The organism is Pseudarthrobacter sp. NPDC058119 (assembly GCF_042884655.1).
Taxonomy (GTDB): domain Bacteria; phylum Actinomycetota; class Actinomycetes; order Actinomycetales; family Micrococcaceae; genus Arthrobacter.
In genome coordinates this window covers 110,253-221,944 of record NZ_JBHVTN010000005.1, presented here as the reverse complement: position 1 = coordinate 221,944, position 111,692 = coordinate 110,253, and the positions used below count along the sequence as shown (strand labels likewise).

At 67.5% G+C, this 111,692-nt stretch carries 104 protein-coding genes, 1 tRNA gene, 1 other RNA gene, 2 pseudogenes and 1 riboswitch (2 of these 109 cut by a window edge); of the genes and pseudogenes, 58 read left to right on the top strand and 50 right to left on the bottom strand.

Going from position 1 to position 111,692, the window contains the following annotated elements; genetic code table 11:
* The 3 genes in view from ACFVTD_RS12820 to ACFVTD_RS12810 are tightly spaced (each overlapping or abutting the next) and all read left to right on the top strand, a layout consistent with a single transcriptional unit that may run on beyond the window.
* Positions 1 to 920 carry the 3' portion of a cupin domain-containing protein gene (locus ACFVTD_RS12820; RefSeq protein ID WP_387563295.1) on the top strand. Its footprint begins 217 nt before the window's first position, so only the last 920 of its 1,137 coding nucleotides appear in the window; its start codon lies off the left edge, out of view; it ends in the stop codon at positions 918 to 920.
* Positions 920 to 1,744: a fumarylacetoacetate hydrolase family protein gene (locus ACFVTD_RS12815; RefSeq protein WP_387563292.1), complete on the top strand. Its 825-nt coding sequence runs from the start codon at positions 920 to 922 to the stop codon at positions 1,742 to 1,744. Before ACFVTD_RS12820 ends, ACFVTD_RS12815 begins: the two co-directional genes overlap by 1 nt.
* Entirely contained in the window at positions 1,744 to 2,496 is a 753-nt protein-coding gene (locus ACFVTD_RS12810) for a maleylpyruvate isomerase family mycothiol-dependent enzyme (RefSeq protein WP_387563289.1), read from the top strand. Before ACFVTD_RS12815 ends, ACFVTD_RS12810 begins: the two co-directional genes overlap by 1 nt.
* Before the next feature lie 101 nt (positions 2,497 to 2,597).
* Here the strand turns inward: ACFVTD_RS12810 and ACFVTD_RS12805 are convergent, their stop codons facing one another.
* Complete coding sequence (locus ACFVTD_RS12805; protein WP_387563286.1) at positions 2,598 to 3,377, bottom strand: SDR family NAD(P)-dependent oxidoreductase; 780 nt, start codon at positions 3,375 to 3,377, stop codon at positions 2,598 to 2,600.
* Positions 3,378 to 3,447: 70 nt separating this feature from the next.
* On the opposite strand from ACFVTD_RS12805, the gene ACFVTD_RS12800 reads away from it, so the two are divergent.
* Together ACFVTD_RS12800 and ACFVTD_RS12795 are read left to right on the top strand one after the other, a co-directional pair.
* Entirely contained in the window at positions 3,448 to 4,083 is a 636-nt protein-coding gene (locus tag ACFVTD_RS12800) for a TetR family transcriptional regulator (RefSeq protein WP_387563283.1), read from the top strand.
* 136 nt (positions 4,084 to 4,219) lie between these two features.
* Positions 4,220 to 4,864 carry an NADPH-dependent F420 reductase gene (locus ACFVTD_RS12795; RefSeq protein WP_387563280.1) on the top strand — a complete coding sequence of 215 codons (645 nt, stop codon included), beginning with the start codon at positions 4,220 to 4,222 and terminating at the stop codon, positions 4,862 to 4,864.
* Between the two features lie 76 nt (positions 4,865 to 4,940).
* On the opposite strand, the gene ACFVTD_RS12790 is transcribed toward ACFVTD_RS12795, so the two are convergent.
* Positions 4,941 to 5,288, bottom strand: coding sequence for a hypothetical protein (locus tag ACFVTD_RS12790; protein ID WP_387563277.1), 348 nt, complete (start codon positions 5,286 to 5,288; stop codon positions 4,941 to 4,943).
* Positions 5,289 to 5,511: 223 nt separating this feature from the next.
* Between ACFVTD_RS12790 and ACFVTD_RS12785 the strand changes: the two genes are divergently transcribed.
* The 3 genes from ACFVTD_RS12785 to ACFVTD_RS12775 all read left to right on the top strand — a co-directional run bounded on the left by ACFVTD_RS12785 (position 5,512) and on the right by ACFVTD_RS12775 (position 12,183).
* Positions 5,512 to 6,165, top strand: coding sequence for a DUF4232 domain-containing protein (locus ACFVTD_RS12785; RefSeq protein WP_387563274.1), 654 nt, complete (start codon positions 5,512 to 5,514; stop codon positions 6,163 to 6,165).
* Between the two features lie 146 nt (positions 6,166 to 6,311).
* On the top strand, positions 6,312 to 11,360 hold the full coding sequence (locus ACFVTD_RS12780) for a DEAD/DEAH box helicase (RefSeq protein WP_387563271.1): 5,049 nt from the start codon (positions 6,312 to 6,314) through the stop codon (positions 11,358 to 11,360).
* Positions 11,353 to 12,183: an Fpg/Nei family DNA glycosylase gene (locus tag ACFVTD_RS12775; RefSeq protein ID WP_387563268.1), complete on the top strand. Its 831-nt coding sequence runs from the start codon at positions 11,353 to 11,355 to the stop codon at positions 12,181 to 12,183. The genes ACFVTD_RS12780 and ACFVTD_RS12775 overlap by 8 nt, the downstream gene beginning before the upstream one ends.
* A gap of 16 nt (positions 12,184 to 12,199) precedes the next feature.
* Here the strand turns inward: ACFVTD_RS12775 and ACFVTD_RS12770 are convergent, their stop codons facing one another.
* Complete coding sequence (locus ACFVTD_RS12770) at positions 12,200 to 12,820, bottom strand: YitT family protein (protein WP_387563265.1); 621 nt, start codon at positions 12,818 to 12,820, stop codon at positions 12,200 to 12,202.
* A gap of 60 nt (positions 12,821 to 12,880) precedes the next feature.
* On the opposite strand from ACFVTD_RS12770, the gene ACFVTD_RS12765 reads away from it, so the two are divergent.
* Positions 12,881 to 14,377, top strand: coding sequence for a PLP-dependent aminotransferase family protein (locus tag ACFVTD_RS12765; RefSeq protein WP_387563262.1), 1,497 nt, complete (start codon positions 12,881 to 12,883; stop codon positions 14,375 to 14,377).
* A 108-nt stretch (positions 14,378 to 14,485) separates the two neighbouring features.
* Here the strand turns inward: ACFVTD_RS12765 and ACFVTD_RS12760 are convergent, their stop codons facing one another.
* Positions 14,486 to 15,178: an SRPBCC domain-containing protein gene (locus tag ACFVTD_RS12760; protein ID WP_387563259.1), complete on the bottom strand. Its 693-nt coding sequence runs from the start codon at positions 15,176 to 15,178 to the stop codon at positions 14,486 to 14,488.
* On the bottom strand, positions 15,175 to 15,810 hold the full coding sequence (locus tag ACFVTD_RS12755) for an ArsR/SmtB family transcription factor (RefSeq protein ID WP_387563256.1): 636 nt from the start codon (positions 15,808 to 15,810) through the stop codon (positions 15,175 to 15,177). The genes ACFVTD_RS12760 and ACFVTD_RS12755 overlap by 4 nt, the downstream gene beginning before the upstream one ends.
* A 99-nt stretch (positions 15,811 to 15,909) precedes the next feature.
* Between ACFVTD_RS12755 and ACFVTD_RS12750 the strand changes: the two genes are divergently transcribed.
* A complete protein-coding gene (locus tag ACFVTD_RS12750; RefSeq protein ID WP_387563599.1) occupies positions 15,910 to 16,878 on the top strand; it encodes an RluA family pseudouridine synthase in 969 nt (322 codons plus the stop codon).
* Here the strand turns inward: ACFVTD_RS12750 and ACFVTD_RS12745 are convergent.
* Positions 16,875 to 17,399: an O-acetyl-ADP-ribose deacetylase gene (locus ACFVTD_RS12745; RefSeq protein WP_387563253.1), complete on the bottom strand. Its 525-nt coding sequence runs from the start codon at positions 17,397 to 17,399 to the stop codon at positions 16,875 to 16,877. The two genes, ACFVTD_RS12750 and ACFVTD_RS12745, sit on opposite strands and share 4 nt — an antisense overlap.
* A 34-nt stretch (positions 17,400 to 17,433) precedes the next feature.
* Between ACFVTD_RS12745 and ACFVTD_RS12740 the strand changes: the two genes are divergently transcribed.
* Positions 17,434 to 18,057 (top strand): DedA family protein, encoded by a 624-nt coding sequence (locus ACFVTD_RS12740; protein WP_387563250.1) that lies wholly within the window; start codon positions 17,434 to 17,436, stop codon positions 18,055 to 18,057.
* On the opposite strand, the gene ACFVTD_RS12735 is transcribed toward ACFVTD_RS12740, so the two are convergent.
* From ACFVTD_RS12735 to ACFVTD_RS12725, 3 genes are all read right to left on the bottom strand, one after another.
* Entirely contained in the window at positions 18,054 to 18,359 is a 306-nt protein-coding gene (locus tag ACFVTD_RS12735; RefSeq protein ID WP_043449019.1) for a hypothetical protein, read from the bottom strand. The two genes, ACFVTD_RS12740 and ACFVTD_RS12735, sit on opposite strands and share 4 nt — an antisense overlap.
* A 38-nt stretch (positions 18,360 to 18,397) precedes the next feature.
* Entirely contained in the window at positions 18,398 to 21,205 is a 2,808-nt protein-coding gene (ppc, locus tag ACFVTD_RS12730; RefSeq protein ID WP_387563247.1) for a phosphoenolpyruvate carboxylase, read from the bottom strand.
* Positions 21,206 to 21,318: 113 nt separating this feature from the next.
* Positions 21,319 to 21,840, bottom strand: coding sequence for a hypothetical protein (locus ACFVTD_RS12725; protein WP_387563244.1), 522 nt, complete (start codon positions 21,838 to 21,840; stop codon positions 21,319 to 21,321).
* A gap of 111 nt (positions 21,841 to 21,951) precedes the next feature.
* Here ACFVTD_RS12725 and ACFVTD_RS12720 point away from each other — a divergent pair, with 111 nt between their 5' ends.
* Positions 21,952 to 22,788, top strand: coding sequence for a DUF1684 domain-containing protein (locus tag ACFVTD_RS12720; RefSeq protein ID WP_387563241.1), 837 nt, complete (start codon positions 21,952 to 21,954; stop codon positions 22,786 to 22,788).
* Here ACFVTD_RS12720 and ACFVTD_RS12715 read toward each other — a convergent pair.
* On the bottom strand, positions 22,785 to 23,990 hold the full coding sequence (locus ACFVTD_RS12715; RefSeq protein WP_387563238.1) for an acyl-CoA dehydrogenase family protein: 1,206 nt from the start codon (positions 23,988 to 23,990) through the stop codon (positions 22,785 to 22,787). The two genes, ACFVTD_RS12720 and ACFVTD_RS12715, sit on opposite strands and share 4 nt — an antisense overlap.
* The gene (locus tag ACFVTD_RS12710) at positions 23,987 to 24,781 is read right to left on the bottom strand and encodes an SDR family NAD(P)-dependent oxidoreductase (RefSeq protein WP_387563235.1); all 795 of its coding nucleotides are present in this window, start codon (positions 24,779 to 24,781) and stop codon (positions 23,987 to 23,989) included. The genes ACFVTD_RS12715 and ACFVTD_RS12710 overlap by 4 nt, the downstream gene beginning before the upstream one ends.
* A gap of 142 nt (positions 24,782 to 24,923) precedes the next feature.
* On the opposite strand from ACFVTD_RS12710, the gene ACFVTD_RS12705 reads away from it, so the two are divergent.
* On the top strand, positions 24,924 to 26,207 hold the full coding sequence (locus ACFVTD_RS12705; protein ID WP_387563232.1) for a glycoside hydrolase family 76 protein: 1,284 nt from the start codon (positions 24,924 to 24,926) through the stop codon (positions 26,205 to 26,207).
* Here ACFVTD_RS12705 and ACFVTD_RS12700 read toward each other — a convergent pair.
* Both ACFVTD_RS12700 and ACFVTD_RS12695 read right to left on the bottom strand, forming a co-directional pair.
* Entirely contained in the window at positions 26,204 to 27,871 is a 1,668-nt protein-coding gene (locus ACFVTD_RS12700) for a glycoside hydrolase family 32 protein (protein ID WP_387563229.1), read from the bottom strand. The two genes, ACFVTD_RS12705 and ACFVTD_RS12700, sit on opposite strands and share 4 nt — an antisense overlap.
* 133 nt (positions 27,872 to 28,004) lie before the next feature.
* Entirely contained in the window at positions 28,005 to 28,607 is a 603-nt protein-coding gene (locus ACFVTD_RS12695) for a YdeI family protein (RefSeq protein WP_387563226.1), read from the bottom strand.
* Between the two features lie 106 nt (positions 28,608 to 28,713).
* Between ACFVTD_RS12695 and ACFVTD_RS12690 the strand changes: the two genes are divergently transcribed.
* From ACFVTD_RS12690 to ACFVTD_RS12660, 7 genes are all read left to right on the top strand, one after another.
* Positions 28,714 to 29,466 (top strand): VOC family protein, encoded by a 753-nt coding sequence (locus ACFVTD_RS12690; protein ID WP_387563596.1) that lies wholly within the window; start codon positions 28,714 to 28,716, stop codon positions 29,464 to 29,466.
* Between the two features lie 9 nt (positions 29,467 to 29,475).
* Positions 29,476 to 30,015, top strand: coding sequence for an NUDIX hydrolase family protein (locus ACFVTD_RS12685; protein WP_141158190.1), 540 nt, complete (start codon positions 29,476 to 29,478; stop codon positions 30,013 to 30,015).
* Positions 30,016 to 30,103: 88 nt separating this feature from the next.
* Entirely contained in the window at positions 30,104 to 31,135 is a 1,032-nt protein-coding gene (locus ACFVTD_RS12680; RefSeq protein ID WP_387563222.1) for a DUF6707 family protein, read from the top strand.
* 82 nt (positions 31,136 to 31,217) lie between these two features.
* Positions 31,218 to 31,943, top strand: a complete 726-nt coding sequence (locus ACFVTD_RS12675) for an SRPBCC domain-containing protein (protein ID WP_387563219.1) — start codon at positions 31,218 to 31,220, stop codon at positions 31,941 to 31,943.
* A gap of 69 nt (positions 31,944 to 32,012) precedes the next feature.
* Positions 32,013 to 33,299, top strand: coding sequence for a tRNA guanosine(34) transglycosylase Tgt (gene tgt, locus ACFVTD_RS12670; protein WP_387563216.1), 1,287 nt, complete (start codon positions 32,013 to 32,015; stop codon positions 33,297 to 33,299).
* 36 nt (positions 33,300 to 33,335) lie between these two features.
* A complete protein-coding gene (locus ACFVTD_RS12665; protein WP_387563214.1) occupies positions 33,336 to 34,085 on the top strand; it encodes a dienelactone hydrolase family protein in 750 nt (249 codons plus the stop codon).
* A 156-nt stretch (positions 34,086 to 34,241) separates the two neighbouring features.
* Complete coding sequence (locus tag ACFVTD_RS12660; RefSeq protein WP_387563211.1) at positions 34,242 to 35,180, top strand: hypothetical protein; 939 nt, start codon at positions 34,242 to 34,244, stop codon at positions 35,178 to 35,180.
* Between the two features lie 122 nt (positions 35,181 to 35,302).
* Here the strand turns inward: ACFVTD_RS12660 and ACFVTD_RS12655 are convergent, their stop codons facing one another.
* Positions 35,303 to 36,064 (bottom strand): queuosine precursor transporter, encoded by a 762-nt coding sequence (locus ACFVTD_RS12655; protein WP_387563208.1) that lies wholly within the window; start codon positions 36,062 to 36,064, stop codon positions 35,303 to 35,305.
* Positions 36,065 to 36,262: 198 nt separating this feature from the next.
* On the opposite strand from ACFVTD_RS12655, the gene ACFVTD_RS12650 reads away from it, so the two are divergent.
* The 4 genes from ACFVTD_RS12650 (at position 36,263) to ACFVTD_RS12635 (ending at position 39,183) form a co-directional block, all read left to right on the top strand.
* Complete coding sequence (locus ACFVTD_RS12650) at positions 36,263 to 36,919, top strand: TetR/AcrR family transcriptional regulator (protein WP_387563205.1); 657 nt, start codon at positions 36,263 to 36,265, stop codon at positions 36,917 to 36,919.
* A 22-nt stretch (positions 36,920 to 36,941) separates the two neighbouring features.
* On the top strand, positions 36,942 to 37,853 hold the full coding sequence (locus tag ACFVTD_RS12645; RefSeq protein WP_387563202.1) for a TIGR01777 family oxidoreductase: 912 nt from the start codon (positions 36,942 to 36,944) through the stop codon (positions 37,851 to 37,853).
* A complete protein-coding gene (locus tag ACFVTD_RS12640; RefSeq protein ID WP_387563199.1) occupies positions 37,850 to 38,254 on the top strand; it encodes a hypothetical protein in 405 nt (134 codons plus the stop codon). Before ACFVTD_RS12645 ends, ACFVTD_RS12640 begins: the two co-directional genes overlap by 4 nt.
* Positions 38,255 to 38,325: 71 nt before the next feature.
* Positions 38,326 to 39,183, top strand: coding sequence for a hydroxymethylpyrimidine/phosphomethylpyrimidine kinase (locus tag ACFVTD_RS12635; protein ID WP_387563196.1), 858 nt, complete (start codon positions 38,326 to 38,328; stop codon positions 39,181 to 39,183).
* 92 nt (positions 39,184 to 39,275) lie between these two features.
* Here the strand turns inward: ACFVTD_RS12635 and ACFVTD_RS12630 are convergent, their stop codons facing one another.
* Positions 39,276 to 41,024, bottom strand: a complete 1,749-nt coding sequence (locus ACFVTD_RS12630; protein WP_387563193.1) for a pyruvate dehydrogenase — start codon at positions 41,022 to 41,024, stop codon at positions 39,276 to 39,278.
* 178 nt (positions 41,025 to 41,202) lie between these two features.
* On the bottom strand, positions 41,203 to 42,672 hold the full coding sequence (locus ACFVTD_RS12625; protein WP_387563190.1) for an MFS transporter: 1,470 nt from the start codon (positions 42,670 to 42,672) through the stop codon (positions 41,203 to 41,205).
* Between the two features lie 159 nt (positions 42,673 to 42,831).
* Between ACFVTD_RS12625 and ACFVTD_RS12620 the strand changes: the two genes are divergently transcribed.
* The 3 genes from ACFVTD_RS12620 to ACFVTD_RS12610 are packed head-to-tail and all read left to right on the top strand — an operon-like array spanning position 42,832 to position 45,957.
* Positions 42,832 to 43,503, top strand: coding sequence for a response regulator transcription factor (locus ACFVTD_RS12620; RefSeq protein WP_387563593.1), 672 nt, complete (start codon positions 42,832 to 42,834; stop codon positions 43,501 to 43,503).
* Positions 43,500 to 44,951: a sensor histidine kinase gene (locus tag ACFVTD_RS12615; RefSeq protein ID WP_387563187.1), complete on the top strand. Its 1,452-nt coding sequence runs from the start codon at positions 43,500 to 43,502 to the stop codon at positions 44,949 to 44,951. The genes ACFVTD_RS12620 and ACFVTD_RS12615 overlap by 4 nt, the downstream gene beginning before the upstream one ends.
* The gene (locus ACFVTD_RS12610) at positions 44,944 to 45,957 is read left to right on the top strand and encodes a TAXI family TRAP transporter solute-binding subunit (RefSeq protein ID WP_387563184.1); all 1,014 of its coding nucleotides are present in this window, start codon (positions 44,944 to 44,946) and stop codon (positions 45,955 to 45,957) included. Before ACFVTD_RS12615 ends, ACFVTD_RS12610 begins: the two co-directional genes overlap by 8 nt.
* A gap of 171 nt (positions 45,958 to 46,128) precedes the next feature.
* On the opposite strand, the gene ACFVTD_RS12605 is transcribed toward ACFVTD_RS12610, so the two are convergent.
* Positions 46,129 to 47,640: a helix-turn-helix domain-containing protein gene (locus ACFVTD_RS12605; protein ID WP_387563180.1), complete on the bottom strand. Its 1,512-nt coding sequence runs from the start codon at positions 47,638 to 47,640 to the stop codon at positions 46,129 to 46,131.
* A gap of 149 nt (positions 47,641 to 47,789) precedes the next feature.
* On the opposite strand from ACFVTD_RS12605, the gene aceA reads away from it, so the two are divergent.
* Complete coding sequence (gene aceA, locus ACFVTD_RS12600) at positions 47,790 to 49,106, top strand: isocitrate lyase (RefSeq protein WP_387563177.1); 1,317 nt, start codon at positions 47,790 to 47,792, stop codon at positions 49,104 to 49,106.
* Between the two features lie 255 nt (positions 49,107 to 49,361).
* Entirely contained in the window at positions 49,362 to 51,014 is a 1,653-nt protein-coding gene (gene aceB, locus ACFVTD_RS12595; RefSeq protein ID WP_387563174.1) for a malate synthase A, read from the top strand.
* Positions 51,015 to 51,201: 187 nt separating this feature from the next.
* On the opposite strand, the gene ACFVTD_RS12590 is transcribed toward aceB, so the two are convergent.
* Positions 51,202 to 52,395 (bottom strand): CynX/NimT family MFS transporter, encoded by a 1,194-nt coding sequence (locus ACFVTD_RS12590; RefSeq protein WP_387563171.1) that lies wholly within the window; start codon positions 52,393 to 52,395, stop codon positions 51,202 to 51,204.
* Between the two features lie 146 nt (positions 52,396 to 52,541).
* On the opposite strand from ACFVTD_RS12590, the gene ACFVTD_RS12585 reads away from it, so the two are divergent.
* Positions 52,542 to 53,501 (top strand): D-2-hydroxyacid dehydrogenase family protein, encoded by a 960-nt coding sequence (locus tag ACFVTD_RS12585; protein WP_387563168.1) that lies wholly within the window; start codon positions 52,542 to 52,544, stop codon positions 53,499 to 53,501.
* 16 nt (positions 53,502 to 53,517) lie between these two features.
* Complete coding sequence (locus tag ACFVTD_RS12580; protein ID WP_387563165.1) at positions 53,518 to 54,051, top strand: GNAT family N-acetyltransferase; 534 nt, start codon at positions 53,518 to 53,520, stop codon at positions 54,049 to 54,051.
* Between the two features lie 14 nt (positions 54,052 to 54,065).
* Here ACFVTD_RS12580 and ACFVTD_RS12575 read toward each other — a convergent pair whose 3' ends face one another.
* The gene (locus ACFVTD_RS12575) at positions 54,066 to 56,246 is read right to left on the bottom strand and encodes a glycogen debranching N-terminal domain-containing protein (RefSeq protein WP_387563162.1); all 2,181 of its coding nucleotides are present in this window, start codon (positions 56,244 to 56,246) and stop codon (positions 54,066 to 54,068) included.
* Between the two features lie 58 nt (positions 56,247 to 56,304).
* Positions 56,305 to 57,366, bottom strand: coding sequence for a glycosyltransferase family 4 protein (locus ACFVTD_RS12570; protein ID WP_387563159.1), 1,062 nt, complete (start codon positions 57,364 to 57,366; stop codon positions 56,305 to 56,307).
* 217 nt (positions 57,367 to 57,583) lie between these two features.
* Between ACFVTD_RS12570 and ACFVTD_RS12565 the strand changes: the two genes are divergently transcribed.
* Positions 57,584 to 58,282 (top strand): DsbA family oxidoreductase, encoded by a 699-nt coding sequence (locus ACFVTD_RS12565; protein WP_387563157.1) that lies wholly within the window; start codon positions 57,584 to 57,586, stop codon positions 58,280 to 58,282.
* 35 nt (positions 58,283 to 58,317) lie between these two features.
* Positions 58,318 to 58,968 carry a TetR/AcrR family transcriptional regulator gene (locus ACFVTD_RS12560; RefSeq protein ID WP_387563154.1) on the top strand — a complete coding sequence of 217 codons (651 nt, stop codon included), beginning with the start codon at positions 58,318 to 58,320 and terminating at the stop codon, positions 58,966 to 58,968.
* Positions 58,969 to 58,983: 15 nt separating this feature from the next.
* On the opposite strand, the gene ACFVTD_RS12555 is transcribed toward ACFVTD_RS12560, so the two are convergent.
* A complete protein-coding gene (locus tag ACFVTD_RS12555) occupies positions 58,984 to 59,658 on the bottom strand; it encodes a LytR C-terminal domain-containing protein (protein WP_387563151.1) in 675 nt (224 codons plus the stop codon).
* Complete coding sequence (locus ACFVTD_RS12550) at positions 59,651 to 59,950, bottom strand: type II toxin-antitoxin system VapB family antitoxin (RefSeq protein WP_200830628.1); 300 nt, start codon at positions 59,948 to 59,950, stop codon at positions 59,651 to 59,653. Before ACFVTD_RS12550 ends, ACFVTD_RS12555 begins: the two co-directional genes overlap by 8 nt.
* A 139-nt stretch (positions 59,951 to 60,089) precedes the next feature.
* On the opposite strand from ACFVTD_RS12550, the gene ACFVTD_RS12545 reads away from it, so the two are divergent.
* Together ACFVTD_RS12545 and ACFVTD_RS12540 are read left to right on the top strand one after the other, a co-directional pair.
* Positions 60,090 to 61,019, top strand: a complete 930-nt coding sequence (locus ACFVTD_RS12545; protein WP_387563148.1) for a hypothetical protein — start codon at positions 60,090 to 60,092, stop codon at positions 61,017 to 61,019.
* A 75-nt stretch (positions 61,020 to 61,094) separates the two neighbouring features.
* Complete coding sequence (locus ACFVTD_RS12540; RefSeq protein WP_387563145.1) at positions 61,095 to 62,732, top strand: stealth family protein; 1,638 nt, start codon at positions 61,095 to 61,097, stop codon at positions 62,730 to 62,732.
* A 55-nt stretch (positions 62,733 to 62,787) separates the two neighbouring features.
* Here ACFVTD_RS12540 and ACFVTD_RS12535 read toward each other — a convergent pair whose 3' ends face one another.
* The 3 genes from ACFVTD_RS12535 to ACFVTD_RS12525 form a co-directional block, all read right to left on the bottom strand.
* A complete protein-coding gene (locus ACFVTD_RS12535) occupies positions 62,788 to 63,717 on the bottom strand; it encodes a phosphodiesterase (protein WP_387563142.1) in 930 nt (309 codons plus the stop codon).
* 160 nt (positions 63,718 to 63,877) lie between these two features.
* Positions 63,878 to 64,390 carry a glutathione peroxidase gene (locus ACFVTD_RS12530; RefSeq protein WP_387563139.1) on the bottom strand — a complete coding sequence of 171 codons (513 nt, stop codon included), beginning with the start codon at positions 64,388 to 64,390 and terminating at the stop codon, positions 63,878 to 63,880.
* A 54-nt stretch (positions 64,391 to 64,444) separates the two neighbouring features.
* Complete coding sequence (locus ACFVTD_RS12525) at positions 64,445 to 66,136, bottom strand: peptidoglycan DD-metalloendopeptidase family protein (RefSeq protein ID WP_387563136.1); 1,692 nt, start codon at positions 66,134 to 66,136, stop codon at positions 64,445 to 64,447.
* A 186-nt stretch (positions 66,137 to 66,322) separates the two neighbouring features.
* On the opposite strand from ACFVTD_RS12525, the gene ACFVTD_RS12520 reads away from it, so the two are divergent.
* Positions 66,323 to 67,258, top strand: a complete 936-nt coding sequence (locus ACFVTD_RS12520) for an oxygenase MpaB family protein (protein ID WP_387563133.1) — start codon at positions 66,323 to 66,325, stop codon at positions 67,256 to 67,258.
* Between the two features lie 80 nt (positions 67,259 to 67,338).
* On the opposite strand, the gene ACFVTD_RS12515 is transcribed toward ACFVTD_RS12520, so the two are convergent.
* A tRNA-Ser gene (locus ACFVTD_RS12515) sits at positions 67,339 to 67,423 on the bottom strand.
* Between the two features lie 388 nt (positions 67,424 to 67,811).
* Between ACFVTD_RS12515 and ffs the strand changes: the two genes are divergently transcribed.
* The 3 genes from ffs (at position 67,812) to recR (ending at position 72,028) form a co-directional block, all read left to right on the top strand.
* An RNA gene (gene ffs, locus ACFVTD_RS12510) (signal recognition particle sRNA small type) lies at positions 67,812 to 67,908 on the top strand.
* 21 nt (positions 67,909 to 67,929) lie between these two features.
* Positions 67,930 to 71,352: a DNA polymerase III subunit gamma and tau gene (locus tag ACFVTD_RS12505; RefSeq protein ID WP_387563130.1), complete on the top strand. Its 3,423-nt coding sequence runs from the start codon at positions 67,930 to 67,932 to the stop codon at positions 71,350 to 71,352.
* 76 nt (positions 71,353 to 71,428) lie between these two features.
* The gene (recR, locus tag ACFVTD_RS12500; protein WP_141158226.1) at positions 71,429 to 72,028 is read left to right on the top strand and encodes a recombination mediator RecR; all 600 of its coding nucleotides are present in this window, start codon (positions 71,429 to 71,431) and stop codon (positions 72,026 to 72,028) included.
* Positions 72,029 to 72,041: 13 nt separating this feature from the next.
* On the opposite strand, the gene ACFVTD_RS12495 is transcribed toward recR, so the two are convergent.
* On the bottom strand, positions 72,042 to 72,968 hold the full coding sequence (locus ACFVTD_RS12495) for a hypothetical protein (RefSeq protein ID WP_387563127.1): 927 nt from the start codon (positions 72,966 to 72,968) through the stop codon (positions 72,042 to 72,044).
* Positions 72,969 to 73,458: 490 nt separating this feature from the next.
* Between ACFVTD_RS12495 and ACFVTD_RS12490 the strand changes: the two genes are divergently transcribed.
* The gene (locus tag ACFVTD_RS12490; RefSeq protein WP_387563124.1) at positions 73,459 to 74,817 is read left to right on the top strand and encodes an aspartate kinase; all 1,359 of its coding nucleotides are present in this window, start codon (positions 73,459 to 73,461) and stop codon (positions 74,815 to 74,817) included.
* A gap of 86 nt (positions 74,818 to 74,903) precedes the next feature.
* On the opposite strand, the gene ACFVTD_RS12485 is transcribed toward ACFVTD_RS12490, so the two are convergent.
* Both ACFVTD_RS12485 and ACFVTD_RS12480 read right to left on the bottom strand, forming a co-directional pair.
* Positions 74,904 to 75,119, bottom strand: coding sequence for a hypothetical protein (locus tag ACFVTD_RS12485; protein ID WP_387563121.1), 216 nt, complete (start codon positions 75,117 to 75,119; stop codon positions 74,904 to 74,906).
* Positions 75,120 to 75,252: 133 nt separating this feature from the next.
* Positions 75,253 to 75,495: a hypothetical protein gene (locus tag ACFVTD_RS12480; protein ID WP_387563118.1), complete on the bottom strand. Its 243-nt coding sequence runs from the start codon at positions 75,493 to 75,495 to the stop codon at positions 75,253 to 75,255.
* 76 nt (positions 75,496 to 75,571) lie between these two features.
* On the opposite strand from ACFVTD_RS12480, the gene ACFVTD_RS12475 reads away from it, so the two are divergent.
* The 4 genes from ACFVTD_RS12475 (at position 75,572) to ACFVTD_RS12460 (ending at position 77,921) form a co-directional block, all read left to right on the top strand.
* Positions 75,572 to 76,045 (top strand): MarR family winged helix-turn-helix transcriptional regulator, encoded by a 474-nt coding sequence (locus ACFVTD_RS12475; RefSeq protein ID WP_387563115.1) that lies wholly within the window; start codon positions 75,572 to 75,574, stop codon positions 76,043 to 76,045.
* A 76-nt stretch (positions 76,046 to 76,121) separates the two neighbouring features.
* The gene (locus ACFVTD_RS12470) at positions 76,122 to 76,682 is read left to right on the top strand and encodes an SSI family serine proteinase inhibitor (protein WP_387563112.1); all 561 of its coding nucleotides are present in this window, start codon (positions 76,122 to 76,124) and stop codon (positions 76,680 to 76,682) included.
* The gene (locus tag ACFVTD_RS12465; RefSeq protein WP_387563109.1) at positions 76,669 to 77,592 is read left to right on the top strand and encodes a 3-methyladenine DNA glycosylase; all 924 of its coding nucleotides are present in this window, start codon (positions 76,669 to 76,671) and stop codon (positions 77,590 to 77,592) included. Before ACFVTD_RS12470 ends, ACFVTD_RS12465 begins: the two co-directional genes overlap by 14 nt.
* Entirely contained in the window at positions 77,589 to 77,921 is a 333-nt protein-coding gene (locus ACFVTD_RS12460) for a serine protease inhibitor (protein ID WP_387563106.1), read from the top strand. The genes ACFVTD_RS12465 and ACFVTD_RS12460 overlap by 4 nt, the downstream gene beginning before the upstream one ends.
* Before the next feature lie 87 nt (positions 77,922 to 78,008).
* Here ACFVTD_RS12460 and ACFVTD_RS12455 read toward each other — a convergent pair whose 3' ends face one another.
* Both ACFVTD_RS12455 and ACFVTD_RS12450 read right to left on the bottom strand, forming a co-directional pair.
* Positions 78,009 to 81,140, bottom strand: a complete 3,132-nt coding sequence (locus ACFVTD_RS12455) for a S8 family serine peptidase (RefSeq protein ID WP_387563103.1) — start codon at positions 81,138 to 81,140, stop codon at positions 78,009 to 78,011.
* A gap of 244 nt (positions 81,141 to 81,384) precedes the next feature.
* On the bottom strand, positions 81,385 to 81,570 hold the full coding sequence (locus ACFVTD_RS12450; RefSeq protein ID WP_387563100.1) for a hypothetical protein: 186 nt from the start codon (positions 81,568 to 81,570) through the stop codon (positions 81,385 to 81,387).
* A gap of 245 nt (positions 81,571 to 81,815) precedes the next feature.
* On the opposite strand from ACFVTD_RS12450, the gene purS reads away from it, so the two are divergent.
* From purS to purL, 3 genes are read left to right on the top strand one after another with little or no spacing between them, the layout of a single operon-like run.
* Positions 81,816 to 82,067, top strand: coding sequence for a phosphoribosylformylglycinamidine synthase subunit PurS (gene purS, locus ACFVTD_RS12445; protein WP_015935902.1), 252 nt, complete (start codon positions 81,816 to 81,818; stop codon positions 82,065 to 82,067).
* A 1-nt stretch (position 82,068) separates the two neighbouring features.
* A complete protein-coding gene (gene purQ / locus ACFVTD_RS12440; protein ID WP_286401540.1) occupies positions 82,069 to 82,842 on the top strand; it encodes a phosphoribosylformylglycinamidine synthase subunit PurQ in 774 nt (257 codons plus the stop codon).
* Positions 82,839 to 85,148: a phosphoribosylformylglycinamidine synthase subunit PurL gene (gene purL / locus ACFVTD_RS12435; RefSeq protein WP_387563096.1), complete on the top strand. Its 2,310-nt coding sequence runs from the start codon at positions 82,839 to 82,841 to the stop codon at positions 85,146 to 85,148. The genes purQ and purL overlap by 4 nt, the downstream gene beginning before the upstream one ends.
* Before the next feature lie 83 nt (positions 85,149 to 85,231).
* Here purL and ACFVTD_RS12430 read toward each other — a convergent pair whose 3' ends face one another.
* From ACFVTD_RS12430 to ACFVTD_RS12410, 5 genes and pseudogenes are all read right to left on the bottom strand, one after another.
* Positions 85,232 to 86,098: a hypothetical protein gene (locus ACFVTD_RS12430; protein ID WP_387563093.1), complete on the bottom strand. Its 867-nt coding sequence runs from the start codon at positions 86,096 to 86,098 to the stop codon at positions 85,232 to 85,234.
* Between the two features lie 195 nt (positions 86,099 to 86,293).
* Positions 86,294 to 86,586: pseudogene (locus ACFVTD_RS12425) on the bottom strand (DUF503 domain-containing protein).
* A gap of 8 nt (positions 86,587 to 86,594) precedes the next feature.
* Positions 86,595 to 86,915, bottom strand: a complete 321-nt coding sequence (locus ACFVTD_RS12420; RefSeq protein WP_387563090.1) for a putative quinol monooxygenase — start codon at positions 86,913 to 86,915, stop codon at positions 86,595 to 86,597.
* Entirely contained in the window at positions 86,912 to 87,460 is a 549-nt protein-coding gene (locus ACFVTD_RS12415) for a DUF1990 family protein (protein ID WP_387563087.1), read from the bottom strand. The genes ACFVTD_RS12420 and ACFVTD_RS12415 overlap by 4 nt, the downstream gene beginning before the upstream one ends.
* On the bottom strand, positions 87,453 to 87,866 hold the full coding sequence (locus ACFVTD_RS12410; RefSeq protein WP_387563084.1) for an MmcQ/YjbR family DNA-binding protein: 414 nt from the start codon (positions 87,864 to 87,866) through the stop codon (positions 87,453 to 87,455). The genes ACFVTD_RS12415 and ACFVTD_RS12410 overlap by 8 nt, the downstream gene beginning before the upstream one ends.
* Before the next feature lie 45 nt (positions 87,867 to 87,911).
* Between ACFVTD_RS12410 and ACFVTD_RS12405 the strand changes: the two genes are divergently transcribed.
* On the top strand, positions 87,912 to 88,946 hold the full coding sequence (locus tag ACFVTD_RS12405) for an isopenicillin N synthase family dioxygenase (protein WP_387563081.1): 1,035 nt from the start codon (positions 87,912 to 87,914) through the stop codon (positions 88,944 to 88,946).
* Positions 88,947 to 88,949: 3 nt separating this feature from the next.
* On the opposite strand, the gene ACFVTD_RS12400 is transcribed toward ACFVTD_RS12405, so the two are convergent.
* Positions 88,950 to 89,375 (bottom strand): CoA-binding protein, encoded by a 426-nt coding sequence (locus ACFVTD_RS12400; RefSeq protein WP_387563078.1) that lies wholly within the window; start codon positions 89,373 to 89,375, stop codon positions 88,950 to 88,952.
* A 316-nt stretch (positions 89,376 to 89,691) separates the two neighbouring features.
* On the opposite strand from ACFVTD_RS12400, the gene ACFVTD_RS12395 reads away from it, so the two are divergent.
* The 7 genes from ACFVTD_RS12395 (at position 89,692) to ACFVTD_RS12365 (ending at position 97,572) form a co-directional block, all read left to right on the top strand.
* Positions 89,692 to 90,507 (top strand): ABC transporter ATP-binding protein, encoded by an 816-nt coding sequence (locus ACFVTD_RS12395; protein ID WP_387563075.1) that lies wholly within the window; start codon positions 89,692 to 89,694, stop codon positions 90,505 to 90,507.
* A 137-nt stretch (positions 90,508 to 90,644) separates the two neighbouring features.
* Positions 90,645 to 91,694, top strand: a complete 1,050-nt coding sequence (locus tag ACFVTD_RS12390) for an aliphatic sulfonate ABC transporter substrate-binding protein (protein ID WP_387563072.1) — start codon at positions 90,645 to 90,647, stop codon at positions 91,692 to 91,694.
* Positions 91,694 to 92,596: an ABC transporter permease gene (locus ACFVTD_RS12385; protein ID WP_387563069.1), complete on the top strand. Its 903-nt coding sequence runs from the start codon at positions 91,694 to 91,696 to the stop codon at positions 92,594 to 92,596. The genes ACFVTD_RS12390 and ACFVTD_RS12385 overlap by 1 nt, the downstream gene beginning before the upstream one ends.
* The gene (gene acs, locus ACFVTD_RS12380; RefSeq protein WP_387563065.1) at positions 92,587 to 94,539 is read left to right on the top strand and encodes an acetate--CoA ligase; all 1,953 of its coding nucleotides are present in this window, start codon (positions 92,587 to 92,589) and stop codon (positions 94,537 to 94,539) included. The genes ACFVTD_RS12385 and acs overlap by 10 nt, the downstream gene beginning before the upstream one ends.
* Entirely contained in the window at positions 94,536 to 95,729 is a 1,194-nt protein-coding gene (sfnG, locus tag ACFVTD_RS12375) for a dimethylsulfone monooxygenase SfnG (protein WP_387563062.1), read from the top strand. Before acs ends, sfnG begins: the two co-directional genes overlap by 4 nt.
* On the top strand, positions 95,729 to 97,081 hold the full coding sequence (locus ACFVTD_RS12370) for an O-acetylhomoserine aminocarboxypropyltransferase/cysteine synthase family protein (protein WP_387563059.1): 1,353 nt from the start codon (positions 95,729 to 95,731) through the stop codon (positions 97,079 to 97,081). The genes sfnG and ACFVTD_RS12370 overlap by 1 nt, the downstream gene beginning before the upstream one ends.
* Complete coding sequence (locus tag ACFVTD_RS12365; RefSeq protein WP_387563056.1) at positions 97,078 to 97,572, top strand: CoA-binding protein; 495 nt, start codon at positions 97,078 to 97,080, stop codon at positions 97,570 to 97,572. The genes ACFVTD_RS12370 and ACFVTD_RS12365 overlap by 4 nt, the downstream gene beginning before the upstream one ends.
* A 61-nt stretch (positions 97,573 to 97,633) precedes the next feature.
* Here the strand turns inward: ACFVTD_RS12365 and ACFVTD_RS12360 are convergent, their stop codons facing one another.
* From ACFVTD_RS12360 to ACFVTD_RS12340, 5 genes are all read right to left on the bottom strand, one after another.
* Entirely contained in the window at positions 97,634 to 98,554 is a 921-nt protein-coding gene (locus ACFVTD_RS12360) for a hypothetical protein (protein ID WP_387563053.1), read from the bottom strand.
* Entirely contained in the window at positions 98,551 to 99,102 is a 552-nt protein-coding gene (locus tag ACFVTD_RS12355) for an RNA polymerase sigma factor (protein WP_387563050.1), read from the bottom strand. Before ACFVTD_RS12355 ends, ACFVTD_RS12360 begins: the two co-directional genes overlap by 4 nt.
* Before the next feature lie 275 nt (positions 99,103 to 99,377).
* A complete protein-coding gene (locus ACFVTD_RS12350) occupies positions 99,378 to 99,749 on the bottom strand; it encodes a YegP family protein (protein WP_387563047.1) in 372 nt (123 codons plus the stop codon).
* A gap of 178 nt (positions 99,750 to 99,927) precedes the next feature.
* Positions 99,928 to 101,217: an adenylosuccinate synthase gene (locus ACFVTD_RS12345; protein WP_387563044.1), complete on the bottom strand. Its 1,290-nt coding sequence runs from the start codon at positions 101,215 to 101,217 to the stop codon at positions 99,928 to 99,930.
* A 236-nt stretch (positions 101,218 to 101,453) separates the two neighbouring features.
* Positions 101,454 to 102,518, bottom strand: a complete 1,065-nt coding sequence (locus ACFVTD_RS12340; protein WP_387563041.1) for a M14 family zinc carboxypeptidase — start codon at positions 102,516 to 102,518, stop codon at positions 101,454 to 101,456.
* A gap of 231 nt (positions 102,519 to 102,749) precedes the next feature.
* Positions 102,750 to 102,854, top strand: a riboswitch (SAM riboswitch).
* A 13-nt stretch (positions 102,855 to 102,867) separates the two neighbouring features.
* On the opposite strand from ACFVTD_RS12340, the gene ACFVTD_RS12335 reads away from it, so the two are divergent.
* Together ACFVTD_RS12335 and ACFVTD_RS12330 are read left to right on the top strand one after the other, a co-directional pair.
* Positions 102,868 to 104,076: a cobalamin-independent methionine synthase II family protein gene (locus ACFVTD_RS12335; RefSeq protein WP_387563038.1), complete on the top strand. Its 1,209-nt coding sequence runs from the start codon at positions 102,868 to 102,870 to the stop codon at positions 104,074 to 104,076.
* Positions 104,077 to 104,297: 221 nt separating this feature from the next.
* Entirely contained in the window at positions 104,298 to 104,927 is a 630-nt protein-coding gene (locus ACFVTD_RS12330) for a uracil-DNA glycosylase (protein WP_387563035.1), read from the top strand.
* A 126-nt stretch (positions 104,928 to 105,053) separates the two neighbouring features.
* Here ACFVTD_RS12330 and ACFVTD_RS12325 read toward each other — a convergent pair whose 3' ends face one another.
* The 3 genes from ACFVTD_RS12325 to ACFVTD_RS12315 form a co-directional block, all read right to left on the bottom strand.
* Positions 105,054 to 105,476 carry a DUF3151 domain-containing protein gene (locus tag ACFVTD_RS12325; protein WP_387563032.1) on the bottom strand — a complete coding sequence of 141 codons (423 nt, stop codon included), beginning with the start codon at positions 105,474 to 105,476 and terminating at the stop codon, positions 105,054 to 105,056.
* The gene (gene fbaA, locus ACFVTD_RS12320; protein ID WP_175319088.1) at positions 105,477 to 106,496 is read right to left on the bottom strand and encodes a class II fructose-bisphosphate aldolase; all 1,020 of its coding nucleotides are present in this window, start codon (positions 106,494 to 106,496) and stop codon (positions 105,477 to 105,479) included. It abuts the gene before it with no gap.
* A gap of 122 nt (positions 106,497 to 106,618) precedes the next feature.
* On the bottom strand, positions 106,619 to 107,275 hold the full coding sequence (locus ACFVTD_RS12315) for a TrmH family RNA methyltransferase (protein WP_387563028.1): 657 nt from the start codon (positions 107,273 to 107,275) through the stop codon (positions 106,619 to 106,621).
* Positions 107,276 to 107,345: 70 nt separating this feature from the next.
* On the opposite strand from ACFVTD_RS12315, the gene ACFVTD_RS12310 reads away from it, so the two are divergent.
* Positions 107,346 to 108,182 (top strand): HAD-IIA family hydrolase, encoded by an 837-nt coding sequence (locus tag ACFVTD_RS12310; RefSeq protein ID WP_387563025.1) that lies wholly within the window; start codon positions 107,346 to 107,348, stop codon positions 108,180 to 108,182.
* Here ACFVTD_RS12310 and ACFVTD_RS12305 read toward each other — a convergent pair.
* The 5 genes and pseudogenes from ACFVTD_RS12305 to ACFVTD_RS12285 all read right to left on the bottom strand — a co-directional run.
* Positions 108,179 to 109,216 carry a thioesterase domain-containing protein gene (locus ACFVTD_RS12305; protein WP_387563023.1) on the bottom strand — a complete coding sequence of 346 codons (1,038 nt, stop codon included), beginning with the start codon at positions 109,214 to 109,216 and terminating at the stop codon, positions 108,179 to 108,181. The two genes, ACFVTD_RS12310 and ACFVTD_RS12305, sit on opposite strands and share 4 nt — an antisense overlap.
* Before the next feature lie 69 nt (positions 109,217 to 109,285).
* The gene (locus ACFVTD_RS12300) at positions 109,286 to 109,906 is read right to left on the bottom strand and encodes a hypothetical protein (RefSeq protein ID WP_387563020.1); all 621 of its coding nucleotides are present in this window, start codon (positions 109,904 to 109,906) and stop codon (positions 109,286 to 109,288) included.
* An 82-nt stretch (positions 109,907 to 109,988) separates the two neighbouring features.
* Entirely contained in the window at positions 109,989 to 110,735 is a 747-nt protein-coding gene (locus ACFVTD_RS12295) for a GAF and ANTAR domain-containing protein (protein ID WP_387563017.1), read from the bottom strand.
* A gap of 146 nt (positions 110,736 to 110,881) precedes the next feature.
* Positions 110,882 to 111,466 (bottom strand): orotate phosphoribosyltransferase, encoded by a 585-nt coding sequence (gene pyrE, locus ACFVTD_RS12290; protein ID WP_387563590.1) that lies wholly within the window; start codon positions 111,464 to 111,466, stop codon positions 110,882 to 110,884.
* A gap of 48 nt (positions 111,467 to 111,514) precedes the next feature.
* Positions 111,515 to 111,692 (bottom strand): annotated as a pseudogene (locus tag ACFVTD_RS12285) (FAD-dependent oxidoreductase); its annotated part runs 1,082 nt beyond the window's last position; the annotation flags it as partial.

The window sequence follows — 111,692 nt, the reverse complement described above, 5'->3', positions numbered from 1 at the left end:
CGCTGGCCGCCCGCGCCGGGGACCTGGTGCCGGTGGGCCGCGGCGGGGAGCGCCGGGCGATCGCACTGGCCAACCCGGGCCTGGCCGGCACCCCGTATGCTACCCCCACGCTGTGGGCTGCCATCCAGTACCTGGGCGGCCGCGAAACCGCACCCGAGCACCGCCACTCGCAGAACGCCTTCCGCTTCGTCGTCGAGGGCGAGGGCGTGTGGACCGTGGTGAACGGTGATCCGGTCCGGATGTCCCGCGGCGACTTCCTGCTCACCCCGGGCTGGAACTTCCACGGCCACCACAACGACACCGACCAGCCGATGGCCTGGATCGACGGCCTGGACATCCCGTTCGTGCACTACACGGACGCCGGGTTCTTCGAGTTCGGCACCGAGCGCGTCACCGACGAAGCCACCCCGGACATCTCCCGCTCCGAACGCCTGTGGGCCCACCCGGGCCTGCGTCCGCTCTCTGGCCTCGATGACACCACCAACTCCCCCATCGCCGCGTACCGCTGGGAGCACACGGACGCCGCGCTGCGCGAACAGCTCCTGCTCGAGGACGAGGGCCACCCCGCCACGGTCTCCCAGGGCCACGCCGCGGTCCGCTACACCAACCCCACCACCGGCGGCGACGTGATGCCCACCATCCGCGCCGAATTCCACCGCTTCCGTGCCGGCGCCTCCACCGAGCCCCTGCGCGAAGTGGGCTCCAGCGTCTGGCAGGTCTTCGACGGCACCGGCACCGTCGTGCTCGACGGCGAACGGAGGGAATTGGCCAAGGGCGACCTGTTCGTGGTCCCGTCCTGGGCCCAGTGGTCGCTGGAAGCCTCGGTCAGCGGCGAGTTCGACCTGTTCCGCTTCTCCGACGCCCCCATCTTCGAACGCCTGAACTTCAACCGCACCTACACCGAAGGACGCACCAAGTAATGAGACTCCTCACCCTCCGCACCGCTGACGGCACCAAGGCGGTCCGCCAGGACGGCGACACCCTCACCGAGATCCCGGGCTTCGCCGACGTCGGGGCCCTGCTGAAGGACCCCAACTGGGAAACCACGGCGAAGGCGGCCAACGGCGCAACCCATGCCCTGGACGGCGCCGACCTCGCCGCCGTCGTGCCTTCCCCCGGCAAGATCATCTGCGTGGGCCACAACTACCGCAACCACATCAAGGAAATGGGCCGGGAAGTTCCCGAGCACCCCACCCTGTTCGCCAAGTACGCCGAATCCCTGATCGGTCCCAACGACGACCTGGCCCTGCCGCAGGAATCGGACACCGTGGACTGGGAAGCCGAGCTCGCCGTCGTCATCGGCAAGGCCGGCCGCCGCATCCCCGAAGCCGAAGCCGCAGACCACATCGCCGGGTACTCCGTGCTCAACGACGTCTCCATGCGCGACTACCAGTTCCGCACCATCCAGTGGCTGCAGGGCAAGACCTGGGAGAAATCCACCCCGTTCGGACCCGCCCTGGTCACCAAGGACGAGTTCACCGCCGGCCCGCTGATGACCTCCGCCGTGGACGGGGAAGTCCAGCAGTCCACCCCCACCTCGGACCTGGTGTTCACCCCGGAGTTCCTGGTCTCCTACATCTCCACCATCATCACCCTGAACCCGGGCGACGTGATCGCCACCGGCACCCCCGGCGGCGTGGGCCACGCCCAGGACCCCAAGCGCTACCTGCAGGAAGGCCAGGTCCTGGTGACCACCATCGAGGGCCTGGGCCAGCTGACCAACCGCGTGGTCAAGGAAGCCTGATGGTCGCCCGGCACGACCAGACCACCGATCCCGTGCTGCTCGACGGGCTCCTGCAGGCCCGGCGCGGCACCGCGTTCTTTGCCCGCAAGCTCAACGAGCTCACGGACGCGGAACTGGACGGGGACTCCCTGCTGCCGGGCTGGTCGCGCCGGCACGTTGTAGCCCACGTGGGCTACAACGCCCGGGCCGTCGCCCGCCTGGTCGAATGGGCAGCCACCGGCGTGGAGACCCCGATGTATCCCTCGGTGGAGATCCGCAACCATGAGATCGATTTCGGCGCCACCCTATCCCCGATCGCGCTGCGGAACCTGTTCGACCACTCCGCAGTGCATTTGAACGTGGAATGGCGTGACCTGCCGGCGGACAACTGGCACCACAAGGTCAAGACCGTCCAGGGCAGGACCGTGCCCGCCGAGGAAACCGTCTGGATGCGCACCCGCGAAGTCTGGGTACACGCCGTGGACCTGGACAACGGGGCCACATTCAACGACATCCCCGCCCCCGTCCTGGAACGGCTCCTCACGGACATCACCGGAGCCTGGCACACCCGTGGCACTGACAGCGGGCTCCTTATCAAGGTGGACGGCACCGACCTGTCGTTCGGTGACACCACGGCTGCTGCCCCCACCGTGGTCTCCGGCTCCCTGGCCGCCATCACTCAGTGGGCCACCGGCCGCGGCGCCGACGGCACCACCGCGCAGCGCGGCGGAGAACCCATCACCCCCGCGCCACCGGCACCCAAGTGGATCTAGCTGTACTGCCCAGCAGGCCAGCGCTAAGGCAAGCGGGCGACGACGGGACCTCCCGGCGTCGACCGCTTGCCTTAACTGCCTGCCAGCTGTGCCGCCGCCGGTTACAGCGCCGACCAGCCGCCGTCGGACGCGAGGATGGCGCCATTGATGTTGGTGCCGTCCTCGCTGAGCAGGAAGGTAATGGACGCTGCGAGCTGGGCGGCGGTGGCGGGTGTGGGGATATTGGCCTGCATCAGCGGGCCCAGCCGTTCGGCCGCCAGCTGCGATCCCCAGTTGGCCACGATGTTCGTGATGGTGGCCCCAGGGGCCACCGCGTTGAAGCGCAGCCCTTTTGGCCCATACATGACGGCCGAATTCTTCGTGAGGCCCACCACCGCATGCTTGGACGCGGTGTACGCGGCACCGGCAGCCGAACCCCGCAGCCCTGCTTCGGAGGTCACGTTGACCACGGAGCCCGTGCCGGCGTCGAGCATCAGCGGCAATACTGCCCGCGTAAGCCTCATCAGCGCCGTGACGTTGATGCGGAAGACCCGGTCCCAGGTCTCGTCATCCACGTCGTGAATCGGGGCGAAGTTGTCCATGATGCCGGCGACGTTGGCCAGGGCGTCAACCTTGGCGCCGGCGGCTGCCACCACGGCAGCCACAGTTTCTTCCGTCGAGATGTCCCCCGCCACCGGAACCAGGTCGAGGTCGGCGTTGTGCGCCACCAGCTCGTCCAGACGCTCCTTGCTGATGTCGGCCGCCACCACCCGTCCGCCTTCGCGTGCCACGCGCAGCGCCGTGGCCTGCCCGATGCCCGAGCCTGCCCCGGTGACAATGACGGTCTTGCCGGCGAACCGGCCGGGGGTGACGGATTCCTGCCATGAGGCGTCGTTGCCCATGAGCTTCCTTCCTGAGTGGAAACGTAATGCCCACACTTTATGACACGCAGTGTCATTATGGAAGGGTGCAATGGCACGGAATCTGGATGGAGGCACGGCAATGGAAGGGGAAACCACGCGCGCGGCGGGCAGGCCGCCGACGATCGACGCCGACTCCGTGGCGCGCATCGCCATGGACCTGTTTGCCCGGAATGGATACGGCAACACCTCCATGGCCGATATCGCCCAGGCCGCGGGAATAGGGAGGAAGAGCCTCTACCGCTACTTCGCCACCAAGGCGGACCTGGTGTGGGGCGGCATGGAACCGGCCCTACAGGCATCTCTTCGCGCCCTGGATGCCGGCAAGGGGGCCAGCGGCGCCGGCAGTCCAGCCTGGCCGGGGCCGCCGATCAGCGGCCTCGCCGATGCGGTGGCTGCCGGGGCGGCGGCACTGCCTGATCCAGGGCTGGCCCGGGCGCGCCTCCGCCTCATCGCAGAGCACCCGGAACTGCTCAGCCACAGCCACGAGGCGCTGGGGGCGCAACGCCGGGAAGCCCTGGCCTACCTCTCGGCAGCCGGGGTGCCGCAAAGAACAGCGGGGTATGTGTGCGCCGCCTTCATCGCCGCCACCTTCCAGGCCTGGCTGGAATGGGCCGCCGGAACCGACGCCGATCCCACCGCTTACCTGCGGGCAGCAGCAGGAGTCCTCCGGATCCCATCCGATTGACTCCAGGGCCCCTATGGATGCGGATTCCAAGGCGGGAATAGATTCGCGGTGATAGTAGTTGAAGCTTCAAGTAAGGGCATTTCGACGAAGGACCGCAGTGAATTTCCTATCCCGCCTCTTTGGAAAGAAGAACATCATGTCTGACATCACCATCATCGGCACCGGCAACATGGCCCGCGGACTTGCAGCCCGCGCCGTCGCCGGAGGCAACAGTGTCCAAATCCTGGCCCACGGGGACAAGGCCAAGGCCGATGCCCTGGCCGCGGAATTCACCGGCCCGGTCAGCACCGGCGTACTGGGCGACGCCATCACCGGTTCCATCGTCATCCCGGCCGTGTACTTCGACGCCGCCAAGGACATCGTGGCCCGCTACGGCCGCAGCCTCGACGGCAAGGTTTACGTCGACATCACCAACCCCGTGGACTTCTCCACCTTTGAAAGCCTCTCCGTTCCCGCCGGAAGCTCCGCCGCGGAAGAACTGCAGAAGGCCACCGGAGCGAAAGTGGTCAAGGCCTTCAACACCACCTTCGCCGCCGCTTTGGGTGAGGGCAAGGTGGCCGGCCAGCCGCTGGACGTCCTGGTCGCCGGCGACGATGACGACGCCGTCGCCACCGTGGCCGCCTTCGCTTCCGCCGCCGGCCTGACCCCCATCATGGTGGGACCGCTCCGCCGCGCACGGCAGCTGGAACAGACCGGCTTCCTGAACATCCTGCTCTCAGCCAATGAGCAGTTGCCGCAGTTCCAGTGGAACTCGGCCCTGAGGTTCGTTCACGCGGCGTAGCCGGCGAGGCACGTACCCGGACAGTAAGGCGGGAAGGCCGGCACATTCGTGCCGGCCTTCCCGCTTTCGGATCCGGCTAAAGCCGGTCAGTCCGGTCCTCGCCGCCCTTGTGGCCGCCGCCCCGCAGGTTCTCCTGGACCTTTCCGAACAGGTCCTTGATGGTCGATTCCGCGTTGGAAATGACATCCACCGGCACGTAGACCTCATGTGTCACAGGCAGGTCGTATTCATCCTTCAGGTGCGTGCCGTTCCCCACTCCCGCAAGGGACAGGTAGACCATGGCCTCAGTCCGCGCGATGCCGGCGAGCTTCCCAAAGACCACCGTGAACTCGTTGGGCTGGAAGCTGATGGTCTGACCAATATGGCTGCGGCCCAGTTCGCCGGCCTGGACAACCTTCTCCGACTGGCTTCCGGTGTAGTCCATGAACTTCTCCTTCGATCGCCAACACGTACGCAGGCAGTCTAGCGTTGCCCCTCCACGCCGTCACCGGGCGGGGCGGGCCCGCACGCCCCGACGGATACAGCCGGCCACGCGCGACGCAACATGGACGCATTTGGTGCCCGGATCATCACGATCCGGGCATCAAATTGCTCCCAGCGCAGGTGGCATCGTTGACGCGGGCAACGGCTACCGCGAAGGTGGTGCCATGAGGTCTCAGAAAATTTCCCAGGGGTTTGCCTTGACGACGGCGGCCGCGGCCGCAGCGCTGCTGCTCACCGCGTGTGGGCCAAGCCAGCCACAGTCCCAGACGTCGACGCCCGCCACCGGGCAGGCGAGCCAGTCCGCCACGGCATCGGCATCCACGCCGCCTCCATCGTCCCCGGCACCGGCCACGTCGACGCCTGCTTCACCCGCCCCGGCCACATCCGCTACCGGTGGGCCGGGCCCGTGCAAGGCGGCCGGGCTCACCGCGGCAACCGACGCCTCCGGCGGCGGCGCGGCCGGCAGCGTCTACATGAAGCTCAACCTCACCAACAAGGGCTCCGAGCCGTGCATCCTTCGCGGATTCCCCGGCGTCTCCCTGGTGGCGGACGCCATGGGCGCCCCCATCGGCGCTCCGGCCACGCGTGATGATTCGGCTGGCGTTGTTGACGTCCTCCTGGCCCCCGGCCAGACCGGCACCGCAGTCCTCCGGTACACGCAGGCCCGCAACTACCAGGGCTGCGCGGCCGTCGACGCAGCCGGGTACAGGATCTATCCACCGGAGGACACCGACTCCCTGTTCATCCCGGAGCCCACCACGGCCTGCAGCAACGCGGACATTGCCCTGCTGAGCATCGGAGCATTCCAGCCCGCCTGACCGATTGGGCAGGACCCGGAGGGACCCGACGGCGGCCCGGCTGGCAAGCCGCGCCGCCGTCCCTTCTGCCCTGGGGCCAGGGACCGCGGCGCCGACCTCATGACCACGGGAAGTTGGGTGTCGGTGCCGTGGGGCATGATGGAGGCATGAACCAGGAACAGCGTCCTGCCGGTGGTGGCGCCTCCGGTACGGCTGCGCCCATGGGCCAGTTCAGCCGGCCCACCCGGGATTGGTTCCTGGGCGCTTTTTCGGAGCCGACGCCGCCACAGGCCGGCGCCTGGAACGCCATCTCCTCCGGCTCGCATGCCCTGGTGGTGGCTCCCACCGGCTCCGGAAAGACACTCGCCGCCTTCCTCTGGGCGTTGGACCGGCTTCTGGTTTCTGCCTCGCACACCCCTGAGCCTGCCGCTGCGGAGGTCCCCGCGAAAGGCAAACGCGCCCGGGTGCCCAAGCGCAAAACCCGCGTCCTCTACATCTCGCCGCTGAAGGCGCTGGGTGTGGACGTGGAACGGAACCTCCGGTCCCCGCTGATCGGCATCACGCAGACCGCAAAGCGGTTGGGGCTTCCCGCGCCGCTGATCACCGTGGGGGTCCGGTCCGGGGATACTCCCGCAGCCGAGCGCCGCGGGCTCCTCAGCAACCCGCCGGACATCCTTATCACCACCCCCGAATCGCTGTTCCTCATGCTCACGTCCAAGGCCCGGGAGACCCTGGCCGAGGTGGACACCATCATCATCGACGAAGTCCATGCCGTTGCCGGCACCAAGCGGGGAGCACACCTTGCCGTGTCCCTGGAGAGGCTGGACGCGCTGCTGCCCAAACCTGCACAGCGCATCGGGCTTTCCGCCACCGTGGAACCCCGCGAACTCGTGGCGCAATTCCTTGCCGGCTCGGCCCCGGTGGAAATCGTCGCTCCGCCGGCCAGGAAGAACTGGGACCTGACGGTTTCCGTCCCGGTGGAGGACATGTCGGACCTGCAGGGCGCGGCCGGGGCGTTCGATTCCGGTCCGGCGTCGGGGCTGCAGCCCCAGGCGTCCATCTGGCCGCATGTGGAGGAGAAGATCGTGGACCTGGTGCTGGCCAACCAGTCCACCATTGTCTTCGCAAATTCCCGGCGCCTCGCGGAGCGCCTCACAGCCCGGCTCAACGAGATCTACGCCGAGCGCCAGCTGGTTGCCGTGGGTGGCGGCTGGGACGGGCCCGGTCCGGAAGGGCAGGAAGGCGCACCCGGCACGGTGGAGGCACCGGCGTCGGGCGTTCCCGCGTCAACGGCAACACCGGCACACATGATGGCCCAGGCGGGAAGCTCCGCCGGCGCGGACCCGGTACTGGCCCGCGCCCACCACGGTTCGGTTTCGAAGGACCAGCGGGCGCTCATCGAGGACGACCTCAAGTCCGGCCGGCTTCGCTGCGTGGTGGCAACATCATCCCTGGAACTGGGCATCGACATGGGTGCCGTGGACCTCGTGGTACAGGTTGAGTCGCCGCCCTCAGTGGCCAGCGGCCTCCAGCGGGTGGGCCGCGCCGGGCACCAGGTGGGCGAAATCTCCCAGGGCGTCCTCTTCCCCAAGCACCGCGCTGACCTGGTCCACACCGCCATCACGGTGGAGCGCATGCTGGACGGCAAGATCGAGCGGCTCAGCATTCCTGCCAACCCGTTGGACATCCTGGCCCAGCAGACCGTTGCCGCCACAGCGCTGGGCAGCATTGACGTGGAGGAATGGTTCAGCACCGTCCGCCGCTCGGCGCCTTTCGCATCCCTCCCCCGGTCGGCCTTCGAGGCCACCCTGGACCTGCTGGCCGGGCGGTATCCCTCCGACGAATTCGCCGAGCTCCGTCCAAGGATCATCTGGGACCGCAACGCCGGCACCATTGAGGGCAGGCCGGGAGCCCAGCGCCTGGCTGTGACGTCCGGCGGCACCATCCCGGACCGCGGCCTGTTCGGCGTCTACATCATCGGCACCGAACAGGAAGGCTCGGCCTCCCCCGCGGAGGACGGCAAACCGGCCCGCGCCCCCAAGGGCGGCCGCCGCGTGGGCGAGCTGGACGAGGAAATGGTGTACGAGTCACGGGTGGGCGACGTCTTTGCCCTGGGCGCCACAAGCTGGAAGATCGAGGACATCACACACGACCGCGTCCTGGTCTCCCCTGCGTTTGGGCAGCCCGGGAAACTGCCGTTCTGGAAAGGGGATTCGCTGGGCCGCCCGGTGGACCTGGGCCGCGCCCTGGGCGCTTTCGTGCGCGAGCTGTCCGCGTCCGACGCCGGCCCTGCCACCGAGCGCTGCAAGGCCAGCGGCCTGGACGACTTCGCCGCCAACAACCTCATCCAGTACCTCACGGAGCAGAAACAGGCCACCGAAGTGGTCCCCAGCGACACCACGCTGGTAGTGGAGCGGTTCCACGACGAACTGGGCGACTGGCGGGTCATCCTGCACAGCCCGTTCGGCATGCCGGTGCATGCACCGTGGGCCCTGGCGGTGGGGCAGCGGCTGCACCAGCGCTACGGGCTGGACGGCTCGGCCATGGCGGCCGACGACGGCATCGTGCTGCGGGTGCCCATGATGGAGGACGAGCCGCCGGGCGCCGAGCTGTTCCTCTTCGATCCAGAGGAACTGGAGCAGATTGTCACGGCCGAGGTGGGCGGCAGCGCCCTCTTCGCCTCCCGGTTCCGGGAATGCGCTGCTCGGGCGCTCCTGCTCCCCCGCCAGACCCCCGGAAAGCGGCAGCCCCTGTGGCAGCAGCGCCAGCGGTCCGCCCAGCTGCTGGATGTGGCAAGGAAATACCCAACGTTCCCCATCGTGCTGGAGACCGTGCGCGAGTGCCTGCAGGACGTCTACGACCTCCCGGCGCTGAAGGACATCGCCGCGTCCGTGGAACGGCGGGAACTGCGGATCCTGGAGACCACCACGCAGCAGCCCTCACCGTTCGCCAAGTCCCTCCTCTTTGGCTATGTGGCCCAGTTCCTGTACGAGGGCGATTCCCCGCTCGCGGAGCGGCGCGCCGCCGCGCTGGCACTGGACTCCACGCTGCTCAACGAACTGCTCGGCAGGGTGGAACTGCGCGAACTCCTGGACGCCAAGGTCATCGACGCCACCGAACGCGAGCTCCAGCGCCTGGCCCCGGACCGCCGTGCCCGCGGCATGGAAGGCATGGCGGACCTGCTGCGGCTGCTGGGGCCCCTCGACCCTGAAGAGGCCGCGTTGCGGCTGGAACCTGCCGAAACCCCGGTGGTAGAGCCAGCCGAAACCGCGGTAGATGAGGCCGCCAAACCGGTGGTTGAGCCCGTGGAGGCTGCCCGCACCGAAACGCCGTCCGCCACTGCGGCGGAAGCCTCCGCCCACCTCCTGGCGCTGCAGCGGGCCAACCGTGCCATCAAGGTCAACATCGGCGGCGTGGAACGCTTCGCTGCGGTGGAGGACGCAGCCCGGCTACGCGACGCCATCGGTGTGCCGCTGCCGATGGGTGTGCCGCTGGCCTTCATTGAGCCGGTTGCCGATCCCCTGGGCGACCTCGTGTCCCGCTATGCCCGCACCCACGGCCCCTTCACCGCGGCGGAAGCTGCGGCCCGGCTGGGCCTGGGCGTGGCCGTGGTGGGCACCGCCCTGAAACGCCTGGCGGCGGATGGCCGCGTGGTGGAAGGCGAGTTCCGGCCGCACGTGACCCCGCCGGTTCGAGACGACGCTGAAGCGCCGCCGCAAACTGGCGAAGCGGCACCGGCGCCCGAAAACGCTCCCGCTGATGCCCCCCACACCATCGCCAGCGAATGGTGCGACGCCGAGGTGCTGCGCAAGCTCCGCCGTCGTTCCCTGGCCGCCCTGCGCGCAGAAGTTGAGCCGGTGGACGCCGCCGCATACGGACGCTTCCTCCCGGCGTGGCAGCACGTCAGGACCCCTGGCAGCGGCCGGGGGCAGCCCTCCCTTCGCGGACTGGATGGCATCATCACGGCCATCGACCAGCTCTCGGGTGTACCCGTCCCGGCCTCGGCCTGGGAACCCCTGGTGCTGTCCACCCGCGTGTCCAACTACCAGCCGGCCATGCTTGACGAGTTGATGGCTGCCGGCGAGGTCCTCTGGTCCGGGGCCGGCGCGCTCCCGGGGAACGACGGCTGGATCAGCCTCCACCTGGCCGACTCGGTGGAACTGACGCTGAACCCGTCCCCCGAGTTTGAACCGGGGGACGCCGGCCAACGGCTCCTGGACCACCTGCGGAACAACGGCGGCGGGTACTTCTTCCGCCAGCTGACCGAGGTGGCCGGCGGCATGGACGCCGTCCTCAGCGACCAGGAAGTGGTGGCTGCCCTCTGGGACCTTGCTTGGGCCGGCAGGATCACCGGGGACACGTTCGCCCCTGTCCGGGCACTGATTGCCGGTGGCCACACCGCCCACCGGCAGGTGGCCCGCGCACCCCGGGCCAGGGCGCCACGGTTGAGCCGGCTGGGCCGTTCCCATGGCACCGGCCTGATGGGATCCCCCGGACTGTCCGGGGGCCGCTACGGATCCCAGGGCTCCGCGACCCCGCCCACTGCCGCAGGCCGGTGGTCCGCGCTGCCCGAACCTGAACTCGATCCCACCATCCATGCCCGCGCCACGGCGGAGCTCCTGCTGGACCGCTACGGCGTGGTCACCAGGGGCTCGGTCATGGCCGAGCAGATCCTTGGCGGGTTCGGACTCATGTACAAGGTACTGGCCCGTCTGGAGGAAGCCGGCCGCTGCCGCCGCGGCTACTTCATCGAGCACCTCGGCGCCGCCCAGTTCGCCGTGCCCGCCACCGTGGACCGGCTCCGGTCCTACTCCGAGGACACCGCGCTGGCCAAGGCGGAACCCGTGGCCCTGGCCCTCGCCGCCACAGATCCTGCCAACCCCTACGGCGCCGCACTCCCCTGGCCCGCCCCACAGGACGACGCCGGCACCGGGCACCGTCCCGGCCGCAAAGCCGGAGCGCTGGTGGTGTTGGTGGACGGCGCGCTGGTGCTCTACGTGGAGCGCGGCGGAAAGACGCTGCTGGCCTTCAGCGACGACGACGCCGTGCTCGCCGCCGCAGGGGCAGCGCTGGTGGGAGTAGTGACCCGTGGAGCGGTGGACAAGCTGATCATGGAGAAGGTGAACGGCCACGGCATCCTGGACACCCCTGTTGCCGCTGCCCTCAGCGCCGCCGGAGCCTACTCCACGCCCAAAGGACTGAGGATCCGTGCCTGAGGGGGATTCGGTCTGGCGGGCCGCACACCAGCTCCATGAAGCCCTGGCGGGACAGACACTGATTTCCTCTGACTTCCGCGTCCCCCGGTTCGCCACCCTGGACCTCTCAGGCTGGACCGTGGAGGAAGTGGTCCCCAGGGGCAAGCACCTGCTGATGCGAGTGGTCAGCCCCGAGGACAAGAGGCTGACCATCCACTCGCACCTGAAAATGGAAGGCACCTGGCAGGTTTACCCGCCCGGCGGGAGGTGGCGGAAACCGGGTTACACCGCCCGGTGCGTCCTGCGCACGGCCGTGGCGGACGCCGTCGGCTTCTCACTGGGCATCGTGGAAGTGGTGGCCACAGCCAACGAGGATTCGATCGTGGGCTTCCTCGGTCCGGACCTCCTGGGCCCGGACTGGGACCTGGACGAGGCCGAACGGCGCGTCAGGTCGCGCCCCGAGGTTCCCATCGGTGTGGCGCTCCTGGACCAGCGGAACCTCGCCGGGATCGGAAACATCTACCGCTGCGAGGCGTGCTTCCTTTCGGGAGTGCATCCCGCCACTCCGGTTTCCGGCGTCGCGGACGTGCGGACCATGATGACCGACGCCAAGCAGCTCCTGGAGGTCAACCTGGGTGCGGGGCGCCGCGTCACCATCCTCAATAGCCGGGGCATGCCGGTGGGCAGGATGGCGGGCAGGCCGGGCTACTGGGTCTACGGCGGGGAACGGCGGCCGTGCCTCAAGTGCGGCACCCCCATCCAGCGCGGGCTTCTGGGCAAGCCAAACGGCGAAGAGGAGCGGGACATCTACTTCTGTCCGAAGTGCCAGCCCCCGCCTGCCTGACGGTGCTGTCCGGTTTCTAGCAGTTCGCGGTGGTGGGTTCCTTGGCGGCACTGGCCTTGCCGGCGCCAACCACGAAGCGCGGCAGCAGCAGGTGGACCAGGGGACCGATCGCCAACGCATAAACCACAGTGCCCACACCCACCGATCCGCCCAGCAGCCAGCCGGCCGCCAGCACCGTCACCTCAATCAGCGTGCGGGAGAACCTGACCGTCCATCCGGTGCGCCGGGCCAGCCCCGTCATGAGGCCATCGCGGGCACCTGGCCCGAACCCGGCGCCGATGTAGCACGCAGAGGCCACGGCATTGACCAGCACGGCGCCCGCGAGGAGGCTGATCTGGCCTGGCAGGGGGCTCACCGTCGGGATCAGTGCCAGCCCGATATCCGCGAAGACACCCACCAGAATGGCGTTGCAGAGCGTTCCGAAGCCGGGCATCTGCCGCAGCGGAATCCACAACAGCAGCACCAGGAAGCTCACGGCGATCACCACCACGCCGATGCTCAGCCCGGTCCGGTTGGCCAGGCCTTGGTGGAAGACGTCCCACGGGTCCAGGCCCAGGCCGGCGCGGATAAACATGGCCAGGGAGATGCCGTACATGGCGAGGCCGGTGAAGAGCTGGACAAGTCTGCGGGTCATCATGGAACCATGATCACAGCCAACTGGCATTGAATTACATATCCAGTCTGAAATACTGGCTACATGGCTGCCGCCCTTACCGCCCTCGCGCTGTCGCGCCTCCTCGGCCCGTGGAACACCGGAACGGGGCCGGCATACCGCGAACTCGCCGACGTCGTCCGGCTGCTCATCCTGGACGGCAGGATCCCGCTGGACACAGCGCTGCCCAGCGAGCGCGCGCTGTGCGCCGCACTGGATGTCAGCAGGACAACGGTAACGGCGGCGTACTCAAGCCTTCGCGAGCAGGGATTCCTCAGCAGCGGCCAGGGCAGCCGCGGGCGCACGCGCATTCCGGAATTGACCCCGTTCGGTTCGGCCCTCTTCGGTCCGCAGCCTCCGTCCACCGGCGCGCTGGCGGCACCCGGACTCACCGCGCCCGGACTCACCGCGCCGGACGGGCTGGTGGACCTGGCCTATTCGGCGCTGCCCGCCAGCGGCGAGGTGGTGCACCGGGCCTTCGCCGCAGCACTGACGGAGCTCCCCGCCCTGCTGCCCGGGTTTGGCTACGACGCCCTGGGACTGCTTCCGCTGCGGCAGGCGGTCGCCGACCGCTACACCGCTGCCGGGGTGCCAACCCAGCCAGGCCAGGTCATGGTGACCTCGGGCGCCCAGCACGCCCTGACCATCATTATCCGCACCCTGGCTGACCGGCAGGACCGGGTGCTGGTGGAACACCCCAGCTATCCCCACGCGCTGGATGCCATCCGCTCCGCGAAATGCCGCCCCGTCCCGGTCGCCTTTGCCGGGTCCGGCTGGGACCTGCCGGCCATGGAAACCGCCATGGCGCAGCAAAAGCCAAAACTCGCCTACCTGGTCCCGGACTTCCACAACCCCACGGGCCTGATCATGCCTGATGCCCAGCGCCGGCAACTGGCCCGCGCGGCGGCGGCGGCCGGAACCGTTCTGGTGGCGGACGAAACGCTCCGCGACCTCAACCTCGACGGGACCGCCACCACGCCCCTGGCCGGTTTCGGCAGCACCGTGGTGTCCGTCGGATCCTTGAGCAAGTCCCACTGGGGCGGCCTGCGCACCGGCTGGATCCGCGCTTCGGAGTCCATGATCCAGCGTTTTGCGGCGGCCCGGACCACCCTGGACCTGGGCGGACCCGTCATGGAGCAGCTCGCGGCCGCCCACCTGGTGCGGGCACTGGAAGAACCGCTGCCGGCCCTGCTGCAGACGCTTCGCCGCAACCGGTCGGCCCTCCTGGATCTCCTGGCGAAGCACCTGCCCACATGGCAGGTGGCTCCACCCGCCGGTGGCCTCTCCGTATGGTGCCGACTGCCGGCCCCCATCAGCACGGCACTGACAGTCCTGGCCCCGGACTACGGCATCAGGCTGGCAGCAGGACCCCGGTTCGGGATCGGCGGCGCCTTCGAACGTAACCTGCGGCTGCCCTTCACGCTTCCGCCGGACAAGCTCGAGGTGGCCGTCCTGGCACTCCGGGCGGCCCAGGATCGGCTGGACGCCGCACCCCAGCTGCGGCGTTCACTCACCCAGGCTCCCGCCGTCGCCATCGCCTGAGCGGCGCTGCTGGATTCGCCTGAATCGCCGGAACGGTGCGTCGCCGCCGGAAAAAGACGGCTACCCCGCAGCTTTCCGGCGATCTTGGCGCGGTCCGGGACGGCAGGGCTACGCGTAGACGCGCTCCAGGAAACCGCCCCACGCCTTGGCCGTGGTCCCGGAATCGCCGGAGCCACTGAAATCGTGCACCGTCATGCCCACGGGGGCACCCCAGGCGTTGCGGCCGAAGAACCGGTAGAGGGCGCCCGGCGTGCGGATGCCCAGGAAGTGCTCATTCGAGAAGTCCACCTCGCCCGTAACCCGCCCTACGCCGTCGAGCTCCACATCAACCGTGGCGCCCTGTTCCGCGGACCCTGCCCCCAGCGCATCACGCAGCCGGGTGAAGCCGTCCGCGGCCTGGGATGCGGCCGGCGCCTGGATGTCGGTGAACACCACGGGTCGGCCGTCGAAGTGCTGCAGGTACTGGCCCAGCGTGTGAAGATAGAACTCGGTGTGGCGGCTGGCGCCGTCGTACTGCTGGTCCCAGTTGTCCGCGAAAATGCCGCTGTGGACGTAGTGCAGCCGGGCGCGGCCGCCGTCCAACGGCTCCAGCACGTGCTCCAGCTGGTTGAACCAGCCGTCGGGCCCGTCCATCCTGGACACGAGATGGCGGGGGTACTCCTCGACGGTCTTGACTGCCGGCCATTGGTCCGTGGGGAACATCCAGGCCGGCGTTCCGTTGGTGACGGCTTCCCACACCCGCTCGGGGGTGCCGGGCAGTTCGGTGTCCTGGACGATTTCGAAATCCCGTTTGTCGTTCATTTGTCCTGCTCCTTGCCTGCTGTTTGGTTGGTTGCCGTGGGGGCATTGGTTTCTTTGGGTGCCGGATGCAGCGCCACCACAAGCCGGTGCCGCCGCCCGCGGGGTGAACCGCCGCCGTCGTGGTATTTGTCCACCAGCCGGGTTACCTCGACGCCGAGCTCCTCGGCGAACGCGGCCCGGTCCGCGGCGGTTCGGAAGGTGATGTCGCCGTCGATCGCGAAGGTGGCCAGCTTCTGCCGGGCCGCGGCGGCGCCGGCGATGAGCTTGCCTACTTCCTGCACCATCCGTCCCGCCAGCGCCAGCAGCCAGAAGGCCGAGAAGCGGTCGGCGAACCGGCCCGGGTCCGGGGAAACGGCAGCGAGGGCGGACGGCGAGATCAGGTAGGAGGCCGCCGCCGCCTGCAGGACCCGCTCGGTCACGTTGCCCTTGCGGCGCTCCTCCACCAGCTCCACCAGGCCATGCCGTTCCAGGGCCTTGAGGTGGTAGTTCACTTTTTGCCGGGGCAGTCCGACGCGTACGGCCAGCTGCGTGGCCGAGGCCGGCTGCGCCAGCTCCCGCAGGATGCGGGTGCGGATGGGATCCAGGGACGCTTCGGCGGCTGCCGGGTCCTCAATGACTGCAATGTCCTGCATATCCCCAGTCTTCCAGCCGACAACTTTTATTGTCAAGAACTTTTTTATCGTCGGCATGACGGGAGGTGCCATGCAGCGCGCCGGTAGGATGGACAGGTGATGCAATCCCCCCTCCCCGTGCGCGACGGCGTCAACGCCACCCGCCTGCGCCTCCCGGACGAGGGCCCGTGGGACACCGCGATGGACTACATGATGCACCGCTGGGGCCACATCGATCCGCAGGGCATCGAGGACAGGTTCGACGCCGGCGAGATCGTTGGCGAGGGCGGCGTGCCCCTGACCCGGCACACCAGGCTCGAGGACCACACCTTCATCTGGTATTACCGGACGCTGCCGCCCGAGAAGCGGCTGCCCGTGGAGATCAGCATCCTGTACCGGGACGAGCACCTGCTGGTGGTGGACAAACCGCACTTCCTGCCCACCACGCCGGGCGGCACCTACATCCAGGAATCCGCGCTGGTGCGCCTCCGGAACCAGCTGGAGCTTCCGGACCTGATCCCCATGCACCGGCTGGACCGGATGACCGCCGGCGTCCTGCTGTTCTCCACCAACCCGCAGACGCGCGGGAAGTACCAGGTGCTGTTCGAAAAGCGGCAGGTGCAGAAGGAGTACGAGTGCGTCTCCGCCGCCGCGCCCGCGCCGGGGCACCCCGCTGTCGACTTCCCCGTGGTGGTCCGCAACAGGATGACCAAGTCCCGCAGCTACCTGCTGGCCGAGGTCGTCGACGGCGAGCCGAACGCGGAAACCAGGATTGAGCGGCTGGAAACGTTCGACGGCGGGACACGGGAAGGTGCCGTGGGCGCCGCGGGTGCCAGACGTCTGGCGAGGTACCGGCTGGAACCGCACACCGGCAAGACCCATCAACTGCGCGTGCACATGGCCTCCTTGGGGCTGGGGATCGTGAATGACGCCTTCTACCCGGACCTGCTGGACAAGGCCCCCGACGATTACGCCAGGCCGCTCCAGCTCCTGGCCCGCGGCATCCGGTTCGTTGACCCGGTTTCGGGAAAGCCCGTGGAGTACCGCAGCAGCCTGGAACTCAGCGAAGCGGTCCAGGCCCGGGCCTAAACCGCGAGGACGTCCCTGAACACCGCCTCCACCTCGGCGGTGCGCAGCACGAACTCCACCAGCTCCAGCCTGCCGGCCGGATGGGCGGCCTGGAAACCGGTGAGCGCTTCCAGCGCCGCGGCGGCAACGGCCCCAGCGCTCCACCCGTAAGCCCCGGCGCCCACAGCGGGGAAGGCCAGCTCCCGGACATCCAGGCTTTCAGCCACACGCAGGCTCTCACTGAAGCAGGACACCAGGAGCGCCGGGTTCGTCTGCCCCGCATGCCGGTTGGGTCCCACCGTGTGGATGACCCAGCGGGCCGGCAGCCGGAAGGCCGGCGTTGCCACGGCGGCGCCGGTCTGCAGGCCGTGCGGCAGCCCGGCGGCGCGCAGTTCCCGGCACGCCTCAAGCAGTTCCGGCCCGGCGGCCCGGTGCAGGGCACCGTCAACTCCCCCGCCGCCGAGCAGCGAGGAATTCGCGGCGTTCACCACCGCGTCCACCCTCCGCTGCGTAATGTCTCCCTGCAGGACCGAGATCCGCATGCCGCCAGTTTCCCAAGTGCGGTACCTTGTGGCAATGGACTTCGGCAGCGTTGACAGCTGGGGGGCGGCCCTCTACTTCTGGGTCATCCCCGTAGTGGTCGGCGATGCCATTTTTCCGCCCATCCCGTCCGAGATGCTGGTGATCACCGGCGGTGCGCTGTCCGCGGAGGGCCGGGCCAATGTGTTCCTGGTGCTGGTGCTCGCCGCCGTGGCGTCATGGCTGGGCGACATGGTGGTGTTCAACCTGTTCCGCCGGCGGCTGAGCCACGTGCTGGACCGCTGGCGGTGGGGCCGGCGGGTCCACAGCGGCATCCATGCGGCGCTGGCCAAAGCCGGGCGTTCCTCAACCTACGGCACCATCATCGGGGCCAGGTTCATCCCGGGCGGCCGGCTTGCCACGGCGGCGGCGTCCGGCGTGGCCAATGTCTCGGTGCGCGGTTTCAGCCTGTGCGCGGGCTTGGGCGCCGTCCTGTGGGCCTGCTGGCTCGTGGGCCTGGGGTACTTCACCGGCTCAACCACCAGGCTGCCGTTCTGGGCCAGCTCCCTGATTGGCGTGGCCGTCGGCCTGGTGATCGGCGCCGTCGTGGGCATCCTGGTCACCCGCCGCCGCGGCGACCGGTCCCCGGTGGAGGACGAGCCCCTCCCCGACGCAGGCTAGACGGGCAGCCACTTGCCGCGGCTGCGCCGCAGCACGCTGAGTGGACCTGTCAGCGCAACACGTTCGACGGCGTCGCGCATCATGGCTGCCGATTCCACCGCCTGGCGGTTCTCGCCGCTGTACTCGCTCGCCTCCACGAGGAAGCGCAGGTTCAGCTGCGGCACCCCGCCGGCGATCTGCAGCTGGTGGGCCTCCACGTGGTGCCGGGTGCCCAGCGCCTCCACGGCCGCGTCCATGACGGACTCGGGCGGATTTCCCGGCCGGAGCCCGGTGATCTTGAGGCGGGTCTGGAAGGAAGGCATGTTCCCAACCCTATCCAAACCCCCGGTTGCAGGAGGGATTAGCCGGTGTTGCGGAGGCCGGCCGCCACCCCGTTGACGGTGATCAGCATGGCCCGCTGGAGGCGTTCGTCGAGCTCGGCCCCGCTGATCCCGCCCTCGGTGCGGATGCGGCGCAGGAGTTCCACCTGGAGGTAGCTGATGGGATCCAGGTACTGGTCGCGGATCTCCAGAGACCGCTTCAGCGTGGGCTGGGCATCCAGAAGCAGGCTCTCGCCGGTCAGCTTCTGGACCTCGGCCACGGTGAGCTCGTACTCTTCGCGGATGGTCCGGAACAGGTGGTGCAGCTCCTCCGGAACCAGGGTTGCCACATAGTAGCCGGCGATGTCCATGTCCGTCTTGGCGAGCGTCATCTCCACGTTGGACAGCACGGAGCGGAAGAAGTTCCAGTGGTCCATCATTTCCACCAGCTGCGCTGAGTGGCCGGCTTCGCGGGCTGCCTTCAGTCCCGAGCCCACGCCGAACCAGCCGGGCACGATCTGCCGCGACTGGGTCCAGCCGAACACCCACGGGATGGCGCGCAGGCCGCCCAGCCCGGCGCCGGAATCCGGCCGCTTGGACGGGCGGGACCCGATGTTCAGGGAGCCCAGCTGCTCCACCGGGGTGGAGGCCATGAAGTAGGCGGGCAGGTCCGGGTGGTCGATCAGCTTCCGGTACCGGTCAAAAGCGGCATCGGAGATGGCTTCCATGACGTGCCCGTAGCGCTCGCGCTGGTCCTCGGAGGTACGCGGGTCCCGGTGCAGGGCCGAACCCTGCAGCACGGCTGCCAGGGACAGCTCAAGGTTTTCGCGGGCCAGCTCCGGCAGGGAGTACTTGTCCGAGATGACCTCGCCCTGTTCGGTGAACTTGATCTCGCCTTCCAGGACACCGTTGGGCTGGGCCAGGATCGCGTCGTAGGTGGGGCCGCCGCCGCGGCCCACGGAACCGCCGCGGCCGTGGAACAGGCGGACGCGGACGCCGTGCTTGGCGGCCACGTCCCGCAGCTTGCGCTGGGTTTTGTGGATCTCCCACTGGCTGGTCATCACGCCGGATTCCTTGTTGGAGTCCGAGTAGCCCAGCATGACTTCCTGGATGTCCCCGCGCAGCCGCACCAGTTCCCGGTAGGAGGGGTCGGACAGGAGCTGGTCGACGATCTCGGCGGAGGCCCGCAGCTCTTCCACGGTCTCCAGCAGCGGCGCGAAGCCGAGCTTGGCGTAGGGCTTGTCGCCGAAGAGGTTGATCAGGCCGGCTTCGCGGGCCAGCACTGCGGCGGCCAGGACGTCGTCCGCGCCGCGGGTCATGGAGATGATGTAGGTTTCGATGACGTCCGGGCCGTACATGCGCAGGGCGCGGCGGATCTCGCGGAAGACGTCGTACGTGCCGTCGGCGGCGCCGTCCAGCTTGATCGGGTGGCCGGACAGCGGGCGGCGGGAAGCCAGCTCGGACCCGAGCACCTCGAAGCGTTCCTCCCGGCTTAGCTCGGCGTAGCGCAGCCCGGGGCCGCCGATCCGGTCCATCAGCTGGCCGACGGCGTCATGGTGGTGGTCCGCGTGTTCACGGATATCCAGGGTGGCCAGGTGCAGGCCGAAGGAGGCGATGGCGCGGCGGACGCGGGCCAGGGAGCCGTCCGCGGCCAGGGCCGCGGAGTGGTTGCGGAGCGAGAGCTCCAGCAGGTGCAGGTCGGCCAGGAGTTCCTCGGTCCCGCTGTAGTCGCGGCCGTGCTCGTGGTTGGAGTTGGCGGCCACGCGCTTGCCCGTATTGATGAGCTTGGCCTTGATGCAGGTGAGCTTCAGCCGGTACGGCTCCTGGGCATTGAGTTCCAGGACCCGCTTGTCCAGGCCCGGCAGCTTGCCCAGGTCCTCATCAATGGACTCGAGGAGTGCCTGGTCAGCGCCCGCCAGGGAGGTGGAGTTGGAGAGGATGGAAATCAGTTCGTCGATCATGCCGATGCTGATCCGGATGGCGCTCTGGTTCTGGATCTGCAGGATCTCGCGGGTCACGGCCGCGGTCACGTTCGGGTTCCCGTCGCGGTCACCGCCGATCCAGGAGCCGAACCTGATGGGAGCGTCCTTGGAGGCGAGGCTGACGCCATGTTCCCCGAGCAGCTCGGAAAGCTCCGACAGCATTTCCGGCATGGCGTCGGTGAGGATGCCGCCCAGGTAGTAGATGGCGTTCCGGGCCTCGTCCACGGGGGTGGGCCGGACCTGGCGCAGCTCATCGGTCTGCCACATCTGGTCGATGATCTCGGCCAGCTGCCGGTCCTGCCGGCGCCTGCCGGTGGACCCTTCGGCAGTGGACTGGGACAGGACATCGGAAAGCTTCCGGATCTTGTCCAGGACGGAGCGGCGGGACGCCTCGGTGGGGTGGGCGGTGAAGATGGGTCGCACGTCCAGCCCGTTGACCACTTCCTGCAGCACGTCCGGGCCGGCCTGCGCGGCGATGTCCGCCACCGTTTTGGCCAGCCAGCCGTCCTTTTCGGCCCGGGTCCGGAGCCCGCGGACGCGGTGGACCTGTTCGGCGGCGTTGGCCAGGTGGAAGTAGAAGGCAAAGGCACGCACCAGGTCGGTTGCCTGCTCGATGGGCAGGGAGCCGAGGAGTTCACGGACCTGGGCAACGACGTCGTGCGCGCTCCAGGGCCCGGTGGCGTGGGCACCGCCGCGCGCCGCTTCCTTGGATTCCTTGGTCAGGAGCCGTACCTGCTCCACGAGGTCCAGGAGTTCCGGTCCGTGCTGGCGGACCAGCGATTCGCCCAGCAGGGTGGACACGCGCCGGACATCAGCGCGCAGTTCGGAGGCAAGGTCGGTCTCGGGAGGTGTTGCAGTGTGAGCCATTGAAACAATCTTTCGAGGGATTCGGACTTGGCTCGTACACTGCGCTGGATACTGTGAGCCACGTTACTAGCTAAAGATGCTACCCCCGGTGCCGCGCCTCTGTGGAATCCGTCTCACAACATGTCGCGGTATCCCACATGCCGTTTGACGGCGTCGAGTTCAGCCCGTAGGTTCTGCACCTCGCCCTGCCAGGCGGCCGCCTCCGCCGTGCGGCGCCGGGCCTTCCCGGCCTGGACCACGGCAGCCGTGAGCAGCAGCGGCACCAGGAGGGCCAGCGCCCAGCCGGCGGCCGCGAAGAAGTCCAGTGCCACCGGCAGCGCGGCCCGGAAGTCGATGAAATCGTTGACCCCGCCGGCCATGCCCGCCATCGCTCCGTCGAGCGGCTGCAGGAACTGGCCCACCACGGGGGTTCCGGAAAGCGCGGGCGGGGCGAGTTTCGCCTGCGCGTCGCCGCCCCACCGCCCGTCCGCGAGGTGGTTCAGGACGTAGATGCCGGCGCCCACGTTGGCTGCCATGAAGACGCCGACGGCGGCGGGCGCGGCGAGGTCCGGCCGCCGGCGGCGCCACACCAGGACGCCCATGGCGGCAAGGGCGGCCGCCAGCCAGGTGAGCGCGGCAAGCCACTCCCGATTCACTCCCGCAAGGATGTCCACCCCTCCATTCAACCCCGGATACTGGAATCAGCGGCGGAATGAACCTGCCCGTGATCCGGTTGTAGCCGGAGGCATACGCAACCGGAAGGAACCATGACCACCACCCCAGCCAACACCGCCGCCAGGGCCGAGCGCTGGCAGCGCTTCCGCGCCAACCGCAACAAAGCCCTGGCAACGCCGCACGGCTGGCTCACCCTCACGTCCTTCCAGTGGCTCGAAGACTCACCTTCCGCCGTCGAGCTGGCCCCCGGCCTGTGGTCCACTGACGCCACGGGCTCGACGGCGTTCCTCGCCGCGGTTCCGGCCGACGGGCTCACGCTGACCGAGACGGGGGAAAAGGTGGACGGCACCGTATCTGCCGTCCTGGCGGACGAGGAATCACTGATGTGGGTGCAGTTCGGCGGCCCGGACGGGAACCAGGCGGTGGTGGAGCTGGCCATGCGCGGCGGCCGGTATGCGATTCGCACCCGGGACGCGGCATCACCGGTCTTTACGGAATTCGACGGCGTGCCCACCTTTCCGTACAACCCCGACTGGGAGGTCACCGGAAGGTTTGAGCCCTACGCGGCGCCGGTGGATGTGCCGATCGGCACCGCGAACCCGCTGGTTGACGGCGTCCACCGCAGCGTCGGCGAGGTGGTCTTCCGCCTCCCGGGCAGCAGCCACGAGTTCCGGCTCCAGGCGGAGGAAGAAAAGCTCGGCGCCCTGACCGTCACGTTCCACGACGAAACAAACGGCGACACCACGGACGAGTGGCGCAAACTCTCCCTCCCCAGGCCGCGGCCGGACGGGTCCGTGGTACTGGACTTCAACCGGGCCATCAATTACCCCAGCGCCTTCACCCCTTACGGCACCTGCCCCATGCCCGTGAAGAACAACAGCCTGGACATCCGGGTGGAAGCGGGCGAGAAGGAGCCGTACCCAGCCTAGGAAATGGCGGAGATTCCGGTGATGGCGCGGCCCACGATCAGGGTGTTGACCTCAAACGAGCCCTCATACGTGTAGATGGCCTCGGCGTCGGCGAAGATCTTGGCCATCCGGTAATCGGTGACAATCCCGTTTCCGCCCAGGATGGAGCGGCCCAGGGCCACGGTTTCACGCATGCGGGCACTGAGGTAGGACTTGGCAAGGGCCACCTGCGGCATGTTGGCTGCCCCCTGCTCCTGCAGCCTGGCGAGTCCGGCCATCATCGACATGCTGGCCACGGCATTCCCCAGCATGGTCACCAGCTGCTGCTGGATCAACTGGAAGTGCGCCAAGGGCCGGCCGAACTGCTGCCGCTCCACCGCGTACTGCCGGGCGACGTCGAAGGCTGCCAGCTGCTGGCCAACTGCCTGCCAGGCCACCATGATCCGTGAGCTGCGGAGCAGTTCCTTGGTGTCCTCGAAGCTGCTGATCCCGGCGAAGCGGTCCGCCTCGGCAACCTTGACGTCGTGGAACTGGATGTCCGCGTTCTGGACGGTGCGCAGGGCAATCTTGTTCTCGATCCTGCTCCGGCTGACCCCCGGCAGCGTGGCGTCCACAATGAAGCCACGCACCGAGCCGTCCGCCTCATCCCGGGCCCACACCAGCATGTAGTCACAGAACGTCCCGTTGCCGATCCAGCGCTTGGCACCGTTGAGCACCCAGGTGTCTCCGGCGTCGTCCGCTTCTCCCGTGGTGGAGGAGATGCGCCGGGCCCGGGTCTCCAGGCCACCCGCCACGTCCGAGCCGTGCAGCGGTTCGGTGAGCGCGAAGGCGCCCGTGGTGCGCAGCTCCGAGGCGTCGGCCAGCAGCCGCTGCTTCTGGTCCTCCGTGCCGAAGGTGTGCAGGGATTCGACGAAGAGGTCGTGGTGGACCAGGAAGAAGGTGGCCAGGGAGGTATCCACGCGGGTGATCTCGGCGATCACCAGGCCGGCGAACAGGTGGCTGTAGCCGCGGTGGACCGGCGTGCTGAGCCCGAGGGCGGCAAGCTTGGGCAGGATGTGCGCCGGGAATTCGGCCTTGTTCCACCAATCCCCCGCGTATGGCGCCACCTCGGCGGCCAGGAAGTCCCGCAGCTGGGCGAGTTTGTTCCGTTCAGCCTGGTCAAGCATCGCTTCGACGGCGAAGAAGTCCGCAGCCGGCAGTTGTGCGACGTCCGGCGTGCTCATTTCGGTGCCATCCGGATGGCGCCATCCAGGCGGATGGTTTCGCCGTTCAGCATGGCGTTGTCCACGATGTGCGCCACCAGGTTGGCGTATTCCGCGGGCTTGCCCAGCCGGGACGGGTGCGGAACCTGGGCGCCGAGCGAGTCCTGCGCCTCCTGCGACAGGCCGGCCATCATGGGGGTCTCAAAGATGCCCGGGGCGATGGTGACCACGCGGACCAGCGAGCGCGCCAGTTCCCTGGCGATCGGCAGCGTCATGGCGGCCACGGCGCCCTTGGAGGCGGAATACGCGGGCTGGCCGATCTGCCCGTCGAAGGCCGCCACGGAGGCGGTGTTGATGATGACGCCGCGTTCCGGGCCGCCCAGCGGGGTGGCGGCGGGCTCGGTGGCCACGATCGCTTCGGCGGCCAGGCGCAGGACGTTGAAGGTTCCGACCAGGTTGACCTGGATGACCTTGCTGAAGGTTTCCAGGGGCAGCACCCCGTCCCGTCCCAGGACCTTGCCGGGGGTGGCGATCCCCGCGCAGTTCACCACTATCCGGAGCGGGCCCAGCCCCGCGGCGGTCCCGACGGCGGCCCGCACGTCGGCCTCGCTGGTCACGTCTGCGGGGGAAAAGACGGCGGACTGCCCGGCTGCGGCGCGCCCGTTCAGTTCGTCCGCCACGGCCTGGCCGCCTGAGGACGGGAGGTCAACGAGCACGACGGACGCGCCGGCGTCGAACAATCTCTGCGCGGTGGCTGCTCCCAGCCCGGACGCGGCGCCTGTCACCAGTGCGACGCTGCCTTTGATGTCCATCCATCCTCCTTGATGTGTGTCCCCATGCCGCGGCGCGGCCCCGAGCAACAGTTAATGCATGTTAACTGAAATCCCGCGTCGCCGCACTCACCCCTGACGCCCTGCACTCCCTGGCGCCGGCGGCACGGTTAGGGTGGACGGCATGACGTCCAGCAGCACTTCCTTGACCGCCTGGCAGGACAGGGCGGACCACGCAGCCCGGTCGGTGACCTCCCTGTTCGGCCGGAAACTGCTGTTCCTGCCCGGCACGCACCTGGGCACAGTCCTGTGGCAGGGCAGGCACCCTGCGGGTCAGCCCACCCCCTCAACGCCGGAGGTGGAGCCGGGCAACCAGCCAGGGCCGCGATGGCCGGCCGCGCTCCGCCGCATGCGGCCCGCCGCGTCCCTGGCCCTCCCCTGGCACTACTGGTGGCAGGCGCACTACGTTGACTGCCTGGTGGACACCGGGCGGCGGGAGCTTGGCGGCGGAGCCACCCCGGCGGCCCGGTTTGACGGGCCGGGCCGGCCCAGCGCGGGGCACCTGGCCTCGCGGCTGGTCACGGGGATCAGGCTCCGCAACGCCCTGACCTTCGTGAACAGCTACTACGACGACATGGCGTGGCTGGCGCTGGCAACGCTCCGCCTGGACCAGCTGGCCGCGGAGACCCGGCGTCCGGGCCGCCGCCGCTACGCCGTGGTCCGTGCGTCGCTGGCACTCCAGTTCGACGCCGCCTGCACCGATGACCTGGGCGGCGGGACGTTCTGGAGCAAGAAACGGGACTTCAAGAACACCCCCGCCACGGCGCCGGTGGCCCTGTTCTATGCCCGCACCGGCCAGCACGCCAAGGCCCAGGCGCTGCTGGACTGGCTGGACTCCACGCTCTTTGACGCGGACCAGGCCCTCTACCTCGATGGCGCACGCCTGAATCCCGCCGGCGAGGTGTTGCTGGAGCGGGCGGTGTACACCTACAACCAGGGCCCGGTGCTGGGCGCCCTCCTGGAACTGGGCGGCGAGGCCAACCTGGCCCGGGCCGCGGACCTGGTGGACGCAGTGCAGCTGCTGCTGACCGTCCCGGCGGGCAGTTCCGGGCCCGGTTCCGGCTCCGTGCTGCGCTGCGAAGGAACGGGCGACGGCGGCCTCTTCACCGGAATCCTCTGCCGCTACCTGGCCCTCGCCGCGGCGGACCAGCGGCTTCCCGCCTCCACCCGCACCGCGGCTGCGCGGCTGGTGACGGGCACGGCCGAAGCGTTCTGGGCTGGCCGGCGCGCGGTTGGGTCCGGCGAGGCAAAGGCCAGGCGGGAAGGCGCGAGCATCTTCTCGCTGCACGCCGCCCAACCGGCCGCCGCGACGTATCCGCCGGGCGCCGCCGTCGAACTTTCCACCCAACTCCAGGCGTGGATGGCGCTGGAAGCCGCGGCGGCCGTCACCGCCGCAGCCGGCGCCTAGCGGATACCGGCCAGTGGCGTGACGGTGCCGCCCTTGAGCGATACGGGGCCGTCCGCCACCAGCCGGGCTTCCTTGTTGCCGGCCGGCGGGAAAACCAGGGACGTCAGGGTCTGTCCCCCCACGAAGACCTCCACGGAGGACCGGTCCACGTAAACGGTGAGCCGGACGGTATCCCCGGCCGGGCGTGCGTCCACCGAGCGCTCCTGCCGGTATTCGTCGCTGGCGTCCGCCCGGCCAGCGAGGCCGCTCCCGCCTGCAGCCGCATCGCCGCCGCGGTCCACGAACGCCCGGCCGGCCGCAAAATCGTAGCCGACCGTGGCGTATGTGGTGCCGCCGCTTTGCAGCAGCAGCCGCGCCTTCCCGGTCCCGTCGGCCGGCTTGTCCAGCTCGACGTCGGCCTTGAAGGCGCCGCTGTCCGGAACCGGGAGTGCCAGGCCGCCACCCAGGCTCCCGGCGGGCACCTGCACTGGTGCTTCCTCCAGTGACTGGAGGGCGGCGGTGGGCGCGGACACCAGGGCCGGCCGGCCGCCGTCGGACGCCAGGCGAATGTCGCGTACCACGGAGGCGGACCCGTACCAGGTGTTGGTGGGGAGGTTCCGGGCGTAGGCCCAGTTGTTCATCCAGCCGATGGCATGCCGGGATGCCTTCCGCTGTGCGTCGTCCTGCCGCGGATCGTCCCAGGTGACGGCCGCGTAGAAGTCCGGGCCGCCGTCGAGCCACTGGTGGCCGCCCGCTGGAGCAAAGGCCTTTCCGTCGAAGCTTCCGGTCCAGTAGGCCAGTCCGGTGGTGCGCCCCTCCGCGGCCCCGTCGGCGCCCGCTGCCAGGACCCAGGTGCGCTTCGCGGGGTCGCCGTCGAGGTCCAACTGGAAGAAGTCCGGGCACTCCAGGATCCCCAGCCCGTCCTGCTCGAAGCCGGAAACGTAGGTCCAGTGCTTGAGGTCCGAGGACGTGTAGAAGCCGATCTTATGGCCCTCGGCGAGGAGCATCAGCCACTGGTTGTTGGCCTCGTCCCGGACGATCCGCGGGTCCCGCCAGTGCTCGGCGCCGGGGTTCTCCACCACCGGATTCTGCCCGTAGGCCTGGAAGCTGTAGCCCTTGTCGGAGGAGTAGAACAGGGACTGGCGCTGGACACCGTCGTGCTGCTGGGTGAGGACGGCGATCACGGCCCCCTTGCCGAGCCCGGCGGTCCCCTCGGTGTCCACCACAGCGGAGCCGGTCTCGATGTCGCCCAGGCCGTTGCGGAATTTGGGAATGGCCACCCCTTCGTTCTTCCAGTGGACCATGTCCGTGCTGGTGGCGTGGAACCACTCGGTGCCGTTCCCTTCCGGGTAGTCGGCGTTGTAGAGGTAGTAGTAGTGCCACAGGCCGTCGAGGAAAAAGGGCCGCTGCGGATCGTTCATCCAGTGCTGGTCCGGGGTGAGGTGGTACGCGGGGCGGTAGGCTGCATCGTCGGCGGGGGCGGCTGCCGTTGGATGCGCGGGCTGCCCGGTTTCGGACTGCCCGGTACCGGCCTGCGGGGTTCCGCCTTGCCCGCCGCCCTTCTGGATGGTGCCGCCCAGCACCAGCAAACCAGCCAGCACCAGCACCGTGACGGCCGCCAGGGCCCAGAGGAGAGGACGGCGCCGAACGGCGGCAAGAACGGTTTCCGGAATCTTGGGGGGCATAGCGGCGTCAATCCCTCGCTGAACGCACAAGTGCCGTCCCCCGGGACAGGGGAACGGCACCAGCGCAAGTGAACCGTCAATTTTACCGGCCAGTCCGGCGGGACCCCAATCACGGGGCGTCATAAACCAGCAGTCACTCCAGTGCCGGTGGCCGCTTCTTCTGCGGATAGGGCGTTTCTCCCCGTGCCAGCATGTCCACGAACCCGGCGATCCTGCGTGCCCGGGTGGCCGCCTGCTTCGCCGAATTGGTCCTGAACACCAGGGCGAACAGGTTGGTTTTGGTCAGGACCTCGAAAGTGGCCTGCGCCGCCGGGTTGGCTGCAATTGCGGCCGCCAGGTCTTCCGGCAGCTCGAGGTCGGCTTGGCCGCCGTAGGCCGCGTCCCAGCGGCCGTCCGCCTTGGCCGCCGCCACGGCGGCCCGTCCGGCCTCGGTCATCTTCCCGGCCTCCTCCAGCCGCGCAATGTGCCCCACGTTCCGCGCCGACCAGATGCTCCGGGGCCGCCGCGGCGTCATCCGCTGGAACACGCTCCCGCCGTCCCGGCGCTTGCCCTGCCCGTCGATCCAGCCAAAACAGAGGGCCTCGTCCAGGGCCGCCGCGTAGTCAAGGCCCGTCACCGTCCCGCCCTTCTTGTGCAGCACCAGCCACACCCCCGGGCTGGTGTTGTGGTTCTCTTCCAGCCAGGCACGCCAGGCGGCAGCATCGGGCAGCAGCAGTTCCTCAAGGTCATTGGCCATGGCCTAATTCTGCCCGTGGAATCCTGCACCACAAGGCCCGTGTGCCGGACTGCAACACGTGGCATCATGGGCCTACCAGCCCGTCCGCAACCCCGAGGACAACGCCATGCTCCGAGTCCGCCCCGTCCATTTCACCTCGCGCACCGAGTCCTGGAAGCAGCTCCTCACCGCCCTGGGAATGGTTGCCACCGAGGACGACGGCGGGTGGACCGTTTTCGATTCCGGCTCAGGGCGGCTGGCAATCCACCCCGCCGAGGCCGGTTCCGGACAGGACGGCCGGACGGTCCTGGCGGTGGAGGTGGGCGACGTTGCCGAATTCGCGCGCCGCACCAACCTGTCAGCCCAGGAAGGCTCCCGACAGGAGGGAGCGGCGGAAAGCACCGGACCTGCTGAGCTGGTCACCGCCGACCACGGCGACGCCTGCCGGATCAGCGCGCCGGACGGGTTCAGCTTCCTGGCGGACAAGGCCGCGCACTTTGCCGTGTGCGCCGACGCCGATCCTGCGTTGGCCGTCGCCGGGGTCTGGTACACCGCAGACCCCGAGGGCGCCGTCCGCACGCTGCTGCACATCGGCGCCCGCGCCCGGCCCGTCCCGGACAACGACGAGACCGCGGACTTCACGGCCAAGAACGGCGGGGTCCTCCTGGTGCGGCCGGCGGCCGGCGCGTCCCGCTCGGGCCTTGGCTTCGAATACGATGGCGGCCTGGAGCCGCTGCGGGAGCGCCTCACCGCGGCCGGCTTCGCCGCCAGCCTCACGGAGGAGGCATTTGGCAGTACCCTCCATGTGGCCAATCCGGACGCGGACAGCCCCAACGCGCCCGCCACCGTGTGGGTCTCCCAGCACCGCCCTATGGGGTAGAACTTAAGCATGAACGTGCGCACACCTGACCCGAATCCCGGCTGGCTCTCCGAAGAAGACCTCTTTGAGGCGCGCGGGCGGCTGCCCATGGTGTACGTGGAGGCAGTACCGGTCAGGCTGGACCCGCTGGGATACGTCAATGAGGTAGGCACGCTGCTGCAGGCGGATGCGGACGGGACCATGGTGCGTTCCCTGGTCTCCGGCCGGGTGATCTACCGCGAAACCATCCGCGCCGCCCTGCTCCGGCACATGGAAAAGGACCTCGGCCCGCTGGCGTTCCCGCAGCTGCCGTTGAGCCCCGTGCCGTTCACGGTGGCCGAATACTTCCCGGCACCGTCCCAGACCGGCTTCACGGACGAGCGGCAACACGCCGTGTCCCTGGCCTACGTCATCCCGGTGACGGGTGAGTGCGAGCCCCGCCAGGACGCCCTGGAACTGACCTGGATGACCCCTGAGGAAGTCCTCAGCCCGGGCGTCCAGATGGAGTTCTCCGGCGGCCGCGGCGGCCTGATCCGGCAGGCCCTGGCGTTTGCAGGCGTGGGCTTCTGACCACCCCGCCGGGACGTGGGGGTCCCCGGTTTTGAGTGCCTGCCTTTGTAGACTGTAGGGCGGACCGCAAGAGAACTTAAGGACTCCCATGACCGAATCACCAGCCGCCAGGCACCACCGTGAACAGCAGGCTGGATCTCTGACCACCGGCAGCCACATCCTCCTCCCCGACGGCCGCCGCACTGCCGAAATCGACCAGGTGGAGCTTGAGCACGACGACTTCGGCTCCCCCGCCCTGGTCCTGGCAAGCCTCTCCGGCGGCGGCACCCTGCGGGTGGCCATTGGCACCATGGTCACCGTGGTGGACGGCGCGCACGACGACGTCACCCAGCTTCCGCTGCCGGCGGACCTTCCCGAGGGCGTACCGCCGGCGGAAACCCCGGCACTCCAGCACGGCGCGCGGGAGCAGCCCGGCGCCGGGACCGGTCCCATCAACGTGGCGCCCGCCGTCGTCATCCCACCCCTTCCCCCGGCACCACCTGTAGTGACCGGGCCCAGCGAGGAGGAACTGGCGCTCATCCCGGCCCCGGACGGCACCCCCGAATCCGTGGTGGAGGCAACGGCGGAGGCCCACCCCGACGCCGAGGGCGTCCTGCTCCTGGCGGACCGGCTCTCGAAGGGCGTCAACTTCAAGTCGGGCAGCTGCCTGAAGGACCTCAGCGACCTGGCACACGAACTGTTCATCACGCTCAAGGACGCGGACGGCGCACTGTTGGTGGCGGACCTGATCACCGTGCTCCCCTACGACGGAAACCCCGGCCGGTGGACCTCGGTGGAGGCAGCCCTCGCGCTGGCCAGCTACATCTGCCGCCAGAATGGCCAGGACGAACGCGCCGAGGTCTACGAGAAACTGATCCGCACCCCCGAAAACCAGGAGACGGACCCCTTCAAGGCACGGATGGCCGCCAAGGTGCGGCAGCGCTCGCTGAATGAGCCCAACCTGTATGACAAGGAAATCTTCCGCTCGATCGACAACTCCAACCACGACGCCGAGCGCGAATGGCGGCTGCTGCGGCTCGAATCCCTTTTGTTCCTGCGGGCCCACGGCGGATCGGAAACCATCGGCATGTCCGAACTTGAACGGCGCATCAGCAACGAGCTGGAGGCCGTCCGCTCCTGACCTCGGGGCCGCGTTGCCGTTAACTTCCAGCAAGGGAAATTAGCCCTATCCCGGGCGTAGCCGGAGTTGTACATTCGGGGCTATGACGAACAATCTCAGCGTAGTGATCAACGCCGACGCCCCGCAGGTCTGGACCATGCTGCGGGAACCGTCCAGGGTGGCCCAGTGGCATGGCTGGCAGGCCGAGGACCTGGAGTCCGAGATCAAGGAGATCTACTTCTCCGACGTGCAGGAATCCGCGGACCACACCAGCCTGACCGTGCATGGCGGGGACACGTTCGAGCTCCACCCGGTTGCGGACGGTACCCGGGTCAGCGTCACCCGCGGCGCGGTGGACCACGACTCCGAATGGGCGGCCTGGGACGAGGACATCACGCAGGGCTGGCTGACGTTCCTGCAGCAGCTCCGGTTCGCCCTGGAACACCACCCGCACGGCAAGCGGCACACCTTGTTCCTGCACCTGAGCGAAGGCAACGGATCCGCGATCGATAAGCTGGGGCTCTCCGACCTCCCTGCACCGGGTGAGCCGTACCAGCTGACGCTCGGCACCGGCGAGGAGATCAGCGGCAAGGTCTGGTACCGGACCAGCCACCAGGTGGGGCTCACGGTGCACAGCTACGCGGAGCACGGCGAGGGGCTGCTGGTGGTGGCAGACCATCCCGCCATCAAGGACGTCCGTGAGGAGGGTGATGGCTCGTTTGTCATCGCCTCCACCTACGACCTCGGCGCCGGCGCCTTCGACGCCATCCGACAATCATGGGATTCCTGGCGGACCTCCAACTACCCAGCCTCGGAACCGGCCAGCTGAGCATCCCGGCGCCAAGCCTGCGGGGCCGGCGTTTACGGGCCGCGGGCGGATTGCTGGCACACTGGTACGGTGCCAGCCAACCCCGCCTTCGTCCTGCCGGAAACCCGGTCACAGTTCTCCTTCACGGTCGGCACCCGCTTGGCGGAGTCCTGCCCGCCATCGGCTGCTCAGGTAGCTGAAAACGGCGGAGAATTCCTGGGCCGCACCGGGACCATCACCACCCCGCACGGTGAGATCCAGACGCCGGCGTTCATCGCCGTCGGGACCAAGGCCACGGTGAAGGCCGTACTGCCGGAATCCATGGCGGACCTGGGCGCGCAGGCGCTGCTGGCCAACGCCTACCACCTGTACCTGCAGCCGGGCCCGGACATCCTGGACGAGGCCGGCGGGCTGGGTGCCTTCATGAACTGGCCCGGCCCCACCTTCACTGATTCCGGCGGATTCCAGGTGATGAGCCTCGGTTCGGGGTTCAAGAAAGTCATCGACATGAAGTCCGTGGATACCTCCGGGCCCGATGATGCCGTGGCCCCCGGCAAAGAACGCCTGGCGCACATCGACGACGACGGCGTCTGGTTCAAGTCCCACCTGAACGGCGACCGCCACCGGTTCTCCCCCGAGATCTCCATGCAGGTCCAGCACCAGATCGGCGCCGACATCATGTTCGCGTTCGACGAGCTCACCACCCTGCAGAACTCGCGGCGGTACCAGGAGGAGTCACTGGAGCGCACCCGGCTGTGGGCGGAGCGGTGCATCACGGAGCACTTCCGGCTGACGGAGGACCGCGCCGGGAAGCCGTACCAGGCGCTGTTCGGCGTCATCCAGGGCGCCCAGTACGAGGACCTGCGCCGCAAGGCCTGCCGGGACCTTGGCGCCATGCCGTTCGACGGCTTCGGCATCGGTGGGGCCCTGGAGAAGGAAAACCTGGGCACGATCGTCCGCTGGTGCAACGAGGAGCTCCCGGAGGACAAGCCGCGGCACCTGCTGGGCATCTCCGAACCGGATGACATCTTCACGGCCATCGAAAACGGTGCCGACACCTTCGACTGCGTCTCCCCCACCCGGGTGGCCCGGAACTCCGCCTTCTACACCCCGGAAGGCCGGTTCAACCTCTCCGGCGCCAAGTACAAGCGGGACTTCGGGCCGCTGCAGGAGGGCTGTGACTGCTACGCCTGCACCAACTATTCCCGGGCGTACATCCACCATCTGTTCAAGGCCAAGGAAATGGTCTCCGCCACCCTGATCTCCATCCACAACGAGCGGTTCGTGGTGAAGATGGTGGACGACGCCCGGCTGGCCATCGAGTCCGGCACCTTCTTCGACTTCAAGGCAGAGACCCTGGGCCGGTACTACTCCTGAGCGTCCCTCCCGGGCGCCTCGGGTAGGGTGTCCCCCATGTTCATCGAGATTCCTGCCGCAGACGGCACCGCCGAAGCCATCGTTGCCCGACCCACCACCGGTGAAGGCCCGTTCCCGGGGGTCATCTTCTACATGGACGCGTTCGGCCTGCGCCCGCGCATCCAGGAGATGGCCCAGCGCATTGCCGACTGGGGCTATGTGGTGCTGGCGCCCAACGTTTTCTACCGTGAAGGAACCGTGGCCGAGCTGGCACCGTCGCGAGATATGTCCACCCAGGAGGGCCGGGAAGCTGCCGGCAAGGCTGCGTTCCCACGCGTTGGCCGCCTCACCAGCGACAAGGCCGGCCCGGACATTGACGCGTGGGTCCGCGACCTTCGCGAGCTCGACGGCGTCGCGGACGGTCCCATCGGCACCACCGGCTACTGCATGGGCGCCCGGCTCGCGGTCCGTACCGCCACCGCCCACCCGGACCAGGTGGCAGCGTGCGGCGGCTTCCACGGCGGCGGGCTGGCAACCGAGGATCCGGACAGCCCGCACCTGGGGCTTGGCAATGCGCGGGCACGGTTCGTGTTCGGCCACGCGGACCACGACCGGAGCATGGCCCCCGACGCCGTGGCCCGCCTGGGCGAAGCGCTGCAGGCTGCGGGACTGGAGGCATCCAACGAGATCTACGGGGGCGCGCCGCACGGCTACTCCATGGCGGACACCTCGGCGTTCCACCCGGAAGCCACCGAGCGGCATTTCCAGGAACTACGCGCACTGCTGGACGGGACGCTGAAGGCCTAAGCCCGCCAGCCGCCGTCGAACCCGCCGGAAAGCTGTTGGAACGCCGGAACTTTCCGTCGATCCGGCACCTTTCCGGCGAGCTCGGGACGCGGGACGTTTTCCACATGACGACGGCGGCGCCTTCCGCTGGTGCCGCAGCGGCGGGATCCTGTCGGGATGACACCCCAGCCGCCAGTCCGCCTCCCCTCCCTTCCGAGCACCGGCAACCTGTGGCGGACGGAACAGTTGCACAGGCACGGCCTCAATTCCCGGGCCATCAAGGCCCTGGCCCTCCACCGGAAGCTTGTCCGCCTTCGCCACGGCTGCTACATCCGCGCCGAGCTGTGGGAGAAGCAGTCGGGGCCTGTCCGCAGCAGGCAGTTGATTCACGCCCATGCCCACGGGACGCTGACCACTTCAGCCGGCGGCTATGTGTACAGCCACACCTCCGCGGCCCGGCTGCACCATTTGTATGTTTGGGGTGTTGATGACCTGATCCACCTTTTAGTGCCGGGAAACCCCTCCAGCGAGCGGCTCGGCAAGGACGTACGCGGCCACACCCGGCCGTGGACCGAGACGGAAGTGGTGACCCTCGGCAACCTCCGGGTGACCTCGCTGGAGCGGACGGTAGTGGATTGCGCCATGACGCTGGGCTACCGGCAGGCCCTGGTGCTGATGGACCACGCCCTCCGGCTCGGTGCGGACAAGGCGCTCATGGAAAGCATGGCTGACGGCCTGCAGGGACGCCGCGGGATCCGTACCCTCCGGCTCGCACTCACCCACGCAGACCCACGTTCGGAGTCAGCCGGCGAGACACTCACGCGCGAACTCCTGCTGCGGCTGAAACTTCCCCTGCCGGAGCCACAGGTCGCGGTGGCGACGCGTGCAGGCCGGTATCGGCTGGATTTCGCTTGGAAGGAAAAGAAGGTTGCCCTCGAATTCGACGGGAAAACGAAGTACTTCGACTACAAGCCAACGGCCGAGGTGTTGTTTGAGGAACGGCAGCGGGAGAACGCCCTCACCGAGGACGGCTGGACCTTTGTGCGCGTGAAATGGGCCGATCTCTTCCGCGAACAAGAGTTCAAGGCCCGTGTCCTTGCTGCGCTCCGGCCCTAGCCACCCGGCCAGAGCGCCCAATCGCCGTATTGGTGCCGGACCGCCGGTAATTTCCGTCGATCCGGCAGCTTTCCGGCGGTCCCACGCGATCAGCAGCCGGAACGCCCGACGCCGCGTGGCAGCTACGCGGCGTTGGTCACCGCTTCCGCGGGGCGGGCCGGGGCGCCGTAGCTGGGCTCGCGCCGCTTGACCCAGTTGATGGCCAGCGAGGTCACGGGGACGAAGAGGAACTCCACCAGGGTCTTGTAGACGAAACCCACCAGCACGTAGTTCACGAAGCTGCCGAAGTCGGCGATGCCGATGACGGGCGCGGCGATGCTGCAGAAGATCAGCGTGTCCACGAACTCCCCGGCCCCCGAGGATCCCATAAGCCGCGCCCACAGGGACTTCTCCCCGGTGCGGGCCTTCATCCGGACCAGGATCCAGGAGTTGATGGTCTGCCCGGCCAGGAATGCCAGCAGCGAAGCCAGGACGATCTGCGGCACGGGGCCAAGGGCGCCTTCCAGGGCTGACTGCTTGGCTGCGCCGTACTCGTCGTCGAACCCGGGCAGCGCAATGACCACCCAGTAGCAAAGGGAAGCGAAAACGGACAATGCGAAGGTGGTGAAAATGGCCTTCCGGGCCACCTTGAAGCCGTACACCTCACTGATCACGTCCCCGAGGATGTACGCGAGCGGGAAGAGGAAAAAGCCGCCGTCGGTGACGATGGGGCCGAATGCCACTCCCTTGGACGCGCCGATGTTGGACAGGATCAGCACCACTGCCATGGCCGCCAGCATGATCCCGAAGTAGGGCGAACCGATGTCCGCGAATCTGGCGGCGGAACGTGCGGCAGTTGGCTGGAGGTCTTCGGGCACGGCGCTGCGGCCGGGGGCAGGGGTCATTGAGGGGATCCGTTCGGGAGTGGTTGGCCGGCCTGCCGTCATGGGCGGCCGGTTGTATTAGCACGCGTGCCATTCTCGCACCGCGCTGCGCAAAAGCTCCTCGAGCAGCAGGGCTGACCTGCACAGAACATTTTTTGAACATGTTCAACTGGTGTGGCACACTGCTTTTGAACACGTTCAAAGAATGGAGGTGCTGCCGTGGCGGCGAAGAGCGAACAGACCAGGCAGTTGGTGGCGGACACTGCGCTGCGCATGTTCCGCGACATCGGATTCGAGAAAACCACCATGCGCGCCATCGCCGCCGAGGCAGGCGTCTCCGTGGGCAACGCCTACTACTACTTCGCATCCAAGGATGACCTGGTCCACGAGCTGTACATCCAGGTACAGGCAGAGCACGCGTCGCGGGCCTCGGAGGCGCTGGACGGGGCCGCCGCCCTGGCTGACCGGCTGAAGGCCACGCTGCATGCCGGCCTTGACGTCATGGCCCCGTACCACCGGTTCGGCGCGGACTTCGTGGCTACCGCCATCCGGCCCACGTCACCGGTGAACCCCTTTTCAGCAGGGTCCACGACGGCGAGGGAGGCATCCCTGGACATCTTCAGGCGCACCGTGGAGGGAGCCAAACCTGCCGTGCCGAGGAAGCTGCGGGCCGACCTGCCGGAGCTGCTGTGGCTTTGCTATATGGGGGTCACCCTCTTCTGGGTCTATGACACCTCGGAGGGCCAGCGGCGGACCAGGAAGCTGGTGGACGGCGCGGCCCCACTCCTTGCCCGCGGACTGTCACTGGCCCGCATTCCGGGAGTCAACAAGGTTCTGGACGATGTCCTGGACCTGAGCCGCAGCGTCCGCGATTAGGGAAGAAACATTGGGGGAAAAGATGGGCAGTAGAAAGAGCGTTGTGGTGGCAGGGGCTTCCGGCTTCATCGGCACGTATCTTCGCCGGCGTTTCCAGGAGGACGGGTGGACGGTGCGCACCATAGGACGCAAGGGAGCCGGCAGTTCCGCGGCGGCGTGGGACGACGACGCCGGCATGGTCCGGGTGCTCAACGGCGCCGCACTGGTGGTGAACCTCGCCGGACGGTCCGTCTCCTGCCGCTACAACAGGCGGAACAAGGCCATCATCATGGACTCACGCGTGGGCACCACACGGGCCCTCGGCCGGGCCATCGCACAGTGCCCGCAGCCGCCGTCGACCTGGCTGAATGCCAGCACCGGCACCATCTACCGCGACGCCCGCGACCGCCCCCAGTCCGAAGCCGGGGGCGAGCTTGGCTCCGGGTTCTCCGTGGACGTGGCCAAAGCCTGGGAAGCCGCCGTCGAGGCAGCCACCACGCCGGCCACCCGGAAGATCCCGCTGCGGATCGCCATCGTGCTGGGCCGCGGCGGCGGCGCGCTGGCGCCCTTCGCAAACCTGGCGCGGCTGGGCCTGGGCGGCCACATGGGCGATGGCAGGCAGCGCTTCAGCTGGATCCACGTGGAGGACCTGTACCGCAGCATCCGCTTCCTGCATTCGCGGACCGATATCACCGGACCCGTAAACGTGGCCTCGCCCGATGTGGTCAGCAACCAGGAGATGATGAGCCTGGTGCGGCGGGCCTACGGCGCCCGCTTTGGGCTCCCCACCCCTGCATGGCTGCTGCGGGCCGGGGCCGTGCTGATCCGCACCGAAACCGAGTTGGTACTCAAAAGCAGGTGGGTCCAGCCGCAGAAGCTCCTGGACGCGGGCTTTGTCTACAGCCAGCCGGAGTTGGGGCGGGCACTGCTGCAGATCGCCAAGGGCCAGGGATGAGCCGCCCGCTCCGCGTCACCTTCGGGCCCGGCGCGTTCCTTGCCGGCGCGTTCCTCACAGTCCTGGTCTTCGGGTTCCCCCTGGGTTTCCCCGGCTATCTCTACGGAACGCTCTCCGCGCTGCTTCTGGGCATGCCCCTGGCGCTGGCCGCCGGAGTTTGCATGCGGCCGGTCCGCAATCAACTGCTGCACATCCTGGCCGTCGGCGCGGCAGGGCTGGTTACCGGGATGCTCACGCTCATGTTCATCACCGGGAGCCACTGGCCCGCCATGTGGGGCACAGTCCTGTGGACCGGGTTCTGCGCAGCCCTGGGGCGCGCTGCCGTGTCCGGCCTCGTCACCATCCATGACGCAGCCGGGCAACAACCCGGGGCACCCGCCCCGGCACCGCTGGATCCCTGACCATACGGCGTCCCGGAGCCCTGTCCGGTGACACATGGAAAGCGTCCGACGCCGGGTGGCAGGATGGGTGCATGACTTCCGCTACCCCTGACGCAACGCTGCCCGCCGCAAGTCCCGCCGTCGCCCTCACCATCGCCGGCTCCGAAGCCACCGGTGGCGCCGGCGCGCAGGCCGACCTGAAGACCTTCCAGGAACTCGGCGTCTTCGGCATCGCCAACCTCACCTGCATCGTGTCCTTCGACCCGAAGGACAGTTGGAACCACCGCTTCGTGCCGGTGGACCAGCAGGTGATCGCGGACCAGTTGGAGGCGACGACGGCGGCGTATGGTCCGGCGTCGGGCGCACCGTCGGCTTTGGATACGGTGAAGATCGGCATGCTGGGCAGCCCGGCAACCATCAACACCGTGGCCGGTGCCCTGCAGGAGAACAGCTTCGCCAACGTGGTGCTGGATCCGGTGCTGATCTGCAAGGGCCAGGAGCCGGGCCACGCGCTGGACACGGACCAGGCCCTCAAGGCCCAGATCCTTCCGCTGGCCACCTTCGTCACGCCAAACCACTTCGAGGCGGAGTCGTTGTCCGGCCTGGACATCACGGACGTGGAGTCGCTGAAAGCCGCCGCGGTCCGCATCCACGAGCTCAGCGGCGCAGCAGTCCTGGCCAAGGGCGGGGTCCGCCTGGAAGGCCCGGACGCCGTCGACGTTTTCTACGACGGCGAGACGCTCGAAGTCCTCAGCGCCCCCAAGGTGGGCGAAGTGGCAGTGTCCGGTGCGGGCTGCTCGCTCGCCGCCGCTGTAACGGCAGAACTGGCCAAGGGCGCCACGCCGCTGGACGCCGCCCGGACCGCCAAGGACTTCGTCACCGCCGGCATCCGCAACCGGGTTGCCTCCGGAGCCCCGTTCGATGCCCTGTGGCAGGGCGGCGCCCGGTAGAACCTTCCGCCCCGCGCCGGGATCGCCGGAAACCCTCGAGATCGCCGGAACTTTGCGGCGAACCCGGCAGTTTCCGGCGAATTCGACGTGTTCTACCGCCGGGGGATGTTGCGCAGGTTGCTGCGCGCCATGCTGACGGCCTCGCCCGCCCCGCGGTTCAGGACCACCTTGGACATGGCGGTGGCGAACCCGATCACCTGCGAGCCGGAGATCTTGGGCGGGATGGACAGCGCCTTGGGATCGGTGATGAGCTCCACGAGCGACGGGCCGGGGTGCGCGAACGCTTCCCGGTACGCCGACTCGATCTGCGCCGGATCCGTGACCCGGACGGCGTGGAAGCCCAGCGCCTGTGCCACGGCCGCGTAGTTGGCGTCCGGGACGTCCACGCCGAAGTCGGGCAGGCCGTCCACCAGCATTTCGAGCTTGACCATGCCCAGTGTGGAGTTGTTGAACACCACCACGTTGACTGGCAGCTTGTAGGCGGCAGCGGTGATGAGCTCGCCCAACAGCATGGACAGGCCGCCGTCACCTGACACCGAAATAACCTGCCGGCCGGGATACGCCAGCTGGGCGCCGATGGCATGCGGAAGGGCGTTGGCCATGGAGCCGTGCAGGAAGGACCCGATCAGCCGGCGGGTGCCCAGCGGGTTGATGTACCGCGCCGTCCAGACGTTGCACATGCCGGTGTCCGCCGTGAAGATGGCGTCTTCCGCGGCCACCTGGTCCAGCAGCGAGGCCGCGTACTCCGGGTGGATGGGCTGCTTCTTCTCCACCTTCCGCGTGTACGCACCCACCGCCTTGTTCATCAGCCGGTCGTGCTTCTTGAGCATCTGGTCCAGGAACCGCCGGCTCTTCTTTGCCTTCACCAGCGGGAGCAGCGCCCGCAGGGTGGGCAGCACGTCCCCGTGGACGGCGATGTCGACGTCGGTCCGGCGGCCCAGCCGGTGGGCCACACGGTCCACCTGCGCCGTGCGGGTGTCCGGCAGGAACTGGTCGTAAGGGAAGTCGGTGCCCAGGAGGACCAGCAGGTCGGCATCCTCGATGCCCTCGGCGGCGGCGCCGTACCCCAGCAGCCCGGTCATTCCGATGTCGAACGGGTTGTCGTACTGGACGAAGTCCTTGCCGCGCAGGGAGTGGCCCACCGGCGCCTTGGCCAGTTCGGCGAGCGCCATCAGCTCGCTGTGCGCCCCCTCCACGCCGGCGCCGGCGAAGATCGCCACCTTTCCGGCGTCGTTGATGGCGTCCGCGAGGGCCTGGACGCTGGCAGGTTCCGGGACCAGGCTGGCCGGCCGGAAGGTGGCGGGCAGCGGAGTGGGGCCTGCGGCTTCCAGACCGGCGATGTCCCCGGGGAGGGTGACGACGGCGACTCCGCCAAGTCCCAGCGCATGCTGGATGGCGCTGTGCATCACGCGGGGCGCCTGCTCGGCGGTGCTGACCAATTCCGAATACACCGAGCACTCGTTGAACAGCCGGTCCGGGTGGGTTTCCTGGAAGAAGCTGCTGCCGATCTGCTTGCTGGGGATGTGGGAGGCGATGGCCAGCACAGGCGCGCCCGAGCGGTTGGCGTCATAGAGGCCGTTGATCAGGTGCAGGTTACCGGGGCCGCAGGACCCCGCGCACACGGCGAGCTTGCCGGTGAGCTGGGCTTCGGCCGCGGCTGCGAACGCGGCGGCTTCCTCGTGCCGGACGTGGACCCAGTCGATGCCGCCCTTCGCCGAGCCGCCGGTTTGCCTGACGGCGTCCACGATCGGGTTGAGGCTGTCCCCCACAATCCCGTATATCCGCTGCACGCCGGCAGCCTGGAGTTGTTCGATGAGCTGGGTGGCAAGTTCCTTGGCCATGGTGCAGACTCCCGCGATTGTGGTGGTGTTGACACTCGCCCAATATAGTCCGCCCACCTAAGACAGCCCATTGGGGCCAGCCAGTCAGCAGCACAAACAAAAGGAGGCGTACGACGGCGGCCCGGCAGCCGCCGTCGTACGCCTCCTTGGGAGACGGGCACCTTGGGTGCCTTCCGGACTAAACGCCGAGGGCGTCCTTGTCCTCGCCGCCTTGGGGTGCCTGCTCCCAGGCGTGGCCCTGTTCGTCATCCAGGTGCGTGGCCTTCTTGTTCTTCAGCGCGAAGATGTAGACCACCAGCGAGATCGCAATGGTGATGGTCACGTAGGTGAAGAACAGGTCCTCCCGCGAGGCCTTCTGGAAGGCCGCGCCGATCAGGGGCACGGTGCCGCCGAAGAGCGAGTTGGCGATCGCGTAGCCCAGGCCCACACCCAGCGCACGGATGGAGGCGGGGAACAGTTCGGCCTTCACCAGGGCGTTGATCGAGGTGTAGCCGCCGACAATCAGCAGGCCGCCCATCATCAGCAGGAACGCGGTGAACGGATCCTTGGTGCCGGCCAGGGTGGAGAGCAGCGGCCAGGTGAAAAGGACGCCGGTGATGCCGAACCAGAGCAGCAGCGGCTTGCGGCCCACCTTGTCCGAGATGATGCCGTAGACGGGCTGGAGCAGCATGAAGATGAACAGGGCCCAGAAGTTGATCACGGAGGTGTCCGTCTTGGCGATGCCGGAGGTATCGTTCATGAACTTCAGGATGAAGTTGGTGTAGGTGTAGAACGCCACGGTGCCGCCCAGGGTGATGCCGATGCAGACCAGCAGCGGCTTCCAGTAGCTCGTGAACAGCAGCTGCATGGTGCCCGGCTGGGCCTGTCCGGCCACCGCGGGGGTCTTGGCGGCCTCGATCTGCTCTGCGGAAACGGTCTCCTCCATGGAGCGGCGGAGCCACAGCACCACCAGGGCAGCCACGCCGCCGATCGCGAACGGGATGCGCCAGCCCCACTCGCCCAGGTCGCCCTTGGGCATGACGTTCTGCAGGATCACCAGGACCAGCAGGGCCAGCATCTGGCCGCCGATCAGCGTGACGTACTGGAAGCTGGAGAAGAAGCCGCGGCGCTTGCTGGTGGCCGCCTCGGACATGTAGGTGGCGCTGGTGCCGTACTCGCCGCCCACGGAGAAGCCCTGGATGACGCGGACCAGCACCAGCAGGATCATGGCCCACAGCCCGATGACGTCCTGGGTGGGCAGCACGGCGATGGCGAAGGAGCCGGCGGACATCATGGTCACGCTGAGCGTGAGTGCGGCCTTGCGGCCCTTGCGGTCCGCGTAACGGCCGAAGAACCAGGCACCGATGGGACGCATCAGGAACGACGTCGAGAAGACGGCCATCGCTTCGAGGCCGGCCTGGAGCTCATCCTTGGAATTGAAGAAGTGGGCCTGGAAGTAGGCGGCAAAGACGGTGTAGACGTAGAGGTCGTACCACTCCACCAGGTTGCCGGCGGAACCTTTCAGGATGTTGCCCACGGCCCGCCGGGTCTGGGCGGCCTCCGATCGGGGCGCGGTTTGCTGGGTGCTCATCGGTGAGTTCCTCCTTGTGGTGACATGCGTCCTCCAACGCCGGAGGGCCTCATCAACGGTATGGGTGATCCACCGCACAACCAACGCCGCAGGGCATTTCCTAACACTTCCTTAGGTTTCGGCGGTGGCCCGGGCAGCGCCGCTGGCTGGCCCCGGCCGGGCAAGACCTTTCCGCAGGCGGTAGTCTCCAGTAGCGGGGATGATCCGGATACCGCAGAAAAAGCAGGGAAGATGGCAATGGACGTGCTGATCGTCGAGGATGACGACGCCATGGCAGGTGCCCTGGCCGCCGCCGTCGAAAGCGCCGGACACCACGCCCGGCGGTTGGCGCGGGGCGCTGACGCGCTGCTCTCCCACCGGAACTTCCAGGTAATCCTCCTGGACCTGGGGCTGCCGGACATGGACGGACTGGAGGTGCTGCGCAAGCTCCGCCAGGTCACCGACGTCCCCATCCTGATCCTCACCGCGCGGGACGACGAACGCAGCGTGGTGCTCGGGCTCCGTTCCGGCGCGGACGACTACCTGGTCAAGCCGGTCAAGCTGGTGGAGCTGCTGGCCCGGATCGAAGCGGTGACGCGGCGGGCGGCGCGGGCCGGCGGCATCCAGCAGGAAGACATCATTGTGCTTGATGACCTGGCGATCGACCTAAACCGGCACACCGCCGCCAAAGCGGGGTTGCCGCTCGCGCTCACCGCCACCGAGTTCGAACTCCTGGCCCTGCTGGCACGCCATGCCGGCTCGGTGGTCACCCGCGAACAAATCCTGGACGCGCTGTGGGGCGATGCCTTCCTGGCCTCCTCCCGGTCCCTGGACGTGCACCTCACCGGGCTGCGGGCAAAACTCCAGAAGCCCGGCTTCATCATCAACGTCCGCGGGGTCGGCTACCGGGTTGAGGCGGCGTCCGGATGAGGCTGCGGGTGCTGGGCGTCCTCAGCGTGCTCTGCCTGGTGGTGGTCTTCCTGATCTCGGGCACCATCCTCACGTCCGCCTCCAGGGAGCTGACCCAGGAACTGCAGATCAACCGGGCTGCGTCCCTGAACCGGCTGGCCCAGGTGGCCTTCGATGCTGCGGGCGACGGGGACACGGCACGGCTGCAGCGCGAGATGGACACGTATTCCGGGTTGTACGGCGAGGGGATCGTGGTGCGCGTTCAGGAGCAGACCCTGGCCTCCGGTGGCCTCGATACCGGACGGCCCGACGTGCAGAACGCCTTGTCCCTGGCCCGGCTGAACGTCAGCAACACCACCCTGGAACCGCTGGAACCCCTCGGCTCCGGTTCCCAGCTCATCTTCCGGCCGTTCGGCAGCGCCAGCCAGGTCCTGGGCGCCGTGCTGCTGGACGTCCATGCCGACGCCGCGCGGCAGAAACTCCGCGAACGCTGGCTGGGGGTGGGGGTTGCCGCGCTTGCCCTGGCGGCCGTGCTCCTGGTGGGGGCCGCCCGGGTCACCGGCTGGGTCCTGCGTCCGGTCCTGCGCCTGGATTCGGCCCTGCACGAACTGGAGCGGACCGGCCGCACCGGGCGCCTCCCGGAGGACGGGCCCCCGGAGCTGCGGGAACTGAGCCGGTCCTTCACGGCGATGGCGCGGACTGTCAGTGCCAGCATGGCGGCCCAGCGCCAACTGATTGCGGACACCTCGCACCAGCTGCGCAACCCGGTGGGGGCACTCCGGCTCCGGCTTGACCTGCTGCAACTCGAGTTGAAGACCGCCCGTGAACATGATGCCGCGGAGCGGGCCATCGCGGAGCTGGAACGGGTGGAAGGGATCCTGGACGGAGTGCTGAAGCTTGCTGCCGCCGAGCACCGGGCGTCGGAGGGCTACCTTCGGGCCGCCGGCAGCCTCGAAGAGCTTCCCGCGCCGGACCCGGTGGACCCGTTCCCTGTCCTCCAGGGCGAGATCGAACGGGCAGCGCCGTTGGCGGAACAGGCCGGCTGCCGGCTGGTTCTCACGCCGCAGCCGCAGCCGCCTGCACTGGTTTCCTGCCACCCGGCGGAGCTGGCCCAGATGGCGGCCGAGCTGCTCAACAACGCCATCAAATACGCCCGGGGTGCCACCATCACAGCGGCGGTACGGCCGGAACCGGGCATGGTGGCTGTAGAAATTTCCGACGACGGTCCAGGGCTTAGTGCCGTTGAGCGCGCCTCGGCAGCCATCAGGTTCTGGCGGTCTCCCCAGCATGCGTCGGTTCCGGGCACCGGGCTGGGCATGACCATTGTGGGAGAGCTTGCCGCGGCCAACGGTGGCCGCCTGGTGCTGGCCGAATCCGTACCCCACGGGTTGTCCGCGCGCATCGAATTTCCCGCGCCCCCTGCCGATGAGGCGCGCCCGGGTGCCCGGAGTGGCGGTGCCCATGCGTGATCCCGCTGCCCCGGGCGGCCCTTCGCCGCACCTGCCGCGGCGTTCCGTGCTCACATCAGCCGTCGCCGTCGGACTCGCGGCCTTCATGGCGCCTGCCCTCACGGCATGCTCGGGCGGCGACCGCCCGGAGGACCTGGTGGTGGCGGGCGGTGAACCGGGCGGCTTCTACCTCGAGTTCTCGACGCTGCTGGCAGCGGCGCTTGAACGCCACGGCGTTGCCGGCCACGCCCGGGCCGTGGCCACCGGCGGAAGCCTGGACAACATTGCCGAATTGCGGGCGGGGCGGGCCGCCTTTGCCGTGGCCCTGGCCGATGCCGCCGGGAACCAGTCCGGCGGGGATGCGGCGGAGATCGCCGCGATCGGCAAGGTGTATGAGAACTACGTCCACTGCGTGGTGCGGAAAGACAGCGGCATCCGGGACATCTCCGGGCTGGCAGGGCGGCGGGTGGCCGTGGGGCAGCCCGGATCGGGGACTTCACTTACCACTCCCCGGCTCCTGGAGGCCGCCGGCCTGGGTACCTCAGCGGACGCCGCCGCTCCCTCCGCCGGTACTGCCGCCGTCGAAAATCTCGGCCTGAACGACGGCATCGCAGCGCTCAAGGCCGGAAGGGTGGATGCCCTCTTCTGGTCCGGCGGGGTTCCCACGGCCGCCATCGCCGCCGCCCAGCAGGAGGTGCCGCTCGGACTGCTCGACTTGTCCGCACTGCTGCCGGAACTGCGCCGGCGGTACGGCGGCATGTACGACCGGGTCCTGATTCCGGAGGGCAGCTATCCAGGCATACCGGCGGTGTGGACGGTGGGCGCTCCCAACCTGCTGCTCTGCCGGCGCGACCTGGACAGCGCCACGGTGGAGCGGACCGTCCAGTTGCTGGTGCACAACGCCGGCGAACTCATTCCCCAGTCCACCCTGGGCGTGCAGTTCCTCAGCGCGGAGAGCCTCATCAACACCGCCGGGATCCCGCTGCACCCTGCCGCCGCCGAGGCCTACCGCAAGCTCCACGGCTGACCCGACGCCCCATCACTTTTGGCACTTAATCCTGCGACGCGCCATCACTTCTGGCGGCGTAAACCCAAACGCCCCATCACTCTCGTCAGGAAAGTGATGGAGCGTTTGGAGGAAAACGGCAGGATGTGATGGGGCGTTGGGAGGAAACGGGCAGGACGTGATGGGGCGTTCTTAGGAGCCGGAGTGCGCCTGCAGGAAGCTGTACACCTCGGTCTCGTCCACGCCGGGGAACGCGCCGGGAGGCATCGCGGCCAGCAGGTGTGAGTGCGCACGGGCGGACGGCCAGGCGTTGCCCGCCCACTGGTTGGTCAGTTCGGCAGGCGGCCGCTTGCAGCAGTTGGGATCCGGGCAGTTGGACCTGGCCCGGGCCGTCGTCTCCCGCCCGCGGAACCACTTCACATGCTGGTACGGCACCCCGATGCTGAGCGAGAACTCGCCGCTGGCAGACCGCTCGGTGCGGGCGGTGCACCAGTACGTGCCCGATGGCGTATCGGTGTACTGGCTGTAGGCACTGAACTTATCCGGCACATCGAACACGGCGCGGGAGGTCCAGGCCTTGCACGACGGCTGTCCCTCGATGGCGCCGGTGTGGTCCTGGGGGAAGTTCACGCCGTCGTTCTCATACGCCTTGTAGATGATGCCGCTCTGGTGGGTCTTCTGGAAATGCGTGGTGATGCCCAGGTGTTTGGTGGCCAGGTTGGTGAAGCGGTGCGCCGCTGTCTCATAGGACACGGCAAAGGCATCCCGGATGTCCTCCACCGCGATTTCCTTGGCAGCTTTGGCTTTTTGCAGAAATTCCACGGTGGCCTGTTCCGGGAGCAGCAGCGCGGCGGCGAAATAGTTGGTGGCCACCCGCTGGGCCAGGAAGTCGCCGTAGTTCTTGGGCGTCTCATGGCCCAGGACGTAGTGGCCCAGGGCCTGCAGCAGCACCGAGCGGGGGTCGTGGTCCTGCCGCTGGCTCTGCGTCAGGTAAATTTTGCGGTTCTTCAAATCCGTCACGGAACGGGTGGAATGCGGTAGATCCCCCACGTGGTGGAGGGTGAAACCGAGGTGCTCGGCGATGTCCGCGATGACGTGCTGGCTCAGCGGACCTGCGGTGTAGCCCACCTCCTTGAGGACCTTCTGCGCCTCTGCCTCGTACTCCGGGAAGTAGTTGCCGCGTTCCCGCATCATGGCCCGCAGTTCACCATTGGCGCGGCGGGCTTCTTCCGGGGTGGCCACCTGCTCGTTCATCTTCCGTTCCAGCTCATGCAGCAGCCCCACCTGGGCCTCCAGCACATCCAGCGGAAGCCGCGAACTGATGCGGATTTTGGGCAGGTCCAGCGATTCGTACAGCGGCCCGCGCTGGTAGCGCTCCAGCTCAATTTCCAGGGCGGCGCGGCGGCTGGGCGGTTCGGCCCCCAGCAGCTGGTCAATGCTTACGTTCAGCGCCGCTGCCAGATGCTGGAGCAGCGTCAGCTTGGGCTCGCGCTTGCCGTTCTCGATCAGGCTGAGCTGGCTGGGAGCGGTACCGACGGCGGCGCTCAAGTCATCGAGCGTGAGCCCGGCTTGCTTGCGGAGATGGCGGACGCGGCGGCCCAGCGCGATGACGTCAAGTTCCGCTGCGGCGGCTGAGGGTGGCTGGGAAACGTCCCTGTTCCAGCTTGAAGGCGACATTTCTGAAGAATACGTGAAGAAGTGCATTTCTTTCCATACTTTTTGTCTAGAAAGGGGGTTGAAAGTGCTGAAAAGTAGTTGTCACGGAAAGAAACACCGCACCGGATAAGCCGGTGGGAGCCTCAACGGCGCGGTTCCCACCTACTCCATCCGGAGCTCAATCAAGGAGATCAACGATGACTGCAGCATTTGAGCCCACCCAGCAGACGCCCGAAGAGCAGGCCGCCGCCCTGGAGCTCGAGTGGGCCGCCAACCCCCGCTGGGAAGGTGTGACCCGGGACTACTCAGCCTCCGACGTCGTCCGCCTCCGCGGCCGCGTCTCCGAGGAGCACACCCTGGCCCGGCGGGGCTCGGAGAAGCTGTGGAAGCAGCTCACCGAGGAGCACAAAACCGGCGGCTACACCAACGCCCTTGGCGCCCTCACCGGCAACCAGGCCGTGCAGCAGGTCAAGGCCGGGCTGCGCGCCATCTACCTCTCCGGCTGGCAGGTAGCAGCCGACGCCAATAACTCCGGCCACACCTACCCGGACCAGTCCCTCTACCCGGCCAACTCGGTCCCCACGGTTGTCCGCCGCATCAACAACGCCCTGCTCCGCGCAGACCAGATCGAATTCTCCGAAGGCATCCAGTCTGTCGAGGACTGGCTGGTCCCGATCGTCGCCGACGCCGAGGCCGGCTTCGGCGGCCCGCTCAACGCCTACGAGCTCATGAAGTCCATGATCCAGGCCGGCGCTTCAGGTGTTCACTGGGAAGACCAGCTCGCTTCGGAGAAGAAGTGCGGCCACCTCGGCGGCAAGGTCCTCATCCCCACCCAGCAGCACGTCCGCACCCTGAACGCCGCCCGCCTGGCAGCCGACGTCGCCGGCACCCCCACCGTCGTCATCGCCCGCACCGACGCCGAGGCAGCCACCCTGATTACCTCCGACGTCGACGAGCGCGACCAGGAATTCATCACCGGCGAGCGCACCGCCGAGGGCTTCTACAAGGTCCGCAACGGCATCGAACCCTGCATCGCCCGCGCCAAGGCCTACGCCCCGTACTCCGACCTCATCTGGATGGAGACAGGCACCCCTGACCTGGAGCTGGCCCGCAAGTTCGCCGAATCCGTCAAGGCCGAGTTCCCGGACCAGATGCTCTCCTACAACTGCTCGCCGTCCTTCAACTGGCGCAAGCACCTGGACGACGACACCATCGCCAAGTTCCAGCGCGAACTCGGCGCCATGGGCTTCACGTTCCAGTTCATCACCCTGGCCGGCTTCCACGCCCTGAACTACTCGATGTTCGACCTCGCCCACGGCTACGCCCGGGAAGGCATGAGCGCCTACGTCGAGCTGCAGGAGAAGGAATTCGCCTCCGAGTCCCGCGGCTACACCGCAACCAAGCACCAGCGCGAAGTCGGCACCGGCTACTTCGACACCATCTCCACGGCGCTCAACCCGAACGCCTCCACCCTGGCCTTGGTGGGATCCACCGAAGAGGGCCAGTTCCACTAATCCCCAGCCGCCCAAGGTGAGCCGTTCGCTTTGCTCACCGAAGAGGCACGACGGCGGCACTCGCCCAAGCGTGACCGTCGCGCGCCGTGAGGGGGAATCCGGAAGCGTGCGTAAAGGGGCCCTGTCTCCGGCGTCGACCGAGTTTTGCGAGGTCTTACGCCGGGGATGGGGATAGCACGCGGAGGATTTCCCTTCCCGGCCCCACCCAGGCAAGTCCCGCCGTCGAACTTCCCTTTCGTCTTTAAGGAGACTGAGATGAACAGCTTTACCGATAGCTTCACCATCAATGGCATCACCATGACCGCGCAGCCCATTTGCCGGCAGGACGAGGTACTGACCCCGGACGCCCTCTCCTTCATTGCGAAGCTGCACCGGGCCACCGCGGAGCGGCGCCAGGAACTGCTCCAGGCACGGCGCACCCGGCGGGCTGACATCGCCGCCGGAGCGGACCCGCGGTTCCTGCGGGAAACCGAACACATCCGCAACGACCCGTCCTGGCGCGTCGCTCCCCCAGCCCCGGGCCTGGAGGACCGCCGCGTCGAAATCACGGGCCCGGTGGACAAGAAGATGACCATCAACGCCCTGAACTCCGGTGCCAAGGTATGGCTGGCGGACATGGAAGACTCCTCCACCCCCACATGGCGCAACGTCATCAAGGGCCAGCTGAACCTCACCGACGCCCTGGAGCGCCGGATCGACTTCACCACCGAAGAAGGCAAGGAGTACAAGCTCCGCCCGGCCGGCGACCTGCCTACCATCGTGGTCCGTCCGCGCGGCTGGCACCTGCCGGAGAAGCACATGCTCATCGACGGCCAGCCCATCGCCGGCGGCATCGTGGACTTCGGCCTGTTCTTCTTCCACAACGCCCGCCGCCTGCTCGCCCAGGGCAAGGGCCCGTACTTCTACCTGCCCAAGATCGAAAACCACCTTGAAGCACGGCTGTGGAACGACATCTTCATCCTGGCGCAGGACCTGCTCGGCATCCCGCAGGGCACCATCCGCGCCACGGTGCTGATCGAAACCATCACCGCCGCCTTCGAGATGGAGGAGATCCTCTATGAACTGCGCGACCACGCGGCAGGCCTGAACGCCGGCCGCTGGGACTACATATTCTCGCTGATCAAGAACTTCCGCACCCGCGGCCCGCGCTTCGTCCTGCCGGACCGCGGCCAGGTGACCATGACCCAGCCCTTCATGCGCGCCTACACCGAACAGCTGGTCCGGGCCTGCCACAAGCGCGGCGCCATGGCCATCGGCGGCATGGCCGCAGCAGTTCCCAACCGCAAGGACCCCGAAGCCAACGCCAACGCTTTGGAGAAGGTCCGTGCAGACAAGACCCGCGAGGCCAACGACGGCTTTGACGGGTCCTGGGTGGCGCACCCGGACCTGGTGCCCGTGTGCCGCGAGGTGTTCGACGGCGTCCTGGGCACCAAGCCGAACCAGCTGGACCGGCTCCGCGAGGACGTCACACCGGACGACCGTGCCCTGATCGACGTGGCCGCCACCACCGGAACCATCACCGAGCAGGGTATCCGGAACAACATCGAGGTAGGCATCCGCTACATCGAATCCTGGCTCCGCGGCAACGGCGCAGTGGCCATCCACAACCTCATGGAGGACGCCGCCACCGCCGAGATCTCCCGGTCCCAGCTCTGGCAGTGGATCTACGCCCGGGCCATCACCGACCACGGCGAGATCATCAGCCACGAGTGGGTGGAGGAGCTGCTGGACGAGGAATTCGCCCGGCTGGAACGCTTCGACGGCGACCGGTTCGAGGACGCCCGCGACATCTTCGAGGAAGTCACGCTCAGCCCGGAGTTCCCTTCCTTCCTCACCCTCCCCGCCTACGCCCGCTACCTGACCGAGGCCCGCGAAAAGGCCACCGTCGAGGAGCTCGCCGCGGCCTAACCAAACCTCCGCTTGCCGGGCCGGCACGCCCTTCGCAACAGGCCCCCCGAAATCCGGGGCGCCGGCCCGGCGGCGGAACAACCCACACGCCCGCCCACTTTCGCAGGAAAGTGGGCGGGCGTTGCCGGCTTAAAGGCGCGAACTGGGCTGGCCGTCCCGGAGGAACGGACCACGGCGGCAGGTCGCCTCAGCGGCCCTTCGGCACCTTCCGCACAGACAGGGTGGTGCCGACGAAGAAGGCCAGCACCGAACCCAGGATGACCAGCAGGGCCGGCGTCCAGGATCCTGAGCTGTCGTGGACGAATCCCACCAGCGGCGGGGCCACCGCCGCGAGGCAGTAGCCCAGCCCCTGGACAGTGGCAGACATCCGGCCGGCAGCGGCCTGGTCCCTGGCCAGCTTGATGACGGCGATGAAGATCAGCGTGATGCCGCCGCCCTGCGCGATGCCGCCGGACGTGGACCACAGCCACCATAGGTTCGGCAGGAAAAGCAGCCCCACCGGAACGGCAAGCCACAACGCACCCAGGGTGACCGCCACCGCCGTCGTACTCATGTATTTGGCCGCGAAAGGCACTCCGAGGCCGCCCACGATGGCCAGGATCTGGAAGATCGAGGATGCGGCGCCGGCCTGCGCGGCGTTCATGCCGAGTTCGTCGTGGAGGTAGCTGGGCAGCCATGCCGTGACGCCGTAGTAGGAGAAGGCCTGGCCCCCGAAGCCCGCGGTGAGCCCCACCGTTATCCAGCCGGAACGGCTCACGGGTGCCCGAGGCGAGTCCACGCCGTCCTCGCCGGAGACCATGAACGCGGTGCGGGGACCGACGGCCAGCACCCACACCACCACCGCAGCCACGGCCAATACAGCCACCGCGGCCAGGGCCAGCCGCCACCCCGTCAGTGCCGCCAGCGGGGCCATCGCCACCGACGTCAGGAAGGACCCGATGTTCAGGGCCGCGGTGTAGATCCCCATCGCGGTCCCCTGCCGCCGCGGGGCGAAATCCCGGCGGATGATCAGCGGCACCGCAATGTTGCCCACGGTAATGGCCACGCCAATGACCACCGTGCCCGCCACCACCAGTGCAGGCCCTCCCGCGGAGCGGAGCAGCACGCCGGCCAGCACCCCCACGATGGTCAGCGTCACCGCGAACTCCGCGACGAACTTCCGCGCCGCCAGGGACGCCAGCGGAGCCGCGAGCGAAAAGCACAGCACCGGAATGCTGGTCAGCAGCCCCAGCATGACCGGTGAAAAGTGCAGTTCCGCCTGCATGAGGTCCACCAGGGGTGCAACGGAAACGATGGGGCCGCGGAGGTTCAGGGCCAGCAGGCCGATGCAGGCCAGCAGGACCCAGCTTTTCGGGACGCGGGACAGGGAGGGGCCGCTCACAGGGGCAAAATCGGGATTGGGCGTGAATTCATCACTCCCATTGCTATCACGCTCCTGCGTTGCCGGGGCTCCAGGCGCCCTGGGGTCCGGCCCCTGCCATACGATAAGCGTGACCCCAGGACGTAGGACACTGCGAAGGACACCCGATGACGCACCGCCTTGCCATCCTCGATGACTACCAGGACGTGGCCCACGGCTTCGCCGATTTCGCGGCCTTGGAGTCGGCGGGGGTTACCGTGACCGCCTACCGTGAACCCTTCACGTCCCGGGATGCCCTGGTTTCGGCGTTGGCGGACACCACCATGGTGATCGCCATGCGCGAGCGAACTGCGTTCCCCCGGGAAGTCTTCGAGAAGCTGCCGACGCTGGAGCTGCTGGTCACCACCGGAATGGCAAACGCCGCGATCGACGTGGCGGCCGCCGCCGAGCACGGGGTGACGGTCTGCGGAACACCCGGCTCACCCACGGCCGCACCGGAACTCACCTGGGCCCTCCTGCTGGCCATTGCCCGGCACCTTCCCGCTGAGGAGAATTCGCTCCGGGCAGGTACCTGGCAGTCAACGGTGGGCGTCGAACTTGCCGGGAAGACCCTGGGCATCGTGGGCCTGGGCAAGATCGGCCGGCGGATTGCCGCCTACGGCCGGGCGTTCGGGATGGACGTGGTGGCCTGGAGCCAGAACCTCACCGCAGGGTCCGCCGCGGAAGCCGGCGCCCGGCTGGTCTCCAAGGAGGAACTCTTTACCCTGGCCGACGTCGCAACGCTCCACCTGCGGCTCTCCCCGCGGTCGGAGAACACCGTGGGTGAAGCCGAGCTGAAGCTGCTGGGCCCCGAAGGCCTCCTGGTCAACACCGCCCGCGGCCCCCTGGTGGACCAGGAGGCGCTCATCAAGGCATTGAACGAAGGGTGGATCCGCGGCGCCGCCCTGGACGTCTTCGACCAGGAACCCCTGCAGGCCGGGCACCCGCTTCTGGCCGCGCCGAACACGGTGCTTTCCCCGCACTTGGGCTACGTCACCCAGGAAAGCTACCGGCAGTTCTACGGCGGCGCCCTGGAGGACATCACCGCCTGGCTTGCCGGCTCCCCCATCCGAACCATCACCCCCTGACCCGGAGGGACACCGCATGACCCACACCATCCGCAAGGCAACAGCGGACGACGCCGGCCCGCTCGCCGAACTGGCGGCCGTCACCTTTCCGCTGGCCTGCCCGCCGTCGTCCTCACCTGCCGACATTGCCGCCCACCTGGCCAGCACGCTCAGCGAGGAACACTTCACGGGCTACCTCGAGGACCCGGACGTCACCATCCTGGTCATCGACGCCGACGGGCGGCTTACCGGCTACAGCCTCCTGGTGGACAGGCCGGCCGCGGACCCGGACGTGGCCTCGGCACTGGAACTGACGCCATCCGTCGAAATCAGCAAGTGCTACGTCCACCCCGATTATCACGGGCTGGGCGCGGCTGCTGAACTGATGCACGCCAGCCTCCAGGCGGCGGCAGCATCCGGCGGCACCGGAGCCTGGCTGGGCGTGAACAGCCAGAACGCCCGTGCCATCCGGTTCTACGAAAAGTCCGGTTTCCGCAAGGTGGGCACCAAGTCCTTCCGGCTGGGCAGCACCGTGGAGCACGACTTCGTGCTGGAGCGCCCCCTGCCCTGACCGGCCGGACTGCCTTACGCCTTCGGTTGGTTTACTCCCTGGCCTGCAGTGCTGCCGGCAAATCCGTTGGGCGGGTAGGCCAGCGGCGGCCGCGGCTCCGGCAGGAACCTGAGTCCGGGCGGGAGCCCCTCGATGCCGCCCTTGGTCCCCGTGGCGGTAATGGTGACGCGGCTGGTGTCCAGCAGCACGTTCTCCGCCCGGAATGTCCCCACCACTTCCGGCAGGATCGGGGCCAGGTGCACCACACCGCGGGTAAAGACCGGATCGAACCGCAGCAGGATCCGTGCCAGCTGGACCGGCGCCGCCGCAGCCCACGCCTGCGGCGAGCAGGCCGTGGGGTAGGGCACCGGGCTGGAGAACTCGCCCCGGTCAAAACCGCAGAACAGTTCGGGAAGCCGGCCGTTGAAATGGGCGGCCGCATCGAAGATTCCAAGGGCCACCTGCTTGGCTTCGTCCACGAATCCGTAGCGCATCAGGCCGGTGGCCACCAGCGCCGTATCGTGCGGCCAGACGGAGCCGTTGTGGTAGCTCACCGGGTTGTAGGCGCCCATGTCGGAGGCCAGCGTGCGGATGCCCCAGCCCGTGAACATCTGCGGCGACATCAGGTGTTCCATGACGGAGGCGGCTTTGTCCTCATCCACGATGCCGGTCCACAGGCAGTGGCCGATGTTGGAGGTCAGGGCGTCGACAGGCCGCTTGTCCTTGTCCAGCGCCACGGCAAAGTACCCCTTGTCCGGGAGCCAGAACTTTTTGTTGAATTCCTCCTTGAATGCCGCGGCCTTGTCCGCCCAGTGCAGTTCCAGGGCCGCGTCGCCGTTCCAGTGGGCCAGCAAGGACCTGCCCAGGTAGGCCGCGTAGACGTAGGCCTGGACCTCGCACAGGGCGATCGGGGCTTCGGCGATGGTGCCGTCGGCGAAATTGATCCCGTCCCAGGAGTCCTTCCAGCCCTGGTTGACCAGGCCATGGTCATTGGCGCGGAGGTATTCGACAAACCCGTCGCCGTCCCGGTCACCATACTTCTCGATCCATTCCAGGGCGCGGTCGGCGTGCGCCAGGAGCGGCTGGATCTTGTCCCGGGAAAGCCCCCAGCGGCTCAACTCGCCCAGGACCGCCACGAAGAGCGGTGTGGCGTCCGCCGTGCCGTAGTAGGCGCTTCCGCCCAGGGACAGGCCCGCCGTCACGCCCAGCCGAACCTCGTGCGGGATCCGGCCCGGTTCCTCCTCCGAGTCCGGGTCCACCTTCTTTCCCTGGATTCCGGCGAGGGTCTGGAGCGTTCCCAGGGCCAGGTTCGGGTTGACCATCAGGCTCATGTAGGAGGTCAACAGTGAGTCCCGCCCGAAAAGTGCCATGAACCACGGTGCCCCCGCGGCTACGGCTGCGCGCTCCGGGTGGTGGGCGTCGAAGATCCGCAGGGCGCCCAGGTCGATTTGGCTCCGGTTCAGCAGGTCCTGGAGGCTGGCGTCCTGGATGCTGATCCGGGGAACTCCTTCCTCCCAGGCCAGGTGCCGCTGTACACCTTCCCGGTGGTGTGGCAGTTGCCCTTCCTTGAAGGGCTTTTCGGGGGCCTCGCCGTTCACCAGCGGCACCACGATCACGCTGGCGGCCCATTTGCCCCGGGCCGGCACGGTGACACGGAAGCGCAGGCCTTCGGTGGTGACTTCCGCGCCCCGGGCCCCGATGGCGGAGCCCCGCTGCTGGCCATGGCGCTCCGCCTCGATGATCAGCCGGCCCTCGGACACTGACCTGGTGGTGTCATCTGCTCCCGTGGTGCGTCCGCCCTTGACGTCGAACAAGTCTGCCTGGTCGGCGTCGACCAGCAGTTCGATCTCGCACTCCACCGGCTCGGCTGCATAGTTTTCCAGCGAGATATCGTCCTGCAGGCCGGGACCGATGTGCCGGACCTGGCGGACCACCAGCGGGCTGTCGAACCTGCCGCCTGGCCACTTTGCCCGGCCCACGAAGGTGGCCTCGAACGGCTGTGGCCGTTGGGCGGAGAGCGGTTCGCGCGGGGACCCGTTGATCCTCAGCATCCAGCGCGAAACGATCCGCGTGTCCTGGTAGAAGACTCCGTTCGTGCCTGCCTCAGGGTTGATGTCCCCGGTGGCGGAGGAAATACAGAAGGAGGAGCCCTCCAGTACGGTGACCGAGCCCGATTCCGAGCCGGCCGCCTCGATGTCTTCGTTCCAAGCGGTCATGGAAAAGACTCCTTCTGTTGCGGAAGCTGCCCCGGGGATCGGGGAAGCGTTTCTGCCCCTATCGATTCTGGTGCAACCGGGTACCGTGTGGAACCCCCGGAGGCGTCCTCCCTTCAATGAGGTCGCCGTAGAGTTCCAGGTGCTCGGCCACCATCCGTTCGGCACTGAACCTCTCCACCACCGCCCGGCGGCACTCCGCCCTGTCCAGGCCCGCGGCTGCCTGAACCAGGCCGGCCAGTTCAGCCGTCTCTCCCAGGAAACCCGTGCGTCCGTGCCTGACGATCTCCGGTGCGGATCCGATCCGGGTGCCGACGACGGGCGTGCCGGTGGCCAGGGCCTCGATCATCACCAGCCCGAACGGCTCGGACCACTGGATGGGGTTCAGGAAGGCCAGCGCCTCCCCCATCAGCCGGTACTTCGCGGCATCGTCCACCTCGCCCACGAAGTCCTCGTTCGGGCCGAGCTTGGGTTCAATGACATCCCGGAAGTAATGCACCTCTTCCGGATCCCGCATCTTGACGGCGATCTTCAGGTGCAGGCCGGCCTCCCGTGCGATGGCTATCGCCTCCAAGAGTCCCTTATCGGGTGAGGACCGGCCCACGAAGCACAGGTAGCCGCCGCTTCCGGACCCTACCGGCACTGCCGAGAGATCCATGCCGTGGTGGATCACGCGGGTCACCGGGACGTCGGGGGCGTGCGAGGCTTGGTCCCTGGAAATGGCGATGACGGCACCCTTCCGCGCCACAGCCCGGTAGATGTCCGCCGCCTGGGCATGGAGGGGACCGTGAATGGTAGTGGCCACCGGCACACCGGCCGGCCGGTGCAAATACAGGGGCCCCGCGAGGGTGTGGTCGTGGATGATGTCCACGTCCTGGAGCCCCTCGTAAGCCCTGGCCACGTGGCTGAGCTCGGAAAGGGTGGTCCCAAGTCCGCCGTAATCCGTGGGCCGCATCCCGGGGACGATTTGGACCGGGCAGGTGCTGTCCGCGGGTGCGGCCAGCAGCACCTCGTGCCCGGCTGCCGCGAAGCCCCTTGCGAGTGTGTCCACCACGCGTTCGGTTCCACCGTATGTTGCGGGCGGGACCGGAATCCACGGCCCGGTGACAAGTCCAATCCGCATTCCTGGCCTCCCAGGTTTGACAGGCCGGGCTCCCCAGCTGGCCGGGCGCTCTCCCACCGGCGGGTTGTTTCCATCGGTGTTTTGAGCTTCGAAAGGCCTACTGCTTGACCTCTGCTCCGACTATTCCGCAGTAACGGTCCGGCCACAAGACCCGCCGTGTGGGGCATCTCATAGCGGTCCCCGGAATGGTGGCTGGGGTCTTCAGGTTGTGCAGGTCATGAAGATTGAGATCTGGTCAGATGTTGCCTGCCCGTGGTGTTTCATCGGCAAGCGCCGGTTTGAGGCTGCCCTGGCGGCGTTCCCCCACCGCGACGCTGTAGACGTGGTGTGGCGCAGCTACCAGCTGGATCCCACGCTTCCCGAGCACTATGACGGAACCGAACTGGAGTACCTGAGCAGCCGCAAGGGCATGCCCGCCCAGCAGGTGTCGCAGATGTTCGACCATGTGGCCCAGCAGGCGAGGGGCGAGGGCCTTGACTACCGGTTCGACCAGGTGGTGGTGGCCAACAGCTTCACCGCCCACCGCCTGATCCACCTGGCAGCAGCCCATGGCAGCCAGGACGCGGCCAAGGAGCGCCTCCTCAGCGACCACTTCGAGCATGGCAAGGACATCGGAAGCCGGGAGTACCTGACGTCTCTGGGCAGCGACCTCGGCCTGCCGGCCGGCGAGGTGGAGGAACTTTTCACCACGGACAAGTACGCGGACGAGGTCCGGTTCGACTTCCAGGAGGCCCGGAGCCTGGGCATCAGCGGGGTCCCGTTCTTCGTGATCGACCGCAAGTTCGGGTTGTCCGGCGCCCAGCCTACCGAGACGTTCACCGCCGCCCTCACCCAGGCGTGGCAGGACGCCAACCCCTTGGTCCTGGTCAATTCCACGGACGCCGAGGCCTGCGGACCCGATGGGTGTGCGGTTTAGCACCTTTTACTGACACATCGCTGTAAAGTGTCTATATGCCAAGGATTTCAGCGGCGAGCAATGCCGAACAACGCGCAGACACCCAGCGACGTATCCTCACCGCTTTCGGCGAGCTCCTCTTCACCCACGGCCTGCCGGGCCTGACCATGACCGACGTGGCCCGGCATGCCGGCATCGGCAGGACCGCGGTCTATAACTACTACGCGGACATCGAAGAGCTGCTGATCTCCTACGCGCTGGATGAGACGGAGAAGTTCCTTTCCGACCTGCGCGAGTCGCTGGACCGCCTCGAGAACCCGGTGGAGCGGCTGGCCCTGTACGTCCGCGCCCAGGTGGTTGACCTCAGCCGCCGCCACCTCCCGCCGGGACCTGCCATGGGGGCTGTGCTGTCGCCGTCGTCCTTTGCCAAACTCTCCGACCATGTGGGCGAGCTCAGCGTCCTGCTGCAGGGCATCCTGCGGGACGGCATGGAGCAGGGGTACCTGCCTGTGGCCGACGTGGGCCAGCAGTCGCAGCTGATCCTGGGCACCCTGTCCTCCAGCGCGGCGCGGGGCAGCGACGAGCCGGCTGAGCTGGAGGCGCGCGTGGCCCGGACCGTGCGGTTTATCCAGTTGGGTGCCGGTGCACGGTTCGACGACGCCGGGCGGCCCGTTCGCGTGGCCCAGCTTCCGGCGGTGGCCGGCTGAGCCTGGCGGCTGGGGTCAGGGCGTCGGAGCGGCGCCAGGCATGACGGGCAGCTTGTCCGTGTCCGCGGTGCGCCGGTTTTCCCTCGGGCAGCTGAGCTTTCCGGGTGTCTGGTCCACCAGGTCCGCGGGGGCAAGGGCCTTGTAGTCCTGCGACAGGATCACGTCCACGCTGGCATCGGTCCTGCCGTCCTGGAAGTAGTCCGAGCCGGGCACATGGCGCTGCACCGTGAACGCCGCTGCCTGTCCCGCCGCACCCGACACGACGGCGGCCACGCCCCGGTAGCCGGCGTTGACGTTCGACACGTTCCCCACTACGAACTTCCGCGCGAGGAATTCGTCCGCCACGGACCGGGCAAGGCCTGGCCGGCTGGTGGAGTTGTAGACGTTGAGGTTGATCTTCTCCGCTGGCAGGTAGTCGTAGGTCGAAGCCGGGCAGGATGACACCGGGGTTGGAGCGGGCTCCGCGGAGGGCAACTTCAGCCGGCCGTTAATGATGGCCAGCGCAAGGATGACGCCGGCGGCGATCACGCCGATCAGCAGGACCAGCACCACCCCGTGCAGGACGCGGCGGCGTACGCGGGCGGTTTCGTCGGCGTCCCTGGCCGCTTCCATGGCGGCGCGCAGTTCGGGGCCCGTAACAACGTGGTGGCCGTGAAGGACTGCGGGATCCTTGACCCGGTTCCTAGCCATCGAGTACCAGGACCCTGGCGTGGATTGCGGTGCGCTGGTGCAGGGCGGTCCGGACCGCCCGGTGCAGCCCGTCCTCCAGGTACAGGGTCCCCTGGTACTGCACCACGTGCGGGAACAGGTCGCCGAAGAAGGTTGAGTCCTCCGCCAGCAGCGCCTCCAGGTCCAGGGTGCGCTTGGTGGTCACCAGTTCGTCCAGCCGGACGGGCCGCGGCGGCAGCGACGCCCACTGCTTGGGGGTGTTGAAACCATGGTCGGGGTAAGGGCGGCCCTCGCCCACAGCTTTGAATATCACCATGCAACAGTAGGCACCGCACTGCGCCAGCGAAAGTGGCAGGGCTGGCCGGTGCCAGGTTGTAGCCAAACAGTGACAATGCGCCACGCGCGGCCGGTGCCGGGCGCAGCCTGTGCCCCTGTTTTGAGACAATAGGACCATGACAGCCACCGAGGCCCCCGCCGTATCCGTGCCCGGAACCAGCCAGCCGGCGGCGCCGCCACTGGCCCTCCTGCTGGACGTGGACGGGCCGGTGGCCAGCCCGGTGACACGTGACGTCAAGCCCGGCATCATCCTTGACCTGGTGGCCCTCGCGGCCGCGGGCATCCCCGTCATCTTCAATACCGGACGTTCCGACGCCTTCATCCGCGAACAGGTCATGGGTCCCATGATCGCGGCCGGCATCCCGGCGGGAACCGTCATCCACGCCGTCTGCGAGAAGGGCGCGGTCTGGTTCAGCTACACCTCGGCCGGACCGGGCCCCGTCCACGTGGACCGGGAGCTCGCCGTGCCGGCCGCCTATGGCGACGACATCCGCAGGCTGGTGGCGGAGGACTACGCCGCCCACATGTTTTTTGACGAGACCAAGCGCGCCATGGTGTCCGTGGAGCAGCACATCAACGTGCCCAGCGCCGACTACCTGGCCGAGCAGAAACTGTTCGACGCGGAGGCCATGGAACTCATGGCACGGCACGGGTTGGGTGTTGTCCGGCTCGACCACCACGCACCGAATTCCGACGACGAGGTGGACTACCGGGTGGATCCCACCATCATTTCCACGGACATTGAGTCGGTCCGGCTGGGGAAGGACCTGGGCGCCAGCCGCGCGGTGGAGCTCCTCGCCGCGCAGGGCATTACGCCCCAGGCGTGGCGGACCGTGGGCGATTCCCGCACCGATTACGCCATGGCGGACTGGCTGCACCACAACGACCATTCCGTGAAGCACGTCGACGTGCGCCCGGCGGACGGCATACCAAGCAAGCCGTATCCGGTGCTGACGGCAGCGGACCTGGGGCTGGCGGAAACAGTGATCCACGACGACGCCGGTGGAGCCTTCCTGCGCGCCTGGCGGGACGCGCTGGGCGCCTGAGCCGCTGCCGGGCGGACAGCGGGCCACCGGCCGCCACTGTGCCACGAAACCTTCCGTTGCCCGGGCAGGACTATCATGCAGGTAAGAATGCCCACTTCCACCAGCACGGAGACAACCATTACAGAAGCACCGGTCCAGGACGAGGTTTACTACGGCGCCCAAGCGTCCGTGGAAGAACAATTTCACGCCGAAATCACATCGGCCGCGGCTGAGCAACGCCTCAAGCACCGCCCCGACGTCATTTGGCACAAGGGCCGCTACGCCCTGATCAACGACACCAGGACCCCCTACCAGGCCATGGTGGAAGACCTGCTGTTCCTGCGCAACGTACTGGCCGGCGCCGGCCTTTCGTACCTCCTGGTCCGCGGCAACAACGACCGGCCCGTGGTGGCCCTGGACTGGAAGGACCGGAAGAAGCTGCGGGCCGCCCTGGTGGATGCCTGCCGGGACGAACCTTTCTATTCCATGACCGTGGACGCCAAGAAGAAGACTTCCGTCCTGGTGGCGGACGGAGAGCTCTCGCCCAACCGGCAGGGCCGCATCTTCCGCCTGTACCGGCCGCGGGTGGAACCGGTGGGCGGCTTTGAGTTCGGCGCTTCAGCCGGCGTGCAGATCGAGTTGTGGGCCTTTGAGGGCGAGCAGCTGATCCTCCCCATCGAAAATTCGCTGACCCGCCGGACGCTGCTGCGCCAGGACGCGGTCCGCGGCACCGTGGAGCGGTATGGCCACACCTGGCCGACCATCGAGAACATGTTCGCCGACCACGCCAGCGACATCAGCTTCGACATCGACATCGTGTTCTCCTGGGTGGACGGCAGCTCTCCCGAATACATCGCGGCCCGCCGCGCCCAGCAAAAGGGACACATCCTGGGCGAGGGCGATGACCACGAGGCACGGTTCCGGCAGATCAACGAGCTCAAGTACGCCCTGCGTTCCGTGTACATGTTTGCGCCGTGGATCCGCCGTATCTTCATCGCCACGGACTCCCCGGCGCCCGCCTGGCTCGCAGACCACCCGGCCGTCACGATCGTCCGCAGCGAGGAGTTCTTCTCTGACCCCTCGGTGCTGCCCACCCACAACTCACAGGCCGTGGAGTGCCAGTTGCACAACATCGAGGGGCTGTCCGAGCACTTCCTCTACTCCAACGACGACATGTTCTTCGGCCGCCCGGTAGGCCCGGACATGTTCTTCACCCCCGGAGGCATCACCAAGTTCATCGAGGCTGAAACCAGGATCGGCCTGGGCGAGAACGACGCAGAACGCAGCGGGTTCGAAAACGCCGCCCGGGTCAACCGCAAGCTCCTGTGGAACCGGTTTGGCCGGATCACCACCCGCCACCTGGAGCACACGGCCGCACCGCTGCGGCGCAGCGTCGTGGACCAGATGGAGGAGGAGTTCCCGGAAGAGTTCCGCAAGACCGCTGCCAGCCGCTTCCGGGCAGCGGACAACATCTCAGTGACCAACTCCTTCTACCACTACTACGCCCTGCTGACGGGCCGCGCCGTCACCCAGACGGCGGCCAAGGTGCGCTACGTGGACACCACGATGCGCTCCGGCCTGAAGTACCTGCCCAAGCTGCTGGCCAAGCGGAACATGGATTTCTTCTGCCTGAACGACGGCAGCTTTCCTGAGGTCAGCGCCGATGAGCGGGCCGAAGTGGTAACGGACTTCCTGGAACGCTACTTCCCCATCAAGGCGCCCTGGGAAAAGTAGGCGGCGCGCGTTGCTCCGCCGGGCCTGGTAGCCGGGCCCGGCGGAGCAACCCGTATTAGCGTGGGCCGGGTGCGCCGATTCTGGTGCCGGCGCGCTGTTTGGTGGTCTCCGGAATCCGGACGCCGGCCGCCTGCAGCCGCCGGGCCGTCTCTTCAGGGGAGACATACTCGCCCACGGTGGGCGCAGTGCCCATGGGCACCACGGAGTGGACGATGGTGTGTTCGTAGACGTGCACCAGGTTGAAGGCCTGGCCGCCGTCCTGGCCACGGGTTCCACCCACAGGTACGTTCAGGTCCTGGGTGTAGCAGGAGGCCGAAGCGACCGAGACGGGCACGCCCGCAAAGCTCGCCGTGGTGGAGTAGTGCAGGTGGCCGGCCAGGATGGTGCGGACATCAGAATTGCGCACCACCGCTGCGAGCGACGCCTGGTCGCGCAGTTCCACGAGTACCGAAAGGTCCAGCACCGACGGCACCGGAGGGTGGTGCATCGCAAGGATCGTGCCGTCCGGAGCAGGGGTTTCGAGCTGGCGGCCCAGCCATTCCAGCTGCGCCGGGCTCAGTTCGCCGTGGTGGAACCCGGGCACAGTGGTGTCCAGGGTGATGACCCGCAGGCCATTGATGAAATAACTGTGGTCCACCGGTTCGTCACTGCCGGGCTGGTCCAGCAGGCCCCGGCGGAAGTTGGCGCGGTCGTCATGGTTTCCCATGGCCCAAATGACCTGGGCCCCGAGTTCCTTGCAGGCCGGCTCAACGATGGCCCGCAGCTTTACATAGGCCTCGGCGTCACCTTTGTCGGCAAGGTCACCGGTAAAGATGACAGCCTCGGGCCGGGCCCCCGACGCTTTGACCTCGTCGAACAGCTGGGCAAGCCTGGCTTCGCTGTCGACGATTCCGTAGAGGGGTTCCGGACCTCCCAACAGGTGGGGATCGCTCAGGTGGAGTAGGAAGTGGCGTGGCCGGGGGTGTTCGGCCTCGATGTGCTCCATTGCTACCTCTATGGTCGGTGGGAAGCCGTTCTTCCCTTGTACCCTTCAGTAATATTTATCCAATCAGACATTTGGCAAACATGGGGTAAATCGCCGTGGCTGATGTGGAAAAAGTTAAAAGAACTGCGCATTTGCCGGCCGGATTCGGCCCATCGCCCGTTTATCCGAGCGCCTGTTCGATGGCGTTGGTGACCTCCTCCGAGTCTGGCTCCACGGTGGGCGCGAACCTGGCCACCACATCCCCCTCGCGGTTGACCAGGAACTTCTCGAAATTCCATTTCACCAGCCCTGGCAGCAATCCTGTCTTGAACTTGGTGAGCTCGGAATAGAGCAGGTGCTGGTTCCGGCCGCGGACCTCTGCCTTGGCTGTCAGGGTGAAGGTGACCCCGAAGTTCCGTTCGCAGAAGTCAGCGATGTCGCTGTCGCTTCCCGGTTCCTGCCCCGCGAACTGGTTGCAGGGGACGCCCAGGACCTCGAACCCGCGGTCGCGGAACCTCCCGTACAGCCCCTCCAGCGCGGCGTACTGTCGCGTGAAGCCGCAGTTTGAGGCCACGTTGACCACCAAAACCACCTTCCCTTTGAACTGGCCGAAGTGTGTCCTGGTGCCGTCATTCAGGATCAGCGGGATGGGATAGAGGGGTCGCGGGCTGCGCGACAGCAGGAAATTGCTCATGGAGGGAATTCGGTGCCGGCGCCGGGCCGTACGGGTCCGGAGGAAGAAGTTTTCCTAGGGCGGGGGTGCCGTGGGGGATGGCTCGATCAGGGTGGGAGTTGGCGCGGGGGCAGGTTCCGCCGGTGGAACGGTGGGTTCGGGTTCAGGCGCGGCAGTGGTGGGCGCAGGGGCGGGCACGGGGTCAACCGGCGCCGGCGCGGGGGCAGGTTCGACGGCGACTGGCGCAGGAACGGGCTCAATGGTGACCGGCGCAGGCGCAGGGGCAGGTTCGATAGGTGCCGGCTCCACGGGGGCGGGTTCGGGCTGGGCGGGCGACGGCGGCAGGCTTACGGGATCAGTTGGCGCGGGTTCCGTCGGAGCCGGGTCCGTGGGCGCGGGTTCGGCCGGTTCGGTCGGCGACGGGCTTACTGGATCAGTTGGTGCTGGTTCGGTCGGCGACGGGCTTACTGGATCGGTTGGTGCCGGTTCGGTCGGAGCCGGGTCCGTGGGCGACGGGCTTACTGGATCAGTTGGTGCCGGGTCCGTCGGCGACGGCGATGGGCTTACTGGATCAGTCGGTGCCGGGTCCGTCGGCGACGGCGACGGGCTTGCCGGGTCAGACGGCGCAGGTTCCGTCGGCGAGGTTGGCGACGGTGACGCGCTGGCCGGGTCGGACGGTGGCGGCGCGGCACTGTCCGACGGTTCAGGAGTTGGCGGGGCCGTCGTCGTCAATTGCACATCGGGTGGCGGCAGCACAACGCCCGTGGGCTGGGACGGCGAGGGCGCCGGCGCCGGCCCCGGCACCGGAAGCGGCGGGAAGGGGGAAGCCTGCTGCCCGGCTGCAGGGAGCCCATCCCCCGGGTCCACCTGGAGGGGAATGGTCCAGCTGATGCGGCCACCGGACAACCCCGTGCCCGGCGCATAGGAAACCATGTCAGCGGGGGCCGCCTGGTTCACCGCCCTGAGCTGGAGGAAGGTCCATCGCAGGGGGTTGGTGTAGCGGCCGTTCAGGACTGCTTCAAAATGGAGGTGGCAGCCGGTGGACCATCCGGTGGTTCCCACGCGGGCAATGACCTGCCCCACCCGCACCTGGTCACCGGTGTTTACGCCGATCGATTCCAGATGGTTGTACGTAGTGATGAGCCCGTCGCCGTGGTCGATTTCTATCCTGTTGCCGCCTCCCCAGGGGTGCCAGCCGGCTGCCCGCACAACACCGGAATCAGCAGCGTATACCGGTGTTCCGCACGGCGCGGCGTAATCCTGGCCCAAGTGGAAGTCCCCTGCCGACCCGCTGATAGGACTCACTCGGAATCCGAACGGCGAACTCGGGTTCAGGAGCTGGAGAGGTGCCATCAGGAATCCGGCCAACGGCCTGCCCGCACCCGCAGGGCCAACTGTCAGGGCGGCCGCGGCGCCTGGGTCAGCTCCGCCGATCGCCGTGTGCGGGAACGCCAACGTGGCCTGTGGGCTGGAAAGGATGGCGGATTGCAGGGGCGCGGCACCGGTCTGGCCTGCCGCGGACGGAGCTGTTCCGCTGTCCGATGCCAGGCCGTTGACGGTTCCAAAAACCCCGTCCATGGCAGCCACGGCGGCGGTTCCTGATTCTGAAACCGACCGTGCAAGCTGCGGCGGCCCGGCGGAGCCGGCAGAAAGGTTCACGGCATAAACGGATGCCGCCAGGACACCGGCAGCGGCGACGGCACGGGCCACGGGGGGAAGGCTGTGCTGGTCCGGCTTGCGGTTGCCGGGCACGGAATTCTTACCCAATTTACTGACTCCAGGACGTGGCCTGCCGCGCGTTGTCTCGACGGTATGTCCCATGGGACCACAGGACCGCAGGGGTGGAAACCCCAAAGCTGGACTATGCGGGTTTTTTGTGGGCCTTTAGGGGGTGGGGACCGCGCATCACCGCCGGAGCGGCCGTGCCCTGCGGAAAATGGGCAACAATGTCTCATGCGCAATGTCCTTCGTACATGGCAGGACGAGATCAAGAAGACGTTCTCCGGCAGGGCCGACGCCCCGCCGGACTGGACGCTGAGGCTGGCCGAAGGGGACGACCCCGGCTACCACCTGCCCGGGTCGGCGGTTTGGGCGGTGCACGGCTCCATGACACCCATCGTGGGTGGCATCCGCACGTTGCTCATGCAGTCGCTGCACCCGGGTGCGCTGGCAGGGGTCCACGAGCACTCCAACTTCCGCGACGATCCCCTGCGCCGGCTGGCCAACACCATCCGCTGGATTTTCACGGTGACCTACGGGTCCACGGCGGCCGCGGAGGAGGCAACCCGGCGTGTCCGCCGCCTGCATGAGCCCGTTCAAGGCCACTACCAGGACAACGACGGCGGTGTACGCCCTTACAGTGCCAACGATCCCGGACTGGCCAACTGGATCCACCTGGCCTTTACCGATGGCTTCCTCGCAGCCCACAAGATCTGGGGCAAGCCCATCCCGGGCGGCCCCGACGCCTACGTCCGGGAGTGGGCCCAGGCCGGGACGCTGATGGGAGTCGAAGACCCGCCGCTGACGGAGGCACAACTGCACGGCCAGCTTGAACGGTGGTACGAAGGGGGCGAACTGCGTGCGGACGCACGGGTCAGGGAGACCGTGGAGTTCATCCGCAATGCGCCGCTGCATCCCCTGCTGAAGCCTGGATACCGGATCCTGTTTGCTGGCGCCGTGTACAGCCTCGAGCCCCGGTTCCGGAATATGCTTGGACTTTCCGTTCCACGGCTGGGCCCGTTTCCACTTCCGGTCCGGCTGGCAACCAAGGCGGTGCTCGTCGTCGTCCATTTTGCCCTCGGCGGCCCGCTGAGGCGGATGGGTCCCAGCGAAACGGCCGCGAGGAAGCGCCTCAGACGGCTTGGGGAACCGCTGGCAGACATGGCCTGATCCCCCCACTTTCGAGGCCTGCACGCTCCACATAAAGCAAGAACCCGGCCCCGAGGTATCGGGACCGGGTTCTTGACCGGCGGAGAATGGGGGATTTGAACCCCCGAGGGCGTTAACCCAACACGCGTTCCAGGCGTGCGCCATAGGCCGCTAGGCGAATTCTCCAACTGCTTCTGAATCAAAAGCAGGTACTAGATTACCTGAAGTTTTCCGCATCGCCCAATTGGCTGCTCCGGCGCGGGTTTTGAGCCGGCGCACTCCCCCGCTGAACGGGCGCCGGGGTGGCCTTAATCTGGAAATGGACGCCCCCAATGCGCCCATTCCCTGGTGCACCGTTGAGCTGCCGGGTCCGTTCCGTTATGCCAGGCCACGCAGCTCACAACCTTGAGATTGCCCCAATCGGTGTACATACACATGATCGCGGGTGGGGCCCGGATGCGCAATGGAAATCCCTGCCTGCGCTTTTTTCGGCCACGCACCGGCCGGGCGGCCGGGCGGTGCTGCGGCGGCAGGCGCCGATTCGAGTCGTGCCGCATGTTCGGGTAAAGTATCTGACGGCCCCTCATGTGGCGTCATCCTGTTGAACTCCCCCAGGACCGGAAGGTAGCAAGGGTAGACGGGCTCTGGCGGGTGCATGGGGGGTCTTTACTATTCCCCCACAGGGCGGCATGATGTCAGCCCGGATTGGTAGGGTTTTCTTCGTGACAGTTACTACCGCCCTGTACCGCAGATACCGTCCCGACTCGTTCGCTGACGTTATCGGGCAGGAGCACGTCACCGAGCCGCTGATGACGGCTTTGCGCAAAAACCGCGTCAACCACGCCTACCTCTTCTCCGGCCCCAGGGGCTGCGGCAAGACCACGTCTGCCCGCATCCTGGCCCGCTGCCTCAACTGCGCCCAAGGGCCAACGGACACCCCCTGCGGAACCTGCCCCAGCTGTGTGGAGCTGGCCCGCGGTGGCCCGGGCTCCCTTGACGTCATCGAGATCGACGCCGCGAGCCATGGCGGTGTTGACGACGCGCGGGACCTCCGCGAGCGGGCCACCTATGCCCCGGTGCGGGACCGCTACAAGATCTTCATCATCGACGAAGCCCACATGGTTACTTCGGCCGGGTTCAACGCCTTGCTGAAGATCGTGGAAGAACCGCCGGAACACATCAAGTTCATCTTCGCCACCACGGAGCCGGACAAAGTCATTGGGACCATCCGTTCCCGGACCCACCATTACCCCTTCCGGCTGGTACCGCCTGAGCCCCTGATGGCCTACTTGGAGCTCCTGTGCCGCCAGGAAAACGTTCCCGTGGCCCCCGGCGTCCTGTCACTGGTGATCCGCGCCGGAGGCGGTTCCGTCCGTGACTCACTCTCCGTCCTGGACCAGCTCATGGCAGGTGCCGGATCCAACGGGCTGGATTATGAGCTCGCCGTGGCCCTGCTCGGCTACACGCATGCCTCGCTCCTGGACGACGTCGTGGAGGCGGTGGCCGCGTCCGACGCCGCCACCGTGTTCCGCGCCGTGGACCGGGTCATCCAGACCGGCCACGATCCGCGCCGGTTCGTTGAGGACCTGCTGGAGCGCTTCCGCGACCTGATCATTGTGCAGGCCATGCCCGAAAGCGCGCACGCCATCCTGCGCGGGATGCCGGCGGACCAGATCGCCCGCCTGCAGAACCAGTCCCACAACCTTGGCGCCGCCGAACTTTCCCGGGCTGCCGATGTCACCAACACGGCCCTGACGGAAATGACCGGAGCCACCTCACCCCGGCTGCACCTTGAGCTGCTGTGCGCCCGGATCCTGCTCCCCAGCTCCGAACAGAACGAAAGGGGCATGGCCGCGCGGATCGACCGCGTGGAGAGGCGGCTGAACTACGCAGGGACCGACGTCGGCGCCCCCGCAACGCCCGCGGGAGCAGCACCAGCGCTCCCGGCAACGGCTCCAACTCCCGAACTCGCGGATGCCCCCTCGGACTCCCCGCGAACGCAGGACCAGGCCGTCCAGGACTCTCCAGCCCAGGTCTCTCGACCGCAGGACACTCCAGCGCGGTCCGCGGCGGCCCGGTCCATGACGACACAGCCGGGGCCAACCCGTCCCGCGCAATCCGCAGCCGAGCAGCCTGCACCCTCTGGCCCCGCACCCTCGCCGGCGGGGAACGGGCAGGCCACTCCAGCCGCTGGGAGCCCCCGCGCCCCGCTGACGCCACCGCGCGTCAGCACCAGCGACTGGCCCGTCGAGGAACCCGCCCGCGGCGAACCTTCCCGCGGCCGGGCACCTCAGAACCCCGCCGCTGCCGGATCTCCCAACACTGGGCAGCAACCCCCGGCAGCGCCGCCTGCCAACGCGGCTCCGCAGCCCGAAACTGCACCGCAGGCGCCTGCCAGCCAGGTCCCGGCGGCGAACCAGCAAGCACCCGGCGCGTCCGTCCCGCCTGCTCCCCCGGCTATGGGCGACGTGGAGGTCCTTCGCAGGGCCTGGCCTGACGTCCTGCAGGCATTGTCCAAAATTAAGCGCAGCACCTGGGCCCTCGTTGAGCCCAATGCGCAGGTCCAGGGGTTCGACGGCAGTGTCCTGACGCTGTCCTTCAGTACCTCCGGGCTTGCCGGTGCCTTCGGCAGGGCGGACCACTCGGACAACCTGCGCCAGGCCATCCACAAGACTGTCGGTATCGACTGCCAGATCCAGGCGGTTGCCGGCGGCGCCAGCCAGGCGAGCTCTGAGCCAAACCCAAAAGCACCCGCCAGCCCGGTGGTCCCGGCCACTTCAGCTGACGTTGCCTGGGGCCTGGCTCCTGCGCCTGCCGGGGCAGCACCCACTGCGGAGGCTCCTGCACTCGCAGCTGCCACAGGGGCGCCGCACGGCGTGGATGCGGGGAACCCAGCCGGCGCTGGAGGTTCCAGCGCAGGGACCACCGCCCCTGCCGTCCGCCAAGGCAGCTCAGCCGTCGCCGCCAGCCAGGCCGCGGCACCCGCCGCCGTTCCCTCCGCTGCCGTTCCGGCCGAGGGGCGCCCGGCGGCAGCCGCCAACGCCTCCGCCTCCCAGGGGCCAGTGTCCGGCCGCCCGTCTGTCAACAGAGGGAAGGATGTTGCCCAGCCGGCCACCACGGAGGCCGCCCAGCCTACATACCCTTCAGCAGGGGGCGACTACTCCTATTCCGATGACGACTGGGGCCCGCCCCGGGATGAGGATGCACCCCCGTTGGATGAGGAGCCCCCCATGGACTGGGAGCCCTCGGCGCGTCCGGCCGGCCGGACGGCAGCACCGTCCCCGGCCACTGGAGTCCCCCAGCCGGCAGCCGGCGCCCGCCCGGGAGCTGCCGCGCGCACCCAAGGCACTACCTCCGGCGAGCTGGGTGCAAGTACCGCATCCCAATCCGACACCCCGCGGCCGGACGCTGCCCACGATCCCTGGACCCGGGCGGTGGAGCAGGCACCCGGCGTATGGGTGGTTGGCGACAAGAGCAACGTGGGCGCCACCCCTGCGCCGGTCTCGGTGAATGACAACATCGGGTCGCCGGCCAATGTCCCCCATTACGAACCCGCAACGGCCCAAATGCCACCGGCCATACCGGTGGCCCCTGCCGCGGCGGCCGCCGCAACGACGCAGTCCTGGGCTCCAGGTCCGGGTTCCGGCATCGACCAGGACGACCCGGCGTCGGGAACCTACCAGGTGCCGTCCCCTGGCCGCGCGCCAGTGCCTGAATTCGCCATGGCGGCTGCTGCCCCCTCCCCGGCTACGCAGGCCGCAACTGCCCGGGCCACCGTTGCCCCGGCTTCGGTGGCGCCGCCCGCTGCCGCGCCCACCCGTCCCCAGCCGGGGGCCGCGGCGCCGGCTTCCGCACCTGGCGCCGCACCAAGCCAAACCCGGCAAAGCCTCTACCAGCGGCTGTCCAACAGCCCGGAAGCAGAGGCAGGGCGCGCCAAGGCGCCGGCCAGGGCCGCTGCCGCCCCGGGCGCGTACGTCCAGGACATCCCGAGCGCCGATGATGAAACCATTGAGGAATCGGGCGTGTTCGGCCGGGCCGCCGTCGAACGCATTTTGGGCGGGAAACTGATCGAAGAGCGGTCCCTGGACGGAAGCCCTGTGGCGCCACGCTATTGACCGGATGAGGACTGCCGGCCGCCAGCAGCCAACCGCCTGATCCATCCGCTATCCACACGAAGCTAAAGAGGAAAAAGTGTACGAAGGTGCCGTCCAGGAGCTGATCGATGAGCTCGGACGCCTTCCGGGCGTAGGCCCCAAGTCCGCACAGCGGCTGGCTTTCCACATCCTTGAAGCCGATCCCCAGGACATGAAGCGGCTGGTCGAGGCAATCACCACTGTCAAGGAACGCGTGAAGTTCTGCACCGTCTGCGGCAACGTCACGGAACAGGAGCTGTGCAACATCTGCCGGGACCCGCGCCGCGACCCTGCGGTCATCTGCGTCGTGGAGGAGTCAAAGGACGTCCTGGCAGTAGAACGCACCCGTTCGTTCCGCGGCCGGTACCACGTGCTGGGCGGGGCCATTAATCCCATCGCCGGGGTAGGGCCGGAACAACTGCGGATCCGTGAACTGCTCACCCGGCTGAACGACGGCGAAATCCAGGAAGTGATCATCGCCACCGACCCCAACCTGGAGGGTGAGGCAACGGCGACGTACCTGGCCCGCATGCTGAAGACGATCGGTATCGCAGTCACCCGCCTGGCGTCCGGCCTTCCCGTGGGCGGTGACCTGGAGTACGCCGACGAGGTCACCCTTGGCCGCGCCTTCGAAGGCCGCCGGAACGCCCTGGGCTAGGGCAGCCGCCCGATCACGCGTTTCCGGCTGGTCCCGCCGGAATCCGGCGCCGCCAAGACACCATCTGCGCCCCAAGGACAAGCAGTCCGGCAAGGCCGCCCTGCATCAACAGGCCGGCAGCACCCAATGGCACGCGGGCCGCGTCCCTGTCCAGGGGCTCGCCGTGCACGCAGGCTACCTGGGTCCCGTCGGCCGCTTCCTGCAGCCGGGCCGAAAGCCAGCCAAGGAGCTCGTTGCCGGCGTCCTGCTCCGCGGCCAGCATGACGGACACCACGATGGGGCTTGGGGCGGCCAGCCACATGATGCGGTCGGTGCGGTAAACCTCCGCCGTTCCAGCCGGAACGCTGGAGCATTCATACGCCAGGACCACCCCGTTCTGGCCACGTTGCACGTTCATCGCCACGGTTACCGGTTCCTCCGACCGGACAGCGGGAACCAGCAGGGCGCACGTCCCGATGCCGCCGGCCAGCAGGAAGACTGCCACGAACCACCCCGCAGCCACAGCCCAGGCCTGGTTCCGGACCAGGGACGCCAGCGCGGCCCCCATGCCGCTGAAGATTACGGCCTCCAGTCCCGCAACAACGGCGGAGACTGCTGCCAGTCCACCGGGCTGCCGGGCGAGCGCTGCCTGCACCAACAGTACGGTAAGGACGAGCAATACGAAGACCATACTGCGCATGATCGCAGCGAGGATGATCCGGGTCACCAGGCCCGCGGACGGTTCCCGCCGCGGGCCCGGGTGCCACCGAGCCGCACCCCAGTGCATTGCGACGAATGCTGATGCGGGCGGGAGCAGTAATGCAACCACAAGGTAGGCTGACGCCGGCATCCAGTCGGCGGGCTCGTCCGCACCTGCCGACAGCAACAGAACCATTCCGGCCACAAGCCAGATGGCGATGGCAGCACCCAGGGTAACCGACCAGAAATGGAGCGTGCGCACCGCCAACCACCAGTCAAGTGCTGCTGCCCGGAGCGCCGGCCTGAACACCGGATAAGCCTGTGTTCCAGCCTCGTCAGCGTCCGCTGGCTCCAAACTGGCTGGTCCCCCGATGGGTTCAAAGTAAGGCCTGGACAGTTGCGGATCAGGTAAGTGCCATTCGTCAGCCACGTGCGCAGTGCCTTTCCCCGGATGGGTCCTCCTCCGGCGGTGTCCGGCCTGCCGCCATCTGGTTGGGAATAGTCTTATCGTCGGACAGCGTGGCCGGCGTGTCCAGAGCCGCAACATGCAGGCTTCGCCAGGCTTCGCTCTGTCTCCGGCCGCCGGCGCGCAGAGTTCCGCTGTGTCCGGCAAACGTCCACCGTGGCCGGAATGTGGTCACAATTCAACGTCCCTCCGGGCACGGCGATAAACTGTCCCAAGGATTGCCGCGCCCACCCGGCGCCGGGCCGCCTGGCCTCCAGACTCCAATTGACCCAATGAAGGTACGCGCATGAGTACGCCCACCACCGAAGTGCACAACGCAACACAGCCGCAGGCGGCGCCCGCTGCCGGCGCGTTGACCAAGCAGCTCATTGTGCAGAAATTCGGCGGCTCTTCCGTTGCGGACGCTGCCGGAGTCAAGCGCGTGGCCGCGCGGGTGGTCGCCGCCCAGCAGGCCGGCAACGAAGTGGTGGTGGTCGTTTCGGCGATGGGCGACACCACGGACGAACTCCTGGACCTCGCCGCGGAGGTCACCGATTCGGCTCCCGCCCGCGAAATGGACATGCTCCTGTCCGCCGGTGAACGCATCTCCATGGCACTGCTGGCCATGGCCATCAACAAGCTTGGCGCCTCGGCCCAGTCCTTCACCGGGTCGCAGGCAGGCATGATCACCGACGGAATCCACGGCAAGGCCCGGATCATCGACGTCGACCCGCACCGCATCCGCACCGCCCTGGACAAGGGCAACATCGCCATCGTTGCCGGTTTCCAGGGCATGAGCCGTGCCACCCACGAGATCACCACCCTTGGCCGTGGCGGTTCGGACACCACCGCAGTTGCGCTGGCGGCGGCACTGGAGGCGGACGTCTGCGAGATCTACACGGATGTGGACGGCATCTTCACCGCCGATCCGCGGGTTGTCCCGTCAGCCCAGAAGATCGACACCATCTCCAGCGAAGAGATGCTGGAACTTGCTGCCTCGGGCGCCAAGATCCTGCACCTGCGCTGCGTCGAGTACGCCCGCCGGTTCGGTGTGCCGCTGCACGTCCGTTCCTCATTCAGCCAGCATGAAGGCACCTGGGTCATCCCCAGCGCCGACGACAAGATCACCACTCAAGAGGGAGTTGCCTTGGAGCAGCCAATCATCTCCGGCGTTGCGCACGACCGTTCCGAAGCGAAGGTCACCGTGGTCGGCGTCCCCGACATTCCCGGCAAGGCCGCCGCGATCTTCCAGGTCATCGCCGACGCCCACTCGAACATCGACATGATCGTCCAGAACGTGTCCACCCACGGCACCGGCAAGACGGATATTTCCTTCACCCTGCCCATCATTGAGGGCGCCGACGCCCTTGCAGCACTCCACGCAGCCCAGGACCAGATCGGCTTCGAGGCCATCGAATACAACGAAAAGATCGGCAAGCTGTCCCTGATCGGTGCCGGCATGCGCTCCCACCCGGGAGTCTCCGCCACCTTCTTCAAGGCCCTGTCCGACGCCGGCATCAACATCAATATGATCTCCACGTCCGAAATCCGGATCTCCGTTGTGACCCACGCGGACCTGCTGGACGAGGCCGTGCGCGTCATCCACAAAGCGTTCGGGCTCGACACCGAAAGCGAAGCGACAGTGTACGGCGGCACGGGCCGCTAAAGCGCCAACACAAAGCCGGGCTGTTCCTCCCCTTGAAAGGAGAAGGACAGCCCGGCTTTTGCATGCCCGGGAGCGTCCGGAAAGAATCAGGTTTCGCGTTCCAGGTCTTCGCGGCGCACTGCGTAGTGGTGGCCGGTCGAATCGGTCTCCACCACGAAATGCGAGAGGTCCTCTTCGGAGGCCTGCTCAAATTCGTCGTGTTTGTGCACCACGGGCGTGTCGGCATCCAGGCGGGTGGCAGGACCGAAGAAGAAGCGGAGCCGCTCGGTCAGGCCCATGAACGTGCTGAGGACATGTGCCACTGTTTTCCACCCCCTTCCCGAAAATCGGGCGAAAGTGCCGCCGGGCTCCGTCGGGAGCCAGTGCCCCCATTTTATGCCCGGGGCAGCAAAAAGGCTCCGGCGCAGGGGTGGCGGAATTGCTACCGGGGAATTGTTACCGGAGGGAGCGGTCCTCGGGGTTCTTCGGCACCACGTAGGTGCTGCCGTCCGGCCTGGTGATGGTCTCCCACTGCTGGGTTTCCGCCTGGCGCTGGGCCAGCAGGCGGCGGTTCTCTTCAGTCATGTCATGCGCCAGTGCGCTGCGGTTGGCAGGCCCGAAAACAGCCCGCAATTTTCCGGTAGCGCGCATGAAGCGCTGGGAGGCGTTGCCCTTGTCCGCGGACCTGTCCTTGCCCATGAAGAGGTTCCTTCCACTCACTGTCGGCTACAACAAATGTACACTAATGATTAGTGCACTAACAATCGGAGGGCCAATGACTGCAACGCCGAAAACGGACTCAGAAGCAACGGAACAGGCACACGACGAAGACCTGCTGCTTGAACATCAACTCTGCTTTGCCCTGACGGTAGCCGCCCGCAGCGTTGTGGGCGCCTACAAACCCGTGCTTGAGAAGCTCAACCTCACCCATCCGCAGTACCTGGTGATGCTCTGCCTCTGGGAGGACAGCCCGCGCACGCTCCGGAACATCAGTGCTGCCCTGGCCCAGGAACCTGCCACCATCTCGCCGCTCCTGCGCCGGCTCGAAGCGGCGGAATTGATCACGCGGCGGCGCGTGGATGGCAACGAGCGTGCCCTGGCCGTTGAGCTGACTTCCAAAGGCGCCGCCCTGCGGGAGCAAGCCCTCCAGGTACCGGGAACCATGATGGAACGGCTGGGGTTGACCCGGGAGCAAGTCACCGAACTGCATGCATCCATGATGGGGCTGATCGCCGCCACCTCCCAGTGACTGTCCCCGGCCGGACGACGGCCTGCCCGCCCCATGCCAAGCGACTAGAATTACTGGACGAAAGGGAGGTGTCCTGATGCGGAAATTCCGGATCCTCGCAGCATTCCTGGCCGTTGCCGCCGGCCTGGTCTCGGGCTGCAGCGGCACTCCCGACAGTGGCACGTCCGCGTCGACAAAGCCCCCCCCGGCGTCGGCGAGCTCCCCGGCCGGCTCTGCCGCCCCGTCTCCGGATACAGACACCTCGATACCGGCGCCCGCCCCCGCCACGTCGCGGCCGGCCGAGGGCCCGGGACAGGGAAATGCCGAGCTCGCCATCACGGTGGTTCCCTCACCGGGCGCCCCGGAGGTTGATTACACCCTGGTTTGTTCCGCGGGGGCTCCAGCCGCCGAAAGCAGCCATCCCAACGCCGCTGCCGCCTGCGCCGCGCTGAAAGCGAACCCAGGCATCCTGGCCCCGGTCCCGGCGGGGACATCGCGGCCCTGCACCCAGCAGTACGGCGGCCCCCAAACAGCCACCGTCACCGGCATGGTGGACGGCGTCGCCGTGGATTCGAAATTTGCGCGGACCAACGGATGCGAGATCAGCGCGTGGGACGCGGCCAAGGACGTGTTGGGCGCAACCGGTGGAGCCTCTTAAAGTCATTGCGGCCGACACTGCGCGGGCAAGGCAGGAAGCCCACCTGCAGCGCGTCAGCCGCTACGCCAATCCCTACCTTGCGCGTCGTTCGGCCGGGCAGAAGCACCCCGTGGAAGACTTCCTCTTCACCTACTACACCCAAAAACCGGGACAGCTGAAGCGCTGGCACCCCGGCGCCGGCGCAGTCCTCACCGGCGCCCAGGCAGCCGAGCGGCTTGGCTGGAAGCATTACCGGAGGCTCGACGACGGCGAGCTTGGTTCCCTGGGCCTGCCTGCGGGAAGTACAGCGGCCACCTTCGACCGGGATGCCTTTTTGGCCGACCGGAGCGAGGCGGTGGCTTTCGCCGGCATCATCCTCCGAGGCACGGCGGCCCGGCCGGCCCAATTCGGCTGTTTCGGCCTGCATGAGTGGGCCATGGTCTACCGGCAGGACAAGTTCGACCTCCGCCACGAGTACCTGCAGCTGCGGCTGGGGGCGGCGGGTACGGACAAGGTGGTGGAAGACAACAGGATCCGCTGCACCCATTTCGACGCCTTCCGGTTCTATACTCCGGACGCCATCCCGCTCAACGAGCACTCCCCCAGCAGGGAGACCCAGCGGCACTTGGAGCAGCCCGGCTGCCTGCATGCCAACATGGACCTCTACAAGTGGGCTTACAAACTGCTGCCGGCGCTGTCCAGTGAGCTGGTGATGGACTGTTTTGAACTGTCGTGGCGGATCCGGGCCATGGATATGCAGGCTTCCCCGTACGACCTCGCCGCCTGGGGCTACCCGGCCATTCCGATCGAGACGCCGGGCGGCAAGGCGGAGTACGTCGAGCACCAACGCGCCTTCGCAGCCGAAGCGGGGATCCTGCGCGGCAGGCTGGCAGCGCAGCTCGGGGCCGTCGCCGGGGGCGTGGACCGGTGATTGACCTGATTGTCAGCCTCCGGGACCACCCCGACGCACCCGGACACGTATTCCGGCTGGTCGCAAAGGACGGCCATCCGGCTGCCGGCACCACCGTGCCGGAGCCCGCCGCCGCCTTGGCCGCCGTCGAGCGGTTCGGCGAAGACGTCTTCTTCCCCCAGCCGGGGCCGCCCAGGGTGTGTACGCAGCAGTATGGCGGCCCGCAGATTGCCGTGGTTACCGGGACGTTCCATGGCCGGGATGTCCACTCGACCTTCACGCGTACCGACGGCTGCGAGATAGCGCGGTGGAATGCCATGGGTCCCCTGCTGGGTGGAACGGCCACTTAGCTTCCTCCGCCAGGGCTGGGGAGTGGGAACGAAAAAGGTCCCGGGCGGCCTGATGACCACCCGGGACCTCCCCCCATGTCTTCCTGGTCAGGTACCGGGTACGGCCTGTGCCAGGCCAAGCTGGGGAGCGCCGGCCGGGGCAGAGGCGGAGCCCGCTCCCACCTGCACGTTCACCCAGGTTTTGATGCCGTTGCCACCGAGGCTCAGCCTGGAGAGGTAGGAGCCTTCAGCCAGTCCGTTCCAGTTCAGCGTGGCCGTGGTGGCGGTTCCGTTCGGTGCCACGATGGGGTTGGGATTCACCGTCAGGTTGCCCGCGTCACCGGCGAAGGACACGGCCTGAACCGAAGCCGTGGCAGGCCCGTTGTCCGGCGTGGCGTACAGGTTCGCCACCACGTAGTAGGTCCCCGGACGGGGTGATTCGAGGTCCAGGAACTCACTGGCCGATGCCGTCGCCACCTGGGTGGCTGTGAGGCCCCCGGATCCGTTCGGTGCGTAGACCACCATGTCCCAGTCGACGTCGTTCGACTGCGCCTGGATGCCCAGGCGGGCAAACGAGGCGCCGGCCGGCACCTTCACCTGTAGCAGGGCGTTGTGCGCGTCGTTCGTGGGAGCGTACGCGCCCGGGGTCTTGGTGATGGCGGTCTGGCTCAGGGGTGCCAGCCCCTCTACTCCGACGGCGATGGGGCTGTCCGAGCCGGATACGAGGTTCATGGTTCCACTGCCGGTGCCCGTTGCCGAGCTGAAGGAGAACGACGGGGCGATCTGGGCGTCAACGGGCCGGATGGCGATCGGTGAGCTCACCGTCCGGGGCCCCTTCCAAGTGAGGCTGCCGGTGCTGAACTTGCCCACCGAGGCGCTGACGTTCCGGATGGTGAGGGTCACTTCACGGGTCTGCCCGGCCTTTGCGAAGTTCAATGCCTTGGGCTCGACGTTGACGCTGAAGCCGGGCATGTTCACTTCGGGACGGTACATGCCCGGGACCAGTGCGGTCAGCTTGCGCTTCACCTGGACCTCGCCCACCAGGCTGCCCAGGGCAACCGAGGGAACGTTGAGGTCGCGGGCAGCGATGGTGCCTGCCTGCGGCGCTCCGGTTTCCACGCCCTGCCCGTTGAGGAAGCCGAGCCAGTCCTGGATGCCTGAGTCGTAGACCAGCCCGGGATCAAGGACGCGGGTGGAGTCGATGTGGCCGGCGCCGCCCTGGAAGGGATCGGTGTTGGGGGTGCCGTCGGCATTCACCAGCGGGTAGGCGGTGGTCATCATGGCGGACTTCACCATGGCAGGAGTCCACTTGGGCTGCTTGCCCAGCACCAGGGCGCCGAAGCCGGCGATGTGCGGGGCTGCCATGGACGTGCCGGACATGAAACCGAACTGGTCACCATGGTTGCCGATGGTGGACACGCCGGCCAGGACGTTGACGCCCGGGGCCGAGATATCCGGCTTGAGCAGGTCCCCGCCGGAGGCGAGCGTGGGGCCGCGGGATGAGAAGCCCGCGATCTGCGGCGCGGCCGCCGGGGGGAGTCCCGTCAGGTCGCCCTTGACCAGGCTGACGGTCAGTGCCGGATTCGCTGCGAGCTTGGACTTCAGTTCCAGGCTCTTAGGCGCGTTGACGTGGACGGTGGGCACAGCGTGGTTGTCGGCATCCTCGGAGCTGCTGGTGAGGTTCACCAGGATCATGCCCACGCCGCCCTTGTCCAGGACTTCCTGGCTCTTCGCGGTCCTGTCCACCACGCCGCGGTCGCAGACCACAACCTTGCCGGCTACCTTGGCGGCGTCCAGGGTTCCCGGTCCGCAGAGGTTCGGGTTGGCAGCACCCGCTGCGGCGGCGGCCGCTGCCACGACCACAGGCTTGTCGGCCGGCTCGGACTTCATGATGGAAGCTCCGCGGTACAGCGATCCGTCGGATACCTTCACCGTGCCCACCAGGTCACTGGGAAAGGTTGCGGCAGCCACCGTGGTCAGCCACGGCGAGGCGTGGTTGACCGTGGAGGCGGTGGGACCGGAGTTTCCTGCCGAGGCCGAGACGAAGATGCCGGCGGCGGCGGCGTTCAGGAATGCCAGCGCCACGGGATCGGTGGTGCTGTTGTTATTTCCGGAGATGGAGTAGTTCAGGACGTCGACGCCGTCCTTGATGGCTGCGTCCACGGCCTCGACCGAAGCGGAGGAGTAGCAGCCGCCGGTGTCCGGGTTGGTGTCCTCCCAGCAGACCTTGTACACCGAAACCTTGGCGGCCGGCGCCACGCCGGAGCTCTTGCCGAAGCTGGCCCCGTCGATCACCTGTTCGATATTGGCGTTGCCGGCGGCCGTGGTGGCCGTGTGGGTGCCGTGGCTTCCCACGTCCACGGGGGAGATCTGCTCTTCGGGGGCACGGTTTCCGGGGGTTACGTACTGCAGGAAGGAATCCGCGAAGTAGCGGGCCCCGATGACCTTGGAATTGCACAGTGATCCGTCAAAGGACGCCCCGGTTCCCTGGCCTTTCTGGCATTCGCCCTCGAATGTGGTGCCGTCCGCCTTGAGCATCGCAATTTTGCCGTCGCCCGTGCGGTACGGAACGCCTACCTGGGCCTCACCCTGCAGGGGCTGCAGCGGTTCGCCCTGGAGGAAGGGGTTGTCCGGCGCATAGCCGGAATCGATGACGCCTACCACTACGCCCTTGCCGGCGTTGGCTTCGCCCCCGAACTGCTTGGCCCAGGCCCCGTCAGGACCGGTGAGCTTAAGGAAGTCGGTGGTGGTGTAGTCGGGTTTGTTCTCGACGTCCGGCGCGACCACCAGGACGCGCTTGTCCTTGGCCAGGGCTCCCGCCTGCGCCGCGGTCAGTTCCGCGGTAAACCCGTTCAGGGCCGCGGTGTACTGCTTGGCGGGCGTGACTCCCTGTGCAGCTGCAACGTCGCGCTGCTGCTTGCGCAGATGGGCGTCGTAGGCCTTGTAGTTGGGACTGCCCGCGTCGAGCTTCCTGCCCTGCTGCGGCTTGGTTGCGCCCAGCCCGGCAGTTCCTCCTTCATAGGACGCGGCGGCGGGCCCGGCGAGTACCACGATGTACCTGCCGTCCCTGAACTGCCCGTCCTTGGTGCTGGAGGAAGCGTTTCCGGCGCCCTGGACGTCAGGTGCCGCCGAGGCGGGCCCCACTGCCAGCGAGCTGAGGATCAGGGGCAACCCGACGGCCAGTGCGGCCGCCTTCCGGAGTCCCCCAGCCCGCAAGGGGCTCTTTCCAGTTGATTTCACGTGCAACCCTTTCACGATGTGCCGCCCAGAGTGGTGGGCGCCCCGAATGACTGGCACTGCAGAGGGAATTACAGGTTTTGTAATTAGCTGAGACCAGACTGTTCACAGGGTACAGACTGAGAGCGCGATATGACATAGAGCACATTTGAAAATTTTTCGCCTGTCATACGGCGGGAAACACCTTGGGCACACAAAAGAGGCGCCCCGAAGGACGCCCCGCGAAGAGCGGAGGAAGACTGCCGGGCTACTGCCGGGGAGTGCGCACCACGTCACTGATCCATTGCCTGGTCTTCTCATCCACCGGCCCGGCCACCCGCGTCTCGCGTGCCAGGCGGTCCGCCTTCACCTTCTGGAACACCATGCGGCCCAGGCCGGCGAACACCGCGGCGGCGACAATCGGCAACAACACGGACTTCGAATTCTCAGCCATCCAGCAATCCTAGTGAAGGCCCTGCGTCAACTCCAGAACCAGGCCCACGAACGCCGCCGGGCTCCCGTGTTCTGTGCGGCTGCGGCACCCGGCCCATGGGGATTCAGAGGGATGCGCGCGTGCCGGTAGAATGATAGGGCAAGCTCGCGGAGCGCCCGTCCACCATGTCCCCGACACACCGGTACGGCGTGAGACGGCACCACTCCGCTGCGCCCTTACCCAAGCTCACGCACAGGAGTTGCCGGATGCCCCGGATCGTTGTTGACGTCATGCCCAAGCCCGAGATTCTGGACCCCCAGGGGAAGGCAATCGTTGGCGCTCTCCCCCGGCTGGGCTTCACCAGCTTCAGCTCTGTCCGCCAGGGCAAGCGCTTCGAACTGACGGTCGACGGCGAGGTGACGGAGGAAATCCTGGCCCAGGCCCGCGATGCCGCCGAGACCCTCCTCTCCAACCCCGTGATCGAGGACGTCGTCAACGTCGAGGTCGTCGAGGCCTGAGATGACTGAACTTCCCCTGATCGGCGAAGCTGTCGCTGTCGCGGCGGAACCGCGCCTCGCCGGCGCCCGCATCGGCGTCGTCACCTTCCCCGGCACCCTTGACGACCGGGACGCTGCCCGGGCCGTGCGCCTCGCCGGCGCCACCGCCGTCGAACTGTGGCACGGCGACACCGAACTCGGTGACGTGGACGCCGTCGTGATTCCCGGCGGCTTCTCCTACGGCGACTACCTCCGCGCCGGTGCCATTGCCCGTTTCGCCCCGCTGATGTCCAAGATCATCGACGCCGCGAACTCGGATGCCAAGCTGCCCGTCCTGGGTATCTGCAACGGCTTCCAGATCCTCACCGAGTCGCACCTGCTGCCCGGCTCGATGATCAAGAACGACCACCTGAAGTTCCTCTGCCGCGACCAGGTGCTGCGCGTCGAGAACAGCAACACCGCGTGGACGCTGGACTACGAAGCGGGCCAGGAAATCACCATCCCGCTGAAGAACCAGGACGGCCAGTACATCGCTGACGAGAAAACCCTGGACGCCCTTGAGGCCGAGGGCCGCGTCGTCTTCCGCTACGTGGGCTTCAACCCGAACGGTTCCCGCCGGGACATCGCCGGCATCTCCAACGCCGCCGGCAACGTGGTGGGCCTCATGCCGCACCCCGAGCACGCCGTGGAACCGGGCTTCGGCCCCGAATCGCTGGACGGCATCGGCGGGTCCGACACCGACGGCCTGGGCTTCTTCACCTCCGTACTGAACAAGATTGTGGGAGGCGACAAGTGACCACCGAAACCACCAAGAAGTTCAATATCGACACCGTCGAGAACGCTGCCAAGACCCCGGACACCGAACTGCCCTGGGCAGAGCTGGGCCTGAAGCAGAACGAGTTCGACGAGATCGTCAAGGTCCTGGGCCGCCGCCCCACCGGCGCCGAACTGGCCATGTACTCCGTCATGTGGAGCGAACACTGCTCCTACAAGTCCTCCAAGAACCACCTGCGCCAGTTCGGCCAGAAGGTCACCGAGGAAATGAAGAAGGACATGCTGGTGGGCATCGGCGAAAACGCCGGCGTGACGAACCTGGGGGACGGCTGGGCCGTGACCTTCAAGATCGAATCGCACAACTCGCCGTCGTTCGTTGAGCCGTACCAGGGTGCGGCGACCGGCATCGGCGGCATTGTCCGCGACATCATCTCCATGGGCGCCCGCCCCGTTGCTGTCATGGACCCGCTGCGCTTCGGCGCGATCGACCACCCGGACACCGCACGCGTCATGCACGGCGCCGTTGCCGGCATCGGCGGCTACGGCAACTCCCTGGGCCTGCCGAACATCGGCGGCGAGATGGTGTTCGACTCCGTCTACCAGGGCAACCCGCTGGTCAACGCCCTGGCTGTCGGCGTTATGCGCCACGAGGACATCCGCCTGGCCAACGCCTCCGGCAAGGGCAACAAGGTGGTCCTGTTCGGTGCCCGCACCGGCGGCGACGGCATCGGCGGCGCCTCCGTGCTGGCCTCCGAATCCTTCGACGACACCAAGCCGTCCAAGCGTCCCGCCGTCCAGGTGGGCGATCCCTTCGCGGAAAAGGTCCTCATCGAATGCTGCCTCGAGCTCTTCAAGGGCTCCCTGGTCGAAGGCATCCAGGACCTCGGCGCCGCAGGCATCTCCTGCGCCACCTCGGAGCTTGCCTCCAATGGCGACGGCGGCATGCAGGTCGAGCTGACCTCCGTCCTGCTGCGCGACCCCACTTTGACCCCGGGCGAAATCCTGATGTCCGAGTCGCAGGAACGCATGATGGCCGTCGTGACCCCGGAGAACGTGGAAGCGTTCGAGGCCGTCATGGACAAGTGGGCCGTGGAGTACTCCTGGCTGGGCGAGGTGACCGACACCGGCCGCCTCATCATCACCTGGGAAGGCGACGTGATTGTCGACGTCGATCCCCGCACCGTGGCGCACGACGGCCCGGTCTACGACCGCCCCTACGCCCGTCCCGAGTGGCAGGACGCCGTCCAGGCCGACACCTTTACCGGCTCCGTGCAGGATGCAGGCCGCCCGGCCGCTCCCTCGGAACTGGCCGCCGCTGTCACTGAGCTCGTGGCGTCGCCGAACATGTGCTCCAAGTCCTGGATCACCAACCAGTACGACCGGTACGTGGGTGGCAACACCTCCATGGCGTTCCCCGACGACGCCGGCGTGGTCCGCGTTGACGAGGAATCCGGGCTGGGTGTGGCCCTGGCCACTGACGCCAACGGCCGCTACACCTACCTCGATCCCTACCACGGCGCGCAGCTGGCACTGGCCGAGGCCTACCGGAACGTTGCCACCGCGGGCGCCATCCCCATGGCCGTCAGCGACTGCCTGAACTTTGGTTCTCCCGAGGACCCGGATGTCATGTGGCAGCTGGCAGAGGCCATCCGCGGCCTGTCCGACGCCTGCATGGTGCTGGGCATCCCGGTCACCGGCGGCAACGTCTCGCTGTACAACCAGACGGGCACCACGCCAATCCACCCCTCCCCCGTGGTGGCGGTCCTAGGCAAGCTCGACGACGTCTCGCGCCGCACGCCGTCAGGCTGGCGCGAGGACGGCCAGGCAATCTACCTCCTGGGCACCACGGGTGCCGAGCTGGACGGTTCCGAGTGGGCGAACATGCGCGGCCACCTAGGCGGCCAGCCGCCCAAGGTGGACCTTGAGGCTGAGCGCGCCCTGGGTGAGATCCTGATCAACGCGTCCCGCGACGGCATGATCGATTCCGCGCACGACCTCTCCGAAGGCGGCCTCGCGGCCGCACTGGTGGAGTCCTCGCTGCGCTACGGCGTGGGTGCCCGGATCGCCCTTCAGGACGTTGTGGACCGGGACGGCGTGGACCTGTTCACGGCGCTCTTCTCCGAGTCCCAGGGCCGCGCCATTGTGGGCGTCCCGCGCTCCGAGGAGGTCCGCTTCACGGACATGTGCACCGCCCGCGGCTTTGCGCACACCCGTATTGGCGTGGTGGACGCGGCCAGCGACGAGCTGGCGATCAACGGCGTGGAGAGCCTGTCTTTGGACGCCCTCCGCGAAGCCCACGAAGGGACCTTGCCGAAGTACTTCGGCTGATTTGGCCCTCATCGATTGCTCCGTAACTGCCCTTTTGAGCACTCAAAACGGCGGTTGCGGAGCAATCGATTTTAAGAACGCCTCTAAGAACCCCTTCGCCAGCCAGCCTGCGCCAGGGCAACAAGCACTTTGGCGGCGGCCGGTTTCGCATCGTTGACCATGTGCCGCTTGGAGATTCTGACCTCCGTCCACCCCAGGGCGGCGTACCGTTCTGAGCGGGTTATGTCCCTGGCGATCTGGCTTTCGTCCCCGTGGTGTTCGCCCTCGTACTCGATCCCGACCCTGTATCTGCGGTACGACAGGTCAGGTTCGTTATGCCTGACGCCGTCCTCGGTGATGATCGGAACGTTCAGCTCGGGTTCGGGCAGGCCCGCGCGGACAATGGCGAGCCGGAGCAGCGTTTCCTGCGGTGAATCCGACCCGACCCGGATGAGTTCCAGGGCCTCCTTTGCCTTCCGGAGCCCCCGCTTTCCCCTGTGCCTATCGATGGTTCGTTGCAGGTCGGCTACAGAACAGAGCGGCAGGTCCCGGCGCTCAAACTCCGGCCTGGGCACGCGGACGCAGGCATCCCCCATGGCCACGATTTCATCCACGGACAACAACTCGGCCATGTCGAGCCAGGTCCGGGCAGGAGTTGTCACCGGAAGCCCGTCAACCATCATCACCTCGTCCTCGTAGAGCTTCATGCGGTGGACGATGACGTGGGGCCGGTCCAAGTGGGCTGCGCCCTCCGGACGGATGAGGTGGTAATCGTCAAAGGCCTCGTCCTGGCGCCGCTGCGGCAGCGAATGTAGCTCCGCAGCCGTCACGTGCGAGGCTGCACACAGCTCGTTGACCTCGATGAAGGGCCGGACCCGCGCACCCAAGGGGAGCGCCGCCGTCGGACATCCTGCTCTGATGCCCTTGCCCATGCGACGGAGCTGCCGGTGCCGCAGTTGCTTAGGTGACATCCCGGCGCGGACCGCCTCGGCTGTGGTGAACGGACGCTGCTGAAACTCATCCGGAAGTGGACGCGGTGTCTTCATCGGTCTATAAGACCAAAACCTTGCAGGCTGTGCAGAAGTTTTCCACACCCCCGTATCGATTGCTCCGTAACTGCCCTTTTGACGCTTCAAAAGGGCAGTTACGGAGCAATTGACGGGGGGTTAGTCCTCGCTGTGGAGCTCGCGCTGGCGGGCGCTGAGCAGCTCGATTTCCGGGCGGCCGGCAACAAAGCGGTCGACGGCGGCGAGCACCTCCACAGGTGCGCCCGGTCCGCTGCCACCAGCCCAACGCCAAGCCGGGTGCGCCGGTACTGGCTGTGGTCCCCGACCTCGGCCACCGAGACGTCGAACCGGCGTTTGAGTTCAGCCAGGATCGGCCGGACCACGGAGCGCTTTTCCTTCAGCGAATGCACGTCGCCGAGGAGGATGTCGAACTCGGTCCAGCCGATCCACATGGAAGTTCCTAGCCGATGGTGAGTTCGCCCATGAGGTCCCAGCCTTCGCCGTCGAGCTGGCGGCTGATGATCTTCGGCGTCTCCACGAGTGCCTGCGGCATGTCCGCCATGGCCTTCTTGAAGTGGTCGCTGTTGACGTGGTCGCCGGCGGCGTCGTCCTTGAAGGCCTCCACCAGGACGTATTCGTTGGGGTCGTCCAGGCTGCGGGACCAGTCGAACCACAGGTTGCCCGGCTCCTTGCGGGTGGCCTCGGTGAAATCGGCAACGAGGTCGGGCCAGCGTTCGGACCATTCGGGCTTGACCTTGAACTTGACTACGATAAAGATCACTGGGATTTTCCTTCCGCGGCGAGACTGCGTGCCCCTTCAATGTACCGGGAAGTAACGTAACGCTGCGCCGCCCGGGTGACCACGCCGCCGGCGGCATAGAACCAGTTCGCGGGCCTGCTGAACGCCCGGATCCGCAGCCACACCTCGCCCTGGCCGTTGATCTCCACTTCAAAGGATTCCTCCCCGCGCGCAGGGTGGCCGGGAAGTGTCCCGTAACCGAAGCCGGCGGATTGGGGCACCCCGTCAGGGGCGGGTTCATGGACCCACACCACTTGGCAGGGTGCGGGCAGGCGGAAGGGCCCGACGCCGAATCCGCTCACCACGTGTGCCCCGGGCACGGCCCGCGGTGAGTCGGCACGGACCCGAAGCCCTGCCCGCCGCTGCAGTTCCCAGGTGAGGATGCCGTCCGACACGCGGAGGTAAGTGTCCAGCCCGGCGCCCAGGCGGACCTCTTCCAGGACCCGGGCGTACCCCTCGGGGGCGCTGCCCTGTTCGGTGCTTCCCACTCCCGGGTATTCGAGCCGGGCAGCCGCCTTGTCAGTCATTGCTGCCTCCGTTCCCCAGGCGCGCCCATCCCAGTTGTTCCTGCTGTTTCCGGCTCAGCCCGGCCACCACGAGGTCGTACGAGTCCTCCACCATGTCCCGGATCATCCCGTCCGGCAGCGATCCGTCGAGGCGGACACCGTTCCAGTGGGTCTTGTTCATGTGCCACGCGCCGGTGATCGCCGGATGGACTGCCCGCAACTGCACGGCAAGGGCGGGGTCGCATTTCAGGTTCACGTAGAAGTCGTCCTCGTCCATGGATGACAGGGCAAACAGCTTCGCCTCGTGGCGGGCGCCGCCGGCGATGTGGGACCGGACCTTGAAGACCGACGTTTCCGGTCCGAACGGAAAATCCTCGTAGGCGCCGGGAAACGAAAGGCAGATTGTCCGCAGCGAGTTGGGGTCCATGAGGGAAGCCTATAAAGCGTGCGTGGACGGTGCTAGTCTGCGAGGATGTCACGCGACCAGGGAGCCATTCCTGTTCTGGATCTGGGTTCCGCACGGCAGCCGTACGGATCCTTCAGCCCGGAATTCATCGAGCAACTGCGGCATGCCACCCATGACGTGGGCTTCTTCCAGATCACCGGCTACGGCGGGCGGCCCGGCCAGGCCGAAGAGCTGCTGGACCTCGTGCGGGACTTCTTCAACCTTCCCCTTGCGGAGCGGATGAAGCTGGACAACCGCCTGTCCCCGCACTTCCGCGGCTACACCCGTATGGGTACGGAGGTGACCCAGGGCAGGGCGGACGCGCGGGAGCAGATCGACTATTCCCCCGAGCGCGGCCCGGTGGCCGACTACCCGGAGGACCAGCCCTACTGGCTGCTGCAGGGGCCCAACCTCTGGCCGGACGAAGCGTTCCCCGGGCTCAAGCCCGCCGCCATGGAATGGGCTGACCTCATGTCGGAGGTAGGGATGGAACTGCTGCGGGCCATCGCGGTTTCGCTCCAGTTGCCGGAGGACTACTTCGATGAACCCTTCCGGGACACCCCGGCATGGATGGGCAAGCTGGTGCACTACGTGGGCGGCGTGGTGGAAGAAGCCGGCGACCAGGGCGTCGGGTCCCACGCCGATTACGGGTTCGTGACGCTCCTGCTGCAGGACGGCGTCGGCGGCCTTGAAGTCCTGCCGCCCGGCACCAGCGAATGGCTGCAGGTGGAGCCCCTGCCCGGCGCGCTGGTGGTGAACCTGGGCGAGATGCTGGAAGTGGCCACCGAGGGTTACCTGGCGGCCACCATCCACCGCGTCCAGGCCCCGCCGCCGGGCGTGGACCGCTACTCGGTGCCGTTCTTCTGGTCGCCGCGGCTGGACGCCGTCATCGATCCCGTCCCCCTGGCACCTGAACTGAAGGCGGCGGCCCGCGGCATCACGGACGATCCCGCCAACCCGCTCCTGGCATCCTTCGGCCTGAACATGCTCAAGGGGCGCATGCGTGCGCACCCGGACGTGACCGAACGGCACTATCCCGAATTGTTGAAGCGCCCGGGTTAGGCCCTAAAGCCCGTACTTCCAGGCAACCTGGGCAGGGCAGGCATTCATCACCACGTCGAGGCCGGCCGCCTTGGCACGCTCCGCGGCCGCCTCATCAATGACGCCCAACTGCAGCCACACGGCTTTGGCGCCCACGGCAATGGCCTGGTCAACCACGCTGCCCACCTTTTGCGAATTCACGAAGCAATCCACGACGTCGATGGGCTGCTTTTCCGCCGGAATGTCGGCCAGGGTGCGGTACCCCGGTTCGCCGTGGACCGCATCTCCTGGCAGGTTGACGGGGATGATGTCCATGCCCAGCCGGTCGCGGATCAACAGCGACACATCATAGGCTGAGCGCCACTGGTTGGTGGTCAGGCCCACGATGGCCCACCGTCCCTTGGTTCGCATAAGCCGTTCAATGACTGCAGGATCGTTCGTGTGGCCCATGGGAACAGCCTACGCTCCCAGCCTGAAGGGTGAGTCGATCGAATAAACGAGTGATTTCCGGCGCCTGTGGACGTTGTGAATGAATATTACGCGGCGCACACGAGAGTTTGCTCTCGCCGATTCATTGCTGTGTAGTGGTCATTGACCATCCCGAGCGGCCGAGAGACCTGGATCGATGACGCCGCAGCAACCCTGGTCGCCGGACGCGCCCCAACGCCCCGGCGATGGCAAGGACCGCAGCCGCGGGTACCGGAACTGACCACTCCGGACGGCTGCCTCCGTAGGGTGCTACTGCCAGGACCGATGGAGTGATCCTATGACCGCAGTTTTGTCGCCCCGGCCTGCCGGGACGGACCCCGCCCACGCGCCTGCCCTCGCCGTATCCTTCAGGAACCTGCGCCGCACATTCGGTACCGGTTCCGCGGCCCACACCGTCCTGCGGGATGTGACCTTCGATGTAGCAGCGGGCGAGGTGCTGGCCATCCTGGGGCCCTCCGGTTGCGGAAAGTCCACCCTCCTGCGCGCCACGGCCGGCCTGGACTACCCAAGTGCCGGTTCAGTGGTTATCGATGAGACCCCCGTCCACGGCATCGACCCCCGCTGCGCCTTCGCCTTCCAGGAACCCCGCCTGCTGCCCTGGCACACTTTGCAGGCAAACGTCGCCATTGGCCTGCGGGCCGGGTCCAGCGCCAAGGAGGGCAAGGCCAAGGTGGCACGGCTCCTGGAACTCGTGGGGCTCCAGGATTTTGCCAAGCACCGCCCCCGCGAAGTGTCCGGCGGCATGGCGCAGCGCGCATCGCTGGCCCGTGCCCTTGCCCGGAATCCCGGCGTCCTGCTGCTCGATGAGCCGTTCGGCGCGCTGGACGCCCTCACCCGCATCAAGATGCAGGACCTGCTCCTGGACATCCACCGGGCAGAGCCCACCACGGTCCTGCTGGTCACCCACGACGTTGACGAGGCCCTGCAGCTCGCCGACCGCATCATCGTCCTTGGCCCTGATGAGGCAGGCCAGGGCGCCACCATCACCAGGACCATTGAGGTTCCCGGCAGCCGGCCGCGCGAGCGTGCCTCCGCCGAACTCGCGCTCATGCGCAGTTCACTGCTGGAGACGCTGGGCGTCGACGGGCACTGAACGTCCGTCGCCCTGACCGGGACCGCCGCGGGCCCCGGTTGGCGCGTGCCGTCGTCGTCCTTCACGCTCCCCTCCCCGGCGCCCTGCAGGCCACCCCTTCTCCGCACCGTTCCATCACCCGCTTCCAAAGGAAACCCATGCCGCACGCATTGCCCATCACCCGCCGTTCAGTCCTTGGCGCAGCAGCCCTCGCTGCCTCCGCGGTCCTGGCGCTCACCGGCTGTGTCGCCGGGGAAGGCTCCGCCGGCAGCGCGGCTGCGGCCGGCAGCAACAAAGGCGGCACCCTCAACATCGACTTCGCCACGTACAACCCGCTGAGCCTGGTAATCAAGAAGCAGGGCTGGCTCGAAGCCAGCCTCAAGGACCAGGGCGTCACCGTGAACTGGGTGCAGTCCGCCGGCTCCAACAAGGCGAACGAATCCCTCCGCTCCGGCGCCATCGATGTTGGGTCCACGGCAGGATCCGCCGCACTCCTGGCCCGGGCCAACGGTTCGGAAATCAAAACCATCGACATCTTCTCGCAGCCCGAGTGGGCAGCCCTGGTGGCTCCGGCCGGCTCGGACATCACCTCCGTGGCCGACCTCAAGGGCAAGTCCGTGGCCGCCACCAAGGGCACAGACCCCTACTTCTTCCTCCTCCAGGCCCTCGAGCAGGCCGGCCTCAAGCCCGGGGACGTGACGGTCCAGAACCTGCAGCACGCCGACGGCCGCACCGCCCTCGAAAACGGGTCGGTCCAGGCCTGGTCCGGGCTGGACCCGATCATGGCGGGTGCCGAGCAGAAAGGCGCCAAGCTCTTCTACCGAAACCTGGACTTCAACACCTACGGCTTCCTCAACGCCACCGAATCGTTCCTGAAGAACAAGCCTGAACTGGCCCAGGCCGTGGTGAACGCCTACGAAAAGGCCCGCGCCTGGGCCGCGCAGAACCCGGACCAGACAGCCCAGATCCTGGCCGACGTCGCCGGCCTGGACACTTCCGTCGCCAAGACCGTGGTCCTGGAGCGGAGCAACCTGGACGTCAACCCGGCACCGGGGGACGCACAGCGCAAAGTGTTGGAGAAGATCGGGCCCACCTTCGTGGAAACCGGCGACGTCAAGACGCAGAAGCAGATTGACGACGCCGTGGGCTCCCTTCTCGACGACTCGCTGGTGAAGAAGGCTGACCCGTCAGCCATCAAGGCCTCCTGATGAGCCATCAGGGACAGCCGACGACCACCAGCGGCAGTGTTGCGGACGGGCGCGCTGCAGCCGCCACCGCAACCGCGGCAGACGCCGCCCAGACGGGTGCCGGCACGGCACCCGCTCCGGCACCGGGATGGTCTCCCGCCGGAGTCCGCTCCAGGAACTGGGCGCGTCTGCCCCTTGGCCTGATCATTCCCGCAGCACTGCTGGCAGCATGGCAGGTGGCCTCGACGAACGGCATGTTCACCGTGGTCCAGCTGCCTCCGCTCGCCATGGTGCTGGCTGCAGCGGGCGAGCTCGTGGAACGCGGAGAGCTGGGCACCCACATCGCCATCTCCACCCAGCGGGTCCTCATCGGGTTCCTGGTTGGGGCGGCCCTGGGCCTGGTCCTTGGCGCCACCGTGGGCCTGTCCAAACTCGCCGACGCCCTGCTGGCACCCACCATCGGCGCCTTGCGCGCGGTTCCGTCGCTCGCCTGGGTGCCGCTGCTGATCCTGTGGATGAAGATCGGCGAGGACTCCAAGGTCACCCTCATCATCATCGGCGCGTTCTTCCCGGTGTTCACCACCGTGTCCCTGGCACTGCGCCATGTGGACCGCAACCTGGTGGAGGCAGCCCGCGCGTTCGGACTGAACGGGGTGCGGCTGCTGACCACGGTGCAGCTGCCCGCCGTCGTCCCCGCAGTGTTCTCGGGGCTGCGCCTGGCCCTGGCCCAGGCGTGGCTGTTCCTGGTGGCGGCAGAACTGATCGCCTCTTCCATGGGCCTGGGCTTCCTGCTCATCGACTCGCAGAACAACGGCCGCACCGACCGGCTGCTCCTGGCCATCGTGATGCTGGCCGTGATTGGAAAGATTACCGACGCCCTCCTGGGCCTGGCCGAAAAGTGGGCGGTGAAACGATGGGCGTGAGCACCACCGAAACAATGGACCTGAACGCGGGGGTGCACCCGGACAACGTTGCCTTCTGGGAGCAGCAGGCGCTGCGCCTGGACTGGGAGACCCCATGGCACACGGCGCACCGCTGGATCCCGGCAGACGCGGAGGCGGGCCGCGGCCCGGAGATCACCTGGTTCGAGGGCGGCAAGCTTAATGTGGCCGCCAACTGCGTCGACCGGCATGTTGCTGCCGGCCGCGGCACCAAGGTGGCCCTCCACTTCGAAGGCGAGCCGGGCGACCGCCGCTCCATCACCTATGCCGAACTCCAGCGCGAGGTGTCCAAGGCAGCCAACGCCCTCCTGGCCCTGGGCATCACCAAGGGTGACCGGGTGGTCATCTACCTCCCGGTCATCCCCGAGACGGTCATCATCACGCTGGCCGTGGCCCGGATCGGTGCCATCCACTCCCTGGTGTTCGGCGGGTTCTCCGCCGAGGCACTGAAGTTCCGGGTGGAGGACACCGGCGCCAAGCTCCTGGTCACCACCGACGGCCAGTTCCGCCGCGGCGTGGCCGTTCCCGTGAAGGACAACGCGGATGCTGCCGTCGCCGGGGACAATGCCATCGAGAACGTCCTGGTGGTCAACCGCACCACCCCGGCAGCGGACCTGGCAACAGTCCCCATGACGGAAGGCCGCGACGTGTGGTGGCATGACGTCGTCGGGAACGCCGCTGACGCGCACGTGCCGGAAGCGTTCGACGCCGAATCGCCGCTGTTCATCATGTACACCTCCGGGACCACCGGCAAGCCCAAGGGCCTGGTGCACACCTCCGGCGGCTACCTGACGCAGGCCTCGTGGAGTTTCGAGCACCTCTTCAGCAACCCGGACCCTGCGCTGCGGGACCAGGACGTGCACTGGTGCACGGCCGATCTCGCCTGGGTCACGGCACACACCTACGAAATCTACGGGCCGCTGTCCAACGGCGTCACGCAGGTCATCTTCGAGGGCACGCCCAACACGCCTCATCCGGGCCGGCATTTCGAAATCATCGAGCGCTACGGCGTGACGCAGTACTACACCGCGCCCACGCTGGTCAGGTCCCTCATGGGCTGGTTCCCGGACGGCGTCCCGGACACTTATGACCTGTCCTCCATCCGCCTGCTGGGCACCGTGGGCGAAGCGGTCAACCCGGAGGCCTGGCGCTGGCTGCGGGAGAACGTGGGCGCCGGCACCGTTCCCATGGTGGACACGTGGTGGCAGTCTGAAACCGGCGCCACCATCCTCTCCCCCTCTCCCACAGACGCCAGCTTCAAGCCTGGCTGCGCTGCCCGCCCGCTGCCGGGGGTCAGCACCAGGATCGTGGACGACGGCGGCACTACCGTTGCGCCGGGTGTCCAGGGAAACATCGTGGTTGACTCCCCCGGGCCCGCCATCGCGCGGACCGTCTGGGGCAACCCCCGGCGCTATTTCGATTCGTACTGGAGCAAGTACGCGGACCGGGGCTGGTTCCTGGCCGGCGACGGCGCCAAGTACGATGCCGACGGCGACATCTGGATCCTGGGCCGCGTGGATGACACCCTGAACGTCTCCGGCCACCTGCTCTCCACCATCGAGATCGAATCCGCCCTGGTTTCGCACCCGGACGTCGTGGAGGCCGGCGTCTGCCCGGTGGCGGATCCGAAGACCGGGCACGCGGTGGTTGCCTTCGTCGTGCTGAAGGCCGGGGCCCCGGCAGACTGTAGCGACGGGCTCCGGAACCACGTGGCCAAGGAGATCGGCCCCATCGCCAAGCCGCGCGACGTCGTCGTGGTTCCCGATGTCCCCAAGACCCGCAGCGGCAAGATCATGCGCCGGCTGCTCACCCAGCTGTTCGAAGGAACGACCCTGGGCGACACCACCTCACTCCAGAACGAGCCGGCCATCGCCGGCATCCAGGACGTCCTGCGCCAGCGGGCCCTAACGAAGGAAGAATCATGACAGACACCAGCAACGTCGCACGTCTCTCCGAGCCCCTCAAATTCGCCTACTGGGTGCCCAACGTCTCCGGCGGCCTGGTGGTATCCACCATCGAGCAGCGCACCGGCTGGGACTTCGAGTACAACAGGAAGCTGGCGCGCATCGCCGAGGAATCCGGCTTCGAGTACGCCCTGACCCAGACCCGGTACGCCGCCTCCTACGGCGCGGACAAGCAGCACGAGGCAACCTCGTTCAGCCTGGCCCTGCTGGCCGCCACGGAGCGCCTCAAGGTGATCGCCGCCGTCCACCCGGGCATGTGGCACCCCGGCGTGCTGGCGAAGTACATCATCACCGCGGACCACATCTCCAACGGCCGCGCTGCTGTAAACATCGTTTCCGGCTGGCTGAAGAGCGAGTTCACCAACTTCGGCCTGGAGTGGCTGGAGCACGACGAACGCTACGTCCGCACGGAGGAATTCATCAGCGTACTGCGCGGCCTGTGGACCGAGCAGGAATACAGCCAGTCCGGCAAGTACTACAACATCACCGACTTCACCCTGAACCCCGCCCCGGTGGACGTCCCCGGCCGCGCCCACCCGGAGATCTTCTTCGGCGGCAACTCGACGGCGGCCCAGGCCACTGCAGGCCGCGTGGCGGACTGGTACTTCTCCAACGGCAAGGACCTGGAGAGCTTCAAGGAGAACATCGCCGGCGTCGTCGCCTCGGCCGGTGAAGCCCGCCGCGGCACTCCGGGCCAGCTGGCCGCTCCCCGGTTCGGGCTGAACGGCTTCGTCATTGCCCGCGACTCCGAAAAGGAAGCCAGGGACACCCTGCGTGAGATCGTGGAGAAGGCACACAAGCCGGCCGTCCAGGGTTTCCGCGACGCCGTCCAGGAAGCCGGCGCGTCCACCAAGGACGGCAAGGGCATGTGGGCCGACTCCACGTTCGAGGACCTGATCCAGTACAACGACGGCTTCAAGACCCAGCTGATCGGCACCCCGGAGCAGATCGCTGAGCGGATCGTCGAGTACAAGAAGATCGGCGTGAACCTCTTCCTGACCTGCTACCTGCACTTCCAGGAAGAGGTGGCAGCGTTCGGCCGGGACATCCTGCCGATCGTCCGCGAGCTGGAAGCAGACCTTGCCCGGAAGAACGGCACGGAGCTCGACCTGTCCCAGGCCCCGGTTGCCGGTGAGGCGGTGGCTGTCTGATGGCTGAACGCACCTTCGGTTTCCGCACCCGCGCCCTGCACGCCGGCGGGACCCCCGACGCCGAGCACGGCGCCCGCGCCGTCCCCATCTACCAGACCACGTCCTTCGTCTTCAAGGACACCAACGACGCCGCCAACCTGTTCGCCCTGCAGAAGTACGGCAACATCTATTCCCGCATCGGCAATCCCACGGTGGCGGCCTTCGAAGAGCGCATCGCGTCCCTGGAAGGCGGCATCGGAGCGGTCGCGACGTCCTCGGGCATGGCAGCGGAGTTCATCACCTTCGCCGCGCTGACCCAGGCGGGCGACCACATCGTTGCAGCCTCCCAGCTGTATGGCGGCACCGTGACCCAGCTGGACGTGACCCTGCGCCGGTTCGGCGTGGACACCACCTTCGTCCCCGGCACGGACCCCGCGGACTACGCCGCGGCGGTCCGGGACAACACCAAGGCGATCTTCGTGGAGGTGGTGGCCAACCCGTCGTCGGAGGTCCAGGACCTGGCGGGGCTGGCAAAGGTGGCGCACGACGCCGGCATCCCCCTGGTGGTCGACGCCACCTTGAGCACGCCGTACCTGGTGCGGCCCATCGAGCACGGCGCCGACATCGTGATCCACTCGGCCACGAAGTTCCTGGGCGGCCACGGCACCACCCTGGGCGGCGTGGTGGTGGAAAGCGGCCGGTTCAACTGGGGCAACGGCAAGTTCCCCACCATGACCGAGCCCGTGGCTTCCTACGGCAACGTCTCCTGGTGGGGCAACTTCGGGGAATACGGCTTCCTCACCAAGCTGCGCAGCGAGCAGCTGCGCGACATCGGCCCGGCCCTGTCGCCGCAGTCGGCATTCCAGCTGCTCCAAGGTGTCGAAACCCTGCCACAGCGGCTGGACGAGCACCTGAAGAACGCGCAGGCCGTGGCCGAATGGCTGGAAAACGATGACCGGGTAGCCTACGTCAACTACTCGGGGCTGCCGTCGCACCCGCACTTCGAACGGGCACGCAAGTACCTGCCCCAGGGCCCCGGATCGGTGTTCTCCTTCGGGGTCAAGGGCGGCCGCGCCGCCGGCCAGAAGTTCATCGAATCCTTGCAACTGGCCTCGCATCTGGCCAACGTGGGTGACTCCCGGACCCTGGTGATCCATCCCGGCTCCACCACCCACCAGCAGCTCAGTGCGGCACAGTTGGAATCCGCGGGCGTGCCGGAGGACCTGGTCCGCATCTCGGTAGGCCTCGAGGACATCGAGGACATCCTATGGGACCTGGACCAGGCACTCAGCGAGGCGTCGAACGCCGCGGCCCGGGACGCCGTCGCCGTTGAAGAACACGCAGACGCCTGCACGATCGGAGCAAACGCATGACCACCGCCGAACGCACCTGGTCCGGCCCGTCGGCACCCGAGCGGCTGGCGTTGCTCCGGCAGGCGACATCCATTGCCATTGTCGGCGCCTCCGACAAACCGTCCCGGGCCAGCTACTTCGTGGCCACGTACCTGCTCTCCTCCACCCGCTACAAGGTGTACTTCGTGAACCCGGTGGTGAAGGAGATCCTGGGCCAGCCCACGTACGCATCCCTCGCGGACCTGCCGGAAAGCCCGGACATCGTTGACGTGTTCCGCAAGCACGACGACCTTCCGGGCGTCCTGGACGAGGCAGTAGCCACAGGCGCCAAAACACTCTGGCTGCAGCTGGGGTCCTGGCATGAAGGCGTCGCGGCAGGCGCGGAAGCGGAGGGGCTGAACGTGGTGATGGACCGCTGCGTGAAGATCGAGCACGCGCGCTTCCACGGCGGCCTCCACCTGGCCGGTTTCGATACCGGTGTGATTTCGTCCAAGCGCCAGGTCATGGCCTGACCAGGCTCTGAAGAAGACAGCAGCGGGTCCGTCCAACGGGCCCGCTGCTGCTGTGTTGCGACTATTTCGCCGGAGACGCGGGCTTCTGGCCGTTTCCCTGCCCCGCGCCCTGGGAACCTGCCTGGCCCTGGACCACGCCGGCAGCGGGTTTCGCTGGCTCGTTGGCCGCACCCGGCGCTGCAGGCGCAGGTTCTGACGCCTGTGGGCCCGCCTTCCCCTGGCTTGCGGTGCCTGGTGCTGCCGGCACTTCTTCCGCCGCAGTTCCCCCGCTTTCCTTGCCGGGGCCGGCTCCGTTGCCCTGCGCGGCAGCCGCTGCTCCCGCAGGGGCACACGTCCCGCCGGCTGCCTCGTGGCCGACCGGGCCGGCACAGGGCGGCGTTCCGGTGCGCCCCTTCCCTGCGTGGCGGGAGGCTCCGGCGTGGCCCGGCAGGAGCCGGGAGGCAAGGTTGGCGGCGTCGCTGGCCCCACCGGCCGCAGCCTCCGGGCCGGCGGCAAGTTCCGCATCGGAAGCCACTTTGGGAGCACGGTAGCCATAGCCGGCGGCCGACGGATCGCCTACCGGGCTGCTCCAGGACGACAAGTCCTCCAGCAGCTGCTCCACCGGGCTGCTCCCGGGAGGCGTGGAGCTGGCGGCTACCCCACCAACTCCCAGCCCCATTCCGGCCACCAGCACCAGCCCCAGCGTGGTGGGGCGGTGCCTGCGACGACGGCGGCGGGCCAGCTCATCGGCGGGAGGCTCATCGTCCTGCTCGACTTCACGTTCTCCAACCGCGGCATCCAAGGCGGGTGCTGGTTCCTCCACCCGGGCTGCCCCACCTGCCGTGAGGAGCGCAGCGAGCTCCCCGGTGGGCTCGGGCGCGGGCAGGGACGCCAGGGCGCCCAGGGAATGGAGGGCGCGGCGAAGGTCCGCATCCTGTTCGAGGCCGACGTCCAGCAGCATGTCATCGACAAGGGCGGCAAGGTTTTCCGGGGCAGGCGTCATGGCGCGAGGTACTCCTTCACTGCGGCAAGTTCCCGGAGCTTCAGCAAGGCACGCCGCTGGAGCTGCTTCACCGAACCGGCGCTCTTTTCCATGGTCTCCGCCGTCTGCTCCACCGTGAGGCCGCCTACCAGGCGCAGCGACAGGACATCCCGCTGGTCCCGGGGCAGCCCGTCCAACAGTGTGAGCACCTCCCGTGGTGCGATGCGCCGCAGGGCTTCGTTCTCGGCCGAGCTGTCCTCGCGCTGGTCGAGCTCGGGCTCGAAGGGCAGCCTGGCCGGAGTCCGGCTCTGGCGGCGATGGTCATCCACCATCCGGGCGTGGGCAACGGAGAAGATAAAGGTCCTCAGCCCGGACTCCCCTCCCCGTACGGTACCGAGCCGTGGCAACACGGACAGGAACACTTCCTGCATGGCGGCCTCCGGATCCTCGACTCCCCGGGCCGTGAGATAGCCCAGAACCTGTGACGCGTACGTCTTATAGACCAGGCTGAAGGCAGCGGTCCCGGAAACTGGCTGGTCCGGAGCCTCGTCTGTCTGTGCATCAGTCACTGACGTGGTGCTTTCCGTCAAGAAGGGTGGTGGCAAGGCGGGCGTTCGGTACGTCCGGAACGCTGCCCTTACTTTACCCTCCGGTAACCGCACGGCCCGAAGCGCCACGGCCCAGGGGCCGGTGACGGGTGCAGCCTGGGCAGCCGCCCTCGCGGAAAGACAAAAGAGCCGGCCTGGAACGTGATGGGGGACAGGTTCCAGACCGGCGCTTCATAGGGGTAATCGCTCCCGCTGCCCGGAGGGTTACGCCTTTTCAAAAAAAGTTTGAAATCCTTTCAGCGCGTTGCCGTCCTGGTCCAGCGGGGCACTGTGCCATGCCGGCGGGGCACCCCTGCCAGCACGAAGGCGTGCACCGTGGCGGGCGTGCGTTCCTCGGTGCATACGGGTACGACGGCGGCCGGAAGCTCCACCGGGATGGCGGCAGCAGCCCCAGCGGGTACAGGAGCGGGACGGGAGAGGGCCCCGGCGGGACAGAGATCTGTCACCAGGCCAGTTCCGGCACATTCGCGGACCGCGGCTATCCCTGCCACCACGGCGGCTTTGTCCTCGAAAGGGCCGGAGGTGGCGATCACGGCCCCGTCCGGAGCCAGGAGCCGGAACCGGAAGAACGAATCAGCGTCAACGAATGCTTCAAATTTTCCGGCCATGACGATCCTTCCTTGGGCACCAGGTGGTACAGACGAGTCTGGCTGCGGCACCGGAAGCCTCACAAGACCGCGCGCGTTAAGCCTGTGTAAATTCGCTCTCCGGCCACCAAAAACAAGCGGCAGGCAACCTGTAAAAGGTGGCCTGCCGCCGTCGTACCGCCTCCTCCGGGAGGGAGGCTTAGTCGTTGATGAGGTCGTTCACCACGATGGTCTGGTCCCGGTCCGGGCCAACGCCGATGGCGGAGAACCGGGTTCCGGAGAGCTTCTCCAGTGCCAGCACGTAGTTCCGTGCGTTCTCCGGCAGGTCCGCCAGCGTCCGGGCTCCGGTGATGTCCTCGTTCCAGCCGTCGAAGTACTCGAAGATGGGCTTGGCGTGGTGGAACTCGGTCTGCGTCATGGGCATTTCATCGTGCCGCACGCCGTCGACGTCGTAGGCCACGCACACGGGAATCTGTTCGATGCCGGTGAGCACATCCAGCTTGGTCACGAAGTAGTCCGTGAAGCCGTTGACGCGGGAAGCGTGGCGGGCCAGGACGGCGTCGTACCAACCGCAGCGGCGCGGACGGCCGGTGTTGACGCCGAACTCACCGCCGGTCTTCTGCAGGTACATGCCCATCTCATCGAAGAGCTCCGTGGGGAACGGGCCGGCACCAACGCGGGTGGTGTAGGCCTTGATGATGCCGATGGAGCGGGAGATCCGGGTGGGGCCGATGCCGGAGCCCACCGAGGCGCCGCCGGCGGTGGGGTTGGAGGAGGTAACGAACGGGTAGGTGCCGTGGTCCACGTCCAGGAACGTTGCCTGGCCGCCCTCCATCAGGACCACCTTGCCCTCGTCCAACGCGGAGTTGAGGACCAGGGTGCTGTCGATGACCAGCGGGCGGAGCCGCTCGGCGAACGACAGGAAGTACTCCACGATCTCGTCCACCACAACGCCGCGGCGGTTGTAGACCTTGACCAGGAGTTCGTTCTTCTGCCGCAGCGAGCCTTCCACCTTTTGGCGGAGGATGGATTCGTCGAAGACGTCCTGGACGCGGATGCCCAGGCGGGCCACCTTGTCCATGTAGGCAGGGCCGATGCCGCGGCCGGTAGTGCCAATGGCCCGGCTGCCCAGGAAGCGTTCGGTCACCTTGTCCAGCACCTGGTGGTACGGGGCCACCAAGTGGGCGTTGGCGGATACCCGCAGTTTTGAGGTGTCGGCGCCGCGTGCCTGGAGTCCGTCGATTTCCTGGAAGAGGGCCTCCAGGTTCACCACGCAGCCGTTGCCGATGATGGGAACGGCGTTGGGGCTGAGAATGCCTGCCGGAAGCAGCTTGAGTTCGTACTTTTCACCGCCTACGACGACGGTGTGCCCGGCGTTGTTGCCGCCGTTGGGCTTGACGACGTAGTCAACACGGCCGCCCAGCAGGTCGGTGGCCTTGCCTTTTCCTTCGTCGCCCCACTGGGCTCCTACGATCACAATTGCTGGCATGGGATCCTCCCCCATTCGTTCGGACTGCCCTGGCCCGGCCACCAGGTGGCAGGCCCATGCAGCGCCGTTCATGAGAATGCCCCGAACAGACCGGCCTTCGCATGGGCCGCAGCGCGGCACGGCGAAGCAAGAGTTCCGGGGCTCTTACCACCCAAGTTTAGCCGATAGGGCACTTTGTCCACTGTTGTGGCCCGCCGCGGCCCTTTCTGCCAAAAGGCCGCGGCGGCCGGTGCCGTCTATTCGTCCTCGGCCTCCCCGGCGGGCCGGGACGTCTGCTCGGCGAGCGTGTCCCAGAAGGAGGTGTCGGCGTCGGCAATGGACCCGTCCGCGATGGCTGCGGCCGTGGAGGTCAGCGTGGTGACGGTCTGCTTGATCAGGTAGCCGTTGCTGCGTTGCCCGAGTGCGTAGCCGTCCAGGTAGTGGTCCGACATGCCGCGCATCTCGAAGAGCAGGGTGGCGATGCCGTACTCCACGGAGATGCCATTGCGGCTGATGGTTTCGGCACTGCCGCCCTGGTACTTGCCCAGGTGCCCCCAGCCGGTCGAGTCAACGTTGTTGAAGACCACGGCGCCGAGCTGCTTTGATTTTTCGACGACGGCGGGGTCGGCGTTGGGGGTGGTGGGGTACAGGATGGAACCGGATACCAGCTTGCCGTCGCGTTCGGCCCGGGTGCCCTGGTGGTGCAGGTCGATCATGTAGTCGATCCTGTACTTGCGCATGACGTTGTTGTGCAGCGCCTGGGTCTCCGGCTGGACCTTGGCCACGTGGTCCCGGTTCAGGTCCACGCCCTCGGCGTTGTAGCGGGTGAGGTTGCGGTCCCCCTTGGCAAGGTAGTTATCCAGGGAGAAGTTCACGTCCCCCATGGCCCCGTCCGCATTGAGCATGGGCACCACCAGGATGTTCACGCCTTTGAGGATGTCCGCGGATTTACCGGTCCCCAGGTGCTTGATGAACTCCATGGCGCCCTCGGTGGTGAGCTGCTCGTTGCCGTGCTGCTGGGTCAGGTACAGGATGGTGGGCTTGGCGGGGTCCGAAATGTACTTGACCAGGTGGATATCGCGGCCCTTAACCGTCTGGCCGATCACCTCCAGCTCCATGGCCGGTTGCTTGGCGTCCTGGGCCTTCAGGAACGAGACCATCTGTTCGTACGTGGCGAGCTTGGACGTGGTGATCTGGCCCTTGCCGTCGTAGTTGGGACCTTCGCCCACGGCGTGTGCCAGCGGGGCGGGGCCTGCGACGACGGCCAGTGCCAGGGCGCCGGAGGCGGCAAGGGTCCCGAAATTTGCCAGGGATTTCTTCACAGTGCGTTACCTCTTTCGAGTGCATCGGGGTGCCGCCAGCCGGCTCCATCGCGGCGGCGGCATGTGACACCCAGCCAACCAAGCTTAACGAAACCTGTCAATAAGCTGAACGGAAGCTGTAAGCATGCTGCCGCCGGCTGGGTAACGGCAGGGAGCCCGGCCGGACAGCGGGGCACGACATAAAGCGGCGCAGACTTGCCCCAAGGCGGGTTGCTCGATTTATGTGAGAGTGAACCATCCGGAGCGGCCGAGAGACCTGGCTCGATGACGCCGCAGCAACCACGGTCCAGCAGGATTCCTGCCGGCCGAAGGTGCTACTGCCAGGACCGATGGAAAGGAAGATTCCAGCATGCCCCTGAATACCGACCACATCCGCACCACCCACGCCGGATCGTTGCCCCGCACCCCGGAACTCATCGCCGCCAACGCCGCCAAGGAAACCGACGGCATCACCCCGGAATTCCTGGACCTCCTTGAAACGTCCGTGGTGGACGTGGTCCAGCGCCAGAAGGACCTCGGCATCGACATTCCCAACGACGGCGAATACGGGCACACGATGGCCAACTCCGTGGACTACGGAGCCTGGTGGAACTACTCCTTCGCACGGCTGGGCGGCCTGGAGCCGACCAACGTTGACCGGTGGGCCGACGCCCAGGTGCACCGCTCCTCCCCCGGCAACATTGTCCTGACCTCCTTCCCCGACCGGCGCGACCGGCAGGCGTTCAACGAGGCCTACAACGATCCCTCCTCGGGCATCCTGTCCCACCGCAAGAGCGTGACCCAGCCCAAGATCGCCGGACCGCTGACCTACACGGGCCAGGACCTGGTCGCATCGGACATCAAGAACCTGAAGACCGGCCTCGCCGCCGCCGGGCTGTCGGACGGCTTCGTAGCATCCCTCTCCCCCGGCTCCTGCGCGCGCGTGGCCAACGAGTACTACAAATCCGATGAGGAACTCGTCTACGCCTGCGCCGATGCCATGCGGGAGGAATACAAGGCGATCGTCGACGCAGGCCTCACCGTGCAGCTCGACGATCCGTCCTTGGCCGAGAGCTGGGACCAGATCAACCCCGAGCCCAGCCTGGAGGACTACCTGAAGTTCATCCAGCTGCGCGTCGAAGCCACCAACTGGGCCCTCCGCGACCTGCCCCAGGACCAGATCCGGCTGCATGTCTGCTGGGGTTCCTGGCATGGCCCGCACACCACGGACATCCCGTTCGCCGACATCATCGGCTCCGTGCTGCAGGTCAACGCCGGTGCGTACTCCTTCGAGGCAGCCAACGTCCGCCACGAACACGAATGGCGCGTGTGGGAGGACACCAAGCTCCCCGAGGGAAAGGTCATCATCCCGGGCGTCGTGTCGCATGCCACCAACGTGGTGGAACACCCCGACCTGGTGGCCGACCGCATTGTCCGCTTTGCCGACGTCGTCGGCCGCGAGAACGTCATCGCCTCCACCGACTGCGGCCTGGGCGGCAGGGTGCACCCACAAATCGCCTTCGCCAAGCTGGAGGCCCTCGGCGAGGGCGCGCGCCGCGCCACCAGCCGCCTGTGGTAGTTCGACGCCTGGCGGCATAGCCGCCCCCGGACGTGCCGGTTCCGCGTTCCGCCGTGGCGGATCCGCGGGACCGGCATTTCCGTTCCCGGGGGCTTGGTAAACTGGACAAGGCCGGCCCGGAGTCGGCCCACCCCAATCAACCGCCGCTGATGTGTCGCGCCCCCGCGTGCCCTTTTCCGTGGCGGCAGCAACGCCAATCCCCGCAGGAGAACCAGCACTTCATGACAGCCCTGGCCCCAGAAACATTCCACGAACAGCTCATGAGCCGCCGCTACGAACCCAGCGTTGCAGCCGTCAACGAATTGTGTGATTCCCTGCAGGAGGCCAAGCCCGGAACCGTGGTGCCCTATGTGGACCCGATGCACGACGTTGAGGAATGCCGCATCATCAGCCTGTTCTCCAACATCGGCGAGGCGGATCCGTCCGGATTCATCACGGCCGGGGACCAGGACGCGGCCACCCGCATGCTCGGCATCCAGTGGAAGTTGGGCCTGCGCCCCGAATTCGTCATGCCGTGGAACGTCCACCCCTGGCACATCGCCGGCGAAGCCAACGGCAAGTTCACCCCCGACCAGATCCAGGCAGGCCTGAAGCCACTGCTGAAGTTCCTGGCCCTGGTGCCCCGTGCCTCAGTAATCGTGGCGCACGGAACCGAAGCCAACCGGCTGGCCAACGCACTCCTGAAGACCGAAGTTCCGCTGCTCTGGCGCCGCGGCCTGAAGACCTACAAGGTCCGCTCGCTCAGCGGCCGGGCTTTCGCCGGTTCCCCTGCGCGCCAGGAGGAGTACCTCGAGGACATGCGCGCGGCCTACGCCGACGCCATGGCCCGCACCGGCATCGCCAAACCTTAAGACGAACGACGGCGGGTGGTGACTTTCAATTCGAAAGTCACCACCCGCCGTCGTCGTCGTATGCAGGGGCCTCCGCCGCCGAGGGTTCCCGGCTGAGCGAAGCGAAGCCAGGGAGGCGGTGGGGACTTATTTGCCCTCGATGGCTGCCTTGGCCGTGGGGTCTGAGTCGTTAAGGAACTTCTCGATCCGCTCCGGCTCGTCGGCCTCTCCGATGGCTGAGGATGCCCGGCCCAGGGAGTAGAGCGCCCGCAGGAACCCGCGGTTGGGCTCGTGCTCCCACGGGATGGGTCCAACGCCGCGCCATCCGTTGCGGCGCAGCGAGTCCAGGCCGCGGTGGTAACCCACCCGGGCGTAGGCATAGGAGTCGATGGTGCGGCCCTCCGCCCACGCTTCCTCGGCCAGGACGGCCCAGAGCAGCGAGGACGTGGGGTGGCTGGCCACCAGGTCCAATGCCTCGTGGCCGGCCTCGAGCTGCCCGTACACCTCGGTCTCGGCGGGCAGGAGCGTGGGCTCGGGCCCCATCAGGTTCCGCCGGAACTCGTCCGACATCTAGAAGGTCTTTCCGGCCGAACCGAGCTGCTTGGTGGCTTCCACCACGCGGGCTGCCAGGCCGGCTTCGGCGGAGGCACCCCAGACGCGGGGGTCGTAGGTCTTCTTGTTGCCCACTTCGCCGTCCACCTTCAGGACGCCGTCGTAGTTCTTGAACATGTGGTCAGCCACCGGACGCGTGTAGGCGTACTGGGTGTCGGTGTCGATGTTCATCTTGATCACGCCGTAGGAAACGGCGTCGGCGATCTCCTGGTCGGAGGAGCCGGAGCCGCCGTGGAACACGAGGTCGAACGGGTTGTCCTTGCCAATCCTGGCACCCACCTGGGCTTGGATGTCCTTGAGGATCTCCGGGCGCAGCTTGACGCCGCCGGGCTTGTACACGCCGTGCACGTTGCCGAAGGTCAGGGCGGTGATGTAGCGGCCGTTCTCGCCGGCGCCGAGGGCGTCGATGGTGGCGAGGGCATCCTCCACCGTGGTGTAAAGCTTGTCGTTGATGGCGTTCTCCACGCCATCTTCCTCGCCGCCGACGGTGCCGATCTCCACCTCGAGGATCATCTTGGCGGCAGCGGTGCGGGCCAGCAGGTCGCGGGCGATCTTCAGGTTCTCCTGCAGGGTCTCGGCGGAGCCGTCCCACATGTGGGAGTTGAACAGCGGGTTGCGGCCGGCCTTGACCTCAGCCTCGGAGGCTTCCAGCAGCGGCAGGACGAAACCGTCCAGCTTGTCCTTGGGGCAGTGGTCCGTGTGCAGGGCGATGTTGACGCCGTAGTTCTTGGCCACTTCGCGGGCGAACGCAGCAAAGCCCAGGGAACCGGCAACCATGTCCTTGGTGGAGGCGCCGGACCAGTAGGCGGCACCGCCGGTGGAAACCTGCACGATGCCGTCGGACTCTGCCTCGGCGAAGCCGCGGAGCGCTGCGTTCAGCGTCTGCGAGGACGTGACGTTGACGGCTGGGAACGCGAATCCACCTGCCTTCGCGCGGTCGATCATCTCGGCGTAGATCTCTGGGGTTGCAATGGGCATGCTGGCTCCTCTGCTGAGTTTCGTCTGTGGGTGGATGACCCTCAAGTAGACCGCTTACGGCTTGGCACCATCCTAGCCATTCCCGGGCTGGCAGGGTGTTTCGGGTCACCGGTCGGTAATACTCACACGTGCTGGTTGAAGACGTGCCGGCGGATCCAGGCGTGCATCGCGATCGCCGCTGCGGACGCGGCGTTGATGGAACGGGTGGAGCCGAACTGCTCGATGGACAGGGTCGCGGCCGCCGCCTGGTGGACTTCCGGGGTCAGGCCAGGGCCCTCCTGGCCGAACACCAGCACGCAGTCGCGCGGCAGTTCATACGTTTCCAGGGGCACCGAGTCCGGGAAAATGTCTATCCCGATGATCGCGAGCCCCTCCCCTTGCGCCCACTGGACGAAGTCCTCAACGGTGGGGTGGTGGCGGACGTGCTGGTAGCGGTCGGTGACCATGGCGCCGCGACGGTTCCACCGCCGTCGGCCGATGATGTGGACTTCCTTGGCGAGGAAGGCGTTGGCGGTCCGCACGACTGTGCCGATGTTCAGGTCGTGCTGCCAGTTTTCGATGGCCACGTGGAAGTTGTGCCGCCGCGAGTCCAGCTCCGCGACGATCGCCTCGTGCTTCCAGTAGCGGTATTTGTCCAGCACGTTGCGCCGGTCGCCGTCGGCCAGGAGGTCGGGGTCCCAGTGGTCGCCTTCAGGCAGTTCCCCTTCCCAGGGCCCGACGCCGACCTCCGCCTTTGCGGGTTCGGCCTCCCCGGGATGGTGGTCGGGTTCGTCTGTCATGCCGGGCGTTTGGTTCACCCTTCAACACTAGACTGGGTTCTTCGGGCAACCATCACAGGCGGAGGCAGGCATGGCAGAAGCAGACGAGGTAACAGGCAACCCCGCGGTATACCGCAGCGGCCAGGAGATCGAGTGCTGGCTGACGGACATGGATGGCGTCCTGGTGCACGAAAACCAGCCCATTCCCGGCGCGGCCGAGCTGATCCAGCGCTGGGTGGATACGTCCAAGCGGTTCCTGGTGCTGACCAACAACTCCATCTTCACGCCCCGCGACCTCGCCGCCCGCCTGCGTGCCTCCGGACTGGAGATCCCGGAGGAGAACATCTGGACGTCGGCCCTGGCCACGGCCCAGTTCCTGAAGGACCAGGTCTCCGCCGGCGGGGCGGAGTCCGGAAACCGTGCCTACACCATCGGCGAGGCAGGGCTGACGACGGCGCTGCACGAGGCAGGCTTCATCCTCACCGACCAGAATCCGGACTTCGTGGTGCTCGGCGAGACGCGCACTTATTCCTTCGAGGCGATCACCACGGCCATCCGCCTGATCCTCGCCGGCGCCCGGTTCATCGCCACCAACCCGGACGCCACCGGGCCGTCCAAGGACGGCCCCATGCCGGCCACGGGTGCCATCGCGGCCCTGATCACCAAGGCCACCGGCCGCGAACCGTACATCGTGGGCAAGCCGAACCCCATGATGTTCCGGTCCGCGATGAACCAGATCGACGCGCACTCGGAAACCACCGCCATGATCGGTGACCGGATGGACACGGACATCATTGCCGGCATGGAGGCCGGCCTGCACACCGTCCTGGTCCTCAGCGGCATCACGCACAAGGACGACATCGCCGCGTACCCGTTCCGGCCCAACCAGGTGCTCAACTCCGTGGCGGACCTGAAGAACCAGATTTAGAAGATACTGACCCGGGATCCGCCCCGGGGCAGCGGGAAGAACTCGTCCAGCAGTCCCGTGACCAGGGGCCGGTAGATCTGCGGGTTCCAGCCCGGGCTGGCGTGGGCGGGCACCGCCCCGGTGGTCTGGAGGGTGCTGGAGACCATGTTGTCCTTGTACACCACGGCCCAGGTTTCGGAGGCGGTCTCGTAGTCCACGGTGGCGTCCTTCGGGTTGCCCAGGTAGGCCATCTTGGCCGTCCCGAGCTGTCCGGCGAACTGCCGTCCCTCAAAGTGGTAGATGTAGGCGGACTCCGTCTGGACCAGGATGTTGGACGGGGCAATCGGTGAGAGCTGCTCCAGCGTCTGGTTGAGGATCTGCCGCCAGCTCCTTTCATCCTTGTGGATGATCCGCTCCCCCAGTTCATACCCGCCGCGGAGGGTGGACGGGAACCTGACACCGCTCTCGTAGAGGAACACCACGCCGTCGAACCAGCTTTGGTCCAGGACGTCGTGGGCACTGTACGGGCTGGAGTCCAGCAGGATGAACTGCACCTGGATGCCCAGGGCCAGGAGCCGTGCCGCCACTTGGGTGGCAAGCATCCCGCCGAAACTGTGCCCGTAAAAGAAGAGCTTGGTGATCTTCTCAGCGGCGGCGTAGTCGGCGATTGCGACGACCACCTCTGAGACGTTCAGCCCCAGGTTGGAATATCCGACGGCGGCGAGCCGGGCACGCTTGTTCAGGGCACCGCGGAGCGTGTTCAGGATCCACTGCGCCTCTTCCCAGCTGGTTTTGTACCCGGGGAACAGGAACCAGCCGGCGTCCGGGTAGTAGGCGTCGGCGAAGTCATCGGCGACGGACAGGATCCGGGTGGTCCGGCGCTGCGACTGCACTTCACGGGTCACCAGCATGTCGGCGGCCAGCAGTCCGGACGCGCCGGCACCGGCCAGGAATGAACGGCGTGAGAAGCGTTTCAGGGCAGCGGCTTCGGCCAGCAGCCGGGCGTCGGAGACCCCGCGCCGGCCCTGCGGATGGACCTCCCCCTCATACGGCACATTCCTACCGTAAGCCCAGGCAAACGCGCCACCGCAATGAACGGAGGTAACCGTTCGGTGACGCCGGGGTCAGCTGGCGGCCTGTCCTTCGGTGGCCGGGAAGGGTGCCTGCGGTTCCTGCTGGCGGCGTAGGATTTCCAGTCCGATGTCGTTGTAACGGCCCAGCAGGTCGGCGCCGTCGGGTGCCTCCGGGTTGTCCAGCAGGGCAAAGGCGGAGTCGCTGGCGAGCAGGAGCTCCTGGTCGGTGTATTCGGTCAGCGGACGACCGTACAGCTCTTCGATCCACATGACCGGAAGTTGGGGGAATTCGCCTGCGAAGTCGCCGCCCGGAAAGAGCTCCCTAATGTCGTCGTCCATGATGAGCGGCCGGCGGCTGGAAGCGTCGCCTGCCGCCCAGTCCTGGGCTGTGGGCGTGAGCTGAAGGGAGACTCCCGAGGACGGAGCGCCCAGCAGGGACTTGGTGTCCATGGCGTTGAGGTCGCTGCGCAGCCCTGCCAGGGCGGAGGATTCGACAAGTTCAGCCAGCGAGAGGTCCACGCAGATGCGGCAGCGGATGCCCATCCGCCGGACCCGGCGGATGATGTGGACCAGTTCAGCACGGGAATCGTGGTGAAGGGCCCCCCGGACTTCAATCCGGACGATGTCGGCAGGGACATCAAGGTTAACGAGTGCGTCTAGCGCGCGGTCCATAGGTACTCCAAAAGAGGTTCTATGGCCGACGGCTCAACCTCCGCAAGCGTAACCCCCACCGGGCCACCGCACAACCTGCGGCTCAGGCGCGCGGACCGGGGCTGACTTTGCGGGGCTCCTGGTAGTGGGTGTGGGCGCCGGAGCCACCCACCGAATCCACCAGGGACTTGGCTATGTCCCGCAGTTTGGTGTTGCTGTTGCTGGAGGCCTCCGTGAGGATTTCGACGGCGGCTTCCTGGCTGCACCGGTTCTGCGCCATGACGATGCCGATGGCGATGTCGATGATGGTCCGCGATTCCAGCGTGGCCCGAAGGTTGGATGCACTGTCTGCGTGCAGCGAGAACCTGACGGCCAGCCGCAGCGCCTCGGAGATCTCGCGGGTGAAGTCCCGCGCCCTGTCCGCGGCGCGCCCGTCGAATTTGTGCGGAGCGTCCGAGTAGAGGTTCAGTGCCGCCTTGGCCTCCCCCTGCAGGTTGAATGGCAGGGACAGGACCGAACGCAGCCCGTGCGAGGCCACCGCTGCTGCGTAGTCCGGGCCCCACCGGCCCTCCCGCAAAAGGTCGGGGACGTAGACTTCGCGCTCTTCCTTTGCCGCGGTCAGGCAGGGGCCCTGGGCCAGGGAGTACTGGATTTCATCCACTTCCCGCGCCGATTCGCTGCTCCAGCCAATGGTGGCAGCCTTGCGGTCGCGGAGCAGCGTGATGCCGCACAGGGCGTCGTCGCCGTCGCCGGCCATCTGGTGCGCGGAGAAGCGGGCCAGCTCGTTGAGGAAGTCTTCGAAGTCAGCGCTTTCCAGGATGAGGTTCTGGACCTGGTCGGTGGCGCTCAAAGGCTGTTGTGGGGGGAGCAAAGTGCGGTGTCTCCAAAGCGGCTGAAAAGTGTTATTGCATATGATAAATCAGCCTTGCGCGGGGGCCAACAGCCGCCCGCGGGAGTCCATACTGGAGCCGGCCGCGGGGCCGGCTCCAAGCGGGACTATGCCAGCCCCAGTTCGTCCTTGCCGAACGCGAACAGGTAGGGAACGCCGGTTTCGGCTTCGATCTTTTCCTTGGCACCGGTGTCGCGGTCCACGATCACGGCCACCGCCACGACGTTGCCGCCTGCTTTCCGGACGCCTTCCACCGCGGTCAGCGCGGAACCGCCCGTGGTGGACGTGTCCTCCAGGACCAGAACGTTACGGCCCTCAACGGACGGCCCCTCCACCTGGCGGCCCATACCGTAGGACTTCTGGGCCTTCCGGACCACGAATGCGTCCACGGTCCGGCCGGCGTCGACGGCTGCGTGCATGACCGCGGTGCCCACGGGGTCGGCACCCATGGTGAGGCCTCCCGCGCACTCGAAGTCGATGCCGGCGTCGTCCACCAGGGCCAGCATGACCTGGCCCACCAGCTTGGACGCTTCGTGGTGCAGCGTGATGCGGCGCAGGTCAATGTAGTAATCGGCCTCGGCTCCGCTGGAGAGGATCACCTTGCCGCGGACCACGGCGAGTTCCTTGATCAGTTCGAGCAGTCGGGCGCGGGCAGCCGCGGTGTCTACCGCAGTGTCAGTGGGCGAAGTCATGGCCCCCAGTTTAGTGGGTGGCGCGACGGTGAGCGGGCGGGCGAAGCCAGGGGCGTGCTCCGGGCGGGGACCGATCGCCACAACCCGCGGCAGGACGCGCTTCACCACGGGATTGTGGCGCAGGATGAAGAAGAGGATGCGCTGGATGGGAAACCCAGTCCCGGCACCCCTGCCGGCCAGCATGTCCCCGGACAGGGTCCCCGCGAAGAGTGGAACGAACACCAGC

Bases quoted from the DNA above. Each gene is read 5' to 3' on its own strand.
- ACFVTD_RS12815 (WP_387563292.1), top strand. From the start codon at position 920: ATGAGACTCCTCACCCTCCGCACCGCTGACGGCACCAAGGCGGTCCGC.
- ACFVTD_RS12745 (WP_387563253.1), bottom strand. From the start codon at position 17,399: ATGCGGATCTCGGTCCTGCAGGGAGACATTACGCAGCGGAGGGTGGAC.
- purS (WP_015935902.1), top strand. From the start codon at position 81,816: ATGCCCCGGATCGTTGTTGACGTCATGCCCAAGCCCGAGATTCTGGAC.
- aceB (WP_387563174.1), top strand. From the start codon at position 49,362: ATGAACAGCTTTACCGATAGCTTCACCATCAATGGCATCACCATGACC.
- acs (WP_387563065.1), top strand. From the start codon at position 92,587: ATGGGCGTGAGCACCACCGAAACAATGGACCTGAACGCGGGGGTGCAC.
- ACFVTD_RS12575 (WP_387563162.1), bottom strand. From the start codon at position 56,246: ATGACCGCTTGGAACGAAGACATCGAGGCGGCCGGCTCGGAATCGGGC.
- ACFVTD_RS12450 (WP_387563100.1), bottom strand. From the start codon at position 81,570: ATGGCTGAGAATTCGAAGTCCGTGTTGTTGCCGATTGTCGCCGCCGCG.
- ACFVTD_RS12365 (WP_387563056.1), top strand. From the start codon at position 97,078: ATGACCACCGCCGAACGCACCTGGTCCGGCCCGTCGGCACCCGAGCGG.
- ACFVTD_RS12530 (WP_387563139.1), bottom strand. From the start codon at position 64,390: ATGAGCAATTTCCTGCTGTCGCGCAGCCCGCGACCCCTCTATCCCATC.
- ACFVTD_RS12560 (WP_387563154.1), top strand. From the start codon at position 58,318: ATGCCAAGGATTTCAGCGGCGAGCAATGCCGAACAACGCGCAGACACC.
- ACFVTD_RS12680 (WP_387563222.1), top strand. From the start codon at position 30,104: ATGACCGAATCACCAGCCGCCAGGCACCACCGTGAACAGCAGGCTGGA.
- ACFVTD_RS12555 (WP_387563151.1), bottom strand. From the start codon at position 59,658: ATGGCTAGGAACCGGGTCAAGGATCCCGCAGTCCTTCACGGCCACCAC.
- ACFVTD_RS12805 (WP_387563286.1), bottom strand. From the start codon at position 3,377: ATGGGCAACGACGCCTCATGGCAGGAATCCGTCACCCCCGGCCGGTTC.
- ACFVTD_RS12390 (WP_387563072.1), top strand. From the start codon at position 90,645: ATGCCGCACGCATTGCCCATCACCCGCCGTTCAGTCCTTGGCGCAGCA.
- ACFVTD_RS12405 (WP_387563081.1), top strand. From the start codon at position 87,912: ATGTCACGCGACCAGGGAGCCATTCCTGTTCTGGATCTGGGTTCCGCA.
- ACFVTD_RS12795 (WP_387563280.1), top strand. From the start codon at position 4,220: ATGTCTGACATCACCATCATCGGCACCGGCAACATGGCCCGCGGACTT.
- ACFVTD_RS12350 (WP_387563047.1), bottom strand. From the start codon at position 99,749: ATGGCCGGAAAATTTGAAGCATTCGTTGACGCTGATTCGTTCTTCCGG.
- ACFVTD_RS12400 (WP_387563078.1), bottom strand. From the start codon at position 89,375: ATGGGCCACACGAACGATCCTGCAGTCATTGAACGGCTTATGCGAACC.
- ACFVTD_RS12520 (WP_387563133.1), top strand. From the start codon at position 66,323: ATGCGCAATGTCCTTCGTACATGGCAGGACGAGATCAAGAAGACGTTC.
- ACFVTD_RS12330 (WP_387563035.1), top strand. From the start codon at position 104,298: ATGACAGCCCTGGCCCCAGAAACATTCCACGAACAGCTCATGAGCCGC.
- ACFVTD_RS12415 (WP_387563087.1), bottom strand. From the start codon at position 87,460: ATGACTGACAAGGCGGCTGCCCGGCTCGAATACCCGGGAGTGGGAAGC.
- ACFVTD_RS12470 (WP_387563112.1), top strand. From the start codon at position 76,122: ATGCGGAAATTCCGGATCCTCGCAGCATTCCTGGCCGTTGCCGCCGGC.
- ACFVTD_RS12505 (WP_387563130.1), top strand. From the start codon at position 67,930: ATGTCAGCCCGGATTGGTAGGGTTTTCTTCGTGACAGTTACTACCGCC.
- ACFVTD_RS12800 (WP_387563283.1), top strand. From the start codon at position 3,448: ATGGCACGGAATCTGGATGGAGGCACGGCAATGGAAGGGGAAACCACG.
- ACFVTD_RS12565 (WP_387563157.1), top strand. From the start codon at position 57,584: ATGAAGATTGAGATCTGGTCAGATGTTGCCTGCCCGTGGTGTTTCATC.
- ACFVTD_RS12360 (WP_387563053.1), bottom strand. From the start codon at position 98,554: ATGACGCCTGCCCCGGAAAACCTTGCCGCCCTTGTCGATGACATGCTG.
- ACFVTD_RS12325 (WP_387563032.1), bottom strand. From the start codon at position 105,476: ATGTCGGACGAGTTCCGGCGGAACCTGATGGGGCCCGAGCCCACGCTC.
- ACFVTD_RS12640 (WP_387563199.1), top strand. From the start codon at position 37,850: ATGAGCCGCCCGCTCCGCGTCACCTTCGGGCCCGGCGCGTTCCTTGCC.
- sfnG (WP_387563062.1), top strand. From the start codon at position 94,536: ATGACAGACACCAGCAACGTCGCACGTCTCTCCGAGCCCCTCAAATTC.
- ACFVTD_RS12605 (WP_387563180.1), bottom strand. From the start codon at position 47,640: ATGCACTTCTTCACGTATTCTTCAGAAATGTCGCCTTCAAGCTGGAAC.
- fbaA (WP_175319088.1), bottom strand. From the start codon at position 106,496: ATGCCCATTGCAACCCCAGAGATCTACGCCGAGATGATCGACCGCGCG.
- ACFVTD_RS12785 (WP_387563274.1), top strand. From the start codon at position 5,512: ATGAGGTCTCAGAAAATTTCCCAGGGGTTTGCCTTGACGACGGCGGCC.
- ACFVTD_RS12705 (WP_387563232.1), top strand. From the start codon at position 24,924: ATGACGTCCAGCAGCACTTCCTTGACCGCCTGGCAGGACAGGGCGGAC.
- ACFVTD_RS12430 (WP_387563093.1), bottom strand. From the start codon at position 86,098: ATGTCACCTAAGCAACTGCGGCACCGGCAGCTCCGTCGCATGGGCAAG.
- ACFVTD_RS12735 (WP_043449019.1), bottom strand. From the start codon at position 18,359: ATGCCTTCCTTCCAGACCCGCCTCAAGATCACCGGGCTCCGGCCGGGA.
- ACFVTD_RS12620 (WP_387563593.1), top strand. From the start codon at position 42,832: ATGGACGTGCTGATCGTCGAGGATGACGACGCCATGGCAGGTGCCCTG.
- ACFVTD_RS12370 (WP_387563059.1), top strand. From the start codon at position 95,729: ATGGCTGAACGCACCTTCGGTTTCCGCACCCGCGCCCTGCACGCCGGC.
- pyrE (WP_387563590.1), bottom strand. From the start codon at position 111,466: ATGACTTCGCCCACTGACACTGCGGTAGACACCGCGGCTGCCCGCGCC.
- ACFVTD_RS12395 (WP_387563075.1), top strand. From the start codon at position 89,692: ATGACCGCAGTTTTGTCGCCCCGGCCTGCCGGGACGGACCCCGCCCAC.
- ACFVTD_RS12310 (WP_387563025.1), top strand. From the start codon at position 107,346: ATGGCAGAAGCAGACGAGGTAACAGGCAACCCCGCGGTATACCGCAGC.
- ACFVTD_RS12315 (WP_387563028.1), bottom strand. From the start codon at position 107,275: ATGACAGACGAACCCGACCACCATCCCGGGGAGGCCGAACCCGCAAAG.
- ACFVTD_RS12480 (WP_387563118.1), bottom strand. From the start codon at position 75,495: ATGGGCAAGGACAGGTCCGCGGACAAGGGCAACGCCTCCCAGCGCTTC.
- ACFVTD_RS12750 (WP_387563599.1), top strand. From the start codon at position 15,910: ATGCAATCCCCCCTCCCCGTGCGCGACGGCGTCAACGCCACCCGCCTG.
- ppc (WP_387563247.1), bottom strand. From the start codon at position 21,205: ATGGCTCACACTGCAACACCTCCCGAGACCGACCTTGCCTCCGAACTG.
- ACFVTD_RS12720 (WP_387563241.1), top strand. From the start codon at position 21,952: ATGACCACCACCCCAGCCAACACCGCCGCCAGGGCCGAGCGCTGGCAG.
- ACFVTD_RS12345 (WP_387563044.1), bottom strand. From the start codon at position 101,217: ATGCCAGCAATTGTGATCGTAGGAGCCCAGTGGGGCGACGAAGGAAAA.
- ACFVTD_RS12685 (WP_141158190.1), top strand. From the start codon at position 29,476: ATGAACGTGCGCACACCTGACCCGAATCCCGGCTGGCTCTCCGAAGAA.
- ACFVTD_RS12810 (WP_387563289.1), top strand. From the start codon at position 1,744: ATGGTCGCCCGGCACGACCAGACCACCGATCCCGTGCTGCTCGACGGG.
- ACFVTD_RS12695 (WP_387563226.1), bottom strand. From the start codon at position 28,607: ATGGCCAATGACCTTGAGGAACTGCTGCTGCCCGATGCTGCCGCCTGG.
- aceA (WP_387563177.1), top strand. From the start codon at position 47,790: ATGACTGCAGCATTTGAGCCCACCCAGCAGACGCCCGAAGAGCAGGCC.
- ACFVTD_RS12700 (WP_387563229.1), bottom strand. From the start codon at position 27,871: ATGCCCCCCAAGATTCCGGAAACCGTTCTTGCCGCCGTTCGGCGCCGT.
- ACFVTD_RS12335 (WP_387563038.1), top strand. From the start codon at position 102,868: ATGCCCCTGAATACCGACCACATCCGCACCACCCACGCCGGATCGTTG.
- ACFVTD_RS12545 (WP_387563148.1), top strand. From the start codon at position 60,090: ATGACAGCCACCGAGGCCCCCGCCGTATCCGTGCCCGGAACCAGCCAG.
- ACFVTD_RS12770 (WP_387563265.1), bottom strand. From the start codon at position 12,820: ATGATGACCCGCAGACTTGTCCAGCTCTTCACCGGCCTCGCCATGTAC.
- ACFVTD_RS12655 (WP_387563208.1), bottom strand. From the start codon at position 36,064: ATGACCCCTGCCCCCGGCCGCAGCGCCGTGCCCGAAGACCTCCAGCCA.
- ACFVTD_RS12490 (WP_387563124.1), top strand. From the start codon at position 73,459: ATGAGTACGCCCACCACCGAAGTGCACAACGCAACACAGCCGCAGGCG.
- purQ (WP_286401540.1), top strand. From the start codon at position 82,069: ATGACTGAACTTCCCCTGATCGGCGAAGCTGTCGCTGTCGCGGCGGAA.
- ACFVTD_RS12765 (WP_387563262.1), top strand. From the start codon at position 12,881: ATGGCTGCCGCCCTTACCGCCCTCGCGCTGTCGCGCCTCCTCGGCCCG.
- ACFVTD_RS12710 (WP_387563235.1), bottom strand. From the start codon at position 24,781: ATGGACATCAAAGGCAGCGTCGCACTGGTGACAGGCGCCGCGTCCGGG.
- ACFVTD_RS12645 (WP_387563202.1), top strand. From the start codon at position 36,942: ATGGGCAGTAGAAAGAGCGTTGTGGTGGCAGGGGCTTCCGGCTTCATC.
- ACFVTD_RS12535 (WP_387563142.1), bottom strand. From the start codon at position 63,717: ATGGAGCACATCGAGGCCGAACACCCCCGGCCACGCCACTTCCTACTC.
- ACFVTD_RS12755 (WP_387563256.1), bottom strand. From the start codon at position 15,810: ATGCAGGACATTGCAGTCATTGAGGACCCGGCAGCCGCCGAAGCGTCC.
- ACFVTD_RS12780 (WP_387563271.1), top strand. From the start codon at position 6,312: ATGAACCAGGAACAGCGTCCTGCCGGTGGTGGCGCCTCCGGTACGGCT.
- ACFVTD_RS12715 (WP_387563238.1), bottom strand. From the start codon at position 23,990: ATGAGCACGCCGGACGTCGCACAACTGCCGGCTGCGGACTTCTTCGCC.
- ACFVTD_RS12635 (WP_387563196.1), top strand. From the start codon at position 38,326: ATGACTTCCGCTACCCCTGACGCAACGCTGCCCGCCGCAAGTCCCGCC.
- ACFVTD_RS12410 (WP_387563084.1), bottom strand. From the start codon at position 87,866: ATGGACCCCAACTCGCTGCGGACAATCTGCCTTTCGTTTCCCGGCGCC.
- ACFVTD_RS12660 (WP_387563211.1), top strand. From the start codon at position 34,242: ATGACACCCCAGCCGCCAGTCCGCCTCCCCTCCCTTCCGAGCACCGGC.
- ACFVTD_RS12585 (WP_387563168.1), top strand. From the start codon at position 52,542: ATGACGCACCGCCTTGCCATCCTCGATGACTACCAGGACGTGGCCCAC.
- ACFVTD_RS12385 (WP_387563069.1), top strand. From the start codon at position 91,694: ATGAGCCATCAGGGACAGCCGACGACCACCAGCGGCAGTGTTGCGGAC.
- ACFVTD_RS12580 (WP_387563165.1), top strand. From the start codon at position 53,518: ATGACCCACACCATCCGCAAGGCAACAGCGGACGACGCCGGCCCGCTC.
- ACFVTD_RS12690 (WP_387563596.1), top strand. From the start codon at position 28,714: ATGCTCCGAGTCCGCCCCGTCCATTTCACCTCGCGCACCGAGTCCTGG.
- ACFVTD_RS12615 (WP_387563187.1), top strand. From the start codon at position 43,500: ATGAGGCTGCGGGTGCTGGGCGTCCTCAGCGTGCTCTGCCTGGTGGTG.
- ACFVTD_RS12760 (WP_387563259.1), bottom strand. From the start codon at position 15,178: ATGAACGACAAACGGGATTTCGAAATCGTCCAGGACACCGAACTGCCC.
- ACFVTD_RS12790 (WP_387563277.1), bottom strand. From the start codon at position 5,288: ATGGACTACACCGGAAGCCAGTCGGAGAAGGTTGTCCAGGCCGGCGAA.
- ACFVTD_RS12740 (WP_387563250.1), top strand. From the start codon at position 17,434: ATGGACTTCGGCAGCGTTGACAGCTGGGGGGCGGCCCTCTACTTCTGG.
- ACFVTD_RS12300 (WP_387563020.1), bottom strand. From the start codon at position 109,906: ATGGACCGCGCGCTAGACGCACTCGTTAACCTTGATGTCCCTGCCGAC.
- ACFVTD_RS12630 (WP_387563193.1), bottom strand. From the start codon at position 41,024: ATGGCCAAGGAACTTGCCACCCAGCTCATCGAACAACTCCAGGCTGCC.
- ACFVTD_RS12570 (WP_387563159.1), bottom strand. From the start codon at position 57,366: ATGCGGATTGGACTTGTCACCGGGCCGTGGATTCCGGTCCCGCCCGCA.
- ACFVTD_RS12475 (WP_387563115.1), top strand. From the start codon at position 75,572: ATGACTGCAACGCCGAAAACGGACTCAGAAGCAACGGAACAGGCACAC.
- ACFVTD_RS12675 (WP_387563219.1), top strand. From the start codon at position 31,218: ATGACGAACAATCTCAGCGTAGTGATCAACGCCGACGCCCCGCAGGTC.
- ACFVTD_RS12540 (WP_387563145.1), top strand. From the start codon at position 61,095: ATGCAGGTAAGAATGCCCACTTCCACCAGCACGGAGACAACCATTACA.
- ACFVTD_RS12665 (WP_387563214.1), top strand. From the start codon at position 33,336: ATGTTCATCGAGATTCCTGCCGCAGACGGCACCGCCGAAGCCATCGTT.
- ACFVTD_RS12610 (WP_387563184.1), top strand. From the start codon at position 44,944: ATGCGTGATCCCGCTGCCCCGGGCGGCCCTTCGCCGCACCTGCCGCGG.